Annotated in this window: 87 protein-coding genes and 2 tRNA genes (1 of these 89 running past the window's edge); 46 read left to right on the forward strand and 43 right to left on the reverse strand. The window is 62.2% G+C overall.

The annotated features are described in order from the left end of the window. The first annotated feature begins 74 nt into the window (after window positions 1-74). The 4 genes from MRX98_RS06930 to hisF all read left to right on the forward strand — a co-directional run bounded on the left by MRX98_RS06930 (window position 75) and on the right by hisF (window position 6,408). Window positions 75-1,235, forward strand: coding sequence for an efflux RND transporter periplasmic adaptor subunit (locus MRX98_RS06930; protein ID WP_246904320.1), 1,161 nt, complete (start codon window positions 75-77; stop codon window positions 1,233-1,235). After that, entirely contained in the window at window positions 1,232-4,549 is a 3,318-nt protein-coding gene (locus MRX98_RS06935) for an efflux RND transporter permease subunit (RefSeq protein WP_246904321.1), read from the forward strand. The genes MRX98_RS06930 and MRX98_RS06935 overlap by 4 nt, the downstream gene beginning before the upstream one ends. 97 nt (window positions 4,550-4,646) lie before the next feature. After that, the gene (locus MRX98_RS06940) at window positions 4,647-5,612 is read left to right on the forward strand and encodes a GMP synthase (glutamine-hydrolyzing) (RefSeq protein WP_246904324.1); all 966 of its coding nucleotides are present in this window, start codon (window positions 4,647-4,649) and stop codon (window positions 5,610-5,612) included. A 4-nt stretch (window positions 5,613-5,616) separates the two neighbouring features. Beyond that, window positions 5,617-6,408, forward strand: a complete 792-nt coding sequence (gene hisF / locus MRX98_RS06945; protein ID WP_246904327.1) for an imidazole glycerol phosphate synthase subunit HisF — start codon at window positions 5,617-5,619, stop codon at window positions 6,406-6,408. A gap of 16 nt (window positions 6,409-6,424) precedes the next feature. Here the strand turns inward: hisF and MRX98_RS06950 are convergent, their stop codons facing one another. Beyond that, window positions 6,425-8,377: an acetoacetate--CoA ligase gene (locus MRX98_RS06950; RefSeq protein WP_246904329.1), complete on the reverse strand. Its 1,953-nt coding sequence runs from the start codon at window positions 8,375-8,377 to the stop codon at window positions 6,425-6,427. 301 nt (window positions 8,378-8,678) lie between these two features. On the opposite strand from MRX98_RS06950, the gene MRX98_RS06955 reads away from it, so the two are divergent. From MRX98_RS06955 to mobA, 3 genes are all read left to right on the forward strand, one after another. Then, complete coding sequence (locus MRX98_RS06955; protein WP_246904331.1) at window positions 8,679-9,899, forward strand: molybdopterin molybdotransferase MoeA; 1,221 nt, start codon at window positions 8,679-8,681, stop codon at window positions 9,897-9,899. A gap of 82 nt (window positions 9,900-9,981) precedes the next feature. Continuing rightward, window positions 9,982-10,983: a GTP 3',8-cyclase MoaA gene (moaA, locus tag MRX98_RS06960; RefSeq protein WP_246904334.1), complete on the forward strand. Its 1,002-nt coding sequence runs from the start codon at window positions 9,982-9,984 to the stop codon at window positions 10,981-10,983. 5 nt (window positions 10,984-10,988) lie between these two features. Beyond that, window positions 10,989-11,606, forward strand: coding sequence for a molybdenum cofactor guanylyltransferase (mobA, locus tag MRX98_RS06965; protein WP_246904337.1), 618 nt, complete (start codon window positions 10,989-10,991; stop codon window positions 11,604-11,606). A gap of 3 nt (window positions 11,607-11,609) precedes the next feature. On the opposite strand, the gene mobB is transcribed toward mobA, so the two are convergent. Beyond that, window positions 11,610-12,122 (reverse strand): molybdopterin-guanine dinucleotide biosynthesis protein B, encoded by a 513-nt coding sequence (mobB, locus tag MRX98_RS06970; protein WP_246904340.1) that lies wholly within the window; start codon window positions 12,120-12,122, stop codon window positions 11,610-11,612. Then, complete coding sequence (locus MRX98_RS06975) at window positions 12,119-12,649, reverse strand: universal stress protein (protein WP_246904343.1); 531 nt, start codon at window positions 12,647-12,649, stop codon at window positions 12,119-12,121. Before MRX98_RS06975 ends, mobB begins: the two co-directional genes overlap by 4 nt. A 384-nt stretch (window positions 12,650-13,033) precedes the next feature. Here MRX98_RS06975 and lnt point away from each other — a divergent pair, with 384 nt between their 5' ends. From lnt to thiD, 4 genes are all read left to right on the forward strand, one after another. After that, complete coding sequence (lnt, locus tag MRX98_RS06980; RefSeq protein WP_246904345.1) at window positions 13,034-14,596, forward strand: apolipoprotein N-acyltransferase; 1,563 nt, start codon at window positions 13,034-13,036, stop codon at window positions 14,594-14,596. A gap of 83 nt (window positions 14,597-14,679) precedes the next feature. Next, window positions 14,680-15,778, forward strand: a protein-coding gene (gene prfB / locus MRX98_RS06985) for a peptide chain release factor 2 (protein ID WP_246904349.1) whose coding sequence is annotated in 2 segments (ribosomal slippage) — window positions 14,680-14,748 and window positions 14,750-15,778 — 1,098 coding nt in all. Because the reading frame shifts where the segments join, the coding sequence is not laid out codon by codon here. A gap of 8 nt (window positions 15,779-15,786) precedes the next feature. Next, complete coding sequence (locus MRX98_RS06990) at window positions 15,787-16,341, forward strand: HD domain-containing protein (RefSeq protein ID WP_246904352.1); 555 nt, start codon at window positions 15,787-15,789, stop codon at window positions 16,339-16,341. 24 nt (window positions 16,342-16,365) lie between these two features. Further along, window positions 16,366-17,187, forward strand: a complete 822-nt coding sequence (gene thiD, locus MRX98_RS06995; protein ID WP_246904371.1) for a bifunctional hydroxymethylpyrimidine kinase/phosphomethylpyrimidine kinase — start codon at window positions 16,366-16,368, stop codon at window positions 17,185-17,187. 8 nt (window positions 17,188-17,195) lie between these two features. Here thiD and MRX98_RS07000 read toward each other — a convergent pair whose 3' ends face one another. Then, window positions 17,196-17,636 carry a toxin-antitoxin system YwqK family antitoxin gene (locus MRX98_RS07000; RefSeq protein WP_246904374.1) on the reverse strand — a complete coding sequence of 147 codons (441 nt, stop codon included), beginning with the start codon at window positions 17,634-17,636 and terminating at the stop codon, window positions 17,196-17,198. Between the two features lie 278 nt (window positions 17,637-17,914). Between MRX98_RS07000 and MRX98_RS07005 the strand changes: the two genes are divergently transcribed. From MRX98_RS07005 to phoU, 7 genes are all read left to right on the forward strand, one after another. Beyond that, window positions 17,915-18,388 (forward strand): Fur family transcriptional regulator, encoded by a 474-nt coding sequence (locus MRX98_RS07005; RefSeq protein ID WP_246904376.1) that lies wholly within the window; start codon window positions 17,915-17,917, stop codon window positions 18,386-18,388. A 133-nt stretch (window positions 18,389-18,521) separates the two neighbouring features. Further along, complete coding sequence (locus tag MRX98_RS07010; protein WP_246904379.1) at window positions 18,522-18,731, forward strand: hypothetical protein; 210 nt, start codon at window positions 18,522-18,524, stop codon at window positions 18,729-18,731. A gap of 90 nt (window positions 18,732-18,821) precedes the next feature. Then, window positions 18,822-19,544 (forward strand): thioredoxin-dependent peroxiredoxin, encoded by a 723-nt coding sequence (gene prxU / locus MRX98_RS07015; RefSeq protein ID WP_246904381.1) that lies wholly within the window; start codon window positions 18,822-18,824, stop codon window positions 19,542-19,544. Window positions 19,545-19,916: 372 nt separating this feature from the next. Continuing rightward, the gene (locus MRX98_RS07020; protein ID WP_246904383.1) at window positions 19,917-20,774 is read left to right on the forward strand and encodes an NAD(+)/NADH kinase; all 858 of its coding nucleotides are present in this window, start codon (window positions 19,917-19,919) and stop codon (window positions 20,772-20,774) included. A gap of 164 nt (window positions 20,775-20,938) precedes the next feature. After that, entirely contained in the window at window positions 20,939-21,739 is an 801-nt protein-coding gene (locus MRX98_RS07025) for a hypothetical protein (RefSeq protein ID WP_246904384.1), read from the forward strand. Between the two features lie 22 nt (window positions 21,740-21,761). Next, window positions 21,762-22,151 carry a tetratricopeptide repeat protein gene (locus tag MRX98_RS07030; RefSeq protein ID WP_246904386.1) on the forward strand — a complete coding sequence of 130 codons (390 nt, stop codon included), beginning with the start codon at window positions 21,762-21,764 and terminating at the stop codon, window positions 22,149-22,151. Window positions 22,152-22,305: 154 nt separating this feature from the next. Continuing rightward, on the forward strand, window positions 22,306-22,968 hold the full coding sequence (gene phoU, locus MRX98_RS07035) for a phosphate signaling complex protein PhoU (RefSeq protein ID WP_246904389.1): 663 nt from the start codon (window positions 22,306-22,308) through the stop codon (window positions 22,966-22,968). A gap of 327 nt (window positions 22,969-23,295) precedes the next feature. Here phoU and MRX98_RS07040 read toward each other — a convergent pair whose 3' ends face one another. The 8 genes from MRX98_RS07040 to MRX98_RS07075 all read right to left on the reverse strand — a co-directional run bounded on the left by MRX98_RS07040 (window position 23,296) and on the right by MRX98_RS07075 (window position 34,062). Further along, on the reverse strand, window positions 23,296-23,799 hold the full coding sequence (locus MRX98_RS07040) for a hypothetical protein (protein ID WP_246904392.1): 504 nt from the start codon (window positions 23,797-23,799) through the stop codon (window positions 23,296-23,298). A 27-nt stretch (window positions 23,800-23,826) separates the two neighbouring features. Continuing rightward, window positions 23,827-24,711, reverse strand: a complete 885-nt coding sequence (gene pstB, locus MRX98_RS07045) for a phosphate ABC transporter ATP-binding protein PstB (RefSeq protein WP_246904398.1) — start codon at window positions 24,709-24,711, stop codon at window positions 23,827-23,829. 9 nt (window positions 24,712-24,720) lie between these two features. Further along, complete coding sequence (pstA, locus tag MRX98_RS07050) at window positions 24,721-26,496, reverse strand: phosphate ABC transporter permease PstA (RefSeq protein ID WP_246904399.1); 1,776 nt, start codon at window positions 26,494-26,496, stop codon at window positions 24,721-24,723. Beyond that, window positions 26,493-29,090 (reverse strand): ABC transporter permease subunit, encoded by a 2,598-nt coding sequence (locus MRX98_RS07055; protein ID WP_246904401.1) that lies wholly within the window; start codon window positions 29,088-29,090, stop codon window positions 26,493-26,495. Before MRX98_RS07055 ends, pstA begins: the two co-directional genes overlap by 4 nt. A gap of 270 nt (window positions 29,091-29,360) precedes the next feature. Continuing rightward, window positions 29,361-30,344 (reverse strand): PstS family phosphate ABC transporter substrate-binding protein, encoded by a 984-nt coding sequence (locus MRX98_RS07060; RefSeq protein ID WP_246904403.1) that lies wholly within the window; start codon window positions 30,342-30,344, stop codon window positions 29,361-29,363. Between the two features lie 145 nt (window positions 30,345-30,489). Next, window positions 30,490-31,287, reverse strand: a complete 798-nt coding sequence (locus MRX98_RS07065) for a glycerophosphodiester phosphodiesterase (protein WP_246904405.1) — start codon at window positions 31,285-31,287, stop codon at window positions 30,490-30,492. A 12-nt stretch (window positions 31,288-31,299) separates the two neighbouring features. Beyond that, the gene (locus MRX98_RS07070) at window positions 31,300-31,770 is read right to left on the reverse strand and encodes a universal stress protein (protein ID WP_246904408.1); all 471 of its coding nucleotides are present in this window, start codon (window positions 31,768-31,770) and stop codon (window positions 31,300-31,302) included. Between the two features lie 135 nt (window positions 31,771-31,905). Continuing rightward, on the reverse strand, window positions 31,906-34,062 hold the full coding sequence (locus MRX98_RS07075) for a cation:proton antiporter domain-containing protein (protein WP_246904423.1): 2,157 nt from the start codon (window positions 34,060-34,062) through the stop codon (window positions 31,906-31,908). Window positions 34,063-34,425: 363 nt separating this feature from the next. Between MRX98_RS07075 and MRX98_RS07080 the strand changes: the two genes are divergently transcribed. The 6 genes from MRX98_RS07080 to MRX98_RS07105 all read left to right on the forward strand — a co-directional run bounded on the left by MRX98_RS07080 (window position 34,426) and on the right by MRX98_RS07105 (window position 44,671). Further along, window positions 34,426-37,554, forward strand: coding sequence for a PAS domain S-box protein (locus MRX98_RS07080; protein ID WP_246904425.1), 3,129 nt, complete (start codon window positions 34,426-34,428; stop codon window positions 37,552-37,554). A gap of 150 nt (window positions 37,555-37,704) precedes the next feature. Continuing rightward, window positions 37,705-38,505, forward strand: a complete 801-nt coding sequence (locus tag MRX98_RS07085) for an SDR family NAD(P)-dependent oxidoreductase (protein WP_246904426.1) — start codon at window positions 37,705-37,707, stop codon at window positions 38,503-38,505. A 52-nt stretch (window positions 38,506-38,557) separates the two neighbouring features. After that, complete coding sequence (locus tag MRX98_RS07090; RefSeq protein WP_246904429.1) at window positions 38,558-39,286, forward strand: ABC transporter ATP-binding protein; 729 nt, start codon at window positions 38,558-38,560, stop codon at window positions 39,284-39,286. A gap of 4 nt (window positions 39,287-39,290) precedes the next feature. After that, window positions 39,291-41,654, forward strand: a complete 2,364-nt coding sequence (locus MRX98_RS07095; protein ID WP_246904430.1) for an ABC transporter permease — start codon at window positions 39,291-39,293, stop codon at window positions 41,652-41,654. Further along, window positions 41,655-42,857: an efflux RND transporter periplasmic adaptor subunit gene (locus MRX98_RS07100; RefSeq protein ID WP_246904434.1), complete on the forward strand. Its 1,203-nt coding sequence runs from the start codon at window positions 41,655-41,657 to the stop codon at window positions 42,855-42,857. 56 nt (window positions 42,858-42,913) lie between these two features. Continuing rightward, window positions 42,914-44,671 carry a carboxylesterase/lipase family protein gene (locus tag MRX98_RS07105; RefSeq protein ID WP_246904437.1) on the forward strand — a complete coding sequence of 586 codons (1,758 nt, stop codon included), beginning with the start codon at window positions 42,914-42,916 and terminating at the stop codon, window positions 44,669-44,671. Window positions 44,672-44,793: 122 nt separating this feature from the next. Here the strand turns inward: MRX98_RS07105 and MRX98_RS07110 are convergent, their stop codons facing one another. Then, window positions 44,794-45,738: a dienelactone hydrolase family protein gene (locus tag MRX98_RS07110; protein ID WP_246904439.1), complete on the reverse strand. Its 945-nt coding sequence runs from the start codon at window positions 45,736-45,738 to the stop codon at window positions 44,794-44,796. An 854-nt stretch (window positions 45,739-46,592) separates the two neighbouring features. Here MRX98_RS07110 and MRX98_RS07115 point away from each other — a divergent pair. Beyond that, window positions 46,593-47,024: a zinc ribbon domain-containing protein gene (locus MRX98_RS07115; protein WP_246904442.1), complete on the forward strand. Its 432-nt coding sequence runs from the start codon at window positions 46,593-46,595 to the stop codon at window positions 47,022-47,024. Window positions 47,025-47,069: 45 nt separating this feature from the next. Here the strand turns inward: MRX98_RS07115 and MRX98_RS07120 are convergent, their stop codons facing one another. The 9 genes from MRX98_RS07120 to MRX98_RS07160 all read right to left on the reverse strand — a co-directional run bounded on the left by MRX98_RS07120 (window position 47,070) and on the right by MRX98_RS07160 (window position 54,732). Continuing rightward, window positions 47,070-47,915: a sugar phosphate isomerase/epimerase family protein gene (locus MRX98_RS07120; protein WP_246904445.1), complete on the reverse strand. Its 846-nt coding sequence runs from the start codon at window positions 47,913-47,915 to the stop codon at window positions 47,070-47,072. Between the two features lie 83 nt (window positions 47,916-47,998). Beyond that, the gene (locus tag MRX98_RS07125) at window positions 47,999-49,159 is read right to left on the reverse strand and encodes an inositol-3-phosphate synthase (protein WP_246904448.1); all 1,161 of its coding nucleotides are present in this window, start codon (window positions 49,157-49,159) and stop codon (window positions 47,999-48,001) included. A 215-nt stretch (window positions 49,160-49,374) separates the two neighbouring features. Continuing rightward, window positions 49,375-49,908 carry a bacterioferritin gene (locus MRX98_RS07130; RefSeq protein WP_246904449.1) on the reverse strand — a complete coding sequence of 178 codons (534 nt, stop codon included), beginning with the start codon at window positions 49,906-49,908 and terminating at the stop codon, window positions 49,375-49,377. Between the two features lie 96 nt (window positions 49,909-50,004). Continuing rightward, window positions 50,005-50,499 (reverse strand): chorismate mutase, encoded by a 495-nt coding sequence (aroH, locus tag MRX98_RS07135; RefSeq protein ID WP_246904452.1) that lies wholly within the window; start codon window positions 50,497-50,499, stop codon window positions 50,005-50,007. Window positions 50,500-50,568: 69 nt separating this feature from the next. After that, window positions 50,569-51,279 (reverse strand): YybH family protein, encoded by a 711-nt coding sequence (locus MRX98_RS07140; protein ID WP_246904456.1) that lies wholly within the window; start codon window positions 51,277-51,279, stop codon window positions 50,569-50,571. Continuing rightward, window positions 51,269-52,714, reverse strand: a complete 1,446-nt coding sequence (locus tag MRX98_RS07145; protein WP_281432243.1) for a 4-hydroxyphenylacetate 3-hydroxylase family protein — start codon at window positions 52,712-52,714, stop codon at window positions 51,269-51,271. The genes MRX98_RS07140 and MRX98_RS07145 overlap by 11 nt, the downstream gene beginning before the upstream one ends. A 194-nt stretch (window positions 52,715-52,908) precedes the next feature. Further along, window positions 52,909-53,316, reverse strand: coding sequence for a type II toxin-antitoxin system VapC family toxin (gene vapC, locus MRX98_RS07150; protein ID WP_246904459.1), 408 nt, complete (start codon window positions 53,314-53,316; stop codon window positions 52,909-52,911). Continuing rightward, on the reverse strand, window positions 53,313-53,516 hold the full coding sequence (locus MRX98_RS07155; protein ID WP_246904461.1) for a type II toxin-antitoxin system VapB family antitoxin: 204 nt from the start codon (window positions 53,514-53,516) through the stop codon (window positions 53,313-53,315). Before MRX98_RS07155 ends, vapC begins: the two co-directional genes overlap by 4 nt. Before the next feature lie 343 nt (window positions 53,517-53,859). Continuing rightward, the gene (locus MRX98_RS07160) at window positions 53,860-54,732 is read right to left on the reverse strand and encodes a 3-hydroxyacyl-CoA dehydrogenase family protein (protein WP_246904464.1); all 873 of its coding nucleotides are present in this window, start codon (window positions 54,730-54,732) and stop codon (window positions 53,860-53,862) included. Window positions 54,733-55,198: 466 nt separating this feature from the next. On the opposite strand from MRX98_RS07160, the gene MRX98_RS07165 reads away from it, so the two are divergent. The 6 genes from MRX98_RS07165 (at window position 55,199) to MRX98_RS07190 (ending at window position 69,389) form a co-directional block, all read left to right on the forward strand. Next, the gene (locus MRX98_RS07165; protein ID WP_246904474.1) at window positions 55,199-57,337 is read left to right on the forward strand and encodes an HDOD domain-containing protein; all 2,139 of its coding nucleotides are present in this window, start codon (window positions 55,199-55,201) and stop codon (window positions 57,335-57,337) included. A 227-nt stretch (window positions 57,338-57,564) separates the two neighbouring features. Then, a complete protein-coding gene (locus MRX98_RS07170) occupies window positions 57,565-60,561 on the forward strand; it encodes a PAS domain S-box protein (RefSeq protein WP_246904476.1) in 2,997 nt (998 codons plus the stop codon). A gap of 100 nt (window positions 60,562-60,661) precedes the next feature. Continuing rightward, complete coding sequence (locus MRX98_RS07175; RefSeq protein ID WP_246904478.1) at window positions 60,662-62,380, forward strand: PAS domain S-box protein; 1,719 nt, start codon at window positions 60,662-60,664, stop codon at window positions 62,378-62,380. A gap of 191 nt (window positions 62,381-62,571) precedes the next feature. Beyond that, window positions 62,572-65,514 carry a chemotaxis protein CheB gene (locus tag MRX98_RS07180; RefSeq protein ID WP_246904480.1) on the forward strand — a complete coding sequence of 981 codons (2,943 nt, stop codon included), beginning with the start codon at window positions 62,572-62,574 and terminating at the stop codon, window positions 65,512-65,514. A 20-nt stretch (window positions 65,515-65,534) separates the two neighbouring features. Beyond that, window positions 65,535-66,890 (forward strand): two-component system sensor histidine kinase NtrB, encoded by a 1,356-nt coding sequence (locus MRX98_RS07185; protein WP_246904483.1) that lies wholly within the window; start codon window positions 65,535-65,537, stop codon window positions 66,888-66,890. 126 nt (window positions 66,891-67,016) lie between these two features. Next, a complete protein-coding gene (locus tag MRX98_RS07190; protein ID WP_246904485.1) occupies window positions 67,017-69,389 on the forward strand; it encodes a PAS domain S-box protein in 2,373 nt (790 codons plus the stop codon). A gap of 104 nt (window positions 69,390-69,493) precedes the next feature. Here the strand turns inward: MRX98_RS07190 and MRX98_RS07195 are convergent, their stop codons facing one another. From MRX98_RS07195 to MRX98_RS07255, 13 genes are all read right to left on the reverse strand, one after another. After that, entirely contained in the window at window positions 69,494-70,369 is an 876-nt protein-coding gene (locus MRX98_RS07195) for a CheR family methyltransferase (protein WP_246904488.1), read from the reverse strand. Window positions 70,370-70,386: 17 nt separating this feature from the next. Then, complete coding sequence (locus MRX98_RS07200) at window positions 70,387-70,752, reverse strand: response regulator (RefSeq protein WP_246904490.1); 366 nt, start codon at window positions 70,750-70,752, stop codon at window positions 70,387-70,389. Window positions 70,753-70,846: 94 nt separating this feature from the next. Further along, a complete protein-coding gene (locus MRX98_RS07205) occupies window positions 70,847-71,911 on the reverse strand; it encodes a protein-glutamate methylesterase/protein-glutamine glutaminase (RefSeq protein ID WP_246904492.1) in 1,065 nt (354 codons plus the stop codon). Window positions 71,912-71,916: 5 nt separating this feature from the next. Beyond that, window positions 71,917-72,354 (reverse strand): response regulator, encoded by a 438-nt coding sequence (locus MRX98_RS07210; protein WP_246904494.1) that lies wholly within the window; start codon window positions 72,352-72,354, stop codon window positions 71,917-71,919. Between the two features lie 11 nt (window positions 72,355-72,365). Further along, window positions 72,366-72,896, reverse strand: coding sequence for a chemotaxis protein CheD (locus MRX98_RS07215; RefSeq protein ID WP_246904497.1), 531 nt, complete (start codon window positions 72,894-72,896; stop codon window positions 72,366-72,368). A gap of 114 nt (window positions 72,897-73,010) precedes the next feature. Then, the gene (locus MRX98_RS07220; RefSeq protein WP_246904500.1) at window positions 73,011-75,089 is read right to left on the reverse strand and encodes a chemotaxis protein CheA; all 2,079 of its coding nucleotides are present in this window, start codon (window positions 75,087-75,089) and stop codon (window positions 73,011-73,013) included. Window positions 75,090-75,092: 3 nt separating this feature from the next. After that, window positions 75,093-75,395 (reverse strand): STAS domain-containing protein, encoded by a 303-nt coding sequence (locus tag MRX98_RS07225; RefSeq protein ID WP_246904503.1) that lies wholly within the window; start codon window positions 75,393-75,395, stop codon window positions 75,093-75,095. 22 nt (window positions 75,396-75,417) lie between these two features. Then, window positions 75,418-77,439 carry a coiled-coil domain-containing protein gene (locus MRX98_RS07230; RefSeq protein ID WP_246904507.1) on the reverse strand — a complete coding sequence of 674 codons (2,022 nt, stop codon included), beginning with the start codon at window positions 77,437-77,439 and terminating at the stop codon, window positions 75,418-75,420. Then, window positions 77,429-79,366, reverse strand: coding sequence for an ATP-binding protein (locus MRX98_RS07235; RefSeq protein WP_246904509.1), 1,938 nt, complete (start codon window positions 79,364-79,366; stop codon window positions 77,429-77,431). The genes MRX98_RS07230 and MRX98_RS07235 overlap by 11 nt, the downstream gene beginning before the upstream one ends. 73 nt (window positions 79,367-79,439) lie before the next feature. Continuing rightward, entirely contained in the window at window positions 79,440-79,961 is a 522-nt protein-coding gene (locus MRX98_RS07240) for a chemotaxis protein CheW (RefSeq protein ID WP_246904512.1), read from the reverse strand. 18 nt (window positions 79,962-79,979) lie between these two features. Next, window positions 79,980-82,088, reverse strand: a complete 2,109-nt coding sequence (locus MRX98_RS07245) for a methyl-accepting chemotaxis protein (RefSeq protein WP_246904515.1) — start codon at window positions 82,086-82,088, stop codon at window positions 79,980-79,982. Window positions 82,089-82,097: 9 nt separating this feature from the next. Beyond that, a complete protein-coding gene (locus MRX98_RS07250; RefSeq protein ID WP_246904518.1) occupies window positions 82,098-82,637 on the reverse strand; it encodes a hypothetical protein in 540 nt (179 codons plus the stop codon). A gap of 489 nt (window positions 82,638-83,126) precedes the next feature. Then, complete coding sequence (locus tag MRX98_RS07255) at window positions 83,127-86,258, reverse strand: hybrid sensor histidine kinase/response regulator (RefSeq protein ID WP_246904520.1); 3,132 nt, start codon at window positions 86,256-86,258, stop codon at window positions 83,127-83,129. A gap of 332 nt (window positions 86,259-86,590) precedes the next feature. On the opposite strand from MRX98_RS07255, the gene MRX98_RS07260 reads away from it, so the two are divergent. From MRX98_RS07260 to MRX98_RS07275, 4 genes are read left to right on the forward strand one after another with little or no spacing between them, the layout of a single operon-like run. After that, the gene (locus MRX98_RS07260; protein WP_246904553.1) at window positions 86,591-87,262 is read left to right on the forward strand and encodes a cobalamin B12-binding domain-containing protein; all 672 of its coding nucleotides are present in this window, start codon (window positions 86,591-86,593) and stop codon (window positions 87,260-87,262) included. Continuing rightward, on the forward strand, window positions 87,259-88,311 hold the full coding sequence (locus MRX98_RS07265) for a uroporphyrinogen decarboxylase family protein (RefSeq protein ID WP_246904556.1): 1,053 nt from the start codon (window positions 87,259-87,261) through the stop codon (window positions 88,309-88,311). The genes MRX98_RS07260 and MRX98_RS07265 overlap by 4 nt, the downstream gene beginning before the upstream one ends. A gap of 22 nt (window positions 88,312-88,333) precedes the next feature. Beyond that, window positions 88,334-91,858: a response regulator gene (locus MRX98_RS07270; protein ID WP_246904560.1), complete on the forward strand. Its 3,525-nt coding sequence runs from the start codon at window positions 88,334-88,336 to the stop codon at window positions 91,856-91,858. Window positions 91,859-91,871: 13 nt separating this feature from the next. Beyond that, the gene (locus tag MRX98_RS07275; protein ID WP_246904564.1) at window positions 91,872-92,480 is read left to right on the forward strand and encodes a response regulator transcription factor; all 609 of its coding nucleotides are present in this window, start codon (window positions 91,872-91,874) and stop codon (window positions 92,478-92,480) included. 558 nt (window positions 92,481-93,038) lie between these two features. Here MRX98_RS07275 and MRX98_RS07280 read toward each other — a convergent pair. The 3 genes from MRX98_RS07280 to mgtE all read right to left on the reverse strand — a co-directional run bounded on the left by MRX98_RS07280 (window position 93,039) and on the right by mgtE (window position 96,898). Then, window positions 93,039-94,439, reverse strand: a complete 1,401-nt coding sequence (locus tag MRX98_RS07280) for a sigma-54-dependent transcriptional regulator (protein WP_246904567.1) — start codon at window positions 94,437-94,439, stop codon at window positions 93,039-93,041. A 111-nt stretch (window positions 94,440-94,550) separates the two neighbouring features. After that, window positions 94,551-95,516, reverse strand: a complete 966-nt coding sequence (prmA, locus tag MRX98_RS07285) for a 50S ribosomal protein L11 methyltransferase (protein ID WP_246904569.1) — start codon at window positions 95,514-95,516, stop codon at window positions 94,551-94,553. A gap of 20 nt (window positions 95,517-95,536) precedes the next feature. Then, window positions 95,537-96,898 (reverse strand): magnesium transporter, encoded by a 1,362-nt coding sequence (gene mgtE / locus MRX98_RS07290; protein ID WP_246904573.1) that lies wholly within the window; start codon window positions 96,896-96,898, stop codon window positions 95,537-95,539. A gap of 473 nt (window positions 96,899-97,371) precedes the next feature. Between mgtE and MRX98_RS07295 the strand changes: the two genes are divergently transcribed. Beyond that, entirely contained in the window at window positions 97,372-98,118 is a 747-nt protein-coding gene (locus tag MRX98_RS07295) for an HAD family hydrolase (protein WP_246904576.1), read from the forward strand. Here MRX98_RS07295 and MRX98_RS07300 read toward each other — a convergent pair. The 3 genes from MRX98_RS07300 to MRX98_RS07310 all read right to left on the reverse strand — a co-directional run bounded on the left by MRX98_RS07300 (window position 98,108) and on the right by MRX98_RS07310 (window position 101,458). Next, window positions 98,108-98,506, reverse strand: coding sequence for a hypothetical protein (locus MRX98_RS07300; protein ID WP_246904578.1), 399 nt, complete (start codon window positions 98,504-98,506; stop codon window positions 98,108-98,110). The genes MRX98_RS07295 and MRX98_RS07300 overlap by 11 nt on opposite strands. A 219-nt stretch (window positions 98,507-98,725) precedes the next feature. Then, window positions 98,726-100,072, reverse strand: a complete 1,347-nt coding sequence (locus MRX98_RS07305; RefSeq protein ID WP_246904579.1) for a radical SAM protein — start codon at window positions 100,070-100,072, stop codon at window positions 98,726-98,728. A 93-nt stretch (window positions 100,073-100,165) separates the two neighbouring features. After that, complete coding sequence (locus tag MRX98_RS07310) at window positions 100,166-101,458, reverse strand: TIGR04283 family arsenosugar biosynthesis glycosyltransferase (protein WP_246904581.1); 1,293 nt, start codon at window positions 101,456-101,458, stop codon at window positions 100,166-100,168. A gap of 442 nt (window positions 101,459-101,900) precedes the next feature. Between MRX98_RS07310 and MRX98_RS07315 the strand changes: the two genes are divergently transcribed. From MRX98_RS07315 to MRX98_RS07350, 8 genes are all read left to right on the forward strand, one after another. Beyond that, window positions 101,901-102,575, forward strand: a complete 675-nt coding sequence (locus tag MRX98_RS07315; RefSeq protein ID WP_246904583.1) for an anthranilate synthase component II — start codon at window positions 101,901-101,903, stop codon at window positions 102,573-102,575. After that, window positions 102,493-104,775 (forward strand): aminodeoxychorismate synthase component I, encoded by a 2,283-nt coding sequence (gene pabB, locus MRX98_RS07320; protein WP_246904585.1) that lies wholly within the window; start codon window positions 102,493-102,495, stop codon window positions 104,773-104,775. Before MRX98_RS07315 ends, pabB begins: the two co-directional genes overlap by 83 nt. 166 nt (window positions 104,776-104,941) lie before the next feature. Then, window positions 104,942-106,300 carry an efflux RND transporter periplasmic adaptor subunit gene (locus tag MRX98_RS07325; RefSeq protein WP_246904587.1) on the forward strand — a complete coding sequence of 453 codons (1,359 nt, stop codon included), beginning with the start codon at window positions 104,942-104,944 and terminating at the stop codon, window positions 106,298-106,300. Then, entirely contained in the window at window positions 106,297-109,518 is a 3,222-nt protein-coding gene (locus tag MRX98_RS07330; protein WP_246904590.1) for an efflux RND transporter permease subunit, read from the forward strand. Before MRX98_RS07325 ends, MRX98_RS07330 begins: the two co-directional genes overlap by 4 nt. An 83-nt stretch (window positions 109,519-109,601) precedes the next feature. Then, window positions 109,602-110,417 carry a hypothetical protein gene (locus tag MRX98_RS07335; RefSeq protein ID WP_246904593.1) on the forward strand — a complete coding sequence of 272 codons (816 nt, stop codon included), beginning with the start codon at window positions 109,602-109,604 and terminating at the stop codon, window positions 110,415-110,417. Window positions 110,418-110,552: 135 nt separating this feature from the next. Next, the gene (locus tag MRX98_RS07340; RefSeq protein ID WP_246904595.1) at window positions 110,553-111,257 is read left to right on the forward strand and encodes a Crp/Fnr family transcriptional regulator; all 705 of its coding nucleotides are present in this window, start codon (window positions 110,553-110,555) and stop codon (window positions 111,255-111,257) included. Between the two features lie 130 nt (window positions 111,258-111,387). After that, window positions 111,388-112,041: a flavodoxin family protein gene (locus tag MRX98_RS07345; protein WP_246904598.1), complete on the forward strand. Its 654-nt coding sequence runs from the start codon at window positions 111,388-111,390 to the stop codon at window positions 112,039-112,041. 98 nt (window positions 112,042-112,139) lie between these two features. After that, window positions 112,140-112,658 (forward strand): flavodoxin family protein, encoded by a 519-nt coding sequence (locus MRX98_RS07350; protein WP_246904601.1) that lies wholly within the window; start codon window positions 112,140-112,142, stop codon window positions 112,656-112,658. 402 nt (window positions 112,659-113,060) lie between these two features. Here MRX98_RS07350 and MRX98_RS07355 read toward each other — a convergent pair whose 3' ends face one another. Together MRX98_RS07355 and MRX98_RS07360 are read right to left on the reverse strand one after the other, a co-directional pair. Continuing rightward, window positions 113,061-113,429, reverse strand: a complete 369-nt coding sequence (locus tag MRX98_RS07355; protein WP_246904604.1) for a translation initiation factor Sui1 — start codon at window positions 113,427-113,429, stop codon at window positions 113,061-113,063. Window positions 113,430-113,577: 148 nt separating this feature from the next. Beyond that, window positions 113,578-113,654, reverse strand: a tRNA-Pro gene (locus MRX98_RS07360). A 325-nt stretch (window positions 113,655-113,979) separates the two neighbouring features. On the opposite strand from MRX98_RS07360, the gene MRX98_RS07365 reads away from it, so the two are divergent. Both MRX98_RS07365 and tig read left to right on the forward strand, forming a co-directional pair. Then, window positions 113,980-114,066 (forward strand) — tRNA-Leu (locus MRX98_RS07365). A 350-nt stretch (window positions 114,067-114,416) separates the two neighbouring features. Then, window positions 114,417-115,343: the 5' portion of a trigger factor gene (gene tig / locus MRX98_RS07370; RefSeq protein ID WP_246904607.1), read on the forward strand. 405 nt of this gene lie beyond the right edge of the window; the window shows 927 of its 1,332 coding nt (coding positions 1-927); it begins with the start codon at window positions 114,417-114,419; its stop codon lies off the right edge, out of view.

Below are 115,343 nucleotides of genomic sequence, written 5' to 3' on the forward strand. Positions count from 1 at the left end.
AAAGTTTTAAGCAAGGAATTCTGTCGGTTGGAGATGGTTGGGTGGTTCCTTTCTTTGCTTGTCTGGGGGGTGTGATGGGTCAGCGATATTGGGGGGTTTTGGTCGGGGTTTTGGTGTTGTTGGTGGGGTGCGGCGAGAAGATCGGGCCGGGGACCAGCGCGCCGGCGGAGCGGGAGGTGGTGCGGGCGCCGGTGGCCGAGGCGCGGGTCAGCCAGGAGCCCTTTCAATATGAGGCGGTGGCCACCATCAATGCCCGCACGGGCAGCACCATCGCGGCCAAGTTGCTGGGAACCGTGCAGGCGGTGCATGTGCGCCAGGGGGATCGCATCAAGGCCGGCGATTTGCTGGTGACCATCGATCCGCGCACCGTTTCGGCGCAGTTGGAACAGGCGCAGGCGGCCCTCAACGAGGCGCGTCGGGCCGAGACCTCGGCGCTTTCGGCGCGGGATGCGGCCGCCGCGGCCGCCGAACTGGCCGAGGGCACCTTCCGCCGTTACGAGCAATTGCGTGCCGAAAACTCGGTTTCCGACCAGGAGTTTGACGAGGTTCAATCCCGCTTCCGGCAGGCCCGGGCGACGCTGTCCCAAACCGAGGCCATGGTGGCGGCGGCCCGATCCCGGGTGCAGCAGGCCGAGGCGGCGTTGCGCCAAGCCGATGTGGCCCGCGGGGATGCCCGGGTAATGGCGCCTTATGATGGCCGGGTGGTCAACAAAATGGTCGAAGAGGGCGACATGGCCTCGCCGGGGACACCGTTGCTGACGGTGGAGCAGGAGGGGCTCTACTGTGCCGACCTGGTGCTGCCCGAGCGGCATATCCAGGCAGTGCGGGAGGGGATGGCGGCCACGGTGGTGGTGCCGGCCCTGGACAACATCGAGGTGGAGGGCACCGTGGGCCGCATCGTGCCGGCCGCCGACGCGCGCAGCCGCAGCTTCGAGATCAAGGTGGCCATGCCCGAAGGGCTGGATTTGAAAACCGGCATGTTCGCGCGGGTGCGCATCCCTCTGGGCGGAACGGGGGTATTGCTCGTGCCCGAAAGCGCCGTGCGGCAGGAAGGGCAGCTCACCGGCATTTTTGTCGTGGATGAAGAGATGGTCGCCCGTTTTCGGCTGGTGCGCATCGGCACCCGCTATGGTGACCGGGTGGAGGTGATTTCCGGCCTGGGCGAAGGGCAACGGTATGTGACCGAGGCGCCCCCGACCCTGCGGGACGGCATGCGGGTGGAGGCGATCCAATGAAGCAGCCGGGCATGGGCATGGCAGGCCGATTCGCACGTTTTTTCATCGACTCCAACTTGACGCCTTTGGTGGTGATCGCCTCCATCCTGTTGGGCATCGCCGCCGTGGTGGCGCTGCCGCGGGAAGAAGAACCCCAGATCATCGTCCCCATGATCGACATCTTCGTGCAGATGCCCGGCGCTTCCGCCGAGGAGGTGGCCGAGCGCATCACCGGCCCCATGGAGCGATTGTTGTGGGAAATCCCCGGGGTGGAGTATGTCTACACCACCTCCAGCCCGGGCATGAGCATGGCCGTCGTGCGGTTTTACGTGGGTGAGGACGAAGAAGATTCCATTGTGCGGCTGCAGTCCAAACTGATGGCCAACTACGACCGCATCCCGTGGGCCGCTTCACCGCCGTTGATCAAGCCGCGCTACATCGACGACGTGCCCATCCTGGCCCTCACCTTCTGGGGCGAGACGGCGGACCACTACCTGCTGCGCCGGGTGGCGGCGGAGATCGAAACCGTGGTCAAGGCCGAGCCGGACGTTTCCATCACCACCCTGATCGGCGGCACCCCGCGCCAGGTGCGGGTGCTGTTCGACCCGGTGCGCCTGGCGGCGAGCGGTATCGACCTGAACCGGGCGGCCGTCATGGTGACGGCCGCCAACCAGGCCGCCGCGGCCGGCGCCTTTCCTTCCCTGCGGGGCGAAGTGCCCGTGGATGTGGGCGGGTTTCTGGAGACCCGCCAGGACGTGGAGCGGGTGGTGTTGGGCATTTTTGACGGGCGACCGGTTTATGTTCAGGACGTGGCCAAGGTGGTGGACGGACCGGCCGAGCCGGATCAATATGTGTTCTTCGGCACCGGTCCGGCCGCCGGCGACAAGGCTATCGAACAGAGTGGACGCTTTGCGGCGGTGACCCTTTCGGTGGCCAAGCGCAAGGGCACTAACGCCACCGATGTGGCCGACCGTGTGTTGGCGCGTATCGACACGGTGCGCGGCAGCAAGCTGCCGGACAATATCCAGATGACCATCACGCGCAACTACGGCGAGACGGCCCGGGAAAAGTCCAACGAGCTGCTCTGGCACATGCTCGCCGCCGTGGTATCCGTGACCTTGCTGATCTGGCTGGTGTTGGGCCGGCGCGAGGCCGGGGTGGTGGCCCTGGCCATCCCGGTCACCCTGGCCCTGACCATGGCCGTATTTTATCTCTATGGCTACACCCTCAATCGCATCACCCTGTTCGCCCTGATCTTCTCCATCGGGATTCTGGTGGACGACGCCATCGTGGTGGTGGAGAACGTGGTGCGCCACTTCCGGTTGCCGGAGAACAAAGGGCGCAATCGTTTCCAGGTGACCATCGAGGCGGTGGACGAAGTGGGCAACCCCACCATCCTGGCCACCCTCGCGGTGATCGCCGCCATTCTGCCCATGGCCTTCGTGGGTGGCTTGATGGGCCCCTACATGCGCCCCATTCCCGTCGGCGCATCGGCGGCCATGGTTTTTTCCCTGCTGATCGCCTTCATCGTCACCCCCTGGGCCTCGGTGCGCCTGCTCAAGGCGGAGGGGCACGGCGGCGCCGGACCCGGCGGCGCGGGGGGCGAGGCGGCCATCCCGGAGGATGGCTTCGGCCCCGGGCGCGATAACGAGGATTGGACCACCCGGCTTTATCGCAAGGTGATGGTGCCCCTGCTGCACGACGCCCGCTGGCGCTGGGGCTTCATCGTCTCCCTGGTGGTGCTGCTGGTAGTGGCCATGGCCCTGGTGCCCTTGGGATTCGTGGGCGTCAAAATGCTGCCTTTCGACAACAAGAGCGAGTTCCAGGTGATCATCGACATGCCCGAGGACGCCACCTTGGAAACCACCACCGCGGCGGCCAAGGAGATGGCCGATTACCTGGCCGGCGTCAACGAGGTGACCGATTACCAGATTCACGTGGGCACCAGCGGGCCCTTCAATTTCAACGGCATGGTGCGCCACTACTACCTGCGCCAGGCGCCTTACCAGGCTGACATCCAGGTGAACCTGGTGAATCGTCACCGGCGCAAGCAACAGAGCCACGATATCGCCGTGCGGGTGAGGCCGGCGTTGACGGAGATCGCCCGGCGCCACGGCGCCCGAATCAAGGTGGCCGAAGTGCCTCCCGGGCCGCCGGTCATCTCGACCCTGGTGGCCGAAGTCTACGGCCCCGATTATGAGCGCCAGCGGGAATTGGCCCGCCAGGTCGTGCAGATCTTCGAAGAGACCGCGGATGTGGTGGATGTGGATTGGCTCATGGAGGGCGATTACCCGCGCTACGTGCTGGATATCGATCGGGAACAGGCGGCCCTGCACGGCATCACGGTGATGCAGATCGCCGATACGCTCCAACTCGCTTTGGACGGCCGCCAGGTGGGACTGCTGCATCAGCCGAGGGAGCGGGAGGATGTGCCGGTGATCCTGCGTCTGCCCCTGGCCGACCGGGCGGACATCCAGCGGCTGCAAGCCATCAAGATGCAGTCGGCCGTCGGTGAGCTGGTGCCCTTGGATGCCCTGGTCCGGGTGCGGGAAGCCGCTCGCGAGAAAAGCATCCATCACAAAAACCTGATGCCGGTGGTCTATGTGATCGGCGAGGTGGCCGGTGAAAAGGAGAGCCCGGTTTACGCCATCCTGGAAATGCAACGCAAGATCGCCGCCATCGATTTGCCGGAAGGGTATGAAATCGCCCAGCACACCGCGGCCCAGCCCAAAACCGACCGCCGGTTGGCCATCAAGTGGGACGGCGAATGGCATATCACCTACGAGGTGTTTCGCGACCTGGGTATCGCCTTCGGCGTGGTGTTGATCCTGATCTTCGTGCTGGTGGTGGGTTGGTTTCAATCCTTTACCACCCCTCTGGTCATCATGGTGGCCATTCCCTTCTCCCTGATCGGCATTCTGCCGGCCCACTGGGCCATGGGCACCTTCTTTTCGGCCACCTCCATGATCGGCTTCATCGCCGGGGCCGGCATCGTGGTGCGCAACTCCATCATTCTGGTGGACTTCATCGAGTTGCGCCTGCGCCAGGGCATGCCCCTGGACGAGGCGGTGGTGGATGCCGGCGCCGTTCGTTTCAGACCCATGATGCTCACCGCCGCCGCCCTGGTGGTGGGCGCCGTCGTCATCCTCTTCGATCCCATTTTTCAGGGGCTGGCGCTCTCCCTGATGGCCGGCGAGGTGGCCTCCTTGCTCTTTTCGCGCATGGCGGTGCCGGTTTTCTACTACATGGACAAACGTTGGGAGTTTGCCCATGGGCACAGCGTGACGCGCCGGGACAGCTTCGCCGAAGCGGCCGAAAGCGACCGCCAAAGCTAGGATTGCACCCTTGGCCGATCCCTGCTAAAGGAGGTCCCGAACAGTAACCGGGGGGTGCCCGGCGCACCCCCGATCCCACCAGAGAGGATTGCAGCGAATGGATATTCAGGAAATCAAACAGGACGCCCTGGATCCGGAGGCGTTCATCAAGGCCCAGTGCGACGTCATTGGCAAGACGGTGGGTGACGGTACGGCGGTCAACGCCCTTTCGGGAGGCGTGGACTCATCAGTGGTCACCATGCTGGCCCACCGCGCTCTGGGGGACCGGTTGAAAACCTTCTTCATCGACAACGGCCTGATGCGCGAAGGTGAACCGCAGCGGGTGGTGGACATTCTGCAGCAATGCGGCGCGCCGGTGACACTGGTGGATGCCCGGGACGAATTCTTCGCCGCCCTCAAGGGCAAGACGGACCCGGAAGAGAAGCGCCAGGCGATCACGGATACCTTCTACAAGGCGGTGTTTTCCCGCCTGGTCAAGCAGAGTGGCGCCAAGCATCTGCTGCAGGGCACCATTTACACCGACGTGGAGGAGACGGTGGCCGGCATCAAACGGCAGCACAACATCCTGGCCCAGCTCGGGATCGACACGGCCAAAGAGTATGGCTACACCGTGATCGAGCCGCTGATCCAGCTTCGCAAACCGGCCGTGCGGACCGTGGGGCGGGCACTGGGGTTGCCGGACGAGATCACCAACCGTCCGCCCTTTCCGGGGCCGGCCCTGGTGGCCAGAGTGATCGGGGAGGCCACCCCGGAACGCATCGCCCTGGTGCGCAAGGCCACCGTGGTGCTGGAAGAGGAACTGGCCGACGTCGACGCCTTCCAGTACATGGCCATTTTGCACAACGACCGCATTCCGGGCATGCGCGACGGCAAGCGGGACTATGGGCTGCAGATCGAAGTGCGCTGCTGGGACAGCCGCGATGCCCGCACCGCCACGCCCACCCATCTGCCCTTCGATCTGCTGGAACGATTGGCCGGGCGCATGACCAGCGAAGTGCGCGGTGTGGTCAGCGTCACCTACAACATCGCATCCAAACCCCCATCCACCATGGAGGCCGTGTAACCTCATGACTGCAAGCACTGACCAAAAAACGATTCGCATCATGCCGTGCCTGGACATGCAAAACGGGCGGGTGGTCAAAGGGGTGCAATTTGTCGACATCAAGGATGCCGGCGACCCGGTGGCCTGTTGTCAAGCCTACTGCGCCGCCGGCGCCGATGAGCTGGCCCTGCTGGACATCACCGCCACGGTGGAGGGGCGGGCGACCCTGCTGGCAGTGGTCCGGCAGGTGGCCGAGGCGGCAACGGTGCCTTTTACGGTGGGTGGCGGCATCAAGGATGTGGCCGCCGCCGAGGCGGTTCTGGCCGCCGGGGCCGACAACATTTCGGTCAGCAGCGCCGCTTTTCGCAAGCCGGAGGTGATTGCCGAAATGGTCAAAGCCTTCGGCCCCGAGCGCGTGACGGTGGCCGTGGACGCGGCCGTCAACCAGGCGCTGCCGTCGGGCTACGAGGTGTTCATCGACGGGGGGCGCACGGCCACCGGCGCCGATGCCGTGGAGTGGATCAAGCGCATCGACGGTTACGGCGTGGGCGCCATTCTGCCCACCAGCAAAACCACCGACGGTGTCAAGACCGGTTACGACCTGCCGCTGATCCGCAAAACCCGGGCCGCCACCGCGGCCGACGTGGTCGCCTCGGGCGGGGCCGGCACCATGGAACACTTCTACGCGGCGGCGCAGGCCGGGGCCGACATTCTACTGGCCGCTTCGGTGTTTCATTTCAACATCATCGCCATCCCCGAACTGAAGCAATACCTGGCGTCGCGGGGCATTGCCGTCCAGGCCCGGCCCGGAGCTTGAAAATGGAGGCCTCGGATCAAGTGTGCAGCTCCGGCAGGCTGCCGTAGAAATCCAGCACCTCGGGATTCATGAGCGCGTCGCGGTTGGCGATGGGTTGGCCGTGGATGGTCTTGCGCACGGCGATCTCCACCTTCTTCATGTTCAGGGTGTAGGGGATGCCGGGCACGGCGACGATCTTGGCCGGCACGTGCCGCGGCGAGGCATTGTCGCGAATGGCCGTTTTGATGCGTTGCTTTAAATCCTCGGTCAGCGCGTAACCGGGATTGAGTTTGACAAACAGAATCACCCGCACGTCGTCCTGCCACTGCTGGCCGATGACGACGCTGTCCTCGACGGCCTCGATTGCCTCCACCTGGCGGTAGATTTCGGCCGTGCCGATGCGCACGCCGCCCGGATTGAGGGTGGCGTCGGAGCGGCCGTAAATCACCACCCCGCCCCGCTCGTTGATCGAAATGAAATCGCCGTGGCGCCAGATGCCGGGATATTTGTCGAAATAGGCGGCATGGTATTTGGCACCTTCGGGGTCGTCCCAGAAGTAGATGGGCATGGAAGGAAAGGGCGCCGTGCACACCAGTTCGCCCTTGCGATTGATGACCGGTTCACCCGCTTCGTCGAAGGCCAGCACCTTCATGCCCAATCCCCGGCCCTGAAGCTCGCCGGCGTAGACCGGGGTCATGGGATTGCCCAGGGCGAAGCACCCGTTGAGGTCCGATCCCCCCGATATGGAGGACAACTGCACATCCTGCTTGATGTGACTGTACACATAGGCGAAGTTCTCCTCCGTAAGAGGCGATCCGGTGGAGAGGATGGTGCGCAGGGCGTTCAAGGGGTATGCCGCGCCGATCTCGGCATTCAGGTTCTGCAGGGCGGCGATGTAACCCGCGCTGGTGCCGAAGACGGTGATGCCCTCCTCTTCGGCCATGCGCCACAGGGCTTCGTGGTCGGGGTGGAAGGGATTGCCGTCGTAGAGCACGATGGTGGCCCCGGTGGCCAGTGCGCTGACCAGCCAGTTCCACATCATCCAACCGCAGGAGGTGTAGTAGAAGATGGTGTCCTTGCGTCCCATGTCGGTGTGCAGCAGCATCTCCTTGAGCTGGTTGATCAACACACCGCCCACGCTCTGCACCATGCATTTGGGCAGGCCGGTGGTGCCCGAGGAGTACATGATGTAAAGGGGGTGGTTGAAGGGCACCTGGACGAAGGGAAGGGTCGCCTCGGGTCGGGCGGGGGCGAAGTTCGCGAGCAGCACGCCGTTGGGAACGCCGGCGATGTCCGGCGCGGCATCGATGAACGGCACCACCACCACCTTCTCCACCGAGGGCAGCGCGCCGGCGATGGTGCGGATGCGGGCCAGGGCGTCGAAGCGTTTGCCTTTGAAAGTGTAACCGTCGGCGGTGAACAGGACCCGGGGGGCGATCTGGCCGAAGCGATCCAGCACGCTCTGGATACCGAAGTCGGGCGAGCAGGAGGACCAGGTGGCCCCCAGGGCGGTGGCCGCCAGCATGGCGATCACCGTTTCGGGAATATTGGGCATGAAGCCCACCACCCGGTCGCCGGGCCCGATCCCCTGGTCTTGCAGGGCAAGGGCCAGATCGCGCACCCGGTCGTGCAACTCGCGGTAGGAGAGCCGCACCGGCGGTCGGCTTTCGCAGCGCGCGACAATGGCCGGATGATCGTCCCGGTGGGCGAGCAGATTTTCGGCAAAATTGAGGGTGCTGCCCGGAAACCACTGCGCACCGGGCATTTTGTTCAAATCGTCCACCACCTTTTCGTAGGGCCGGTGCAAACGGATATCGGCAAAGGTCAGAAAAGTTTCCCAGAAAGCGGGAAGGTTGTCCACGGACCACTTGTACAGCTCGCTGTAACGGGTCATGCTGCCATTGAAGCGTTGGTTGACGATTTGCATGAAAGCCGCCATGTTGGATGCGGCAACACGTTCCGACGATGGCGTCCAAAGCAGTCGGCCCATATTGGTCTCCCTTTGGTTGCGCGTTCGGTGGATGGGTGGGAACAATTAAAACGAGGGTGTATCAACCCACTATACTAAACGGAAAAGCACCATGTGTCGAGAAAAGAATAAAATACCAAATCTACCCCACACCCCACCCCCACCATCTCCAATCGACAGAATACCTTCACTTAAAACTTAAAACTTTAAACTTAAAACTGCCCGCCAGGGCCTCGACAGGATACCTTCACTGAAAACTCTTAACACTGTATTCAACCCGAACACCCATTGTATAGCTCTGCCTAACGTGGCATAAGGCGACATGGCGATTTCGGATGACATAGGATTCGGCGAGGCGCTGTCCCTGGTAACGGATCATATCGCGCCGCTGGCGGAAGAGGTCGTGCCGTTGGCCGAGGCCCGGGATCGGGTCACCGCACGGGCGATCATCGCGGCGGTGGATTCGCCTTCCGTTGACGCCGCCTTGAAGGATGGCTATGCTGTGCGATCAGCCGATGTGGCCGGCGCCGGTGCCGATCATCCCGTGCGGTTGGCCTTGGGGGGCTCGGCGGCGGCGGGCGATAAGCCCGGCACCCTTCGGATCGCGTCCGGAACCGCTGCTCGCGTGCTCACCGGCGCCCCCCTTCCCGACGGCGCCGATGCGGTGGTTTCCGAAGAGTTTGCGCTGCCGGACGATCAGGCCGTTGTGCTGTGTCGTGATGCCGAAGCGGGCCGCAATGTGTTGGCGCGAGGCAGCGACGTGACCCGCGGACAGGTGGCGGCACCCGAGGGTGTACGGCTCACGCCGGGGCGGATCGGCCTGCTGGCGGCCGCCGGCTGCCACCGGTTGCATGTGGTCCGGCGGCCGGTGGTGGCCGTTCTGGCGACGGGGGACGAGGTGGTCGCCCCCGGCGCGCCTTTGCCTGCCGGTAAGCTTTACGCCAGCAACATGGCTGCTCTGGACGCTTGGTGCCGGCGTTTCGGTTGGCCGACCCGGCTGCAAATCGTCGGCGATGATCCCGGCGCGCTGCGCGCGGCTGTGCTCGCCCTGATGAGCGAGGCCGACGTTTTGCTGACCAGCGGCGGGGCTTGGCGCGGTGATCGGGATTGGATGGTGCGCATCCTCGAGGGGCTCGGATGGCGGCAAGTGTTTCACCGTGTGCGCATGGGGCCGGGCAAGGCGACCGGATTCGGGCTGTTGGGCGACAAGCCGGTGTTCGTGCTGCCCGGTGGACCGCCTTCCAACTGGATGGGGTTCCTTCAGTTGGCCTTGCCGGGCTTGCGCCGCCTGGCCGGTTGGGCAAACCCCACCCTTGACCTTGCCGCGGCCCGTTCGGCGCGAACGGTAACGGGGCGGGATCCCACATGGACCCAGTTTGTCACCGGCGTGATCGACGGCCGGCGGGACGGGGCCCGGTTCGACACATTGCGCCACTTGAGCCGTTTGCATGATTTGGCCGCGGCCAACGCCGTGATATGCCTCCCCGAAGGCCGATCCCGCATCGCGGCCGGCGAATGGGTGACGGTGCAATTGTTGCCCTGAATCCGGGCGGAACACGGATGATGTTCCATTCGATGGACCGTTGCAAGGCTGTCCATGAAATCGATGCAGCAGGAAGTCAACGATGACGGATAGAAAAGAAAAAGTGCTCTTGGACGGCTGCAAACGTCCGGTTAGCTATATGCGGGTTTCGGTGACCGATCGCTGCAATCTGCGCTGTCGCTACTGCATGACCCACCAGACCCGCTGGTTGCCCAGGGACCAGGTGCTGACCCTGGAGGAGATTCTGCGGGTGGTGCGCATTGCAGTGGATGCCGGTATCACCAAGGTGCGCCTGACCGGCGGTGAGCCCTTGCACCGCAAAGGGGTACTGGGGTTGGTGGAGCGGGTGAGCCGCTTGGAGGGGCTGCAGGATCTCTCCCTGACCACCAACGGTACCTTGCTGGCCGAGAAGGCGCGCGCCCTGCGCCGGGCGGGGCTGCGGCGCGTCAATATCAGCCTGGACACCCTGGACGCCGAGATGTTCCACCGCCTGACTGGCGCCGACCTGTTCGAACGGGTCTGGCAGGGCATCATGGCCGCCGCCGATGAAGGTTTCGCGCCGGTGAAAATCAACACCGTGGTCATGCGCGACTTCAACGCCGCGCAGCTCGAACGGTTGGCCGATCTGTCCCGGCAATACCCATTCCACATCCGCTTCATCGAATACATGCCCATCGGCATCGATCCCCACGAATCCGATGATCGGTTCATGCCCATGACCGAGGTGCGGCAACGCCTGGAGCGCATGGGGCCGCTGGAGCCCATCGCCAACGGGCCATCGGACGGTCCCGCGGCCCGCTTCCGCTTTGTCGGGGCGCCCGGCGAAGTCGGTTTCATCGGGGCCATGAGCCACCATTTTTGCAGTCGCTGCAATCGTATCCGCTTGACCGCCGACGGCCATTTGCGCCCCTGTCTCTTGTCCGACGAGCAGGTGGACGTGATCTCCACCTTGCGCCGTGGCGGCACGGATGCCGATATCCGCGATCTGATCGTTGCGACCCTGGCCCACAAAGGCAGTGAGCACCACCTCCGTTTTTGCGGCAACAGGATGGTCCGAACTCGAATGGTCTCCATCGGAGGATAGGGGCGATGGCCCACCCATCGCTGCAAACCCGCTGTTGTGCCGTTATCCTGGCCGGCGGACGCAACACCCGCATGGCGGGGCGCAACAAAGCCTTTCTGAAGGTGGGGGGGCGAACCATCCTGGAACGGATGATCGCCATTTTGACGCCCTTGCTGGGACGGCCCCTGCTGGTGACCCGCCAGCCGGAGCTGTACGCACCATATCCCGTGCGGGTGGTCGAGGACATCCATCCGGCGCGCTCCTCCCTGACCGGCATCCACGCCGGCCTGGTGCATACCGCCACCGAGTATGCCTTCGTGGTGCCTTGCGATGCGCCTTTTTTGCGGCCGACCTTGGTGGAGGCCTTGTTGGCGGAGATCACACCGGCGGTGGATGTGGTGGTGCCGTGGGTCAACGGCTTCTACGAGCCGCTGTGCGCCATATATGCCAAGCGTTGTTTGCCGGCCATCGAGGCGCGGTTGCGCCGGGGCGCGTTCAAGATCACCGGATTCTACGACCAGGTGCGCGTCAAAACCGTGAGCGCCGAAAAGCTGCAAAGCGCCGACGGTCGGATGGCATCCTTTTTCAACGTCAATACCCCCGACGCGCTGGAAGCCTCACGGGATTTGCTCGAAGAGGATTAGTCGCTATCCTTTGATGAACCGCTGTTCGAGGAAATCGGCCACAGCCGCCGCGGCGTCGATGTCGAACCGCGGTACCCCGAGGTCCACCGCGACATCGGAAACCAAGGCCACCAGGCTGCCCGGTTGCGCCTTGGTGTGCAGGGGCGCCGGATGGATGGTGTGCCGGAAAATTTCGACTTTCGGCTTGTTTTCCTTTTTATAGCCCTCGGTCAGCACGACATCCATGTCGATCATGAAACGCTGGACGATCTCGTCCAGGGCCATCTCCTCCTCTCGATCCTGGATCATGGCGATCTTGCGTGGGGAGGAGATGACCACCGTCCCGGCGCCGGCCTGTTTGTGGCGCCAGGTGTCCTTGCCTTCGTGATCGATGTCGAAGCCGTGGGCGTCGTGCTTGACCGTGCCCACGCGGTACCCCCTGCGCCGCAACTCGGCAATCAACTTCTCCAGGAAGGTGGTTTTGCCGGCATTTTTTCTGCTGACGAAGGAAACGACAGGGGGCGCCGGGTGGATCAAGCTTCGTCCTCTTTGCGCGGCGGCACGAACAAGACCGGGATCTTGGCCTTGCGCATCACCCCTTTGACCACCGAACCCATGGAGTTGTTCTTCAGAAAACCCTTGCGGGCGCCGATCACGATCAGATCACATTCATAACGGTCGGCCTGGGACAGCACTTCGGTCTTCACATCCCCTTCGGCCACCACGATCTGGTGGGCGCGCAGGCCGCTGTTGAGTTCCTTCAGGCCGGCTTCCTCGCAGTACTGGCGCAAGGCGGTGTGCAGCAGACTTTCGGAGGACATCTTGCCGATCAACGCTTGGCGGGCGTCCTGTTGGTGCTCTTCGGCCAGGGCGGCATACTTTTCAGGCCCCAGCACAGCCCGCAAGTGCTCCTCGACGTGCATGGGCACGTCCCGGTCGATCACATGCAAAAGCACCAGCTCGGCTTGATACTTGGCGGACAGGGCGATGGCCGCTTCGAAGGCCGCCCGGCAGCTCGGGGACAGATTGGTGGCGAACAAAATGGTATTGATCTTTTCAAACATGGCTTTGAATTCCTTTCAGCAAACTGTCATCACAGGCAATATGAATATGGATGCGTTCCCGGGGCACGGAACGAGGTTGCGAAGTGCTCGGTCTGGTTCACCGGAAAATACCTTTTACGGCCCATCGCCGCCTTAAGAGGTGCGCAGGTTGCAGAATCGCTAGGATCATGATGCGAACCGTACCGAATGGTTACCCAATGACCACACCTTCATTTAAATCGCATGCCGTGCTGTATCTGTCAAATCCAAAAGCGGCAACGCAACTGAAATGACTATCGATTGATCTGTTTTAGAGGTTTGTGCGGTCCGCCAGGTATGATATAGCCACCCCTTACGCGCTCGGGCGCCATTCAAACGAACAGTCCCTCGGCAGGTGTGGACAGGATGCGGTCTCTCGACAAACAACGGATAATCCCCTATGCACTGGCCTTGATCAGTGGCTTGTTGCTGGTGGCGGTCTTCCCCAAAATCGATCAGGGGTGGGTGGCATGGTTCGCACTGGTGCCCTTGCTGCTGGTTTTGCGCAAGGCAGGTCCCGGGGTCGGCTTTCGTTTGGGTTTGACCTGCGGTTTGGTCCACTACCTGGGGGTCACCTATTGGACCGCCTACAGCATGCGGACATACGGCCACTTGCCCATGGTCCAGTCGATATTCGTGCTCGTGCTGTTGGCCGGGATCCTGGCCCTGTTTACGGCCCTGTTTGCCCTGGCCGTTTGTCGTCTGAATCGCCGGCCGTGGTTGTTTCTACTTGTGGCGCCGGCTGCCTGGACGGTCCTGGAGTGGCTGCGTTCCTGGGTTTTTACCGGTTTTCCCTGGGCACTGCTCGGTTACAGCCAATACAACCGCCTGTGGCTCGTTCAGGTGGCGGATCTGTTCGGGGTGTACGGCCTCTCCTTTCTGATCGTTGCCGCCAACGCCGTTTTGACCTTGGCGCTGCTGCGCTGGGTCGAAAAATCGTGGCACGGCCATGAGGCGAGCCGCGCGCTGGTGGTGCGGTCGTTGGTGGTGTTGCCGGTGTGCCTGACGGCGGCCGTGGGATACGGCATGCTGCGGGTCAAGACGATGGACCGGCTGGCGGCGGACGCTACTCCGGTGCGGGTGGCGTTGGTGCAAGGCAATGTGGATCAGTCCATCAAATGGGACACCACTTTCCAGATGCTCACAACGGTCAAGTATCGCACCCTCTCGCTGCAGGCCGCCGAAGAGGGGGTGGATCTGATCATCTGGCCCGAAACCGCCACCCCGTTCTACCTCTACCGCGATACCCTGCTCAGCGACATGGTGGTCCAGGGGGTGCGAACGGCCGGCACCCATTTCATCATCGGAAGCCCCAGGGTGGAAATCGATGGCGACATCCACCGCTACTACAACAGCGCCTATCTGATCGACCCGCAGGGGGAGGCGCTGGATCGTTACGACAAGGTGCACCTGGTGCCCTTCGGCGAATACGTCCCTTTGCAACGCTGGCTGTCCTTTGCGGGTAAAATGGTGCAGCATGTGAGCGACTTCCATCCCGGCGACCGGGGCAATGCCCTGATGTGGGAAGATCGGCCCATCGGCATGCTCATTTGCTATGAAATTATTTTTCCCGCCCTGTCCAGGGCCATGGTGCGCAACGGCGGGCAACTGCTGGTCAATATCACCAACGACGCCTGGTTCGGCCGCACCGCCGCCCCTTACCAGCACTTTGCCATGGCCGTGTTGCGCAGCGTGGAAAACCGGCGCTATCTGGCCCGCTCCGCCAACACCGGCATCAGCGGGTTCATCGATCCCTGCGGCCGCATCCTGGCGACCACCGAGCTGTACACCGATGCCATCCTGACCGGTGAAGTCAAGCTGCTCGATGGGTTGTCCCATTACAGCCGCTGGGGGGACTGGCCCTTGATGGGGCTCTGTGGCGGGCTGCTGGTGCTGGCTGTGGGGCGGCAGCGGCGTTCCGCGAGGTGAGTGCCCGGGTTGTCGGCTGACATTCGCCCGTTAATGCGCTATAATTCGAATCCAATGTTCCTGACCAATAAGGAGGTGCCGTCATGTCCACCGATATCAAACAGTCCTTGAAAAATCTGCGTACCAAAATGCTCCAGATCGGAGACTCTCTTTGACATAGAGGCCAAACGCAATCGCTTGAAGGAGCTGGACAGCATCATCGCCAAGGACGGTTTCTGGGACAATCCCGACGACGCCACGCCGCTGCTCAAGGAGCGCACGTTTCTTGCCGGTCGGCTGGAGACCTACGAGGCACTGCAAAATGATCTGGAAGACAATGCCTTGCTGGCCGAAATGGCGGCGGAAGAGGAGGACAGCCAAACCCTTGCCGACATCGAGAACCAGCTCGAATCGCTGGAGCTGCGGCTGCACGCCTTTTCCCTCGAGATGATGCTCGACGGCGAGCAGGATGCCAACAACGCCATCGTTTCCATCAATGCCGGGGCCGGCGGCACCGATGCCCAGGATTGGGCCGAGATGCTGCTGCGCATGTATTTGCGATGGGCCGAACAGCGCAATTATGCCACCGACATTCTCGATCTGCAGCCCGGGGATGAAGCCGGCATCAAAAGCACCACCTTCACGGTCAAGGGCGAGAACGCCTTCGGTTACTTGAAGGCTGAAAGCGGGGTCCATCGCCTGGTGCGCATTTCGCCTTACAACGCCAGCGGCAAGCGTCAGACCTCCTTCGCCTCCGTTTTTGTCTATCCCGAACTGGACAGCCGGATCGTGATCCAGGTCGATGAGAAAGACCTGCGCATCGACACCTACCGCGCCAGCGGGGCCGGGGGGCAGCATGTGAACAAGACCTCCAGCGCGGTGCGCATCACCCACCTGCCCACCGGCATCGTGGTGCAGTGCCAGCAGGAAAAGTCCCAGCACCGCAACAAGGAGATGGCCATGAAGGTGCTGCAGGCGCGGCTCTATCAGGCCGAGAAGCAGAAACAGGATGCCGAGCTGCAGCAGCTGCATGACAACAAGGACGACATCGCCTGGGGCAGCCAGATCCGCTCCTACGTGCTGCACCCCTACCAGATGGTCAAGGACCACCGCATCAACATGGAGATCGGTAACGTGAACAGCGTGCTGGACGGCAATCTCGATCCGTTGATCGAGGGAGTGTTGCTGGCGGGCGCGGGATGATCGGATCCATGCCGGACGTCGAGGCGATCATCAACGAAAACTGCCGCCGCGGGTCGCGGTTGGCCGATCTGCTGCGGCGCCACGGCGCCCAGGTGCGGGACAAGGCCTTGGCCGTGGCCGACCGGGTGGCCCACCTGCAGCCCGACCGGGACTTCCTCGCCCAGGCGGCCATGCTGCACGACATCGGCATCGTTTGGACGGCGGCGCCGCGGATTCACTGCCATGGCGCCCATCCCTACGTGTGCCACGGCGTGATTGGGCGCCACCTTCTGCTGCAGTACGGCCTGACGGCTCATGGTTGGGTGTGCGAACGGCATGTGGGGGTCGGATTGACGGCCGAGGAGATCATCGCCCGCCGTTTGCCGCTGCCCGTGCGGGACATGCGGCCGGTCACCCTGGAGGAGATCATCATCTGCTATGCGGACAAGTTCTTTTCCAAAAGCGGCGGCGGCAAGGCACACACATTGGACGAAGTGCTGGCCGACCTGGCGCGGTTCGGCCGGGTCCAGGCCGATCGTTTCCTGGGTTGGCATCGGCAGCTGAACCTGGATGCACCTCATTAACAACGAAGCACAAGGGTATCCCACTTGCGAGTTGCATTGACCATTGCCGGATCGGACAGTTGCGGCGGGGCGGGTATTCAGGCCGACCTCAAGACCTTTCAGGCCCTGGGGGTTTTCGGGATGAGCGCCGTCACGGCGGTGACCGTGCAAAACACCCGGAAAGTGTACGCGGTGCAGGAAATGACCCCGCAGGTGGTCCATGACCAGATTGTCCGCCTTTTCGAGGACATCGCCATCCAGGCCGTCAAAATCGGCATGGTGGCAAGCGTGGCGCTGATTGAAGCCATCGCCGCGGCCCTGGAGGGGGTGGACCGTCCGCCGGTGGTGCTCGATCCGGTGATGATATCCAAGAGCGGTTACCCCCTGCTCAACCAGGATGCCCGACAGGCCCTGGTCGCCCGGCTGTTCCCCCTGGCGGAGGTGGTGACCCCTAACCGCCACGAGGTGGAGGCGTTGTTGGGCGAACCCATTGCCGACGAAGCCGGGATGCGCGATGCCGCCCGCAGGCTCAGCGACCTGGGGGCCCCCAAGGTTGTGGTCAAAGGGGGGCACATGTCCGGTGAAGAGGCGACCGATATCGTGTTTGATGGCCGGGATTACCACCGATTGACCCACCCGCGGGTGGCCACCCGCAACACCCACGGCACCGGATGTACCTTTTCGGCGGCCATTGCCGCCGGCCTGGCCCGGGGCTGCACTTTCTTCGATGCGGTGCGCAAGGCCAAGGCCTACGTCTCCGGGGCCATCGCCCACGCCTTGCCCATCGGCAAGGGGCACGGACCGACCCATCACTTTTACGATTTATATGCCAGGGCCGGGGTGCGAACAGACCGTTGCGACGATTGAGGCGGGCACTATCCGTCGTTGCGTGAGCCGTCCGCGTTCCAGAACATCTCTCCCTTGGCGCCGCCGCGGAAGCCATCCACGAAGTGCAGCCGGGCCTTGATTTGCCCGTTGGGATGGTATTGGGTCACCACTCCGTGGAGCAGCCCGCCGGTGTACGGCTCAATGCTCTCCAACTGGCCGTCGGGATAATAAAAATAGCTGCGGCCGTCCAAGAGCCCTTTTTTGTAGCTCTTTTTGTATTCGAACGGAAAATTGCGGTAGCCTTCGTATCGGCCCCGGCCGGTGACCACCCCGCTGAACGGTTTTTGGGATCCCTTGCGGTACATGATCCCATTGCGCTCAATGGCTTCGGACGCCTCCATTTTCGCGCCGCACCCCGATAGATGCACAAACAAAAACAAGGCCGCCAGACATGCGGCCCATCCCGGTCCAATGCGTTTGGTGATCATTTTTTCTCCCAGTTTTTCCTTTGTGCATCGTATCGGTTGTTGTGCGGAAAACTTAAGTTAGAGGGCCCTGCGGGGCCCTGCGAGGCCCTGCGGGCAGTTTTAAGTTTTAAGTTAAGGTATTCTATCGATTGGATTATTTTGGTTTTGGTGGGGTTCGATGCGGGGATGGGTTGTTTTTTGAGCGGTGTTTTTTTGGGGTGGGATTTGGTGTTTGACAAAGATGATAATTGTTACTAATCGATAAGATATATACTTGATGGACAGAGGAGGATCGGTGCGTGGCCGATGGCAAGGGACGATATGCTCAAATTGTTCAGAAGCTCAAGACGCATGGGCATCATCTGACGCCCCAGCGTTTGGCGATCATTAAGGCGATTGTCGAAAGCGACCGGCATCCCAGTGTTGAAGAGATCCACGCCCGGCTGCGCAAGACCTTTCCCACCATGAGTTTGGCGACGGTCTATCGCAATGTGATGTTGCTCAAATCCCTGGGGGAGGTGCTGGCCCTGGGCTTTCCCGACGGCAGCAACCGCTACGACGGCCGGCATCCCTTCCCCCATCCCCATGTGGTTTGCGTGCGGTGCAAAAAAATCGTCGACCCCGAATTGCAAAGCGGCCGGGAACTGGCCCGTGCGGTGGGCGATGCCACGGGTTTTCGCATCCTGAGCCACCGGTTGGATTTTTTCGGCATCTGTAGGGATTGCGAGGCCGCCGGCAAGAAGGGTTGCGGTGCCGGCCAGGCGGCAAAGTAGTTTCCCGGTAGGTTTGCCGATGCGCGAATACAGCGCTCAACGGCTTGCCATACCACAGTAAACAACGGCGGGGGCGTCTTTGCAGAGGCGCCTGCGGCGATAACCCCGCGACGTGAAAAGGAGGTTTTTCATTATGGTTGAGAAGAAATTCAAACAGGTGTGCGAGTGCAAGAATTGCGGCAATGAAGCGGAAATGGAAGTGACGTGCACCCTTGCCGAAGATGTGGCGGAGGCGCAACCGAAAGTCGTTGCCGAGGCCGAAGGCCATATCAAGGGCCACGCGGTCTGCACCCATTGCGGTGGCGAGGCCGATATCTGGCTGGATGTGCCCCTGAAGCCCTGACACCAAACTTGTCCACCCCGCCCCTGCCTGCGGATTGCGGCCCGGACGGGGCGCTGACGGGTGGACGGCAACCAGCCAAAGGAGGTTCATATGGCGGAAGAGATGGCGGTGGGATGTGCCCGCCCGACCGGGGGGCCGGTCGGAGAGGCGGTGGCGCCGGAAACATCAACCCCGGAAAAAGCACCCGTAAAGGAGGTGGCACCCATGATCAAACTCGGAAAAAAAGCGCCTGATTTTGCCGCTCCGGCGTATTTGCAGGGAAAGTTCGTTTCGGTCAAACTCTCGGAGTACTTGGGTAAATGGGTGCTGTTGTGTTTTTATCCGGGTGATTTCACCTTTGTCTGAGCGACGGAGATTTCGGCAGTTGCCGAAAAACACGCAGAATTTCAGAAACTGGGTGTGGAAATTCTCTCCATGAGCATCGACAGCGTTTTCGTGCACAAGATGTGGAACGACAACGAGCTTTCCAAAATGGTCCAGGGCGGCGTTCCCTTCCCCATGCTGTCGGATGGCGGCGGTCGTGTGGGTAAGGTTTACGGTGTCTATGACGAGGACGCCGGAGTGGAGATGCGGGGCCGTTTCATCATCGATCCCGAAGGGGTGATCCAGGGTTATGAGATGCTGACCCCACCGGTGGGGCGCAATATTCAGGAGAGCATTCGCCAGGTGCAGGCCTTCCAGGTGGTGCGAGACAGCAAAGGCGCCGAAGCCACGCCATCGGGATGGCGGCCCGGCAAGACCACTCTCAAGCCGGGACCGGACCTGGTGGGCAAGGTGTGGGAAGTGTGGAAAACCGGCATGGCCTTCGATTAGTCGGATAAGGCGTTCGATCGGATTTGTTCAGCCGAAGGCGGGGGCGTCCCGTCGCTCCCGCCGGGTCGCTGAATGAAATGGAGAACGCTGGTCACCGCTGGTGTAGGGGCACGGCACGCCGTGCCCTGTTCGGGAGGATCGGATCTTATTGGGCACGGCGTGCCGTGCCCCTACGGGTTTGGGGCCGGTCCGACAATCCTGCCAAGCCAGTAAACCCGTTCCCCCGATATGGTTGAAAAGAGACACGAGATGTGGCTATTAAGGGCCGACGAAGCGACGGCGGTTCGGGTGGGTTCGTGCCATCCATGCCGCTGACCTGCCATCAAAAACAACTCCCGCCGGCCGCAGCATGGTCCGGGAAAGGATGTGCCCATGGCCAGGATCGTCGGATTGATCGTCAAACCGGACCCCGCTGCCAGACGGCATGCGGATCGGTTGGAAGCATGGTTGAGCGATAACGGTTGCCGGGTGTTGCGCCTGCAAAGCGACGCCGCACCGCCGTCCGTTGCGCCTTCCGCATCCGAGACCATCGATGATGACCTGTTTTGCGTGGTCGTGCTGGGTGGGGACGGGACATTCCTCAGCGCGGTGCGTTGGATGGGCGACCGCCAGGTGCCTATTTTTGGCATCAAGTTCGGTGAAGTCGGGTTTCTGGCCGAGGCCGCGGAAGAGCAGATGCAGGCGGCCATGGAAGCCATTTTGCACAACCGCTTCGTCACGCGGCCGCGCATGCGCCTGACGGTGGAGGTGTGGCGCGATGACCGTCAGGTGGCCCGGGAAACGGTGTTCAACGATGTGGTGATCAACAAGGGCGCCCTGGCCCGCTTGGCCCTGATCAAGACCCATGTGGACGATCGCTATCTGACCGATTATCGCGCCGATGGATTGATCGTCGCAACCCCCACCGGGTCCACGGCTTATTCCCTGGCCGCCGGTGGACCGATTATGCATCCGGCCGTTGCGGGCATCATCTTGAGCCCCATCTGCCCGTTCACTCTGACCAACCGCCCCCTGATCGTGCCCGAGAGTGCGACCATCCAAATGCAATTGGCCGAAAGAACAGCAGACATCATGTTGACCTTCGACGGCCAGGTGGGAATGCCCATCGACGATCACCACATCATCCGCGTTTGCAAGGCCGACATTCCCGTACAATTGATCACTTTGCCCGGCCGCGACTATTTCGACGTGTTGCGCAACAAATTGCGCTGGAGCGGCTATCGCCAGTGAGGGTTTGACATACCGCGGGGCTTCCCCTATAGTGGCCGCAATCGTCGCACCCGAAATCATAACCGATTACACTATCGAATAAGATGCGCTTACGGCCCCTTCACTGCTCCGTGCTCCTGTTTTGTATCTGGTCTGTGGTGAGCAACGCCGGAGCCGCCGGTCTCTTGGTGGAACCCCTTCCCACGGGGGTCATCCATTGGAGCCGGGGCGCCATCGTGGCCAGTGGTCAGGCGGTGATGCCTGACGAGACCGCTTTTGAAGGCGAGTGCAACGCGCAGCTGCGCGGGCAAGCCCATGCCGCGGCGGTGGCGAACCTGTCGCAAGCCTTGGCCATGGTGCCCGTGGATGCCGTCCGCTCGGCGGGGGACATGTTCGTGGGTGATGACAAGATGGCCGCCCGCTTGGCGGGGATGGCGCAGGCGGCACCGGTGATTGACGAGGTGTGCCAAGCCGATGGCCGGTTGGTGCTGACTATCCAAATGTCACTGCTGGGCAGCTTCGCGCAATTGATGCTGCCTGACGATATCAAGCAAGTGGAGCCGATTCGGGCGATGCCTAGGGAAAGCGGCCCTGAGGCGCTTCGACAGCCGGAATCCGGCGCAGAACCGAAGCAGACGGATCCCGGTGTGTTTTCCGGCCTGGTGGTGGATGCGCGCGGCATCGGCGCCCGACCGGCGATGGTACCGACATTGATGGACGAAAGCGGTCGTGTCGTTTACGGCCCGCCCTTCATCAGCCGTTCCCAGGCGGTGCATCACGGGGCGTGCCTCTATTTGCGCGTTCTTGAGGATCGTGAAACGCACCCCCGTGTGGCGCCGCGCCCCCTGTGGGTCAAGGGCCTGCATACGCCTCCGGAGCGGCCCAGCGATATCGTGATCAGTAACGCCGATGCCGCCCGCCTGCACGGTGCATCGGCCAATCTCACCTTTTTGAGAGCCTGTCGCGTGATTGTGCTTTTGGACTGACGGTTACACATGGAGTGACACCATGACGCGGTTACATATGGGTTGGTTGTTGTTGTTTTTGATTTTGGTGGGCTGCGGCCCGGAAACCATCTTCGTGCGCCCCTTTCTGGATACACCGGAGCAGCATGTGCGCAACGGTGAGATCTTGCTGCGCCAGTACAAATGGGAGGACGCCGTCCGGGAGTTCCAACGGGCTGTGGAGCTGGATCCTGATTATACGGTTGCTTACGTGGGGCTGGGGGTTGCTTATGCCCAGCACGATGAATGGGAAAGAGGTCTGCAAATGCTCTCCAAGGCAGACACCCTGGCGCAAAACCAGGAAGAACGCGCTGCGGTCGAGAATGGTTGGGCAAAGTTCCGCCAGCTGCGCCAGGATCGCAATCTTCCCCCCTTGGAGCGATCCACGCCTTGATCCACCTTCTGTGGTGGCCGGCCCTAACCAAATTCTAACCGAAATCAAATATTCCCCACACAATAGCGCGCTATCTTCCGCTTTCATACCCATTCATTGAAAATGCAGGCGCCGGCCCGGGTCTGATTCTTCTTTCACTATCGGAGGCATGCGGATGTCCAAGCATTTGCGCAGAGAATTGGAAAAGGTCAAGAAGCAAACCCTGTCATTGGGGGCTTTGGTGGAGGAGCGGGCCCGGATGGCGGTGCAGGCCGTGGAAAATCGGGATGACGCCCTCGCGCATAAAATCATCGATCTCGATTGGGAAGTGGATGAAATGGAGGTGGAGATCGAGGAGGATTGCCTTAAGATCCTGGCGCTGTACCAGCCGGTGGCCGTGGATCTGCGTTTTCTGATCGCCACCATCAAGATCAACAACGACCTGGAACGCATCGGTGACGAGGCCGTCAACATCGCCGAGCGGCTGGTGGTGATGGCCAAGCGCCCGCCCATGACCTTTGTGTTCGATTACACCCCCATGGCCGAAAAAGTGCAGGCCATGCTCAAGATGAGCCTGGATGCCTTGGTCAATCTGGATTTGAACCTGGCGTTCAACGTGATCACCATGGACGACGAAGTGGATGCCATCCAGGCCCAGGCCTATGATCGCATCAAGGAGGCCATCAAGGAACATCCCGATCGGGTCGGTTACTTGATCAATCTACTGCTGGTCTCCCGCCACCTGGAACGCCTGGCCGATCACAGCACCAACATCGCCGAAGAGGTGATCTATCTGATCGAGGGCGAGATCGTACGCCACGGGGTGCGGACGATATAGAAAAAAAGTTTTAAGTTTTAAGTGTTAAGTTTTAAGTTGAAGGAATTCTATCGATTTTAGATGGTTGGGTTGGTTGGTGTGTTGTGTTTGTTGGGTTGATGGGCAGCGATCAATCGCAATCGAAAAGCGATTAGAGATGCATTTCGGGGTTGATCCTCAAGGCAATCGTCAACCTTTCATTCTGATACATCCCCCGTAGGGGCACGGCATGCCGTGCCCGGGATATCGATGGGCAAATGTTTGTCCTGCCAGCCCTCCGGATAAGCAATAGGGTGTATGACGCCCGACCCATCGAAGATGGGCCGGGCTTCGTTTGGTATTGTTTTGTTATTGGGCGGCGTGGTAGGCGTCCAGGGTTTCGGCGTCGGGGGCCTTGAGGGTCATGCCCAGGGGGCCGGCGGCGGGGCGTACCACGAACTTGGCCAGTTCGCCCTTGGCCTCGAAATCGGCCAGCGCCGCATCTCCTTCACGGAACACCCACAGGCGGCCCTCTTCCAGGAAAGTGACAAAGCCCGGCGTGCGGGTCATATAGTGCACGATGGTGTCGCTGTCCGGCGCCTTGAGGGTTTTGCCCTCGGGACCGGCGCCGGGGCGCACCACGAATTTGGCCAGCTCCCCTTTCTCCCTGAAATCAGCCAATTCCTTGGCATCGGCCTGGAAGACCCAGATGCGGCCCTCTTCGTCGAAGGTGACGAATCCGTCCTTGGGGTGCGGCCCGGCGGTGGCCGGCGCCGGATCGGCGGCCCGGGTGGCGGCGGCGGATTGGCAGCCGGCCAGGCCGAAAACAAGCAAGCAGACGGTCAACAGATGGATGGTCCAACGTGGGTGCATGGTTTTTCTCCTTGATGGGGTGGGTGGTTAACCGAAACGTCCCGTGACGTAGTCCTGGGTTTCTTGCAGCAACGGTTTCTGGAACAGGGTTTCCGTAGGGCCGTACTCCACCACGTGGCCCAGGTACATGAAGGCCGTGTAGTCACTGGATCGGGCGGCCTGCTGCATGTTGTGGGTCACGATGAGGATGGTGTAGTCCCCTTTCAACTGGTCGATCAGCTCTTCGATTTTATTGGTGGCCAGCGGATCGAGGGCGGAGCAGGGCTCGTCCATCAGCAGCACGTCCGGCTCGGCCGAAATGGCCCGTGCGATGCAGAGTCGCTGCTGCTGACCGCCGGACAATCCCAGGGCGCTCTCGTGCAAGCGGTCCTTGACCTCTTCCCACAAGGCCGCCCCCCGCAGGCTGCGTTCGCACACCTCGTCCAGCACCCCGTGATTGCGCTCGCCGTCGATGCGCAGGGGGTAGATCACGTTTTCATAAATACTCATGGGAAAAGGGTTGGATTTCTGGAACACCATGCCCATGCGCTTGCGCAGCTCGATCACGTCCACCGAAGGTTCGTATATCGAGCGGCCGTTGAGGATCATGTCGCCGCTGATGCGCACCGAATCGATCAGGTCGTTGAGGCGGTTGACCGAGCGCAGCAGGGTGGATTTGCCGCAGCCCGACGGCCCGATCATGGCGGTTACCTTGCCCCGGGGGATGGAGAAGTTGATGTCGAACAGTGCCTGGGCCTCGCCGTACCAGAGGCGGAAGTCGCGGATGTCCAGCACGCTGTCTTCATCGTGGATCGCCGGATGAATTTCGGCCGGCACCGATCCGCCGTTGGCGATCACCTGCAGACGGTCGGAGACGCCGGAGGGCGGGTTGGGTGAGTTTATTGCTTTTTTGTTTGAGTTTGTTGGGTTCATGGGGCCTCCTTAGAAGACGCCGGAGATGAATTTTTTGCGCAGGCGGTTGCGCAAGAGCACCGCGCCCAGGTTGAGGGAGGCGATGATGACGATCAATAGCAGCGTAGTGGTGAATACCATGGGCTTGGCGGCTTCGCTGTTCTGGCTTTGGAAGCCCAGGTCGAAGATGTGAAAGCCCAGGTGCATGAAGCTGCGCTCGGGGTGCAAAAAGGGAAAAATCGTGTCCACGGGCAGCTCGGGCGCCAGCTTGACCGCGCCCACCAGCATCAGGGGCGCCACCTCGCCGGCGCCGCGGGCCATGGCCAGGATCATGCCGGTCATGATGCCGGGCATGGCCCGCGGCAGCACGATGCGTTTGATGGTCTGCCACTTGCTGGCGCCGCAGGCGTAGGAGCCTTCCCGCATGGATCCCGGTACCGCCGCCAGGGCCTCCTCGGTGGCCACGATCACCACCGGCAAGGTCAGCAGCGCCAGGGTGAGCGAAGCCCACAAAATGCCGCCGGTGCCGTAGGTGGGGCTGGGCAGCTTGGCCGAAAAGAAAAGCTGGTCGATGGTGCCGCCCACGAAGTAGCAGAAGAATCCCAGCCCGAAAACGCCGAAGACGATGCTCGGCACTCCGGCCAGGTTGTTGATGGCGATGCGCACCGCGCTGATCAAGGGGCCGGCCTTGGCGTATTCGCGCAGGTAGAGGGCCGCCAGCACGCCGAAGGGCACCACCGCCAGGGACATGACCAGGGTCATCACCACGGTGCCGAAAATGGCCGGAAAAACGCCGCCCTCGCTGTTTGCTTCCCGTGGATCGTCGCTGAAGAACTCCCACCAGCGGGAGAGATAGATGGAGGTCTTCTCCAGCAGCGACAGCCGGTTGGCCGGAAAGGCGCGCACGATCTCTTCCAGGGCGAGGTTCTTTTCCTGGCCGTCGGCGGTGACCAGACGCAACTGATAGCGGCTGTTTTCCGTGTTCAGGGCGTTGATTTGCTCACGAAGTCGGGCGGTCTCGATCTGGGACCGCCGCTGCACTGTTTCAAGACGTTCCAGGGCCGCCGCATACCGGGCGGCGTCGGGGCCGTGTTGGAGCAGCGCCGTGCGCATCTCCAGGCGGGCTTTTTCCTCCTGGCGGTTGAGTTTGCCGATGGCGTGGGTTTCCAGGTGGCGCCGCTGGCGCCAGCGCTTGCGGATTTCGTTGTGGTGGGCTTCATAGCGCTCCCACACCTCGGCCGGTGTGTCGGCCACCACGGCGCCATCCACCAGGAAAGCGGCTGGAAAGCCGTAGAAGCGGCCCCAGGAGAGCCGTTCCACCGTCACGGCCCAATCCGGCCGCCGCTCGTCGCGGATCATGAAGTCGCTGAACCAGTTGAAGTGGTCGCCGGTGAGCTCGAAGTTGCCGATGCGCACCAGCCGGCGGTGGGCCGTGCCGTCATTGGCCGCTACCGTGCGACGGGCCTGTTGTGCCACCTCCGGTGCCAGTTGCGTGAACACGGTAGCCGCCGGCGCGAACGTTTCTTCGCGGGTGACCTCCCCCATGAAGGTGCGATCTTCCAGGGTGGTGATTTGTACCAAGGGTGCCGGCCAGAACGTGGTGATGCCCTGGTGGAAGATCAGCGCCAGCAGCCCGATGATCATCACCAGGCAGATGGTCAGGGCGCCCCCGGTGAGCCAAAGCATCGGCTCCCCGTAGGCCAGCAGCGAACTGCTGGAGCGCTGTGCGCGGCGCCGGGGGGCCCTGGGGGCGCCGCCGCTTGGCACATCGTCCGTTTGCGGCGTCGCGGCTGGATTCGAATTCATAGCTCGAAAGCCTTTCGGCGGAAGCGCAAACGCACGGTTTCCGCCACGGTATTGATGACGAAGGTCATCAGAAACAAAGTCAGCGCCGCGAGAAACAAAGTGCGGTAGTGGGTGCTGAACTGTACCGCTTCAGGCAGCTCCACGGCGATGTTGGCCGACAGGGTGCGGAAACCGTTGAAGATGTTCCAGTCCAGCACCGGCGTGTTGCCTGCGGCCATCAGCACGATCATGGTTTCGCCCACCGCACGGCCCAGTCCGATCATCACCGCGCTGAACAGGCCGCTCATGGCCGTGGGGATGATGATGCGGATGGCGGTCTGCCAGGGGGTGGCGCCGCAGCCCAGGGAGGCGGCCCGCAAATGCTCGGGAACGGCGGAAAGGGCGTCCTCGGAGATGGTGTAGATGATGGGAATGACCGCAAAGCCCATCACGAAGCCCACCACCAGGGCGTTGCGCTGCACGTAAGTGTCCACGAAACCGCCGCGCGGATCGATGCCCAGCAGGGTGAGCAGGCCGGACAGGGTCAGTGAAAAACCCAGGGTCAGCAGGATGCCGCACGAAAACTTAATAAGGTCCACGGTGGCCAGCTTCCGGTGGCTCCAGCCCGCGGAGTAGCTCCGCAGATAGGGGTTGAGCATGCGGGCGAAGGCGATGCCGACACCGATGGCGCACAGCGGCAGAAAGAGGATCATCCAGCCGCCGGTGCCGGTGCCCAATCGACCGGTGAGCCAACCTTTGATATCGCCGGCATAGAACCAGGTTTCAACGAGGGGTCCCAGCCAGGCGGCCATCAGCAGACCCAGGGGCAGGGTGGCCAGGTAGATCAGCAGCCGGTAGCGGGCCAGGCGGGTGTGCAGCGTTTTGGGCAGCATCTGCCACACATAGGCCCCTAACAAAAAGGACACGGGCAGGGTGACGAAGGCGGTCAGAATGTGGGGCACCACGTTTTCCACGAAGGGTGCGAACACCAGGGCCGCCAGAAAGCCGAGCACCACGCTGGGCAGGCTGGCCATCATCTCGATGGTCGGCTTTACCGTGGATTTGATGCGCGGGTGCATGAATTCGCTGGTGTAGACCGCCGCCAGCAAAGCCAGTGGAACGCCGAAGAGCATGGAGTAGACCGTGGCCTTGAGGGTGCCGAAGATCAGCGGGTAGAGACCGTATTTGGGCTCGAAATCATCGGTGGCGCCCGAAGATTGCCACACATGCCGCGGTTGGGAATACCCCTCGTACCATACCGGTGTGAAGAGCGTGGCCAGGGTGGCCTCCGGGTGGCCGGGGCGCACCTGCCAGCGGGTGATGGCCGCGCCGCCGGCGCTGACCACCGCGTCGTCTTTGGGGGTCATGGCCAGGGCGGTCACAGCGGGTTTGTCGGCCGGCTCGGTCTGCACCAGCAACTGGTCGCTGGTCACATGAAAGACGCGCAGCGTGCCGTCTGCGTAACCGGCCGCCAGCATGCGCGAGCGCAAGGAGGGGGAGAGGGTGGTCACCGGGGCGCCTTGTCCGGGCAGATCATGGGACAACACGAGGGTGGTGCCGTCCACGGTGCGGGCCTGCTCGGGCCGGACCCGGAACCAGGTGCGCACCCGGCCCAGGGAGTCCCCCGCCACCAGGGTGGCCTTGCCGATCATGAATTCCAGGGCGGTCAGCGAGGCACCCTCGACGCCCAGCAGCTCGACACTTTCGGCCAGCACCGGCGTATCGATGGTGCGGGCGTCGAACCGCTGCAGGTGGCCGTCGGCCCACACCAGATAGACGGTGTCCGCGATGCCCGACAGGCGCAGGTAGGCCGGCGCGCCTTTGCCCGGCGGCATCGGCACTTCGATATTGCCGCCGCTGAGCGTGGTGGTGGTCTTGCCCGTGAGCAGGTTGCGCCGCTGGGTGACCCGCTGGATGCGCAGGTGGCCATCGGCGGTGTAGGCGGCGATGGTGGGTCCCGACGGTCGCACCGATTGATCCATCAGCAGGATGGCGGCCGGATCGTCGAAATAGAACGGCTCGCCGATCTCCATGGTCAATTGTTGGGCGCGAAACTGGCCCTCGGGGGTCACCTGGATGACGCCCCCGGCGTAATCGGCCATGGCCCCTTTTTCCAGTGCCCTGATCTCGGCGGGCAAGGCATCCGGATGCGGAAAGTCGGTCCCGAAACGGATGGTGCCCAGGCGGACGGCGCCATCGGCAAACCCGAAGGCCGCCTGACCGAGCCGGGGTTCGAACACATGGGCCGTGGGCGCGCCGTCCGGGAAGGGGGTCTGCCGATCGAGCACCCGGCCGTTGTCCAGCCGGATGATATCAATGGCACCGTCCGGATAATAGAGCCAGCTCATCACCTGGTATTCGTCCACCGCCATGTGCACCGGCGCGGTCCCGTTCGTCGGCCACGATGCCGGGATGGCCCCGCGCTGTTCGATGGCCGCGTCCTTGAACAGCGGTACCACCACAATGGCCAGGAAGATGAACACCAGCGAGACCGAAATGATGGTCCCGAAACCACCGAGGGAAATCAGCAGTTTGGCCACCTTGTCGGCCATCAGCACGGACCGTCGGGTGACCCGCTCGCGGTGGCGGCCGGTGTAGGATGGTTTTTGATTCATGGTATGCGTCCGCCCGGAAAGCCGCTGCGCTTTGCCTGGCCCTTTTCTGTCTATCTTGTGTCCATCCGGAAACGGCGTCTTGCGAGCCATCCCTGGGTTCTTGCGCTTTTGAAATCCGCGACGTCGCCGCAGGGGCACGGCATGCCGTGCCCCTGCGTTTGCGGTTTCAAAATGGCTGCGGCCTTCCGGCGCCCCCGGCAGCGATGCGAAGGGGGATTCGCAAGTGGCCGCTGCCAAAAGGGCGCCCGATGGTTAACCGGTTGCCGGGCGCTATTGAATACCGACCGTCGCCAGGTCCTCCTCGGCGATCAGGGCCGGCACCGGGTAGTAGCCGTCCTTGACCACATCTTCCTGGCCCTGGCGGCTGAAGATGTAGCGCACGAACTCCCGGCGCAGGGGATCGAGTTGGCTGCCCGGCCGATGGTTGATGTACACATAGAGAAATCGGGCCAGGGGATATTCGCCCGTGTAGGCGTTTTCCGGAGAGGCTTCCACCGGTGTGCCGTCGGCCGTCGGGCTCAGGGCCACCACGCGCACATCCGCCGTTCGGTAGCCGATGCCGCTGTAGCCGATACCGAATTTGTCCCGTGCCACGCCCTGCACCACCGATGAGCTGCCGGGCTGTTCCTTGACCTCATCCTTATAATCCCCGCCGAACAACGCATTCTCCTTGAAGAAGCCGTAGGTCCCCGAAGCCGCGTTGCGGCCGTAGAGGCTGATGGGGGCGTTGGCCCACTCGCCGGTCAGGCCCAGATCGCCCCAGGTACGGATGTCCTTGGTGGCCCCGCCCCGGCGGCCCTTGGAGAAAATGGCGTCCAGCTGCTGCAGGGAGAGGCCCTGGATCGGATTGTCCTTGTTCACGTAAACCGCCAGCATGTCGATGCTGGTGCGCAACGCCGTCGGCTTGTAACCGTAGCGCTTTTCGAAATCGTCGATCTCCTTGGCCTTCATGGCGCGGCTCATGGGGCCGAACTGGGCCGTGCCGGCAATCAGGGCCACGGGTGCCGTTGACGAGCCCTTGCCCTCGATTTCGATCTGCACATTGGGGTAGAAGGAGAGAAAGCCTTCGGCCCAAAGGGTCATTTCGTTGTTCATGGAGTCGGAGCCCACGCTTTTGATGCTGCCCGACACGCCGGACACCGGGGTGTAGCCCTTGAGATCCGGATCCACCATCTGCGCCACGGCCGGCACGGTTACCATCAGGATCACCGCCAGGCCCGCCAAAATTCCCTTGAAAAGTTGTTTGCTCTGCATGATGTCGACTGCTCCTTTTATTGGAAGATGTTTCGGTTCATTCAAACCTGGCGCCAATATGCAGACAGATTGTTAGGCGGGCATAAGGGAATTGTTAGATTACTGTTAGAATAAGGGGCGATGCCGATGGCGGGGGGATACGGGTTTATCGGGGTGGGTGCAGGAATCGCTGCAAGTGGTGGGCGTTGTTGGAGAAGATCCAGTCCACGCCACGTTGGATCTCGCGGTAAAGGCAGTTGCGGGAGGCGGCGAAGCCGGTGCCGATGCGTTGTCCCAGGGCGTGGTGGCGGCGTATCAGGGCGGTGCGCATCAGGGCGAAGTGGCTGCACACCCCGCCCCAGCGGTGGGCCGCTACCCAGCGGCTGAAGCCGTCGGGCCAGTGGTAGGCGATGGCGATGCGGGCGGAAGGCGGAAAACCGGCCATGGGCGCCAGGGTGCCCGGCGCCAGGGCCATCAGGTGAAAGGCGGTTGCGGGTTGCAGGGGCGCCAGCACTTCCTGCAGGGTTTGGTTACGGGTGGCGGGATCGGGTCGGGTGACCGGCTTGATCTCCAGCATCAGGTGCAACCGGCCGCCGAAGCGCGTCACCACCTCGGACAAGGCCGGCACGGCGGGGGCCTCGCGCCGCAATTGTCGCCAGGTCAGTGTGTCGACGCCGGCGGGTACGCCGTGGAGCCGCGCCAGATCGGGGTCGTGGAGTACCACCGGCACCGCGTCGCGGGTCCAGCGCACATCCAGCTCGATGCCCCAGACACCGGCGTCGGCGGCCTGCTCAAAGGCCGCCAGGGTGTTTTCCAACACCGTGATGTTGTCGTGGGCGCCCCGGTGGGCCACCAGCCGGCCGTCCGCCAGACGTTGGGCGGACGGCCGGCGCCGGGGCCAATACCGGAACAGAAAATCGGTGATGCGCACATACCCTTGTTCGATGGCTGCAATGTCGCGCATGGGCAAGGGCCGTCAGGTCACAATCAAAACGGAGACATCCTTGGCGCCGTTGAGCACTTTTTGCGAGACGCTGCCCATGAAAAACTCCTTGATGCCCGACATGCCACGGCGGCCGATGACGATCAGGTCGTAGCCCTTTTCGGCTTCCGTCAAAATATCCCGGGCCACCCCCGAATGCTTGTCCTGAATCTTGATGCTGATGTTGTCGGCACTGAAACCGGCGTTGACCAAATGCTCCTTGCTCTTTTTCATGGCCTCTTTGACCAGTTCCCGCTTCTTGTCTTCCAAGGCGCAAAAGCTGGCCTGCTGCACCTTGAACAAGGGAATCAGCTCCGGGCTGTCCATTTGGCACAGGGTGGCCGTGTCGAGCATCACATTCAGCAAGGTGATCTGGTTGTCGGCGGCAAAGGTGCTCGCCACAAAACCGACCGCCCGCAGCGCGTTTTCGGAATCGTCGATGGGAATCAAGATCTTCTTGGCCATGGTGTCTCTCCTTCGGTTTGTATGTGTTCGTAAAGGCGTGTGCCGATCAAGACATCGGCCGGCCGGACCTGCAGGTGTGTGTCGACACATACCCACTTTAGACGCGAACCTGCCGGATTGTCCATCCTTTCCCGCTCAGAGCATCTTCTTTTCGTTGAGGGCCGCCACCGCCCGGCCGTGGCCGATAACGATCAGGCCGTCGCCCGGGGCCAGCGCTTCGGTGGGGGCGGGGGTGGTGATTTTTTCCTTGCCGCGCCGGATGCCGACCACGGTGACCCCGTGCTTTTGCCGGAAACGGGCCTCGGCCAGGGTTTGTCCGGCCAGGGGCGAGTCCTCGGCAATGTGGATTTCGGTGGCCACGAACCGTTTGGTGCTATCTTTGTCGTCGGCTGTTTGGGATTGATTGAGCAGGGTCTCGGCGCGGCGCAAGGCTTCGGCGGGACCCATGATGACCAAGCGGTCGCCGGGAAAGATGCGAAAGTCGGGCTGCAGATCATAATGGACCTGCCCGGCGCGGCTGACCGCCAGGATCGAAACACCGGTTTCGGCACGCAGGGGGATGTCCCGCAGGGCTTGGCCGGCGACGGCGGTGCCGGTGCGCACCCGCACTTCACCAAAGGCGATGGGCCAGTCCACCTTTTCGGGCAGCACGTCCATGGCATGGGTCAGGGCGTCGGCGGCTTGCTCGGCGGCGTCCACGAAGGGGCGGAAGGTAACATGGGCGCCGGCCTTTTCAAAGCGTTCGGCCTCCTCTGCGTCGCCGGCGGTCAACGCTGTCTTGCCGGTGTACCCCAAGGCCTGAAGGCGCTCGAGCAGGGAGAGGTTGACCAGCGGGGAGCGAATGGTGCTCACCACCCAGCGGGCGCGTGTGAGAGGCAGGTGTTCGTGTACTTCAGGGTCCATTATGTCGGCATAGAGCACCGGCAGGCCCCGTTTGCGCCATTTATCCAGGGCGCCGGGATCGAAGTCGACGCCGAGCAGTGTTTTCCCGCGGCCCAGCAGGTAGGCGACCAGGCTGCTGCCGTAATTGCCCAGCCCCACCACAATCACATCCACCGTGGGAACGGTCTCGAGCGTGTCGATGGCGGTTTCGCGATGGGGATTGCGGCGCTCGAAAATTTTCAAGGGGCCGGCAAGGCGCTGATACAGGGGCCCGGAGTAGAGAATCAGGTAGGTGGAGGCGAAGATGGTGGCCACGCCCACTAGGGTGATCAGGCCCATGGTTTCCTCGTTGATGTGGCCGATGCTCAGGCCCAAAGCGGCCACGATCAGCGAAAATTCGCTTATTTGGGCCACAGTCAGGCCGGCCAGGAACCCGGTGCGCCGCCGGTAGCCCATGAACCCCATGATGGCCAGCACGATCAGGGGGTTGCCGATGAGCACGAAGATGGAGAGCAAGAGGGCCGGCAACACCTGGTCGCCGACGGTGGACCAGTCCAGGCGGGCACCCAGGTCGATGAAGAAAAAGAGCAGCAGAAAATCGCGCAGGGTGGTCAGCCGGGCGCCGATGGCGTCGCGGAAGCCGGTGGAGGCCAGGGAAATGCCGGCCAGAAACGCCCCCACCTCCTTGCTGAATCCAAGGAGTTCGCTGCCGGCGCCGAGGCAGACGGCCCAGGCGATGGCAAAGAGGGTCAAGATCTCCTGGGAGTGGGCCAGTCGCCGGGTGAGGCCGGGCAGCACGAATCGCATCAACAATCCCACCGTCGTCAGTAGGGCCAAACCCTTGAAAACGATGAACAGCGAGGACCACAGCACCGAACCGCCTTCCACCACCCGGGTGCCGAAGGTGGTGAGCAGCACCAGGGCCAGGATGGCGGCGATGTCCTGCACAATCAGAAAGCCCACGGCGATCTGGCCGTGCAGGGCGTCGATCTCCTTCTTGTCCGACAACAATTTGACGATGATGATGGTGCTGGAGAAGGTGAGCGCCACGGCCACATAGGCCGCGCAGATCAGGTCCATGCCCAGGGCCAGGGCGATGCCGAAGCCGATGGCCGAGGTGAAAATGATTTGGCCCAAACCCGTCGCCAGGGCCACCGGGCCGGTGGTGCGGATCAGGTTGAGGTCCAGTTTGAGGCCCACGATGAACAGCAGCAGGGCGATGCCGATATGGGCCAGCAGATCGATCTGCTCGTAACTGGCGATGATGCCCAGCACGGCCGGTCCCGCCAGGATGCCGGCCACCAGGAACATGATGATCAGCGGTTGGCGCAGTTTCTGTCCCACGACGCCCAGCACGGTGGCCAAACTCAGGATGGCCGCGATTTCCAGGAAGGTGTCGGCAAACGGCACGGATTACGCTCCTTTCGGGATCTGTAACGAGGCCGGCGGCGCGATTTTTACTCAGAACGGCATTGTGGATCCCTTTGGCGTGGCCTTGATGCGATCCAGAAACCGCCGTCTCGGAAGCAATACCAGTTATCACAGAGCGCAGAAAATGTCATCTCGCCCTCCTCCCACCCCCGCACACACACATCTAAGCGATAGAATTCATTAACTTAAAACTTAACACTTAAAACTTAAAACTGCTTTTGTGATCCCTGCTCAAGCAACGCGGGTGAATTGCCGATACAGACATGAGGAGGAAGAGCCGCGGTCTGCCGTCCCGCAGGGGTTCCCGTCGGGGCCTGGCGGGATCGGTGGCGGGAGGAGGTTATGAACGACTGCCCGGACAGGGAAGCGCTGTTGCGCAGGATAACGGAACTCGAGGAGGAGGTGCGCCGGCTGAAGCGTCTATCGGGTGCGGACAGCGAAAAGCACCATCAAGTTTTGCAGAACATTCAGGAGGGCTACTATGAGCTGGATTTGAAGGGCAACATTCTTGCCTTCAATGAGGCGGCGCTTGCCCTGATGGGCTATGCCCCCCATGAGCTGGTCGGCATGAATTTCCGCAACTACACCTCGCCCGCTACGGCCCACCGCATGTTCAAGGTGTTCCACCACATCTACCGGACAGGCGATCCGGGCCGCATGGTCGATTACGATGTGATTCACAAGGACGGCTCGGTCAAAATCCACGAACTCTCCGCCGGACTGATGCGCGACCCGGAAGGCATGGCGGTCGGTTTCCAGGTGATTTTCCATGACGTGACCGCGTGCAAACAGGCCGAGAACCGTTTGAAAAAAAGCGAGGAGCGCTTCAGCACCATTTTGGATGCCATGGGAGAAGCCTATTTCGAGTGCGACCTGGACGGCAACTTCACCTATGTCAACGAGGCGCAGTGTAGGATTGTCGGCTATGCCCGGGACCAACTGCTCACCATGAACCATCGGGAATGCGCCGCCGCCGAAACGGCCAAACGCGCCTTCGAAGTGTTCAATGCCATTTATCGAACAGGCGCGCAGCAAAGCATCCCGGATCACGAAGTGCTCAGGAAGGATGGCAAGAAAATCATCGTCGAACTTAGGGCCTCCCTCCTGCACGGCGAAAACGGCGAAGCGATCGGCTTCAGGGGGTTGGCGCGGGATGTCACCCGCAGAATCACCGCGGAACGGGCGCTGCAGGACAATGAGCGCAAGTACCGGTTACTGGCGGAAAACTTGCGGGATGTGATCTGTGTGTTGGATGCGGCGCTGAAACCCGTATATGTCAGTCCGTCGGTGAAGCAACTGCGGGGCTACACCCCCGAGGAGGCGGTGCGCCAGACGCTGGATCAGGTCCTTGCGCCGGCATCCTATCACAAGGCCATGGCGATGTTCGACAAGCAGTGGCGGGCGCTGCCTGCGAAAAGCATTCCGGGAAAGGACTGGCAGATCAATCTCGACCTGGAGATGGTGTGCAAGGACGGCACCACGGTCTGGACGGAAGTCACGCTGAACATCCTGTTCGATGATGAGGGCCGGCCGAAGGGGCTGTTGGGCATCGTCCACGACATCAGCGACAGGAAAGCCGCCGAGGCAGCGCTCCGGGATAGTGAAGAGCGCTATCGCACCATCTTCGAGCACACGGCCACGGCCAATATCATCGTGGCCGGGGACACCACCATTTTGCTGGCCAACTCCAATTTCGAGCGCATCACCGGCTATGCCCGCGCGGATGTGGAAAACAAAATGAGTTGGACCGACTTCGTGGTGGCGGAAGACCTGGCACGCATGCAACAGCGGCACATGCAGCGGCGCCGCGATCCCGGATCGGTTGCCGGCAGTTACGAATTCAGGGGGCGGATCCGCTCGGGGGAGGTGCGCGACTTTTTTATGAGCGTTGCCATGATCCCCGAAACCAGCGAAAGCGTGGCCTCCCTCATCGACATCACCGATCGCAACAAGGCGCAGCAAGACTTGCGGCAGAGCGAGGAGCGGTTTCGCGACCTGGCCAGACTGCTGCCGGAGACGGTGTTCGAGACCAACGCCGACGGACAACTCACCTTCGTCAACGAAATTTCCTTTGAGCGGTTCGGTTATACCCCAGCGGATATGGACACAGGGATCCACATTCTGGATGTCCTGGCACCGGAAAGCCATGAAAAGGCCGTGACCAACCACGGGCGCGTGATGGCGGGCGAGCGGCTGGGGCTGGTCGAATACACCGCCCTCAAAAAGGACGGCACCCGGTTTCCGGTGCTGATTCACTCCACGCCCATCTCTCGCGACGGCGTTCAATCCGGTCTCAGGGGGTTTCTCATCGACATCTCGGAAAAGAAGCAGCTTGAAGCGCAGCTCATGCGATCCGAGAAGTTGGAGGCCATCGGCACCCTGGCCGGAGGCATGGCCCACGACTTCAACAACCTGCTCATGGGCCTGCTGGGCAACATCACCCTCATGCTGACGGAGCTGGACGCATCCCATCCCTTTCACGACCGGCTCAAAAACATGGAGACCTATGTGCAGCACGGCGCCGACCTCACCCGGCAGCTGCTGGGGTTCGCCCGCGGCGGCAAGTATGAGGTGCAGCCCACGGATTTGGGGGCCTTCGTGGCCAAGAGCGCCGAGTTGTTCGGGCGCACCAAAAAAGAGATTCGCATGCACTGCAAGGTGGAAGAATCGCTGTGGCCCGCCGAGGTGGATCGGGGCCAGCTGGAACAGGTGATGCTCAACCTGTTCATCAACGCCTGGCAGGCCATGCCGGGTGGCGGCGATCTGTACCTCTCCGTTGAGAATGCGACATTGGATCGGCAAGAGGCCGGCCCTTGCGACACCCCCGGAGGCCGGTTCGTCAAAATCACCGTCACCGACACGGGGGTCGGCATGGCCGAGGAGACCAAGGCGCGCATTTTCGAGCCCTTCTTTTCCACCAAGCCGCGCGGCCGCGGCACGGGGCTCGGCCTGGCGTCGGCCTACGGCATCGTCAAGAACCACGGCGGCTTCGTCGTGGTGGAAAGCGAAACAGCAGTGGGCACCACCTTCATGGTGTACCTGCCGGCATCGACCCGGTCGGTCGAGCAGGTGTGCCAGGTGACGGATCCGGTTCAAAACGGCAAGGAAACGGTGCTGCTCATCGACGACGAGCAGATGATCCTGGATGTGGGCAGCGACATGCTCGCAGGCCTCGGGTACAAGGTGTTCACCGCCGCCGGCGGTCGACAGGGAATCGATGTTTTCGACCAGAACAAGGCGGCCATCGACCTTGTGATTTTGGATATGATCATGCCCGATGGAGGGGGGCGCGACACCTTCGTCGCCCTTCGCCGCAGTGCACCGGATGTCAAGGTCCTGCTCTCCAGCGGCTACAGCATCGACGGCCAGGCCGAGGAGATTCTGGCCCAAGGCTGCAAAGGGTTCATCCAGAAGCCTTTTTCCATGGCCGCGCTTTCGCAAAAGGTGCGTCAGGCCATCGGCGAATCTTGACCCCCCCGCGAACCGTGCCGTAAGATGGCCATGACAGCCAATGCCGGATATATGATCGGCAACAGATGATTCGGCACCGCTATCGGAAACAACGGGCGGACTACCCTGATAGCCCGCTGCAACGGTATGTTGCAGCGCCAAGGAGGCCTCATGGCGCAGGAAGGTGAAGGCACGGCTTACGTTATCACCGGCACGACCCGAGGTATCGGCAAGGCGCTGGCCGACGCGGTGGCGGAACGCGGACAGCCGCTTTTTTCCATCTCCCGGGCGCCCGAAGGGCCGCTGGCGGGCGGGTGGAATTTCGCCTGCGATTTGCGTTTCGCCGAACAGATCGACCAAGCCATGGCGCGCTTGACGACAACCCTGGAGGAGGCGCGCTGCCGCCAGGTGGTGTTGATCTGCAATGCCGGTGTGCTGGGTCCCGTGGGGTTTATCCACCGCTTGTCCCCCGAGAGGATGGCCGAGCATGTGCAGGTCAACCTGTTGGCACCGCTGCAGCTCATGGGGTGCTTCATTGCGGACAGTGCCGCCCGGGCATGCCCGCGGCGCATCGTACTGATCACCTCGGGCGCGGGGCGCCACCCCTATGCCGGCTGGTCCCTCTACTGCGCCGCCAAAGCCGGTTTGGACATGGCCATGCGGTGTATCGCCCTGGAACAGGGCACACGCCCCGATGGGGTGGGCGTATGCGCGGTGGCTCCCGGCGTGGTGGCTACGGACATGCAGAAGGAGATCCGCGACGCCGACGATGCCGATTTTCCCAACCGGTCCCGGTTCATTGAATTTCAGGAGAGTGGCGGTCTGGCGTCTCCCCGGAGCGTCGCCGAGACATTGCTGGATCTGGACGGCAGCGGGCAGTTGGTTTCCGGCGGGCTGTACGACCTGAGGGATGTGAATCGTGAAGGGGGAACCCCGACCATCGCGCCCCGCAACCGCTTGGATGCCGGGTAGTGTGTCGGAGACCGCACGTCTTTTTATATCTTTGCCAGTGGAAGATGCCGTCATGACCCACTCCCCCGGTACGATGCCCGAAGTCGTTTTTCAGACCCGCGGACTGACCAAGGTTTACGAGATGGGCGAGGTGCGGGTGCACGCCCTGCGGGGGATCGACCTGGCACTCTATTCCGGTGAGCTGGTGGTGCTGCTGGGCGCTTCGGGCAGCGGCAAATCCACGCTGGTGAACATTCTCGGCGGGCTCGACACCGCCACCGACGGAGAGGTGTTCTACCAAACGCAGAACCTGACCCTGGCCGATGATCGTGCGCTGACCGAATACCGCCGCCACCATGTGGGCTTCGTCTTCCAGTTCTACAACCTGATCCCCAGCCTCACGGCACGGGAGAATGTGGCCATCGTCACCGAGATCGCCCGCGATCCCATGACCCCCGAGGCGGCCCTGGATTTGGTGGGACTGGGTGATCGCCGGGACCATTTCCCCGCCCAATTGTCCGGCGGCCAGCAGCAGCGCGTGGCCATCGCCCGGGCCATCGCCAAACAACCAAGCGTGCTGCTGTGCGACGAGCCCACCGGCGCCCTGGACTCCCAAACCGGTATCATCGTGCTGGAGGCCCTGGAGCGGGTCAACCGCGAATTGGGCGCCACCACGGTGGTGATCACCCACAACGCGGTGCAGGCCGAGATGGCGCAGCGGGTGATCTGTTTGAGTGATGGGCGGGTGACCGACATCCGCCGCAACACCGCCATAAAGGCGGCCCGGGACTTGACATGGTAGACCAATGAAGGCGATCGACCGCAAAATGGTGCGCGATTTGTGGGGCATGCGGGGGCAGGCCCTGGCCATCGCCTTCGTGTTTCTCAGCGGCGTGGCGGCTTTCGTTTCCATGACCAGCGTGATGGACGCGCTGCAGCGGACCCTGCACGCCTACTATGTGGACCATCGCTTCGCCGACGGGTTCGCCACGGTGCGCCGTGCGCCGGAACGACTGCTGGCGCAGATCCGCGAGACGCCCGGAATCAACAGCGTGCAATCGCGGGTGGCGGCCGGCGTGAATCTGACCATTCCCGGTTTCGACGAGCCGGTTTCCGGTTTGATCGTATCGTTGCCCGAGGGGCGCCAGCCGGATCTGAACCGTTTGTTTGTGCGGGAGGGCCGGCTGGTGGCCCCGGGCCGTGAGAACGAGGTGGTGCTCAACGAGCCATTCGCCGAGGCCCACGACTTGCGCCCCGGGGACCGGATCACGGCGATTCTCAACGGCCGGTACACCCCATTGCAGGTGGTGGGCATCGCTCTGTCGCCCGAGTTTCTGATGCAGATCCAACCCGGGTCGCTCTTTCCCGATCCCCGGCGCTACGGTGTGATGTGGATGGGGCGTGACGCCCTGGGCGCCGCCTTCGACATGGAGGGTGCCTTCAACGATCTGGCTTTCACCCTGGCACCCGGCGCCGATCCGGATGCGGTCATCGCCCGGCTGGACGCGCTGTTGCAGCGGTACGGCGGGCAGGGGGCCTACGGCCGGGCGGACCATCCCTCCCACTTTTTCATCACCGAGGAGTTTCGCCAACTGGAGCAAACGGCTACCGTCCTTCCCTTGATTTTTCTGGCGGTGGCCGCCTTTCTGCTCAACATCGTGGTCGCCCGGCTCATCGCCCTGCAGCGGGAACAGATCGCGGTGCTCAAGGCTTTCGGCTACACCAACCGGGATGTGGGCGCGCATTACGCCAAGCTGGTGCTGCTGATCGCCCTGTTGGGCGCCGCGGGGGGCACGGTGCTGGGCCATTGGATGGGCGCGGGGCTCGGCAACCTCTACCTGGAATATTACCGCTTCCCCTTTCTGCACTACAGCTTGCCGCCCGCCGTGGTGGCCACGGCCGTCGGCCTGACCGTCGCCGCCGCCCTGGTCGGCGTGCTGCAGGCGGTGCGCCGCGCGGTGCGATTACCCCCGGCCGAGGCCATGCGGCCCGCGCCGCCGGCTGTCTATCGCACCACCCTCGTGGAGCGGCTGGGACTGCAACGTTTTTTCGATCCGCCGACCCGGATGATCCTGCGCAATTTCGAACGCCGTCCGCTCAAGGCGTTCCTGACCATCCTGGGCATCTCCAGCTCCTGCGCCATTCTGATCATGGGGCTGTTCTTCGGCGATTCCTTCGACTACGTGACCCGGGTGCAATTCGGCATCGCCCAGCGCGAAAACCTGACGGTCACCTTCACCGAGCCCACTTCCACCGCAGCGCTCTATGAACTGGCAAGCCTGCCCGGTGTGCTGCACGCCGAGCCGTTCCGCACGGTGCCGGTGCGCCTGCGGCACGCGCACCGCAGCTATCAAACGGCCATCGAAGGGATCACCGCCGCACCCTATTTGCGCCGCCCCGTGGACATCGATCTGCAACCGTTGACGGTGCCGCCCGAAGGCCTGGTGCTCACCGAGCGGTTGGCGCAAATTTTGGGTGTCCAGGCGGGTGACGAGGTGCTCGTGGAGGTGCAGGAAGGCCGCCGCCGGACCCGCGCCGTGCCCGTTGCCGGCCTGACCCGGCAGTTCATCGGCCTGGCGGCTTACATGGACATGGCGGCCCTCAATCGGCTGGCCGGCATGGGCCAGGCCCTATCCGGCGCCTATCTGATGATCGACAAGGACCGGGAAGCGGATTTGACGCGCACCCTCACGGATCGCCCGCGGGTGGCCGCTATCATGTCCCGGGAACGGGCCATTGCGGCCTTTCGCGAAACCACCGCCAAGACCATGCTGACCTATACCTTCATCTTGAGTCTGTTCGCCGGCGTCATCGCCTTCGGCGTGGTATACAACAGCGCCCGGATTTCGCTTTCCGAACGGGATCGCGAACTGGCCAGTTTGCGGGTGCTCGGGCTCACCAGGGGTGAAGTGGCCTACATCCTGCTGGGTGAACTGGCGGTGTTGACCCTGCTGGCCATCCCCCTGGGCTTTTTGCTGGGTGCCGGGGCCGGCGCGGCCATGGTTCAAGCGATGCAGACGGACATGTATCAGTTGCCCTTTGTGCTGGGTCGGCGTACACTCGCATTGGCCGCCGCCGTCGTGCTCGCGGCGGCACTGGTTTCCGCCCTGATCATCAACCGAAGGCTCAACAGGCTGGATCTGATCGGCGTGTTGAAAACGAGAGCGTAAATGAGCAGACCCATCCGCAAACGAGTGATGTTGATCCTTTTGAGCGTACTTGTCGCCGCGGCGCTGGTCTACAGTTTCCTGCCCACGGCCTTGCCGGTGCGCACCGCCGTGATTCAGGCCGCACCATTGCAAGTGATCATCGAGGAAGAAGGGGAGACAAGGGTCCTGGACAACTATGTCATCTCTTCGCCGGTGACCGCATTCATCCGCCGGATTCCGTGGGAGGCGGGCGACGCGGTCGAGCAGGGGCAGGCCCTGGTGCAGGTCGAGCCGCCACGCGCCTTGCTTCTGGATGCGCGCACGCAACAAGAGGCCCGGGCCCGGGTACAGGCCGCCGCAAGCACACTGCAACGGACCCGCGAAGAGTTGCCGGCGGCGGAGGCGGCCGCGCGTTTGGCCGCCCGGGAACTGGCGCGGACCGAAACTCTTTTTCGCGACGACATCGCCACCCGACAGATGCTGGATGCTGCGCGGACAACGGCCGAGCAGGCCAATGCCGCCCTGGCGGCCGCCCATGCCCTGACGGCAACGGCCCGTGCCGAGCTCGCGGCGGCCCGGGCCGCTTTGCAAGGCGGCTCGGAGGGCAGCGCCGGGCAGCCGGTGGCGGAAGTGCTGCGTGCACCGGTCACCGGCCGTGTGCTGGCCGTCCATCGTCGCAGCGAGGGACTCGTGAACCCGGGGGAACCGCTGCTGGAAATCGGCGACCCGGGCCGCCTCGAGGTGTGGACCGATGTGCTGTCCCAGGATGCCGTGCGCATCATGCCCGGCGTGCGGGTGCTGTTCGATCAGTGGGGCGGTGAAGAACCGCTGGAAGGCGTGGTCAAGCGGGTGGCGCCCTTTGGTTTCACCAAGGTGTCGGCCCTCGGGGTGGAAGAACAGCGCGTGACGGTGGTGGCGGACCTGCTGTCCCCCTTCGAACGGTGGGCCCACCTCGGCGCCGGTTACCGCGTGCTGTCGCGGTTTGTGGTGTGGGAGGACGATGCGGTGCGCCAGGCGCCCGCCGGCGCCCTCTTCCGCACCCAAGAGGGCTGGGCGGCCTTCACCGTGGAAGAGAACAGGGCGGTTCGTAAAACGGTTACCCCGGGCCGGCGGGCGGGTCTCGTCGTGCAGGTGCGCGACGGCCTCGAGGAGGGGGATGTGGTTATCGTGCATCCGGACGGATCCCTCAAGGCGGGGATGCGGGTCCGCGCGCAACCCGATTGAGAAGGAGGCCATTGAAAATACTTTTATCCATCCATATCAAAAGGAGACACTCCGTAATGCCGAAGAGAACAGGAAGTGGTGCAAGGGTTTGGGCTGCAACAGCTATTTTACTATTCATGAGCTTGTTGATCGGCTGCGCCGGTCAGCAAGGCCTTTCATCGACCGCAGCACAAGATGCGGCCATCGAAGCGTCCCTTTTGGCCCGGGATACCGCCGAAGGGGTGGTTCTCGGACAGGTGGACGAGGCCGGCGACACCCTCGTCTGGAAAGGGATCCCCTATGCCCGGCCGCCGGTCGAAGCGTTGCGCTGGCGGGCGCCCCAGTCGCCGGAGCGAAGGGCCGAGCCGCTGGTGGCGGATGAGTTTTGTCAATTGTGCCCGCAATATATCGATCACGACCGCAATCCCGCCACACCCCAGGTGATCGTCGGCGGGGAGGACTGCCTTTACCTGAACATCTGGTCCCCGGCCCAAAGCGATGGGCCATTGCCGGTATTTTTCTGGATCCACGGTGGCGGCAACAGCATTCAATGGCCCTTGTTGTCCCGACAGACCGGTGGTTTTCTCGCTGATCGGGGCAACATGGTGGTGGTAACGGCCAGCTATCGTCTGGGTCCCATGGGATTCTGGCACCATCCCGCCCTCAAAACCGGCGATCCGGCGGAAGATTCCGGCAATTTCGCCACTTTGGATCTGATCCAGGCGTTGAAATGGGTGCGCACCAATATCGCTCATTTCGGCGGCGATCCCGACAATGTCACCATCGCCGGGGAATCGGCCGGTGGCCAAAATGTGTTCTCCCTGCTCGTATCGCCTCTGGCGCAGGGTTTGTTTCACCGCGCGATATCCCAAAGCGGCGTGGTGCGCCATTTTTCTCCGACGCAAGGCACCGCCCATGTGGATACCGTGCTGGCCAAGCGGTTGGTGCACGAGGGCAAGGCGGCCGATGCGGCAGCGGCCAAAGAGATGTTGGCCGGCATGAGCCTGTCGGCGGTTGCCGATTGGATGCGCGCCATGGCGCCGCAGGCCTTTTTGGAAATGTATCCTGAAGGCAAGGCGGCCGGCATGCTTCGGTTGCCGACCTGCTTTATCGATGGTCATGTGTTGCCCACAGGGTTTTATGACGCCTGGGCCGCCGGCGCTTACAACAAAGTGCCCTTGATCGTAGGTACCAACAAAGAGGAAACCAAGCTGTTTCTGCGCCTGGTTCCCCCCTTCGGCCAATGGCGCCAGGATTATTCGCTGTTCACCGATCCGGTAAAAGAAGCCTTGTATCAGTCGGTTGCCGAATACCAGAGCGATGGTTGGCGGGTGATGGCCGTGGATGAGGTGGCCCGCTTGCTGTCCGACCCGTCCGGCCAGCCCGATCTGTTCGCCTATCATTTCCTGTGGGGCGCCGGCGCGGGCAACACTGTGATCGCATCGCCCTTGAACCTGTTGCTGGGCGCGTGTCACGCCATGGAGATCGATTTTGTCTTCGGCACCGAGAATGCATCCCTGGGCGCCCTGGTCTTCACGGCGCGCAATCGTGCGGGGCGCATCGCCCTTTCCAACGCCATGATGGACTACTGGTCCGCCTTTGCCCATGCCGGCAATCCCAACCCGGAGGAAACACGGTTGCCTGCGTGGCTGCCGTGGTCCAATGCCCAGGATGGACCCAAGGTGATGCTGCTGGATGCGGATCTGGAAACGGCCCATATCCGGATGAGTTCAGAAGAGATGTCCAACGCAACCATCGAGGCCGCTCTGCAGGCCGAACCGCGGCGGGACGACATTCAGCCGTTCTGGGATGCATCTCCTTTCAGGATGCGATGACCCGCTGACCCATGGCGGGAAACAATACCAGGGGGTGCCGGTGAATCACCGGCACCCCCTGGTGTTTCAAGCCTTACCGGCCTGCGAATCGTGGGCCGGTAACACATGGGATGGCCATTTGACTATCGAACGCGGATGTTGGTTTCCCAGTCGGAGGCGTTGCGCGGTTCCTGCACGATGAATTCGCCCCAGCGTGTATCGCCTTCGAGAAAGGTTTTCTGAAAGGCCAGCGCCAGTTCGGCCGCTGCATTGCCGGGCTGGGTGGGGGTCATCCAGGACATGTGGCCCACACCGCGGACTTCATAGAGGATTTTGGGGATGTTGTTGGCAATGGCGTCATAGACACCGGAGGACTGCCCCATGCCGCCCAGGATCGTCATGTCGGTGGCACCGTTCATGATCAGGGTCGGGCACTTGATGTTGCCGCCCCTGGCATCCCGATCCAAGGCCGTGGCGTTGTGTCCCGCAAGGGACATGGCGCTTTTGAGGCCCGCGACTTTGGAAGCGTTGATCCAGGTGGCGCCGCCGCCCATGGACCAGCCCATGACGCCGAAGCGGTTGGACAGCTTGCCCTGCAGCGGGCTGCCGGAGCGGGTGTGCTCGGCTTTGAGGGCGTCAAGGGCGTCGCGTTGCTGATCATCCCTGGAATCGACCGTGTCCATGGTGGTGGTGGTGCTCATGGTGACCAGCACGATGCCGTGGGAAGCGAAGAAGGGCCCCCAGGCGGCCAGCATGGACTCGGTGCCGGTGTAGGGCGGGCAGTAGACGATGCCGGCAAAGGGCGGCTCTGCATTGGTCGGGTAGTAGACCGTGGCGCCCGCGCGATAGCTGGTGCGGGGCAGGTTGTAGCTGGTATAGCGGTAGGGGCCGTTGCGATAGGAGGATTGGGTGGGCGCATCGCCCCGGCAGATGCAGTCTGCGCAGCAGGCGGTGTTGGTGTCGATTTCGACGCCGGGACTCGTGGTGCCCGGATCGCAGGCGAAGACCAGGCCCGACAACAGCAGGCACATCATGACCAAAAGGGAATTGCGCGTCAACGATTTGTGGTGCGAAGCATTTCTTTTCATCTTTTTCTTCTCTCTTTCTCTGTTTTTTGGTGGGCATTTGTTGGGTTAATATCCAATGATTGTGTTTAAAGGTTGCAACACTTCTTGGCATCACCTCCTTTCATCTGAAGCGGCCCTGGGACCGGCGTATCGATCCGGGGGGGGGGCGGCGCCGCGCGGCAAGCGCGTTGCGGCACGGCGGTGAATGGGACGCGTCGATTTAGGTGTCAAGGGCCGCGGTGGCAGGGGCGCGCAGATGGGGTCGGGCCGTAGCAAATGTCAGGGGGCAGAGGGGAAAGCGGACGCAATCGTCAATCAGAGCGCAACGGCGTAGTGTCGCTATCGGTTCGTGTCCTTGGCGCCGGGAGTTGCAGGAAACCGTCGTTGGATGCGAAGGCAAAGGGGGATCGCAGCATATGTGGCGAGGGTAATTAGCCGAAGCGCATTGCGGATCGGTAGGGCCGGCCCTCGGCAGGGGCCGGGGATTCGGCAAGGGCCAGAAGGTTCGCCGGTTTGGGCCGGCAGGACGGCTGAACGGTGTTGCATGGAATGCATTGCATTGCTTAAACCTCACAAAGATGGCGGTGGCCGTATAGCAATCGGCGAGGCAGGCGAGCCACCTGTCTCAAGCAGGACGCAACGCTAACAAAACCGCGGCTGCCTGACAATCAGGGCAACCCCTAAAAACCACTGTTGAAAAGCCTGATTTCCCATTGCCGGTCCGGATGGGAGAATCCCGGACATACGGTCTGTTTGCCTTGACACGAGGGATCCCCCTGAATAAAACCGGCAAGGACGATAGCCCTGGTGCAAGGATGACCCATGCCCATTTTTAACCGGGTGCCACCAACGGCACCCCTTCAGGAGTTTCAGAGATGATTTGTCCCAAGTGCGACCGGCAGCTGCAGGACGATGCACGATTTTGCCCGGAATGCGGCGCCTATGTGCCCCCCGCGGGGGAAACGCAAGCGGACCGTGCAACCGGTCCGTCCGGTGGGCCGGGCGGCCGTGTCGACATGATCCATCCGCGTGTCCCGCCCCGTTCGCCGCATATATGCTGGTGGAACTTGCTGGTGTCCGGTCTGGCGCAGATGATTCACGGCCAGATGGGCAAAGGCGTGCTCTGGCTGTCTCTGACCATCGCTTCCAACATGTTGTTCCCGCTGCTGCTGGCGGTGATCATCGGCATCGCTTCGGTGGTCGACGCCTTCATGGTCGGCAAAACCCTGCAAAAAGGGGTTCCGGTAGGCAAGTGGGAGTGGTTTCCCAAAGCGGATGGCCGAGTGCCACTGCGGCCTTCCCGATAGTACAATTGCTTTTGCGGCAGTGGCGATTCGGGCCTCCGGCGCTTTTTATGCGAGCAGTCCCGCCGCCGCCATCAGCGGCTGGAGGTGGGCCAGGCTCTCTTTGCCGGCCGCCTCGGGACGGTCGGTGTAGGGGTAGAGTTCCAGGCTGATGTCGCGTTGATACCCCAAGGCGGCCATGGTGCGGAAGACCGAGGGGAAGTCGATGGCCCCCTGGCCGGCGATCAGATGGTTGTGGCGGCGATCGGGGGCGATGTCTTCGATGTGCATGTGCCCCACCCATTCGAACAATTCTTCCAGGGCGGCGGCCGGGTCTTCGCCGGCGCAGAAGAAGTGGCCGATGTCGAAGTTGATGCCCACCGCGGCGCAGCGGATATCCTGCACGAACGGCTTGATTTCGGCGGTGCGTTCCATGAGCAGGTCGGGTTCCGGCTCGATGAGCAACTGCACGCCCAGCGCCTCGGCCCGGGGGATCACCTGGTCCAGGCCGCGGTGAAACAGCGCCAGGGATTCTTTGCGGGTGAAGCTTTTCTCCAGGGGGCCGCCCGGAGGCACGGAGATGTTGGCACATCCCAGAAAGGCGGCGATCTCCAGGCAGGCCAGGGTGTGGTCGATGCGCATCTGCCGCCGCTCGGCCTGCGGTTCGATCCAGGAAGGCAGGTAGGTGTCGCCCACGGCGAACAGGGTGAAGCTGTTGAGATTGGTCGGCTTGAGGTTGCCGGCCGCCAGGCGGGCTTTGACTTCTTCCAGACGAGGGGCAGGATAGTCCGGCGGGTAGAGATGGGGCTGGTCGCACATGATTTCCACCCCCTTGAACCCCAGGGTGGCGATTTTGTCGAAGCTGTCCAGCAGGTCGAAGCGGACGAAAGCGTTGGTGCTGTATCCGAAAACCATAACGCATCCTTTCACGTACGATTGCATTTTTTTCACGTCGGGGCCGACCTGTGTGTCCGCCTGAAACGGTGTGGGGCGGATCCCTATTCGGCGGTGATGACCGCGGCCAGCCGGTCCAGGGCCGCCAACTGCTCCTGGAAAGTCAGCGGCGGGGACTCGCCCACCGGCTTCTTGAAGAAGAACCCCAGATCGGCGACCGGGCCACCGATACCGGCCGTCTTCAAGGCCGCGGCCCAGCGGGCCAGGTCGATCACCATGGGCGCGGCCAAAATGCTGTCGCGGCCCTGCAAGTTGAGGCGCAGACTCATGGGCAGGCCGAAGATCCCGGTGAAGTCGATCACGTCCCAGGCCTCCTTGGCGTCGCCCCGGGGTGGGTAGTAATCGATGTGCACCTTGTGGGTAGGCGCGTCGTAGCGCTCGCCCACCGGATAGCCCAGAATTTCGTCCAGCAGGCGCGTTTTGTTGTTGAGCTTGCCGCAGGCCCGCTCCGGGTCCATCAGGTTCCGGCCGTCGCTGTTGCCCAGGATGTTGAGGCTGTACCAACCGTCCACATAAAGGGCCCGCGCCTTGAGGGCCGACGCCAGCACCACCTTGAAGTAGGTCTGCCCGGTCTTGCCGTCCCGCCCGGCCATGGGAATGCCGCGCCGCCGCGCCTCGACGCAGATGGTCGGCAGCTCGATGGTGTTGGGACTGAAATTGACCATGGGCACACCTGTTTCCAGGGCGGCCAGGGTGTAGGCCAGGTCGGGGGCAAGTCCCGCTGCGGGCAACTGCAGCAGGTCGTTCAGTGTTGGGGTGTCGGGGCCGAGGATTGGATCACAAGCCGCCGGCAGCAGGTTGACCCACACCGGTCGGGCCTCGGGATGACGGGCCATGAAATTGCGCATGTCATCGGCGATGGACGCCACCTGGTCGGCCAGGAGCAAAGCGCCGTCCGGCGGCCGCCGGATGTCCAGGGCGTCGAGAAAGGCGCCGTGGCCTTGCCATACCGCCGCCGGTACCACGCCGTGGTGTTGCACGGCGGCGCTCAGGGGACCGTCCATCGGATCCCAGCCGGCCAGGTGGAGCCGCAGGCGTTCCGCCGCCAACGGCGGCATTGTCGTGGTGGTCAAGCTGGAGAGCACGGAGCGGGCTTCTTGCTGCAACTCGGCCGCCGCCACGGCCACGGTGGAGGCGATGGCGCCTTTGGCGCCGGCGCACATCAGCAAAAGTTCACGGCATGGGTCTTCCAGGCGATGGGTCATGGCAAACGGTTCCGCAAGGCGTTGTGAGGGTTGAGGCGCCGGTCCGACGGGAGCATCCAACGGTTGCCGAAGGGGCGCGTCCGCATGCACTCGAATCAAACGGTCACATTAAAGAGTGGTCGCGTTTTTGTCAAGGAATGGGAGGATTAATACAACAGGGCGCCCCCGGTTGAGGGGCGCCCTGTTGTATTTAGAGGGTCAGGTGAATGCGGCCGTTATGCGCCGCCGGTGACGAATCCCTTGGAGGGGGCGCCGGTGGATGACGGCGTGCCGGCTTTTTGGGCCAGGTAGGTGGCGCCCAGGCTCTGGATGTGTTCGCCGACGTTGTCGAAGTGGTTGAAGTGGGCCTGTTCCTCGTCGATGATGGTTTCAAAAAGTTGCATGCTGACACTGTCGCCGTTTTCGCGGCAAACCAGCAGAAACTGATTGTAGTTGTCGATGGTGGAGTCCTCGAGGTCGGCGTCGAAGGGGAAGATGGCTTCGACCTTCTGGCCCTTCTTGACCTTGGCCGCCGGATCGGTGACGGGTTCGCCGCCCAGCTCCTTGATCCGTTCGGCGAACATCTCGGCATGGCGCATTTCATCGATGGCGATCAGTTTGATGTCGCGGGCCAGCTCGCCGTAATCCATGTCGTCCAGGTTGTAGTGCTGGTTCATGTATTGGCCGATGGCGTGCAGCTCCATGGCGCGGGCTTTGTTCAATACTTCGATGACTTTTGCTTTTCTCTCTTTCCTGGCGGCTTTTTCCATGTCGCGTCCTCCTTCTTGGTGTCGGCAGATGATTGGTGGATGAATAAACCTCGGTGTTGTGAACCCATGATGACCTCCACGGCGTTACGGTCGGCACTACGCGTTGCCGTCGGGGTCGAACTTGAGCGCTTCCATGTCGATCTGGTGCAAAAATTCTTCCAGTTGTTCCAGCGGCACGGCCGGCATGCTCTTGCGGTCGGGGCGCAGGCGCTTGGCCTCCCGCAGGTAGACATGCACGATCTCCTTGACGCCGCAGGTGGTGTTCCAGTGGATCAGCACACGGATGCAGCGCGGCAGACCGCCGGGCACCGCCATCTCGTGGCCGCACAGCAGCGCGGCATCATACCACCCCAACTGACGGGCAGCCAGGGCCGGGTAGGTGGCGTTCAGGTCGGGGGTGGTGGTGAAGTAGGCGCTGGCCACATCCTCCGGTTGCATGTGGTTGGCCCGCATGATGACGAACAGCATCTCCCGCGTGGCCGTCAGGATGGACTCGCGGCTGTTTTTGGGCACCGTGGTGGCGCCGCGCACGCCCCGGCACAGGATGGGGCGGTCGCTGGAAGCCGCCGACGGGGAGTTCGAGTCGGGCATTCTTTTCTCCGTTGTTGCCATGATGACGCTCTGATTTTTACCAAAACCCGGGAAATTGGCAAGCCCCTTTTACAGCCGCATGGCGTGGCGTTGCCCGTCGATCTCCACGGTGGTCTGTGAGAAGGTGAGCTTGTTGATGATCTTGCCGTCTTTCAGGTGCATCACGTCGACCCCCTTGCGCCGCTCCAGACGGCCTTCATGCCCCTTGGTCGGGCAAGGCCACTCCAGCACCCAGCGGAAGAGCACCTTCTGGGCCGTTTCGTCGACAAACAGTTCTTCTTGCAGGAAGCGGAAGCCGCCGCCGGCGAACCAAGCGCGCCAGGCTTCGGCCAGGGCCGCCTTGCCCAAGGCCCTGCCGCCGGTCCAGTTCTCGAACACCACGTCATCGTGCATCAGGGCCATCACTCCGTCCAGGTCGTAGCGCGCCCAGGCGTCGTTCCATGTGTCCAGGGCCTTCAGGATCGCTTCCCGCGAAAGCTGCATGTCGGACTCCTTTCGTGCTGTCAGTGTCAAGATCCGCGCGATGACCCGTTCCGCCTCCGCGATACCGGTCACCGACAAAACGGTGGGTGCGCGGCAGTCGCTCAAATCGGCGCAGGCGGTGGGGCATCCGTGGATGGCCACGACCAGATCGAGATCCGCGCCGCGGGGCGATTCAAAGACCGTCCCGGGCCCCAATCGGTCGGCGATGTGCCGGGCCAGGGCCACCCGGTCGTAGTTCGGTCGGCAGCCGCCGCAATATTTGAGGCCGATGCGCAGCGGCCGCAGGTCAGGTTTCATCGATGCCGCAAAGCGCCTTGGCCGCCCGCTGCTTTTCCGCCATGTTGGCCAGGCGGGCGATCATGATGCGTTGGGCCTGGGGCGATCCGGCGCCGTGCATCGATTCGGTCAGGTACCCCACGGCGGCGGTACCTAGGGTCAGGTTTTCGATCAACCGCAGGATCCGCATGCGGTTCAGGGTGGGCACACTGCAATCGCCGGCGTAGTACTTTTCCAGCCACTTGCCGGTCAGGGGCGAGGCGAAATCGGCTTCGGCCGGCATGGTCACCATCAAGCCGCCGGCGATGTCCTGGGCCAGGCGGGCGACTTCGTAGGGAAAACGGGTCACGTTCTGTTTGTGTACATTGGCCAGCAGGGGGTCGACGATATAGGTGCCGCTGGGTGCCGCATGGCCTTCACCGGCGCAGGCGATGCAGCCGCAGTAGAGGGTCTCGTTGAGATGGTTCATCTCGATGAGTTTGTCCTTGATGTGGGAGGCCCGCTCGGCGCCGTTGTACTCCGCCGCCGTCTGGGCGGCGCCGATGAGCACATCCCCCACGCCCACCTTGCAGGCGTAGCTCTGGCGGTGGTAGGTGGCGAACTTCTCCACCAAACTGCCGGCAAAGGCATGCTCCTTGTACATGAACACCCGCTCCCAGGGCACGAAGACATCATCGAACACCACCAGCGCCTCGTGGCCGCCGAACAAGGGGTTGCCCCGGTCCATGCGCCCCTCTTCCAGTTTGCGCGTGTCGCAGGACTGGCGGCCCATGATGTACTTGATGCCCTCGGCGTCGCTGGGCAGAGCGAAAGAGACCGCATAGTCCCGATCCGCTTCCCGCATGGCCATGGTGGGCATCACGATGATCTCGTGGGAGTTGACCGCACCGGTCTGGTGGGCCTTGGCGCCCCGTACCACTATTCCGTCAGGTCGTTCCTCGACCACACGCAAGTAAAGGTCGGGGTCGTCCTGCTGGTGGGGCGGCAGGCGGCGGTTGCCCTTGGGGTCGGTCATGGCCCCGTCGCACACCAGGTCGTTGTCCTGCACATAGGTCAGGTACTGCTGGAAACGCTGGTAATATTCGGTGCCGTTGGCCTGGTCCATGTCGTAGGTGACGATGGACAAGGCGTTGAGAGCGTCCATGCCCACGCAGCGCTGAAAACAGCAGCCGGTGGCGCGTCCCAGCAACCGGCCCATCTTGCTTTTTTTGACCAGATCGTCCCGGTTCTGGTGAATGTGGGTGAAACGATTGATCCGTTTGCCCGTCAGGTGGGAAACAGCGGTCATGATGTCCTCATGCTCCGGCCGCTGAGCCAGGGCGTAGGTTTGGGCCACGGCGTTCATGGAAGGGCGGATGATGGGATCGTCCACCACGTTCGTGATGCGCTTGCCAAACATGTACACTTCCAGATTCAAGCGCCGCAAGCTGGCTTCATATTGTTCGGCGGTCATCATGGTTATTTCAAGGCCCCCTTTGTTTCTGTTCGGGTGGATGGTTTCGTCGTCGGGCGGGTAACGATGTTCACTATATGGATATCGGTGCTTGGCTGTCAAGGAGAGGCGTTTGTCGGGTTGGAAATAAAGAGTTTTAAGTTTTACGTGTTAAGTTTTAAGTTAATGAATTCTATAGATTATAGATGCCGGATGGCTCAACCATCTTCTTGTTTCAAGCGTTTAAGACCGAAATGATGTTCAATAGGAATGAAATCCTTGTCATTGTGAAGAAGCGGTATTTCATGTTCTATTGCTACTGCGGCAATCATACAATCAACAGACTTTCTTATCGTGATGCCTTTTCGACGTAGTGCACGATAAATTTCCGCTGAATTCAAAAATACAGAATGGGACATGGGAAGAAAAACAAGGTTGGCCATTAAGTCTTTGGTTTTTCGGAATTCAGCGTCATCTCTGATTCCCTGAAGAATTTCAGTCAGGATCACACCACAAAGACAAATATCTTCTCTTTCAGCGATGAGTTTTTCCAGGGTTTCTACATGAGGCTTACGGTTTGCTGCAAAAAAATCGATCCAGACAGTGGTATCAACCAAAACCATCATGAGCTTCGCCCCTTACGCCACTCCTCCAAGTCGCCGCTCCAATTGATGCCGCCCTTCAACTCCAGCAGTTTCGTTTGTTTTTCGTGCCTGAGCAACTCACGTAAAGCGTGATCGATCAAGGCTCTCTGGGTCTTTATGCCGGTTGCTTTCAGGCAATTATCGACCAATTTTTCATCAAGAAGGATATTGGTACGTTTCATGTCGGCACTCCCTAAAATTTTATTTCACGCAATACACATAATATAACAAATTAGGTGTATGGCAAGTATTTATAAGATAACAGCATGATCGGCGGTTTTTCCACTCATCGTAGGGGCACGGCATGCCGTGCCCGAACAGGTCCGATACCATCGATCACAGTATGCGCACCCCTTCGGCCATTTTGCCATGTAATGACTGTCGGATTTCAAGTCATTCCGAAGAAAAGCACTTGTGGTGGTCGAAGGTGTTGAGTTTGTTGAGTTTGTTGAGTTGCAAAAAAGCCGCCCGATCCGGGGATCGGGCGGCCGTGTGGTGCTGTGTGGTGTTTCGGGTGTGGCTGGCTTACTTCTTGGAGTAATCGTACCAGCCCTTGCCGGTCTTTTCGCCGTACTCGCCCTTGACGTATTTTTCCACCACGCTGGGGGAGGGCAGGTTTTCGCGGTCGCCGGTGGCGCGGAAGTTTTCCATGCCCATGATGTAGCTCAGGTCGATGCCCGTCAGGTCGTTGAGGCGGAAGGGGCCCATGGGATGGCCGGCGCCGTAGACGCACGCCTTGTCAATGTCTTCCACGGAGGCCACGCCCATGTCGAGAATCCAGAGCGATTCGCGGGCGATGGCGCGGAAAATGCGGTTGAGCAGGAAGCCGTCCACTTCCTTCTTCAGGTGCACGGGCACCTTCTCCAGTTTCTGGCACAGGGCCATGGAGATTTCGACGGTCTCGTCGGAGGTGTGGGGGCCCTGGACCACTTCCACCAGCTTCATGACCAGCGCCGGGTTGAAAAAGTGCAGGTTGACCACTTTTTCAGGGCGCTTGGTGGCATCGGCGATCTTGGAGCTGACGATGAAGGAGCTGTTGGTGGCCAGAATGGCGTGGGGCGGGGCCATCTTGTCCAGGTCGGCGAAAATCTTGCGCTTCAGATCGAGGATCTCCAACACCGCCTCGATGACGTAATCGGCATCCTTGACCGCATCCTTCAGGTCGCCGGTGAAGCGGATGTTGGCGCGGGCCTGATCGGCCTGCTCCTGGGTCATTTTCCCCTTGGCCACGCGGCCCGGCAGGTATTTGTCCACGAAGGCCTCGGCTTTTTTCAGCACTTCGTCCTTCACATCGGTGACCGCCACTTTGAAACCCTTGATGGCGCTGGCGAGGGCAATCTGGTGACCCATGTTTCCGGCACCGATCACGGCGATGTTTTTAACATCATCAATCTTCATTGTTCGCTCCTCCTTCTTGAAATGTGGTGTGAAATGAAAGCATGAACATCGGGGTATCGATTCTTCGGCCGACGTCGATTACGGCGCCATGGCCCGTTGCTTCGACCGGCCGCAAGCACCTGTGTCCGATTACCTTGGGCTGCTTGTGTGAAAACCGTTTCGAGCGCCACGGGAAGCAACGCCCCGCAAAGGCCGTTTGCCTTAATGGACATACCGAGCAAATGTTCGATTTCAATACACCACATGGTGTCCAAGGTCAAGGTCGGATATGGACCGCAAGCGGGCAAATACGCCTGAACGGCATTCATTTCAAGGCGTGCGGCGGGTCGGAAAAACGGTATCCCGCCAGGCGCTTGCGCGGCCGCTGACGGGGCGGGATCGTCTTTCGTCTCAACTTCAGGGGGTTCGGTGACGATAGTACTGAAAAGCGAACCATGTCGGCAACGAATCTTCGAAAGAGGCGGCCATGATATTTCAGGGGGATCTGAGCAAGTACCATCCGGCGGATGCATTGATGTTCATGTCCCAACTCAGTTTGAACGGCGTGCTATCGGTGGCCGCCGGCCAACGGGTGTTGACCCTGGTCTTTGAAAACGGTTTTTTGGTCGACGCCCACTCGACGGCCGGGGACGACAAATTCGTGCGCCTGTTGCGCTGGGAGAAACGAATCGACGAGGCAGTGGTCGAACGCATCGGGCGGATCCGGTCCGAGACCGGCATGGCGGTGCGTCAGATTGTGGGCGAGCTTGATGTGGTGCCCCTCTCCGATCTGCAAAGCACCCTGGAAACGGTTATCGAGGAGGTGCTGCTGGAGCTGTTCCTGATGGAAACGGGCACTTTCCATTTCACCGACGCGCGGGTGGCGCCGGACGGCGCCGCGATCCGGCTCGATGCCGGCGCGCTGTCCATCAAGGCGCTTTCCCACGCCGATGAGTGGCGCAATTTCGAAAAAAGTGTCATCTCCCTGGACCGGGAGATTCAATGGCGTCCTGCCGATCCCATCTCCGCCCAATGGCCGGCGGCCTGGAAGATGGTGGCCCGCATGGCGGCCCGCCCCCTGCGATTGCAGCGGCTCCTGGCCCTGGCGCCCATGGGCAGTCACGCGGCCCTGCGCATGGTGGAGCAGCAGTTGGCCGCAGGTTGCTGCCATCTGCTGCCGGTGCCGGACAAGGCCGCCGACCCGGTGCCGCCCGCCGCCGACACCGGTCTCGACCCGCTATTCACGACCTACAAGCAGGCGCTCAAGAGTGTCATGCGTGCCCCGGAGGTGGTGAAGAAGGTGGAGGCGGTCATCGGCTTTTGCAAGAACTATTACCGGGACATTCTCATTTTCACCGCAAGGCAGGGGCAGGTGATTCACTGCAAACGGATCGTCATCGACGGTCACGGCGGGATGCGGCAACAGTCCCACAAGGGCGACCTGGGTGCCGTGGCCGCCGATCCGGTCTTCGATGCGGTTTGCCGATCAGGGGTCGGCTTCCTCGGCAAGGTGTTTCCGTCGCCGCTGATCGCGGCCCTGATGGATCCGCCGCCCGGCGGGGAGTGCGCGTTGCTGCCCGTTGTGGTGCAGCCGCCCTTGATCATGTTCTTCTACGCCTGTACCGAGCGCACCTATGAGGGGCTGTCCCCGCACCACTATCTGGAACTGCTCTCCTGGATGGTCGCGCCATCGGCCCAAGGCGCCCCCGGCGGTGCCGGCGGCGCGGCGGCCGGACCGCCAGGGGCATCGTCCGGCCGGCCCGATGTGTCGACCAAGGGCACCGCTCCCGCCCTGGTGCGCATGCTGGATCGGCTCGAGGAGCTGCCGCCGCTGCCGGCCATGGCCGGCCGCACCCTGGAGTTGCTGGCCGATCCCGATGCAGGCCTGGATCAGATCGAGCCTGTCATCGCCTGCGACCAGGCACTGGTGGCCAAATTGATCAAGGTCGGCAATTCCGCCCTTTACGGTGGCGTACAGAAGGTGGGAACCCTGCGTCAGGCCCTGGCGCGGCTGGGGGCCAAAACCACCAAGAGCCTGGTGTTGGCCGCTTCGGCCAGGGGCTATTTTCTGCAGGATCGCAAGGGCGTGCGCGCTTGGGGCCAATCCCAGTGGCGCCACTCCCTGGAGTGCGGACTGGCCGCCCGGCGCGTCGCCGCCGTGGCGGGGGAGGTGGACCCCGAGCAAGGCTTTGTCGCCGGGTTGATGCACGACATCGGCAAGTTGGCCATTCTGCTCTTGGACGAAGAGCAGTTCAAGGCGATCCAACAGTTGAGAATCGCTGAAAAAATCAGCGAACACGAAGCCGAGCAGCGGGTTCTGGGGGTGGATCACCCGCAACTCGGCCACCACCTGCTGGAAAGGTGGCGCATGCCCGAACCGCTTGTGGGGGCCGTGCGTCGTCACCACTGCTGGGCCGCAGCCGAAACGGCGCCGCGGCTCACCGCCGTCGTGGCCTTGGCCAACCACCTCAGCCACATCCTGGGCGGCCGCTCCCGGCCGGATGACTTCGATGACCCGGGAGATATCGATGCCCTGCGCCATGCCCTCGGCCTGTCCGAAGCGCACCAGGCCGATCTGCTGGAAAAAGTGGCCATGGATTTTCAGAACGTCGATCTGTTGGGGTAGGCGGACGCGGCGGCCGGGCCTGCTTCGTCCCACTGCGATTCGGCTTAATGGCCGAACTTTGCAATCGGCTTGTTGTCCGGCGGCCGGGCGTGTTATTACTTTCCGGGTGCGGTTCAGCAGGTAAGAACAGATTCAATGCCGGCGGAGATCGATGTTCGGTCGGCCAATTCGGCGCAACGGTATCGGGATGGAAGAGCCCTAGGGGGATCGGCAAAGGGAGTTGAACCATGGCGTTGTTTTCTACAGGATCCATCCGGCGGGTGTTGACCGTTCTGGTTTGCCTGGCGGTGCTGCCCGCTCTGCTCATCATTATTTTTTCCGGCTTCGAGTTGCGCCGTACAGCCATCGAGAATGCCAAGAGGGAAGTGCTCTTGCTGGTGCGTACCATGGGGGAGGTGCAAAAAGGCATCACCCGTTCCACCCGCCAAATTTTTTCCACGCTGGGCAAGATGCAGGAAGTCCATGATATGGACGAGCAGGCCTGCAATGAACTTTTCCGGGCCATCGTGGCGGACAATCCCATCTTCATCTCCATCGCCGCCGTGGATGCCACCGGTGAAATGTTCGCCGCCAGCTTGCCCTTCGAGCGTGTTAATTTGGCTGATCGGCGCCATGTCAGCGAGGCGTTGACCCACCGCGATTTCGCCGCAGGGGAGTATATTCGTACCCGGATTGGGACGGAACATCACTCCATGGCCTTTGCATACCCGGTGTTGGACGAAGCGGGTCAAGTGCGCCTGGTGCTGGTCGCCGCCCTGCGTTTGGAGAATTTCGCCCAATTGTTCGACCTGGCCGATCTGAATCCCGACTCTTTCGTGGCGGTCACTGACCGAAACGGCATCCGGCTCTTTTTTCATCCGGCCCGGGAGGCCACCAACCCCATAGGCGAACCCATCGCCGGCGTTGCCTGGGAGCAGGTGCAGGGTGCCCCGGCACCGGGGCTCTCCGTTCACACCGGTTCGGATGGGATGCGGCGCATATTCGGATACCAGCCCGTGCGCCTTTACGACGATCACCCGCCCTACGCCTATTTATGGGCCGGCGTGCCTGAATCGGACGTATTGCAGCCGGCCAACCAAATTTTGCTGCGCAACCTGGTGCTGATGGTCCTGGTGGCCGCCTTGGCCCTGGTCATCGCAAACCTGGCGGGCGGCCGAGCCCTGTTGAAACCCATCCGCCGGCTGGTGGGCGCCACACAGGCCATTGCCGGCGGCGATCTGGATGCCCGCGCCGGTGAGGGCCCGGCGCCCGACGAGTTGCGCACCTTGGGCAGGACCTTCGACGAGATGGCCGCGGCCCTGGTGGAAAACCAGGAGCAGTTGAACACCATCGCCGACTACACCTACGATTGGGAGTACTGGATCGGACCCGACGGCCGACCACTGTGGGTTTCCCCCTCCTGTGAGCGGATCACCGGTTACACAGCCGCCGAATTCATGGCCGATCCATCGCTGTTCGAGCGCATCGTGCATACCGAGGATCAAGCGGCTTTCACTGCGCACCACTCTCAGGAAGAGGACATCGGCTGTTCCGGCCGCATCGATTTCCGGATCGTTCATCGATCGGGCCGGGTTGTGTGGATCGATCACCACTGTCTGGGCTTGAAAACCGCGGTGGGCAAAGTTCTCGGTCGCCGGGTGAGCAACCGCGACATCACCGATCGCAAGCAGATCGAACAGGCCTTGCGGGTGAGTGAAACCCAGTTTCGCTCCCTGGTGGAAGGCGCGCCCGTCGCCATCTTCGTGCAGACCGATTTCAATTTCGTTTATGTCAACGCGGCCGGGTTGAAGTTGTTCGGCGCGGAAACGCAGGATCTTTTGATCGGCACGCCGGTGCCGGATCGGGTGCACCCCGATTTCCGCGCGCTTTCACGGGAAAGGATGGTGCATCTCAATGAACGCAAAAGCGCGGTGCCCCGGGTCGAGCAAATCTACCTGCGCCTGGACGGTACCCAAGTGCCGGTGGAGGTCTCCTCGGTGCCCATCACCTTCCAGGGTCGGGATGGCGGCCTGGCCTTCGTGCAGGACATCAGCCAACGCCGGCAGATGGAAACCCGGCTGCAGCAGGCCCAGAAAATGGAAGCCATCGGCGCACTGGCCGGCGGTATCGCCCACGACTTCAACAACATCCTGTTCCCCATCATCGGCCTGTCGGAACTGTTGCTCGAGGACCTGCCCCGCGGCAGCCTGGAGCGGGAGAACGTGGCCGAAATCCACACCGCCGCCCGCCGGGCCGGGGACCTGGTCAACCAAATCCTCTCCTTCAGCCGCCAGGCCGAGCACAAGCGCATTCCCTTGCGCATGCAGCAGGTGCTCAAGGAGGTGGGCAAGCTGGTGCGGGCCACCATTCCCAGCAACATCGTTATCGAACAGTCGATCCAGGCCGACTGCGGCCCGGTGTTGGCCGATCCCACCAACATCCATCAGATCGCCATGAACCTGGTCACCAACGCCTTTCATGCCGTGGAGGAGAAGGGGGGGACCATCGCCATCGGCCTGCGGCAAACGACACTGGCCCTCGAAGACGTGGCCGGCACCCATTTGACGGCGGGGCCTCATGCCCTTTTCAGCGTCTGGGACACCGGCTGCGGCATTCCCGCCGATGTCATACCGCGCATCTTCGACCCCTATTTCACCACCAAGGCCCAGGGAAAGGGCACCGGCCTGGGCCTGGCAGTGGTCTACGGCATCGTCCGGGAGCACGGGGGGGATGTGCGGGTCTACAGCGAAATGAACCGCGGCACCATCTTCAAGGTGTACCTGCCCATTCTGCCGCGAGAAGCGGAGGCCGATGCGGGGGCGGCGCCCGCGCCTTTGCCCACCGGCACCGAACGCATTCTGCTGGTGGACGACGAGGCGCCCATCGTGCGCCTGGAGACGCAGATGCTGGAACGGTTGGGCTACCGTGTTACGGCCCGCACCAGCAGCGTGGAGGCCCTGGCGGCCTTCCAGGCCGACCCGGCGGGCTTCGATCTGCTGATCAGCGACATGGCCATGCCCAACATGACCGGCGAACAACTGGCGCAACAGGTCGCGGCCATTCGTCCCGACATCCCGGTGATTCTGTGCACCGGCTTCAGCGAGCAGATGACCGTGCGGACGGCGCAACCGGAACCCCTGCGCGGCTTTCTGATGAAACCGCTGGTGCGCGGCGAGCTGGCCAAGGAGGTGCGGCGGCTGTTGGACGATGTGCAGGCGGGCGCAGGCCATCCGCGGGTGCCGTGATCAACCTGGCCGGCGCGCCGGCGGTCGTTCGGCGCACGGGTTGTGTGGCGGTCGGGATGGTGGACGTGTGGATCGAAATCGGTATGAAAAGGATTGCAAGATGGCCCCTGCCGTCGATTTCCATACCATTCTGTCGGCTTTGCCGATGGCGGTGCTGTTGATCGATGCCGCCGAGCGGATTGTGTATGCCAACACCGCTGCGCTGCGGCTGTTTCAAATGGCGCCGGATGGCATTGCGCCCATCCGCTGCGGCGATCTTTTTGCCTGCCGCAACCGCCATGCCCACCCCGAAGGCTGCGGCCATGGTCCCGAATGCGGAAGCTGCCCCATCATCCAGGCCCTTCGCACAACCGTTGCCGGCGGCCAGGAAGCGGAAGCGGCCGGAGAAGCCTGGTTGCGCAGCGATCAAGGCCCACCATCGCGCTGGTTGCATTACCGGTTGGGTGGCCTGGATGTTGATGGGTGCCGTTTCGCACTTCTCACCGTGCAGGATATCACCGCGCAAAAAGAGAACGAGGGGCGTTTCCAGGCCTTGGTCGATAGCGGCCCCACCATGGTGTGGACCTCGGGGCGCGACATGCTGTGCGACTTCTTCAATCGGCCCTGGATGGAATTCACCGGCCGCCGGCTGGACCAGGAATTGGGTTACGGCTGGTTGGAAAGTGTGCACCCCGATGACCGGCAGCGTTGCATACAGACCTACACAGAGGCTTTCAAGGTGCGTCAACCCTTCGAGATGACTTATCGAATGCGGCGCCACGACGGCGTTCACCGGTGGGTCGAGGACATGGGCCGGCCGCGCTTTGACAAGGGCGGCGCTTTTGTGGGCTATATCGGGCACTGTCTGGATGTCACCAAGCACATCCGGATCGAAGATAAGTTGGCGCGGCTCAATGCGGATCTGACGCTGCGCGCCAATGTCGCCGAGCGTTTTCTGGCCGATGCCGAAGGCCATCTCTTCGCGGACATTCTGGAACTGATCTTGACGGCCACCCGGAGCCGGCACGGCTATTTCGGGTATATTGACGCGCGTGGCGATTTGGTTTGCCCCTCCCTGACCGGGAATGTGTGGGCGCAATGCCGGATGTCGGACAAAAGCATTCGCTTTCCGAAGGAAACCTGGGGAGGGCTCTGGGGCGAGGCGATGCGGCAGAGGCGCTCGCTGGTTTGCAATACGGGACTGCAACCGCCTTCGGGGCACCTGCCCCTTGAAAACGCGCTGGTGGCGCCGCTGCTCGTGGGCGCGGAATTGGTGGGGCAGATTGCCGTCGCCAACAAAGCCGGCGGTTATACGGTGGAGGACCAGCAGCGGCTCGAGGCCCTGGCCGCCTTTACCGCGCCCATTCTGAAAATCCACTTGGACAAGCGGAAGGCTCAAACGCAACTGAACGCCTCTGTAGAAGACCTGCGGAAGAAAAACATCGCGCTGAATGTGCTCTTGGAGCACCGTTCGGAGCAGCGACAGAAGACCATGGATGAATTGTTGCAGAATTTCGATCGTCTCGTTACGCCCTATTTCGCCAAAATGGAAAAGACCATTCACCGGGAGGAGTTGGCCACTTACCTGGAGATCGTCCAGAAGCACATCCACGAAATTCTTTCTCCCTTCGATGCTTCCATCAATGCCGCCTATCGCGGTTTGTCGTCGACGGAAATCCAGGTCGCCGATCTGGTGCGGGCCGGCAAAACGAGCAAAGAGATCGCCCATGCCCTTCACATGAGTTCGCGGTCCGTATATTTTCATCGCAACAACATCCGCCGGAAATTGAACATTGCCCACACCAAGAAAAATCTGAAGTCCTTTCTGCAAGGCCTGTGAGTCGGCCGGCCGATATATTGACAGGTTTTAGCTGACAAAAAACGGGTAAAAAATTGTCAACTATCCTGGTTGATCCTCTGTTATATAGAAATCATGCACTTCGACCACACGGTGGTTGGTCGATGCCGTCGGCGCGAACGGTTGCCGGCATGGCACGCAGAATCTTCCATGCGAAGCTGACGGAGGTATGAATGCACCGGGACACCGGCAAAGGGGAACGCCCCCCCTCTTTTTTTGTGGGCATCGGCGCATCGGCCGGTGGGCTGGAAGCGCTGGAGGCCTTTTTCGCCCACATGCCGGCGAACAGCGGCATGGCGTTTGTCGTGATACAGCATCTGGCGCCGGATTACAAAAGCTTGATGGTCGAACTGCTTTCCAAGCGCACGGCCATGGCGGTCCGCCGCGCCGAGCAAGGCATGCGGGTTGAACCCGACACGGTTTATCTGATTCCGCCGCGCAAGCATCTGACCATCTTCCACGGAAAACTGATCCTGAAAGAGCATGATCACGGCAAGGGGCTCAACTTGCCCATCGACATATTTCTTCATTCGCTGGCCCAGGACCAGGCCGAAAAAGCCATTGCCATTATTCTATCGGGCACCGGGAGCGATGGCGTGCGCGGCATCCGGGCCATTAAGGAAGCCGGTGGCATGATCATGGTGCAAAGCGAGGCCTCGGCCAAGTTCGACGGCATGCCCCGGGCGGCCGTGGCCACCGGCTTGGCCGATATTGTGCTGCCGCCGGAGGAGATGCCCGCACGCTTGTTGGGTTTCATCAGACAGCCGATAGCCGACCCGGCGCATCGGACGCCGGTCCTGTTCTCGGACGCGGATGGGCTGGACCGAATTTTTCAGTTACTGCGCGAGCAAACCAAGGTCGATTTCACGCTTTACAAGCCCAGCACCGTCATGCGCCGTATCGAACGGCGCATGACGGTCACCCAGGCGGAGGATCTGAACGCTTATGTGCGGGTTTTGGAAACCCGTCCGATCGAAGTGGCCACGCTTTACCGGGAACTTTTGATCAGCGTCACCAGTTTTTTTCGCGACCATTCGGTGTTCGATGCCCTGCGGACCCACTATTTGCCGTCGCTCCTGAGGAGCGTCGGCAACCGGGAGCTGCGTTTCTGGGTACCCGGTTGCGCCACGGGCGAAGAGGCGTATACTTTGGCGATCCTGGTGCGGGAGAGCATGGCCGGGCTGGGTGATGCGCGGAACATCAAAATCTTTGCGACCGATCTGGACCGCGATGCCCTGCTCAATGCCGGCAACGGTGTCTACCCCGACAGCATCGGCGCGGATCTGCCCGCCGGCCTGTTGACGAAATATTTCGTGCACCGGGAACACACCTTTCAAGTGCAGCGCCAAATACGGGAGATGGTCGTTTTTGCCCAGCACAATCTGGCCAAAGATCCCCCCTTTACCAACATCGATCTGGTGAGCTGCCGCAACCTGCTGATCTACCTGCAGCCCGCCCTGCAGCAGAAAGTGATGGCGTTCATCAACTTTTCCCTCAATCCGGGAGGCCTTTTGCTGCTTGGAACGAGCGAGACGCCCGGCGAAGCGATTGAATTGTTCGAAACGCTGGATCACAAATTGAAGATTTACCGGTCCCGCGGCCGCAAACGGCCGCTGGCCGGCGTTCCGTTCCAGGTGTCGGCGCACACGCCGCTGGAAACGACGGCGGTGCGCTTCGACAGCGGAAGACGGGTCTTGAGCGCGCGCCAGGAAGAGCGGATGCAGGAGCATCTGCTGGAGGCCTTGGCCGCCGACTACGGGTTTGCCCTTGCGGTGGTCAATGAGCACCTGGACCTGCTGTTTCTGGCGGGTGAGACCGATGGGCTTTTACGCCTGCCTTCGGGCAGGGTGCACAATGACATCACCCGCATGGCGGTCAAGGAGTTGTCCATTCCTCTGGCCACCGGGTTGCAGAAGGTTTTCGGCAGTGGTGACGAGATCCGGTACACCAACATTCGGTTACCGTCCGGTGCGGGCGTTCGCACGATGCAGATGCGCATGCGGCTGTTGCCGGCCAAGAAAGGCCACGAACGCATCGCGGTGGTGGCCATTGAGTCCGCGGCATCCCCCCAAAACGAACTTCCGGCCAATGGGACCCAGGCGTACGATCTGAGCCAGGAGGCCGAACAGCGCATACACGATCTGGAGCAGGACCTGCAATTCACCAAAGAGAACCTGCAAGCCACCATCGAGGAGTTGGAGACCGCCAACGAAGAGCTCCAGGCCACCAATGAAGAGCTGCTGGCCAGCAACGAGGAGCTGCAAAGCACCAATGAAGAGCTGCAGTCGGTCAACGAGGAACTGCACACGGTCAACGCCGAGTATCAAAGCAAAATTCTCGAATTGACCGAAACCACCAACGATCTGGACAATCTCATCGCCGCCACGAACATCGCGACCCTCTTTCTGGACGAAAATTTGGAAATCCGTAAATTCACGCCGGCATTGGAAAAGATATACCGCATTACCGAAGCGGACCTGGGCCGGCCCTTGTTTCACCTCGCCCACTGCCTGGAGGGGATCGAGCCGCTGACCACTGTGCAAACGGTGGTCGGCGGCAACCGGATGATCGAACAGGAATGCCGGACAAGGGACGGGGATTGGTTTTTAATGCGGGTGCTGCCTTACGCCGTCGGCGGAGGAGAGACATCGGGAATTGTACTGACCTTTACGGATATCGGACCACTCAAGCAAATCCAGGCGGATCTGAGCATGGAGCGGTCCCAGCTGCTGTCCGTCTTCAACAGTATCGACCACATTATCTATGTGGCCGATATGGACGACTACACGGTTCTGTTCGCCAACGAAACGGCCCGCAAAGTTTACGGGGAGAGGATCGAGGGCGGCATTTGCCATGAGGTGCTGCAGCAAAGATCGGAACCTTGTGATTTCTGTACCAACGTCATTATCCGGGCGAATCCGGGTGTACCCCACCGATGGGAATACCGCAGCCCCGTCACCGGGGCGGACTACGACATCACGGACCGGGTGATTCATTGGCCCGACGGGCGGTCGGTGCGATTGGAGTTGGCGGTTGACATCACCGAACGCAAGCGGATGGAAATGGCACTGTGCGAGGTCGTTGAATCCGGTGAAGCCGATAGCGGGAACAGATGAAGAAAGGTAAGGAAGATTTTGTGAAAGGCTGTGCAAAAGCAATCCAACGCAGTGACCCGGATGAGTTGCGCAAACGCGGTGAAGCCCTTGTCGCCGAGGCGGGAAGCGGCAGCGAGGACATTTCCGCTGATCGATACACGGCCCTGGTGCATGAATTGCGGGTCTACCAGGCGGAACTGGAGATGCAAAACGAGGAGTTGCGCACGGCCCAGGCGCAGCTCATGGTTTCCCGGGATCGTTTCGCCGCCCTGTTTCACCAAGCGCCGGTAGGCTACGTGGTGCTTGACGATAACGGCATGATCGTCGATGCGAACGACACCTTTCGGTCCATGATCGGCTGCGATGGTGAACCGTTGCGCGGTCGGGCATTGGTCGGCTTTCTGCAGCCCACCGATCAACCCCGGTTCCAGGCGCGCTTCAAGGCTTTTTTTAAAAAGCCGGCTGCGAAAAGCCTGGAAGCGGCCCTGCGGGTCAAGGGGGGCCATGCCCGCGTCGTGCGCATGGCGGCGTCCAAGCCCACCGAGGGTTTTCGGGCCGCGGGCGATGGCGCATCGGGTTTGTTGCTGACCATCAGTGACGTGACCGAACTCAAGCAGATGGAAGCCGAAAAGCAGGCCGCGGAACGCCAGGCCGAACGTCTGCGAAAATTTGAAAGCCTGGGGCGCATGGCGGCGGCCGTCGCGCACAACTTCAACAACCTGCTTGCCGTGATCATGGGCAACGTGGAGCTGGCCATGGAGGATCAGGGCCGAACACCGGAAACGGCGGCCTATTTGCGCCATGCCATGCGGGCCTCCCAGCGGGCCGCGGCCCTCAGTGGATCCATGGTGACCTATCTGGGGCTGAACCGGGATCGATATCAGCCGGTGGACCTTGTCGCGATGGTGCGTGCATCACTTCCGGACCTCAGGGCCGAGATGCCCGACACCATTGCATGGCGAGCGGTATTACCCGATGCGGCAACAATGATTCGCGGCAATGGCGCCCAGATCCGGCAGGTGCTGAATGAACTGCTGGCCAATGCCCGGGAAGCCATGGCGCAGCGCCGCGGCACCGTCCGCTTGGGGGTCCATACCGCGGGTCGGGAGCAGATCCCCGCGTCTCATCGCTTTCCGGCGGATTGGACACCGGAGGCAAACACCTATGCCCGTATCGCGGTCGAGGATACCGGTGATGGTATCGCCGACGAGGATCTGGATCGGATTTTCGATCCCTTCTACAGCAGCAAGTTCACCGGGCGGGGCATGGGACTGTCGGTGGTCCTGGGCATCGTCAAGGCCCACGGCGGCGGTCTGACGGTCGCCAGCACGCCGGGCAAGGGAACGATCGTTCATGTTTATTTGCCGCTTTTTCAAGGGTCCCCCGGCAGTGGGTGACGCCTTGGCTCGTACAGGCGCATACGGCGATCTGTTTTTGTCGCTTCCGGCCATCCCACTGCGATGCACGAAGGGCCGCGCCGGGCGCGACACCTTTGCAGGCCGCTTCGAAGATTGGAGGAAACCATGAACCGGCAGCAGCGGCAAGAGGAGCGGTATCGCGCCCTTTTGGAAGGGGTGGATGTGGGCTATTTCGAAGTGGACCTGGACGGTCGATACACATTTCACAACGACGCTTTTTGCCGCATCGCCGGTTGCCCCGGCGAGCAATTGATCGGTCGCAGCTACCGTGGTTTCATGTCTCCGGAGACAAGGGCCCGTTTGCGATCGATCTACAACCGGATATACCGCACCGGAGAGCCGGTGAGCGGTTTCCACTATGATCGCACCGACGGCCTCGGACGAAGGAAGCACATTGAAAGCTCGGTGTCTCTCATCCATGACGACAATGGAGCGCCCATCGGATTCCGCGGCATCGTAAGGGACGTGACCGATCGAAAACGGTCGGAGGCGGTACTGCGGGCCTTGGCGGCAAGCAGCAGTGCTTCGGGAGAGGATATCTTCCGGTTCCTGGTCAAGCAGCTGGCGTCGCTGCAAAAGGTGCGCTGCGTCCTGCTCGGGCGCCTGGTCGCCGAGGGGGTGGAAACGGTGCACACCCTGGCGGTATGGCAAACCGATGGCTTCGACCCCAATTTCAACTACGATCTTGCGGGTACCCCCTGTGAACATGTGGTCGGCCAAGGCACGTGCTTCTATCCGCGCCGGGTTCAGGACCGTTTTCCCGATGACACCCTTCTGGCGGAAATGGGAGCCGAGAGCTATTGGGGGACCCCCTTGAAAGATAGTTCGGGCAAGGTTCTGGGGCTGCTGGCCTTGCTCGACGATCAACCAATGGACGAGGATTCCGAAACCCTTGCCCTGCTACAGGTCTTTGCCATGCGTGCCGGTGCGGAATTGGAACGCCAAAAGGCCGAGGCGGAAAGGGAGTTGCTGATGACGGCCGTCGACCAGTCCGGCGAAATGGTCGTCATCACCGAGCGCGACGGCACCATTCGTTTCGTCAATCCATCCTTCAGCGCCATCACCGGGTATGCGAGCGATGAGGCCCTGGGGCAAAATCCGCGCATCCTGAAAAGCGGTCACCATGATCCGCTTTTCTATGCAGAGCTTTGGGAGACCATTCTGGACGGGCGACGCTGGAGCGGCCGTTTGATCAACCGGCGCAAGGACGGTACGCTCTACACCGCCGATTGCGCCATATCGCCGGTGAGAGCGGCGGATGGAACCATTGCGTATTTTATCTGGATTGCGCGGGATGTCACCGATCACCTGGCGCTGGAAAAGCGGTTGACGATCGCCCAGAAGATGGAGGCCATCGGCGCTTTGTCGGCGGGCATCGCCCACGATTTCAACAATATTCTGTTCCCCATCCTCGGTCGCGCGGAAATGTTGCTGGATGAATTCGATTCCGGCAGCCGGCACCATGAAGATGTCGCCGAGATTTACAAGGCGGCCCGTCGGGCAGGGGAACTGGTCAGCCAGATCCTTTCGTTCAGTCGTCAGGCGGAGTTGAAACACGAGGTGGTGCGAATCCAGGCCGTTTTGAAAGAGGTGCTGAAAATGGTGCGCGCCACCATTCCCGCCAACATAAAAATCATCACCGATTTCGAGCCGGATTGCGGCAACGTCTTGGCCAACCCCACCCATTTGCACCAGATCGTTCTGAACCTGATCACCAATGCCTACCAAGCCATGCCCCCCGAAGAAGGCGGCGCCATCACCATCGCGACGAAGGTACTCTGCCCGACCGACCCTGAAAAGCCCGACACTCTGTCGGTGGATGAAGCATATGTGCGCCTCTCGGTGTCCGATACCGGGCATGGCATTGCCTCGGATACCTTGGGCAGGATCTTCGATCCTTTTTTTACCACGAAGGTGCCGGGTTCGGGGACCGGCCTCGGCTTGGCGGTCGTCTCCGGTATCGTTAAAGAGTACGGCGGAGACATCCAGGTGGTCAGCCAGGTCGGCCATGGCACCACATTTCATGTATACTTGCAACTGGTGGCCGGTAGCGAAGAGACAATGCCGGATATTTCCAGGGGCGGGCGGATACTCGGCAGCGGGCGTATTCTGCTGGTCGATGACGAGGTGAGTATCGTCCGGCTGCTGACGCAGATGCTCGAACGCTTGGGTTACGATGTGCGTGGGCTGGCCGATCCCTTGGAGGCGTGGGCGCGTTTTCGGTCCGATCCGAGGGCCTTCGACCTGGTGATCACCGATATGGCCATGCCCGGCATGACCGGCACGCAACTGGCCGGTATGTTGCACTCGGTGCGGCCTGATTTGCCGGTCATCCTGTGCACCGGCTTCAGCGAAGCTGTTGATGCGCAATCGTGCGAAGTGCACGGTATACAGGGATTCTTGATGAAACCGGTCGCGATGCGCGCCCTGTCCGGCATGGTGCGCCGGGTGCTGGATGAATGCAGCGCATCCAATTAACCGCCACCGCAGGCAGGCCACGTTCATCCGTTGCCGGGATTTGCCATATCGCCGGCAGGGCCCTCGCCGTTTTGGTCACGCCGCCTGAAACAATAACGGCGCGATCAAAGGCCGCCGTCGAGACGGTACACGGTGGTGGCGATCTGGCGCAAAGGCAGTTGGAAACCGTTGAGGGTTTCCGAGTGGCCCATGAAAAGAAACCCCCCCGGCTTGAGACAGCGGCACAGGCGGCTGAGCACCGCTTCCTGGGTGGGACGGTCGAAGTAGATGATTACATTGCGGCAGAAGATGATGTCCATCTCCCGGGGACGGTTGTAGTCGGGGTCCATCAGGTTGAGCCGCTGGAAGGCGACCCGCCGGCGCAGGGGCGGCATGATGCGCACCCGCGGATGTTGGCGGTCCTTGCTGCGCAGTAAATATTTCTTTTTCAGCGCCAGGGGAATGGGGGCGGCCTCGCGCTCTTCGTAGATCGCCTGGCGGCCTCTTTCCAGCACCCGGGTGCAGATGTCGGTGGCCAGGATCTGGAAGGAGAAGCCCGGCACCCGCTCGGCGTATTCGCTGAGCACCATCGTCAGGGTGTAGGCCTCGGCCCCCGTCGAGCAGCCGGCGCTCCAGAGCTTGAGCGGCCGGCGCACTCCGGCGCCGCTGCGGGCCAGCAGGTCGGGCAGGGCGGTGGCCGTCAACACTTCGAAGTGGCGCGGTTCGCGGAAGAAGTCGGTCTTGTTGGTGGTCACGACGTCCAGCAGGTGGTGCAGCTCCTGCTCCCGGCCTTCCTTGCTGAACACATAGGCGTGATAAGCCTCGAAACTGTCCAGGCGCAGTTGGCGCAAGCGTTTCTGCAAGCGGGACTGGAGCATGGTCCGCTTGGATGGCGGCATCTTGATGCCCAGCTCGGCGGTGATGAAACGGCTCAACGCTTCGAACAGCTTCGGGCTCAAGTGGGTGCCCCGGGCCACCGGGGCGGCGGTTTCGCCGGTCATGACGTTGTCTCCCGTTTTTATCCCAACACCTTCTTGACCACGGCCAGAAGCTGTTCCGGCTTGAACGGCTTGACGATCCAGCCGGTGGCGCCGGCGGCCTTGGCCTCGGTCTTCTTCTCCGCCTGCGACTCGGTGGTCAGAAAGACGATGGGCATGAATTTGCACTCCGGTTTGGCGCGCAAGGCCTTGATCAGTTCCAGGCCGTTCATGTTGGGCATGTTCAAGTCGGTGATCACCATCTGCACGCCGGCGCCGTTGAGCTTGTTCAGGGCGTCCCGGCCGTCGCCGGCCTCGAGGACCTGGTAGCCGGCGCCTTTGAGGGTGAAGGCGACCATCTGGCGCACACTGGCCGAATCGTCCACGGTCATGATCGTTTTGCTCATTTCCTTACGCCTCCCTGACGGTTTTTCAAATGATTCCCATTTTCCACGCGATGGCCCCGGGCTTCGGGAAAGTGAAAAACCATCTTTCGCAGTTTCAAATGCATTGCCGCAGGACTGTTGCGGCGATTTGTTCCAGGGGGACCACCTTTTCCACCGCCCCCTTTTTGATGGCCTCCTTGGGCATGCCGAAGACCACGCAGGTGGCCTCGTCCTGGGCGATGGTGAAGGCGCCGGCCTCTTTCATTTCCAGCAGCCCCTGGGCGCCGTCGTCCCCCATGCCGGTCATCAGCACCCCTACGGCATTGGCCCCGGCATAGCGCGCCGTGGAGCGGAACAGCACATCCACCGAGGGTCGGTGGCGGCTGACCAGGGGGCCCTCCTTGATCTCCACGAAGTAGCGCGCGCCGCTGCGCTTGAGCAGGGCGTGGCGGTTGCCCGGCGCGATCAACGCGCGGCCCCGCATCACCGTGTCGTCGTTCTCCGCCTCCTTGATGGTCATCGGGCAGGTGGCGTTGAGCCTTTCGGCAAAGGCGCGGGTGAAATTCTCCGGCATGTGCTGCACGATCACCAGGCCGGGGCTGTCGGCCGGCAGCATTTGCAAAAAGAGCCGCAGGGCCTCGGTGCCGCCGGTGGAGGCGCCCACGGCGATCACCTTTTCCGTGGTGCGCACCATGGCCCGGCTGCCCGGCTTGGCCAGCACGGCGTCGGCGGTCAGCTTGGGTTCGATGCGCCGCAGGGGGACAATGCGGTTGACCTTGGCGCGGGCCGCCGCGCACACCGCGTCGCAGATGCGCACCCTGGACTCTTCCAGAAAGGCGCGGGTGCCCACCCGCGGCTTGGCGATCACCTCCACGGCGCCCAGCTCCATGGCCTTGAGCGCCGACAGCGAGCCCTTCTCCGTCAGGCTGGAGCAGATCACCACCGGCACCGGATGCTGGCTCATGACCTTCTCCAGGAAGGTGAGCCCGTCCATGCGCGGCATCTCCAGGTCCAGGGTGATCACGTCCGGCACCTGGCGGCGCATGCGCTCGGCGGCGATGAAGGGGTCCTGGGCCGTGGCGATCACCGTCAGACGGGAATCGGCATTGAGGATGTCGGACAGGGTGTTGCGCACCACCGCCGAATCGTCCACGATCAATACCCGAATCGGGGTTCCCATGGCGTCTACTCCTTGGTGGTCGGTGCGCGGCGGGCCTCTTGCGCGTCGTTCAGCAGCCCCAGTTGGCGCAACTCCGATTCCAGTCTTTCCGGGGCCAGGGGCTTGACCAGGTAAGCGGTGGCGCCGCCCCGGTAGAAGGCCTCCACCACGGAGCGGGGATCGTCCAGGGCCGAGAGCATGATCACTTTCACCTCGCCGGTTCCGCGGATACCCATTTGTGCCTCCGTGGCCCTGATCCGGCGCAGGGCTTCCTGGCCATCCATGTCGGGCATCATGATGTCCAGGCAGACCAGGTCATAGGGCCTGCCTGCCTGTAGCGCCCGCTCGAAGGCTGTGACCGCCGCCAATCCGTCCTCCACGGCGTCGCAGGGCCCAAAGCGCTCCAGCTGCCGCCGGGCGATGGTGCGCGAGGTGAAATCATCTTCCGCGATCAATGTTTTCATACCGAACTCCTTTAAATTGCCGATTCGCCGATCGGGTCGACCGGGGTCAGTCGTTTCAACCAGACCTCTCCGCTGCCGGTGTCGAAGAGGATCTTGCGGCCTGCCGTGCCGCCCACGTCCGCCACTTTGAGGGACAGGTGCAGCGCTTCCATGGCTTCCAGGGCCGCCTCCACATTGAGCCGGCCGATGCTGTGGGATGCATTCTGCCCGGGCCGCCGCGCCATCATGGCGGCGCCGCCGAACAGCTTGACTTCGATTTGGCCCGGCCGCGCCCCGCGCGCGCTCATCCAGTGCCCCATGGCCGTGACGGCGCAGGGGGCATAACGGTAGGCGGCATCGCACCGGTCGTCGCACGCCTCCGGACGGGGGCAGCGGGGGTGCAGCACATGACAGATGGCGGCCGATCCGCTGTGGCGGTGGAACAGGGTGACCGAAACGCACGATCCCAGAACCGTGGTCACCACCGCCGGCTGTTCGGTCCGGATCAGCTCCCCCGGTTTCAGGTAGTGCTGTGGTAGATCGGCAAGGTGTGACAGCGGCATGGCGCGGTCCTGCTTTCGGTGGTTTCCCTGTTGCCTGAAAAGGCCTTTCAACGCTGTCGGCGACGGAAAGGCCGTGTTCGCTATCGGACACGGAACGGTCGAGACCATGGCGTGCTAGGCTGCCTGGTCCAACCCGTGAATCAACTGCTGCACGTCCAGAATCAGCGCCACGGTGCCATCGCCCAGGATGGTGGCGCCGGAGATTTCCTGCACATCTTTGTAAAGCGTGTTCATGGTCTTGATAACGATCTGGTGCTCGCCGATCACCCGGTCGACCACGATGCCCACTTGATGGTCGTCCACCTGGTTGATCACCACCTGTTCGATGGCCGGCGGCGCGCCGGCCACGGCGAAGCGTTCGCGCAAGGGGATGTAGGGCACCAGGCGGTCGCGGATGTTGAGAATGTTGCGCCCGTGGGCGTCGGCCACATCCTGGCGGGTCAGCTCCACGCAGGCTTCCACGGAGGCCAGGGGCAGCACGAACTTCTCCGCGCCGATCTGAACCAGCAACCCGTCGATGATGGCCAGGGTCAAGGGCAGCTTGAGGGTGATGGTGGTGCCGCGGTCTTTCTCGCTGTTGATCTCGATGCCGCCGCGCAGCGCTTCCAGGCTGCGCTTGACCACATCCATGCCCACCCCCCGGCCCGAGACGCTGGTCACCGTGCCGGCGGTGGAAAAGCCCGGCAGGAAGACCATTTGCAGCAGCTCCTTGTCACTCTTTTCCGCATCCGACGCCAGCAGCCCCTTGGCGACGGCCTTGGCCCGGATCCGCTCGGGATCGATGCCCGCGCCGTCGTCCGCGATGCGGATCAGCACATTGGCCCCGGAGTGCTCGGCCTGGATGCGGATGGTGCCCTGCGGTGGCTTGCCCGCCGCGCGGCGCTGTTCGGGGGTTTCGATGCCGTGATCGATGCTGTTGCGCAGTATGTGCACCAGGGGGTCGTTGAGCTGTTCGATGACCGTTTTGTCCAGCTCGGTTTCACCGCCCTCGGTGTGCAACTCGATGGACTTGCCCAGTTCGCCGGAAAGATCGCGCACCAGGCGGCGCAGTTTGGTGAAGGCGGTTTCGATGGGCAGCATGCGCACGCTCAGCACGTGATCGCGCAGCTCGGCCGTCAGCCGCTCGACCACCTCGGTGATGGCCAGCAGCTCGGGGTCGCGGTCGGTTACGGCCTTCTGGCTCAAGCGCGCCTGGACCGTGACCAGCTCGCCGACCAGGTTGACCAGGGCATCCAGCTTTTCGGCCGCCACGCGCACGCTGGCGGCCGCGGCAGGCGGGTCGCACTTGCGGCGCGTCTGTTCCAGGAACTGCTGCTCGGCCAGGGCCGCGCACACCTGCTCGGGGCGCACCGCCTGGGCATCCACCAGCAGCTGTCCCAGCCGCTTCTGCTCTTGCACAACTTTTTCCACCATCGCCGGGGTCACATCGCCCCGCGCTACCAGGATTTCGCCCAGCCTGGGCAGGGCATCATCGGCCGCCGGCCCTTGGGCCAACAGATCGATGGACAGATCGCAGCCATCCTCGGCGAAGATGAAGACATCCTTGACGGCGTCGAGCCCCTGGTCGGTGCTCAGCAGAACGTCCCAGCGCAGGTAGCACTGTTCCGGGTCGAAGGCGGCCGGTTCGGGCAGGCGGTCGGTGTGGGCGACCACCCGGCAGGATCCCAGCTCGGCCAGTTCGTCCAACAGGGCCAGGGGGTTGGTGCCGCTGGCGAACAGATCGGCGTGGGGCGCGAAGCAGATGCGGAAGATCTGTTCATCGCCCGCGGCCGCCGCTCTGTCTTCCGGATCCGCCGTGGCGGGTGCTGCGGCCGCCGGCGCCGTATCTGCCGCGGGCGCCGGCAGGGCCCGGAAGCCTTCGATGATGCCGGTCCCCCGGTCGGCGTCGGCCGTCCCGTCGAGCATGGCCTTGATCTGATCCCGGGCCGACAGGGCCAGATTGACCAGGTGGGTGGTCACCGGGATATGGCCGTCGCGCACGCGGTCGAACACCGTCTCCACGTCGTGGGTGAAGGCGGCGATCTCATCGAAACCGAACATGGCCCCCGACCCCTTGATGGTGTGCATGGCCCGGAACACCCGGTCCACCAGATCCTTGTTATCGGGGGTTTGCTCCAGCTCCAGCAGCGACGTCTCCAGCTCGCTCAACAGTTCGTAGGCTTCGACTTTGTAAGCCGCTTGTTGATGGTCCATATGCTACACCTTTTCCGTGAAGGAGGCCGTGATGCCGGCGCGTTCCAGGATCGCTCGCAAAGGGTCCGAAGGGGCGCTCAGGGCAATGCTGCGCTCCGGCGCGTCGGCCGCCTTGAGGAGTTGACACACGATCTGCAAGCCGGCGCCGTCGCACTGTTCCACCGCCCCCAGGTCCACGGTCAACGGGCCGGCGCTGTTGAGCAGGGGCAACAGAGCGCACCAGGTGTCGGCGGCTTCCCAGACGGTCAGCGCCCCGGTCAGGCAAACGGTTTGACAGCCATCGATGGTTTGGATTTCTAGGGGCATGGGGTCTCCTTTGCGTTGGCCATCAGAACAGTTCCACGTTGTCATCGAAGTCATCCGCCGCCGTCTCCGCCATGGCCTCGGTCGGTGCGCTATTCTGCGCCGCGGCAGGGGGGGCGGCCGCGCCCAGGTGGGCCTGACGTTCGCGGTCCATGGTGTAGCGCGCCATGATGCGTTGTTCTTCGGCCTGCCAGTCGTCGGGGGCGGCGTCGGCGAACGGTTGCAGTTGTGCTTTGACCGCTTCCAGGACGGCCATTTGATCGCGGCATCCCCCGCACAGGGCATCGAAGAAACCAAGGCGTTCACGACTCTCCTGGATGCGCGTTTCCAGTAGCAACCCCGTTTCCAGGGATCGGCCCGAGTGCTCCTTGAACAGGGTGCAGGCCGTGGAGAAGGCGGCGATGCCCTGATGCAGCCGGCTGCCGGCGCTCTCTTGCGCCCCTTGGTCGTCTTGTTTTTCGTCCATTCCGCCGGCGCAGCGCGCGATGCGCTCCATGATGCCGCTGACTGCGCCGATGGTGGTGTTGGACTGTTCGGCCAGGTCCTTCATTTCGTTGACGATGGCGGCGATGGCGCGTCCGGCGTCCCCCAGTCGCGAAGAGCGGATGACGGCGTTTAAGGCCTTGAGGCGGATTTCGAAATTGATGTCCCGTACCTGGTCGATGTGTTCGTTCATACGGGCCATGGTGCGCCCGGTTTGCTCCCTGGCCGCGGCCAGGCGTCGGAGGTGGTCCCGGCCCTCGTCGAACAGGGCGATCAGGCGTTCCAGTTGGCGGGTCAGCACGGTCACCGGGTGGTGGCCGCGGGTGCCGGCCGCAGGGCAGGCGCCGTCGATGACCAGGGTGTCCAGGGCTTCGGCGCGGGTCACCGACGCGACCGCCGACTGCAATCGTTCCAGGGCATCGGCACTTTGCCGGCGTACGCCGTTCAGATCTTCGGTGATGGTCTGCAACTGGGCCATCTGCAGGCGGTTGATGCCGTAGACCCGCCCCAGGATCGCCTGCTGGGCCGAATGCGGGAGAGGGACCTGCGCGGCCGTGGCGATGATTTCCAGTGCCTCGTCCAGGGCTTCCTGGATGTGGGCGGCCCGCTGGGAGATGTTGTCGTGGATCTGCACGGCCACCACCAGTTGGCCCACCTGCCGGTCGATCTGCCGGGACTGATCGCCGATGCGATCCAGCGCCGCCATGCTCAGCTCCATGAATCGCGCTACCTGCGCCAGGGCGGTCTGCACAGCCGTGCGGGCATCGTCCATCAGTTCTTCCAATTGGGTCATGCGGGCGCCGATGTCGGCATGCACCGCGTCCAGGGCGTGGCGCGCCGCCTGGGTGTCCGTCCCGATGGCCCCCACCGCCGTGTGGACCGTGCGGGCCAGTTGGGTAATCTCTTCGGCCAGGGCCTGGAAAGCGGCACTGGCCGCCTGGCTGCGGGCACTTTCGATGCTGATGGTCAGGCCCACCATTTTCAGGTTCTTGGCCACCTGCTTGAACTGCTGGTTCTGCTGCTCCAAAGCCCCCAGGTCGGCCTGGATGGCCGCCAGACCCTCAAGGTCGTCGGCCAACCGCCGCCGGCGGGCCTGGATCTCTTCGATGGCACCGGCGGCATGCTGTTCGATGTCCCGCAACGCACCCTGGATGGAGGGCTCCTGCTCTTCGGAAAGCACGGCCGTGATGGTTCCGGTCAACTGCTGCGCTTCGGCCTGGATGGTTTGCAAGCGCCCGCCCAGGTCGAGAAAGTCCCCTTCGGTCCGGGCGCAGAGGCCTGTCAGTTCGTTGCCGCAACCCTGCAGGGTGGCCGAGAGGGCGGCGTTGTCCAGCAAGGGCGCCGGTGCCGGTGCCGCCTTGGCGTCGATCGGCGGTTCGGGAAGCGGCGCTGGGGCGGCCGGTTCGGACGGTGGGTCGGTGGGGGCGGCGGCCGATGATCGGCGGCGGCTCCATCGGCGGATCGCATCCAGGCCGCGACCGATAGCGGTCGGCGGTTGCAGCCATTGGCGAATGGAGAGGGGGGCGATCAATCCCATGATACCCTTTCTGAAATCACGTTTCATCTTCAATCTTCACTGTTTTCATTGCCGTGTTGCTGGTTGCCAATGGTCGGTTGCCCTTGCCGTCGTCGGTCAGGGGCAGGCGCACGGCAAAGGTGGTGCCGGTGGCGCGGGTGTTCTCCACGGCGATGGTGCCGCCGTGGTTCTGCACGATATCGTAGACCACCTTCAATCCCAGTCCGGTGCCGGCGCCCACCGGCTTGGTGGTGAAGAAGGGGTCGAAGATCTTCGCCAAATGGTCGGCAGCGATGCCGCTGCCGCTATCCTCGATGCGGATCACCGCCTGATCGTCTTCGCGACAGGTGCGGATGGTGATGATCCCTTGCCCGGCGATGGCCTGGGCCGCGTTGACCAGCAGGTTCAGAAACACCTGGTGCAGCCTTTGGGGGTAGGCGTTCAGGGCCGGCAGCGCGCCGTAGTCCTGCTGGATGTCGATTCTGTCCCGGGTGTCGTGCCGGATCAGGTTGACGGCGGCATCCAGGATTGCATGCAGATCGGTCGGCGTCGGTATTTCGTCACCGGGGTGGATTGCGGTCTTCAGGTCGTCGACGATGCGGCGGATGCGGTCGGTGCCTTCCCGGCTTTCGGCGATGAGGGCGCCCATGTCTTCCATGATGTAAGCCAGGTCCAGGGTCTCGGCCAGATCGACCGTGGCCGCAAGCTTTTGCTGCACCTTTGGCGGCAATGCAGCTGCGACATCGGCTTGTAGCAGACACCCACGAAGGTCGCCACAGGCCGATGTGAAGGCTTGCAGGTCGCCATGGTATTCGGCCAGGGTGTGCAGATTGCTGCTGATGAAGCCGGCGGGATTGTTGATCTCATGGGCCACACCGGCGGCCAGTTGGCCCAGCGAGGCCATCTTCTCCGATTGCATGATCCGGGTCTGGGACTGTTTCAAAGCGGTCAGGGCGTGGGCCAGTTCCTGGTTGGTGCGGGTCAAGGTGGCTTCGGCCTGCAAGCGCTCGTCGTTTTCATCTTGCAACCTGCGATTGACGGCAGCCAACTCGGCCGTGCGCTCCTGGACCTGTCTGGACAACAGGCGGCGCTGTTTGTCGCGGCGCAGCTCCCGCGTCTTGGCCTGGGTGGTGCTGCGCAATTGGATGGCAACGCCTTCGGGTCGCGCAAAGAGGCGCAGTTCGAGCCAATCGTGCAGATGGTTGTGGTTGATTTCGATTTCGCAGCTTTGCGACGTCCCCGTGGCCGACACGTTTTTTATTGTTGTGTCCAACCCCGCGTCGGCCGCCCAGGGAAACGCATCGCCGAACTTTTTGTCGATCGCATCGTCGTGGGCCAATGCCAGCCATTCGCCGGCCGCCCGGTTGATGTAGGTGATGCGTCCGTGCATGTCCACGGCGACGAAGCCGTCGCTGACGCTCTCCAACAGCGTGAGCATGTCCTGGTTGCTTTGCAGCAGGGCCGTTTCCACCCGCCTGCGGTAGTCGATCTCCTGTTCCAGTCGCTGGTTGATCCGCCGCAGCTCGGCGGTGCGCTGGGCGACCTTATGCTCCAATGCTTGGTGGGCCTGTCGCAGTGCCTCCTCCTGGGCGGCCAGGCGCCGCTGGGTCTCGCGCTCCGCCAGGACCCGTTGCACCACATCGGGCAACATTTCCAGCAGGCCGCCCGATTTGGTCAGGTAGTCCTTGGCCCCCTCCTTGAGAATCTTGGCCGCCAACCGCTCGTCACCCCGACCGGTGACCATCACCGCCGAAACATCGGGGTCGATACTGCGCAGCTTGCGGTAGAGTTCCAGGCCGGTGGTGTCCGGCAGATCGTAGTCCAGCAGTACGACATCGAAGGTCTCGCTGCCGAACTTGGCCACCGCCGTCGCGCCATCCCCGGCGAAGGCCACGGTATGGCCCGACTCCCAGAGACAATAGGCCTGGGCCGTGGCGGTGGGTTGACTGTCTTCGACAATGAGTACATTGGCCATGGGAAGATCCGTGATATTGCTGTTCGGTATTCGGCGGCGGGGGGACGGCCAAACGCCGTCCCCCCGCCGTTACTCAGGCCGCTGCTTGATCGGCGGCGCTTGGGGTCGTTTGGTCCGGCGCCTGCACCATGGCCAGTTCATCCACGGAGAAGATGCGATCCACGTCCAGGATGATGATGAACTGGTCGTCGTGCTTGCCGATGCCCTTGATGAAGTCGGTGTTCCAGCGGGCGCCGATCTTGGGGGCCGCCTCGATCTGGCCGGTCGCCATCTCCATCACGTTGTGCACCGCGTCGGCCAGGGCGCCGATGACCGTCACCTCGCCGGCCAGGGCGATCTCCATCACCACGATGCGGGTGTCCAGGGTCTGTTCGATCTTGTCCATGTCGAATTTGAGCCGCAAATCCACCACCGGCACCACGCTGCCGCGCACGTTGATCACGCCGCGCATGAAGGCTGGCGAGCGGGGCACCTTGGTGATGGTGGTCACGTCCAGAATCTCGCGCACCTGGGAGACATCCAGGGCGAACATCTCCTCCCCCAACCGGAAGGTCAGGTATTGGTGCAATGCTTTGTTGTCCGTATGCTCTGCCATCGTTCGGTCCTTTCGCCGTTAGAAGCGTTCGAATTCCCCGTCGCGCTCGTCGCCCTTGCCCATGTCCAGGTCGATGCCGCCGGCGGGCACCGGGTGAAACGCGGAGCGGGCGTGGCCGTTGCCGTTGCCGGCCGACGGTTTGACGGCCGGCTGCGCAATGCGGGGGGCGATATCGGCTTTGGGGGCCTTGGCGCGTGCGGCGCTCGTCCTGGCCCGTTTGGTGGCGGCAACGCCGTGGGTGTCGATCTTGAAGAAGGCCACCGCTTCCTGCAGCCGTTCGGCCTGGCTGGACAGCTCTTCGGAGGTGGAGGCCATCTCCTCGGAGGCCGAGGCGTTCTGCTGGATCACTTGGTCGAGCTGCTGGATCGCCTTGTTGACCTGGTCGGCGCCGCTGTTCTGCTCGTTGCTGGCCGCGCTGATCTCCTGGACCAGTTCGGCGGTCTTCTGGATGTCGGGCACGATGCGGCCCAGCATCTCGCCGGCCTTTTCGGCCACTTCCACGCTGGAGCCCGACAAACTGCTGATCTCGCCGGCGGCCGTCTGGCTGCGCTCGGCCAGCTTGCGCACCTCCGAGGCCACCACGGCGAACCCCTTGCCGTGCTCGCCGGCGCGGGCCGCCTCGATGGCCGCGTTGAGGGCCAGCAGATCGGTCTGGCGGGCGATCTCCTCGATGATGGAGATCTTCTGGGCGATGTCCTTCATGGCGCCCACGGTGCGGGTCACGGCCTCGCCGCCGTTCTGGGCGTCATCGGCCGCCTTGAGGGCGATCTTCTCGGTCTGGGTGGCGTTGTCGGCGTTCTGCTTGATGTTGGCCGCCATCTGCTCCATGGACGAGGAGGCCTCTTCGGCCGATGCGGCCTGCTCGGTGGCCCCCTGGCTCATCTCCTCGCTGCTGGAGCTCAGCTCCTGGCTGCCCGAGGCCACGTTGTCGGCCGCCGACTGCACGTCGGCCACGATGGCCCGCAGCTTGTCCACCATGTTCTTCATGGCCGCCAGCAACTGGCCCGTCTCGTCCTTGCTGTCCACCTCGATGGCAACGGTCAGATCGCCCTTGCTCAAGTTGTCCGCCACGTCCACCGCCTTGATGATGGGGGTGGTGATGGCCTTGGCAATGAGCACCCCGAGCCCCATGGCCACGGCCACGCCCACCAGCAGGGCGATAACGGTGAAGCCCTTGATGAAGGTGGCTTGGGTGTGGGCCGCTGCCACTTCTTGAGCGGTGGCCTTTTGATTTATCTCGGCCAATTGGTCGAGCAGGTTCATTGCCTCGCGTTGACGCTCTAGCACGGGACCCAAGGCCTGAGCCACTACCTGCTCTTGTAATTGACGCGAGTCCTCGGAAATGTCGATCATGGCCCCAAAACCGCCAAAAACCGCTTGCATGGCCGGCAGCATGGTGTTGCGGTAGGTGGCCCGGGCCTCATCAACACGGCCTTCATTCATCAGTCGCTTGATACGGCCCACCGCCTCATGGAAATGGCGATGGGGAGTTCCGACCTCACGGATGGCGGTCATCAGGGCCGGGTTGTCGGAATGAAAGGTCGGCAGGTATCGGCCCGCATTGCAGGTGGTGTGGTCGTCACCGCCGTCGAAGTGGGCGTGACGGTCTTCCAGAAGATCCCTGACCCGGGTGACAACAATATAGTGGTCCTTGGCAAACTGCTCCAATTGGCGGGAAAGATCGTCGGGGTTTGCAATGCCGTTGGCATCGAACTGCCGGCTCAACTCCACCAGCTTGGTGTTTTCGCCGCGCCAGGTATTCCACGCCTGGGCGAACTGCTGCCACACACGGTCCTCTTCCTGGGTTTTGGGCAGGCCGTCGTATAAATCGTAGGCCGGTTGGTAGTATTCGCGCAGCCTTGTCAAGTTGCCGTATTGGCGTTGGCGGACTTCGGGCACCAGGCCTGCGATGGCGAGGGAACGGGCCGTGGCGCGGGCGCTTTCGGCGCTCTCTTTGATCACCATCAAGCTCTGCATACCCGGCATCCGTACTTCGCCGATGTCGGTGATTGCATGGTCGCTCTGGTTGGCGCCGTAGAACCCCACCAGGCCGACGGCCAGGGTGATAAGGGCCACGCCGCCGAAGGCCAGGAGCAGCTTGTTGCGCAGTTTCAGGTTTTTAAACATGGTTTCCTCCTATTTGACGAGTGATTGGGTGGGTTGGCATGGCGGCTTCGTTGCGGCACCGGTTTTGGCCGCCTTGGGCGCGATCCGCAGAAAGCGCCGGGGCAGGCCGTGCAGCCGATAGAGCAGCGAAGGGGTCTCCTGCGAATGCATTCGGTGTGCGTTTTGCAAATGGGTCATCAGGTTGGCCACGACGGCCTGCAGCTCCCGCAGATCAATGGAAGGGCCCATCAGATAGCGGGGGCGCAGGCGATGCGCCTTGGCGAAAGTCGCCTTGTCACAGTCGGGTTGCATGAGAATCAGGGCAAAATCTTCAAACCAGGACGCCATGGCGACCATTTGGTCCAGTTCCCGATGACATCCGGCCAGCAGGATCACAAGGCAGCGGTGGCGCGGCAACTGCTGAATGGCCTGGCGCACTTCGTCGACTTGCCTGCAAATGTGGAATGCGGCGGGCCTCACGAGGGCACCCTCCGCGATGGTGCGGGCGATCGCCTGGGCCGCGGCCTCCTGGCTGGGTGCGAAAATCAGAGCGACGGGCTTGTCATTCATGGCATTCCTGTGCGGTTTGTGATCGATAACGTCACTTTTCTCTGAAGGCAGGGACAGCAAGCTGTGTGCCAATCCATAATGAGCAATTTGTTGAAAGAGTAGAACGAATTAAAACGGTAAGATATGCGAAGATTGGGGAGGTGTGGTGGGATGCGGTGCTGTCCGGCGGTCCAGGAATCCGTCCGGTCCGAGAAGACAATAAGACCGCCGCAGGGTCCTGAAATGCAGGTCGTATGAGGACCAACGGGGGTGTTCAGGAGGGCGCTGCGGATTGAAGGTCATCCGGAAACGGCATATCGCGGCCCATCTCTGCGTCCTCGTTCTTTTGAAAACCTCGCCGTCATCGCCAGGGCACGGCATGCCGTGCCCCTACGCCTGTTGCGCAGGATAGCTTCGCTGTCGATTTCAAAATCGCTGTGGCTTTCGTCCGAAGGCTTGGCCGAGACCAGTGATCTGAACCGCAATCCAATATTTTTGGATGGTCACCGATTAGGCGGGCGCTTTTGCCGCTGCTGCGTCCAGGACGTCACGCACCTTGCGGGCCAGGTCGCCGCGGCTCACCGGTTTCATGAGGAAATCCTTGAACCCTGCCTGCTGCGCTTGGGCGGCCGACATGCTTTCGCTGAAACCGGTGCAGAGGATCAGGGGCATGCCCGGACGCACGGCGATGATATGTCGGGCCAGCTGTTCGCCGGTCATGTTGGGCATGGCCATGTCGGTGATCACCAGATCGTAGGCAAAGGGATCGGATTTGAAATGTTCCAGGGCATCGATGCTGCCGGTGCGGGTCTGCACGCGATATCCCAAGCGCTCCAGAATCTGCTTTTCCAGGCGCAGGATCGGCGCTTCATCATCCACCAGCAGGATCCGTTCGGTACCGGTGGGGTGGACCGTGGCTTCCGCCGGCTGTTGCACATCCGGATTGCAGGTCAAGATCGGCAGGAACACTTTGAACGTGGTGCCCTGATCGATTTCACTGTAAAACCGGATATCGCCGCCATGCTCCTGGACGATGCCGTAGCAGACCGCCAGCCCCATCCCGGTGCCCTTGCCCTGGGGTTTGGTCGTGAAATAGGGGTCGAAGATTTTGGACACCACATGCGCCGGAATGCCGTGGCCGGTGTCGGAGACCGTCAGACGCGCATAGGTGCCCGGATGCAGGGCCATCGCATCGGCATCCTCCTGGTCACAGACGATCTGCCGCAGTTCGATGGTGATGCTGCCGTTGTTCGCTTCCACCGCGTGATAGGCATTGGTGATCAGATTCATGGCGATCTGGTGCAGATTGGTCGGGTCGGCCAGAAGCGGCCCGCAATCGTTCTGCAGATTGTGGCGGATGGTGATGTTGGACGGGATGGTGGCATGCACCAGCTTGAGCACCTCCTTGAGCACCTGTTGAAACCGAACGGGGGTTTTCCGGGTTTCCATCTGGCGGCTGAAGGAGAGGATCTGATTGACCAGCTCCTTGGCCCGTTGGCCGGCTTGATGGATGGACGCCAGATTGCCCCTTTCCCTGCTTCCGGCCGGCATGTCGTCCAACAGCATCTCCGACAATCCGATAATGGGAAACAGAATGTTGTTGAAGTCGTGGGCGATCCCGCCGGCCAGGGAGCCGATGGCTTCCATCTTCTGGGCCTGCCGCAGCCGGGCTTCAATCTGTTTGCGCGCCGAGACGTCCTGCAGGAAGGTCAGGGCGCAGGCTTGTTCTTCGTAGACCAGGGGTACGGCCGACAGCTCCACCGCCACGGTGCTGCCGTCCCGCCGCACACAGACGGCTTCATGCCGCGGCACTTTGCACTTGTCCTTGTGGAGTCGTCGCAGGTTTTCGCGCACCGTAGCGTGGCTGTCGGGGTGGAAGCGTCGGTCAATGGATATGCCCAGCAACTGGTCCGGCGATGTGGCGCCGAACAGGCGCAGGGCGGCTTCGTTGGCGTACAGGATGCGGCCTGTATTGTCTTCCACATAGATGGCGTCGGGGGCATTGGTGACCAGGGAGCGAAATTGCATTTCGCTTTCACGCAACTTTTCTTCCATCTTTTTGCGTTCGGTGATGTCCCGGGATACACCTTGGATGCCGATGACATCACCATTGGGATCGCGCAGAAACGATACGTTGGCTGAGGTCCAGACGGTGCCGCCATCCGCTTTGAAGTGTTCGATTTCAATGACACGGGTTCTGCTTTTGTCAATTTCGGGACGTTGCTCGTTTTTCATTTCTTCCCTGAATACCGCGTAAGTCTTTTTCAAGGAGTCTGGCGTCAATTGGTCCGCGATCGTTTTGCCGAGGAACGCTTCGACCGTTTCACCCAACAGGCGTTCAACGGAAGGGCTGACATAGGTGGTGCGCAGGTCCAGATCCATGGTCCAGACCACATCGGCGCTGTTCTCTGCGATGCGGCGATACTTTTCCTCGCTTTCCCGCAAGGCGGCTTCGATGCGTTTGCGTTCGCTGATATCCCTGCCGAAACAGATGAGCTGCCCCCCTTTTGCTGCGAGGTGGGTGACGGAGACTTCCACATCGTACATGCGCCCGTCTTTGCTGCGGTGGGTTGCATTGAACCTTTCGGAGCCGTTGGCAACGATGCGTTGGATACGCCTGGTTGTGTCAGCGGGCGTTTCATCCGTATCCAGGTCCGAAACGTGCATTTGCACAAGTTCGTCGAGCGTATAACCGCTCATGCGGAGGAAGGCGGTATTGGCTTCCAGAAAGTTGCCCTGCGCGTCGAGAAGCCAGAAGCCGTCGGCCGTCGTTTGCAAAATGGTGCGCAGGTAGTGCTCGTCTTCTGCCAGTTGCTTCGCCAGGCGGCGCTGTTCGTTGATCACCTCTGTATAGACGATGATGCCGCCGATGGTGCCGTCCGCCGCATACCACGGCCTGCATTCCCAGCGGGTCCAATCCACCGAACCGTCTGTTCGTACAAAGGGATCCGCTTCCGCGCGGGAAGTTTCACCGGCCAATGCTTTTTGGTGGATATCGCGCCACTTCTGCGGCAAATCCGGAAACACTTCGTAGTGGTGTTTGCCGAGAATGTCCTTTTCTTCGACCCGGTAGGCCTCGAGGTATTGACGGCTGACATGAAGGTAGCGCAAATCCTTGTCGTGCACGGCGATGGCGCTGTTGGCATGCTCGATGATGTGGCGCATCAGGTTTTGGGCGTGCTGCTCATTGCGCTGCGCTATTTTCTGTTTGGTAATGTCCTCGATGGCCAAAATGGTCAGCTTGCGACCATCCAAAACGATATGCGTTGCTCTGTATTTCAGCCAGATGGCCGGCATGTCAAATGCACGTTCCAGCAAGACTTCGCCTTCCTTTTTGAAGGCGTTCGATTCCTCCTCAAGGGCGCACCGAAGGGCTTGCGCTAAAACACAGGCCGGGCATGTGTCGATGTCACAGCAATTCGAGGAGGGCGGATGGCAATGGGCGCAGGCGATGAATGTTCCCAGGGTGGTGTGGTCGGTGGCGTTCAGTGATCGACCGAAAAGCGCTTCGGCCAAAGCATTGGCTTCAATGACGCGGCCGTCGCCGGTGCAAAGCAGAATACCCACGGGCGATGCGTCCAAAATGAGCTGCCAGGTTGGGTTTGCGGTCGAAAAGTGCGGTTGGGCGGTGTTGTCCAGCATAATCAACTATGCTCCCAAAGAGTTGCTGTTGCGTCGGGAAATGTTGTTGTGCGCATCGTTTGCATTTTGCCATTTATGGTAAATGAAGGCAATGCATTTGAAGGCGTTTGGTCTTGCCGAACATTTGGCATCTGGCAATGGGGCATTCTTTGGTCGCCAAGCACAGCGAGATCGACACAGGTTGCCTTATGCTTAATGTTTCGTTGCGATGGGGCGTATAATATGTAAAATATCGAATCGAAAATTCGAAACTGCGTGCAGGCGCTTATCGGGGCCTGTGCGGTGGCCCGGAGAAAATCCCTGTTGCCGGGATGTGTCGGGCCGGGAGGTGTATGGTGTTGGAGAACGAAAACCAGCAGGACATCGAAGCGGATGCGGCGGCGCGGGCCTTCGAGGCGGCATTGCTGCGCCTGGACCGGCTGACCGCTACCCGCCTGCTCACCGCGCCGGCGGGCGACGGCAACGGCTTGCAGCGCATCGAGCGCTTGGTGCTGCCGGCCCTGGAGCGGATCGGGCAACACTGGGAACAAGGGGGCTTGGCCCTCTCCCAGGTTTACATGAGCGGCCGGATTTGCGAGGAGCTGGTTGAACAACTGCTGCCCGCGGCCACCAGTGAACGGGGGGAGGGGCCGCTGATCGCCCTGGCGGTGCTGGAGGACCACCACTTGTTGGGCAAGCGCATGGTGCACGCCGTGATGCGGGCCGCCGGATACGCGGTGCGGGATTATGGCCGCCTGGATGCGGCCGGGCTGGTGGCGCGGGTGGTGGCGGAGGCGGATGTCGATCTGTTGATGATTTCCACGCTGATGCTCGCATCGGCCTTGCGCGTGGCCAAGGTGCGGGAGCTGTTGGCGGCTGCCGGCCGGCGCCTGCCCATTGTGGTGGGGGGCGCGCCCTTCCGGCTGGACGAGACCTTGTGGCAAGAGGTGGGGGCCACTGCCATGGGCCGCAGCGCCTCGGCGGCGCCGGCCATCATCGCTCGTTTGACGGGGGGTGCGCCATGAGCGAACGTGAACCCATGACCGCCATGCAACGGGTGTTGACCGCCTTGTCCCACCAGGAGCCGGACCGGGTGCCTTTTTTCCTGCTCAATGCCCTGCACGGGGCGCGGGCCCTGGGGCTCTCCATCCGGGACTACTTCGCCGCCGCCGAAACGGTGGTCGAGGGCCAGGTGCGCATGCAGGCCCGGTACGGCCACGACTGCCTGTTCGGCTTTTTTTACGCGCCGGTGGAGGTTGAGGCCTGGGGCGGAGAGGTGGTTTTCGTGCCGGACGGTCCCCCCAACTCGGGCGAACCGCCGATTCGCAAGGCCGAGGAGATCCGCGCCCTGGCGCCGCCGCGCATCGACGAGCATCCCTGTTTGACCCGGGTGCTGGCGGCCATCGCCGGCATGAAGGCGCGGGTGGGGGATACGGTGCCCATCATCGGCGTGGTCGTCTCCCCCTTTTCCGTGCCGGTGATGCAGATGGGGTTCGAAGCTTACTTGCAATTGCTGGCCGCCGATCGAACGTTGTTCGACCGCCTGATGGCGGTCAACGAGGCCTTTTGCGTGGCCTGGGCCGATGCCCAGTTGCGGGCCGGGGCCACCACCATCTGCTATTTCGATCCGGTGTCGTCACCCACCATCGTGCCGCGGGATTTGTACCTGGAAACCGGCTATCCCGTGGCGTGCCGCACCCTGAAGCAGATCAAGGGCCCCACGGCCACCCATTTCGCTTCCGGCCGCTGTCTGTCCATCGTGGACGATGTGGCCCTGACCGGCACCGGGGCGGTGGGGGTCAGCGCCGACGAGGACCTGGCGGAGCTCAAAGACACCTGCCGTGGGCGGCTCACCGTGATTGGCAACCTCAACGGCATCGCCATGCGCCGCTGGGACGCGGCGCAGGCCGAGACGGCGGTCAAGGCGGCCATCTCCGCTGCCGGCGCGGGGGGTGGTTTCGTGTTGTCGGACAACCACGGCGAGATTCCCTGGCAGGTGCCGGAAACGGTGCTGGACGCCGTCGCCGAGGCGGTGCGGCAATGGGGGCGTTATCCCTTGGCGGTGTCCTCATGAAGGGCAATGCGGTGGGGATTCCATGAGCGGTGCATTCGGTATCCTGGTATGCGACCTGCTGGGCCGGGAGACGGCGGCGGCGCTGGCGGCCGAAGGGCTGGAGGGGGTGCAAACGGTCACCTTCCCCTGCGCCTGCCGGGGCGCCCATGACCCGGGGGATCGCCTGACGCCGGTGGTGGCCGCCCATGCCGAGGCGTTCGATCATCTGCTGCTGCTCAACGGCGACTGCCTGCGGGCGGCCTGTCGCGATCTGGCGCCGGCCTTGCAGGCCAAGGTCGCCGCGGGGCCCGACGCCTTCGCCCTGTTTCTGCCCCCTGACCTGGTGCACCACTATCAAGGGGCGGGGGCTTATCTCCTGACGCCCGGGTGGTTGGCCGACTGGCCCGACCGTTTGACCGCCTGGGGGTTCGATCAAGCCACGGCCCGCGATTTCTTCGCTGAGTGCTGCACCCGGCTGGTGCTGCTGGATACCGGCCTGCGGCCCGACAGCAGCACCAAGCTCAAGGAGTTGGCGGCCTTCGTGGCGCGCCCCTGCGAGCGGCTGCCGGTGGGGCTGGATTTGCTGCGCCTGCGGATAAAAACCTGGGTGATGGATTGCCGCCGCATGGATGGCCGGGACGGTCCGGACCGCATGACCGCCCCGGCGGCCGATTATGCCACCGTCTTCGACATGCTGCAGCGCTTTTCCACCCTGCAGAATGAAACCGAGATCGCCGCAGCCATTTTCGAACTGTTCGACATGCTGTGTGCACCGGCCGCCCAGGCCTATTTGCCGATGCATGCAGGGGCGCCCGGCACCCTGGTGGCCTGGCCGGCCGATGCAGCGCCCGATGCCGCGACGGTCGACCGGATGGCCGCCTTGGCAATTCCGCATGACTGGACCGCTTCGGATGCCGGCTTCATGGTGCAGGTGCGCCAAGCCGAAACACCGCTGGCCGTGCTGCTGGTGGACGGCGTGGCGCTACCCCGCTTCCGGGAACGTTACCTCAACCTGGCCCTGACCCTGTTGCCGGCCTTTGCCTTGGCCATCCTCAACGCCCGCAACCTGGAGCAACTGGCGCGCTCCCGGGAAACCCTGCTGGAGCGCGAGCAGCGCTTGGCCAATGCCCTGGAACGGTTGGCCCTGGCCACCAGCGGCACCGGCATCGGTATTTGGGATTACCGCCCGGCGGAGGACCATTTGACCTGGGACGAGCACATGCACGAGCTGTTCGGCGTGGCGCCCGCCGCCTTCGGCCAACGGTTCGAAGATTGGGCCCGCTGTGTGTTGCCCGAGGACCTGCCCGGGGCCATGGCCGAATTCGAAGCCGCCCTGGCGGGACGCAAGGAATTCAAAATTGAATTTCGCGTGCGTTTGCCGGACGGCGCGGTCCGGCACCTGGCCGGCGCCGCCACGGTGGTGCGCGATGACCGGCAGCAACCGAAGCGGGTGATCGGCGTCAATTTCGATATCACCGAGCGCAAGGCGGCCGAGGTGGCTTTGCAACAAGCCAAGGAGGAGGCCGAGGCGCTCAACCGTCATCTGGCCCGGCAAACCGCCTATGCCGAGGAGATGGCGGCCCGGGCCAACCTGGCCAATGAAGCCAAAAGCCAGTTTCTGGCCAACATGAGCCATGAGATCCGCACTCCCATGAACGGCGTCATCGGCATGACCGGTCTGCTGCTGGACACCGATCTGACCGGCGAGCAGCGGCACTATGCCGAGACGATCCAATCCAGCGCCGCGGCCTTGATGCGTTTGATCAACGATATTCTGGATTTTTCCAAGATCGAGGCCGGCCACATGGATCTGGAGATGCTCGATTTCGATCTGTGTGCCTTGCTGGAGGATTTCGCCGCCATGATGGCCCCCCGGGCCCAGGAAAAGGAGCTGGAGTTCATCTGTGACCTGGCCCCCGATGTGCCGGTCCTGCTGCGGGGCGATCCCGGACGCCTGCGCCAGGTGCTGGTGAACCTGGCGGGCAATGCGGTCAAGTTCACCCACCAGGGGGAGGTGAGCGTGCGGGGCGCGGTGGCCCATGAGGATGACGATTCGGTGATGGTCCGTTTCCAGGTGCGCGACACGGGCATCGGCATCAGCGCGGCGGACCCCCGGGGGCTGTTCGACAAGTTCACCCAGGAGGACGGCAGCACCACCCGCAAATATGGCGGCACGGGCCTGGGGCTGGCCATCGCCAAGGAGTTGGTGGGTTTGATGGAGGGCGACATCGGGGTGCAAAGCGACCCCGGCCGGGGGTCCACCTTCTGGTTCACCGTGCGGTTGGCCAAGCAGGCCGATGCGACGCCGAAGGCCTGGCCCACGGCCGATCTGCAGGGTGCCCATGTGCTGCTGGTGGATGACAACGCCACCAACCGCGAGGTGATGACCGCCCGGCTCGATGCCTGGCAGGTGCGCAGCGCCGCGGCCGCCGACGGCCCCACGGCGCTGCGCATGTTGCGGGCGGCGGCCGAAGCCGGCGATCCCTTCCAGGCCGCCATCGTGGACATGCAGATGCCCGGCATGGACGGGGCGGCCCTGGGTCGGGCCATCAAGGCCGATGCCGCCCTGGCCGATGTGCCCCTGGTGATGATGACCTCCCTGGGGCGGCGCGGGGATGCCCGGCGCATGGAGGCGGCCGGTTTCGCCGCCTACCTGATCAAACCGGCCCGTCCGTCGGATATCTTCGATTGTTTGACCTATGCCTTGGCGGACCGGGCGGAACCCGCCACCCGAACCCCCATCGTCACCCGCCACGCCATCCGGGAGATGCGCCGGGCGGCCACCCGCATCCTGGTGGCCGAGGACAATCCCACCAACCAAAAGGTCACCTTGGGCATTCTCAAAAAGATGGGCCTGAGCGCCGATCTGGCCGTCGACGGGCATGCGGTTCTGCAAGCCCTGGAACGGCAACCCTACGATCTGGTGCTGATGGATATGGAGATGCCCGACATGGACGGACCGGCGGCCACGCGGCGCATCCGGGCCCACGAGGGCCGGGGGTTTCCTGTCGATGTGCCCATCGTGGCCCTGACCGCCCATGCCGGTCCGGCGGATCGACAGCGCTGTCGGGATGCCGGCATGAACGGTTTTCTGTCCAAGCCGATCACCCCCGAAGCGCTGAAGCGGGTCATCGCCGGCTGGCTGCCCGGCCTCGTCGGCGCTCCGGGGGGCGCGGGCGGTACCGATGCGACCGGGCCGCCGGCCGAGGCGCCGGATGCGTCCACGGCGCTGTTCGATCAACAGGGGCTGATGGACCGCTTGATGGGCGATATGGAGCTGGCCCGGCGGGTCGTTGCGGGTTTCCTGGATGACATGCCCCGTCAAATCATGTTACTCGAAACCTTCGTCCACGAAGGCAACCGCGAGCGGGCCCGCCGCCAGGCCCACACCATCAAGGGCGCCGCCGCCAATGTGAGCGCCGAAGCGATGCGCGCGGCGGCCGACCGACTGGACCAAGCCATCGGCCATGGGGCCGAGGCGGAGTTGGCCGGCTTGGTGGACGATTTGCAGGCGCAGTTCCAACAATTACGACCGGCCCTGGCCGCCCTGGCTGCCCCCGAACTCTGAAAGGCCCATTGCCATGCGAATATTGATTGCCGAGGACGACCTCACGTCCCGCACCGTTTTGACCGCCCTGCTGGAAAAGCGGGGCCATACCCTGGTGGTGACCGAGGACGGTCCCGCCGCGTTGGCCGCCTTGCAAGCCCCCGACCGCCCCCATCTGGCCATCCTGGACTGGATGATGCCCGAGCTGGACGGCGTGACGGTCTGCCGCCGCATCCGCGCCTTGGACCTGGAACCGCCGCCCTACATCATCCTGCTCACCACCAAGGATGCCAAGGGGGATGTGGTCGCCGGCCTGGACGCCGGCGCCGACGACTACATCACCAAACCCTACGACCCCGACGAGCTGCGCGCCCGGGTGGCGGTGGGCCGCCGCATCCTGGGGCTGCAGGCCGCCTTGGCCGAAAAGATCAACGCCCTGCAGCACGCCCTGGACGAAGTGCGCACGCTGCAGGGCATCGTGCCCATGTGTGCCAACTGCAAAAAGGTCCGGGACGATCAAGGCTACTGGAACCAGGTGGAGGTGTATATGCGCACCCACACCGATGCGCAGATCAGTCACGGCATCTGCCCGGAATGCGCCCGCAAACTTTACCCCGAACTCGATTTGGACGATTCTGAATAGGCCGTCGGCGAGATTGTCTTTTGGCGGTTGGCGATTCAAAATCGTCGTAAGCGTACTCAGCCCCGAAGGGGCGGTTCTCGTACGCGTACTCGAAAAGGTGCTAAATGTTCGACCTGCCTGGGCATATCGTTTGTACAAAGGGCTCAAGGGTGTTTTGATGGCATGCCAAACAATTGATTCCAAAAACCGGAAATGATGGTAAACGTCTTCTTGTTCGTATCGTTTCGATACTGGTAAAGAGGCCTCGGCGCCGATGCAGGTTCGCGAGAGTATCGCGTACGCGTACGAGTACGAGTACGATTACGATAACGTGTACGCGTACGAAAAATTCGGAAGGACGTCGCCACCCAATAGCTGGAGGCGACGCTAAAAAACCGAGCGCCTCGGCTTGGTGTGATACACCAAGCCAAATCAATATCAGAAGCGAGCTGAAGCAGCATCGGAATCGAAATCGATTCAGTTCTGTTTTGCGCTTCGATACCGATTTCGAGTTCCAATGGGCAAGCCCCGACTTGGGGTCTGTGGATAGCCGCTTTCTTTGTGTAGCCGCCAGCCGGCTCAGCGTGCCGTGATGGCGTGTTTCTTCATCAGCTCGTAGAGCCGCGAGCGCGAGATGCCGGCCATGGTGCAGGCATTGGACATGCTGCCGCCGCTGTCTTTGAGCAGGGTGTTGAGGTATTGGGTCTCGGCCATTTCGATCATCTTGTCGCGGAAGGCCTGCAAGGGGGGCAGGGGGCGGGCCGCATCGAAGGGGGTCGCTTCGGCGGGGCGGGCGCATGGCTTGGTGATCTGGCGGCACGCCACCTTGGTGCGCAAGGTCGGCGGCAGATGGCAGGAGTAGAGCACCGTTTCGTCCCGCGCGGCGGAGAGGGCGCTGTCCATGGTGTTGACCAGTTCGCGCACGTTGCCCGGCCAGTCGTGACCTGCCAACACCTCCAGAAAGTCGGCGGACATCTCTTTGGGCGTGCCGCCGTACAGACGGCTGAGCCGCTGCAGGTGATATTCGGCCAGCAGGGGGATGTCCTGCCTTCGTTGGCGCAAGGCCGGCAAATGCAGGTGAAAGGTGCGCAGTCGATAGAGCAGGTCCTGGCGGAAGCGGCCCTTGCGCACCATTTCGTCCAGATCCCGATTGGTGGAGGCGACGATGCGAAAATTGCTGCGGCGCTCTTCCTTGCTGCCGATGGGCCTGAAACAACGGCTTTCCAAGACGCGTAAAAAGGCCTTTTGCAGGGAGAGCGGCATCTCGCCGATTTCGTCCAGAAAAAGGGTGCCGCCGTCGGCCTGGGCCACAAGTCCTTCCCGCGGGGCGTCCGCGCCGGTGAAGGCGCCTTTTACGTGGCCGAACAGCATGCTCTCCACCAAGTGGTGGGGCAGTGCGGCGCAATCCACCACTACGAAGCTGGCATCCTTGCGGGGGCTGTTGCGGTGCACCGCGCGGGCGAACAGCTCCTTGCCCGTACCCGTGTCGCCGGTGATCAGGACCCCGGCGTCGCTGTACATGGTGTGGGCCAATTGATCCAGGGCGTGGGTCAGCGGTTGGCTTTCGCCCACGATGCCCCGGCGGTCGATGGCGGGCGCCGCCGCCGGCTGCTTGCCCGCACGATATTCCAGGGCCCGCAGCAGGCGCAGGGTCATGGCCTTGGGCGATGCCGACTTCTCGATGTAGTCCCAGGCGCCGTTGTGAATGGCGAACTCGGCGCCGTCCGGATCGCCATGACCGGTCATGATGATCACTTCCGGCTTGGCGGGCGATTGGGAGATCCGGTGCAACTGTTCCAGGCCGCTGCCGTCGGGCAGTTTGACGTCCAGCAGCACCAGGTCCGCCGGCCGATTCTCTACCAGGGCCAGGCCGTCGGCGAGGCTCTGCGCACTGACGGCGGTGTGCCCGTGCTGTCGAATCAATTGTTCGAGAACGCCGCATACACTTCGATCATCGTCGATAATGACTACCAGCGACATGAATTTCACCTTTGCGTCACAGTGCGGGGCACGCGCCGCAGCCTGTTTCTTATCCCCGGCCGTGGCGTGGTACAAACCCAATATCGCACCTTTTGAGAAATTCTTTAGCCTTTATGGTATCCGTTGGGCGCGTTCCAATCTTTTTTTCGGGATCGAGGTAGTGTAACTGCCCGCCAGTGCAACCCATTCATCCTTTTCCGAAATATCATCGATAACGAATCCAACAGCCTCCATTTTATTGAGTACGGCGGGCTTTTGCTTTCTCAGGATGCCCGAACAGATGAAGCGGCCGCCGGGGGGCAGGACGGTGGCAACGGTGTCCAGCAGTTCGATGATCACATCGGCCAGGATGTTGGCCAGTACCAGGTCGTGGTGGCCGGCGATGGGGGCGAGGAGGTGGCCGCAGATAAGGGCGAAGCGCTCCGGCGACAATTTGTTTTGCAGCAGGTTGGCGCGGGCCACCCCGAGGGCCAGGGGGTCGTTGTCCACGCCGGCAAGACGGCCGGCGCCCAGCTTGGCGGCGGCGATGAGCAGGATGCCCGAGCCGGTGCCCACATCCAGCACCCTTTGGCCGGGCCGGCAGTAGCGTTCCAGCAACTGGACGCAGAGGCCGGTGGTGGGGTGGGTGCCGGTGCCGAAGGCCATGCCGGGGTCGATTTCGATCACCTGTTCGCCCGGACGGGGGGTGTAGTCGCACCAGGTGGGCTTGACCACCAAACGCGGGGTGATGGGTTGGGGATGGAAAAAGGCTTTCCACGATTCGGCCCACACCTGTTCGTCCAAATTGTCGTAAGCAGTGGTGTAGGTCATCGGGTGGCGGGCCGCCAGGGCCGCCAGGCCCGCTTCCAAATCGCGGCGCAGGCGCGGGGCGCGGTGGTCTCCCGGAAAATAGCCGGTGACCGCCGGTTGGGCGGGTCGGGGCACCGCGTCGGCGCCCCAGTCGTCGGTTGGTTCCAGGCCGGGGTCGTCCACCACCACGCCGCTGATGCCCAGGGTGTCGAACAGCTCGGCGATCAGCTCGGCGGTCAGGTCGGTCGATGGGCTGTTGAAGGTCACTTTGGCCGCGATCCAGTGCATCTTGTCGGCTCCTCGTGCGGTTACGCCTGGAAGGTGCGCATCAGTATGAAGGCGATTTGAAAGTAAATGGCAATTCCCACCGCATCGATGATGGTGGCGATGAAGGGGCCGGCGGTCAAGGCCGGATCCAGCTTGATCTTTTTGAGAATCAGCGGCAGTAGGGCGCCGACGAGGTTGGCGGCCAGCAGGGTCGCCAGCAATGCGCTGGCCACGATGATGCCCAGCAATGCATGCTGGTCCTGCAGAAACACCCTGAAATAGGCGATCAGCCCCAGGGAGACGCCCAGGGCCAGCCCCATGAGCAGCTCGCGGCGAAAGACCCGCCAGCCATCGCTTGTTTCGATTTCGCCCAGGGCCATGCTGCGAACGATCATGGTGGCCGATTGGGTGCCGGCGTTGCCGCAGGTGCCCATGACCATGGGGATGAAAAAGGAGAGGGCCAGCATCTGATGCAGCGCGTCCTGGTTGGCCTCCATGATGGTGGTGGAGATCAGGGATGTGAGCAGCAGGATTGCCAGCCAGATGAAGCGGCTCCAGAACAGCCGGTGGAAGGGGCGCCGGAAATACTCTTCGTCGAAGGGCAGCACCGCCGAGATGCGCTGAAAGTCCTCGGTGCTCTCGGCCTCGATGATGTCCAGTACGTCATCCACGGTGATAATGCCCAGCAGCCGGTTCTCCTTGTCCACCACCGGCACGGCCAGCAGGTCGTACTTCGAAAAGAGGGCCGCCACCTCTTCGATGTCCATGTCGTGGGGAGCGCTGATCAGGTTGGTTTCCATGATGCGTTCCAGCTGGGCGTAAGGCTTGGACATGATCAGGTCGCGCAGGGAGATGGTGCCGATCAGTCGCCGCTGCTGATCAGTGATGTAGATGTAGTAGATGGTCTCCTTGTTGGGCGCTTGCAGCCGCAAGTGGGACAGCGCCTCGCCCACCGTCAGGTCCTTGGTGAGCATGGCGTACTCGGTGGTCATCACGGCGCCGGCTGTGCCTTCCTCGTAGTGCCACAGTTTACGGATGGCGTTGCGCTCGGCCTGGGCGATCAGGGGCATGATCGCTTCACGCACTTCGTCATCCACGGCTTTGAGCAGATCCACCCGGTCGTCCGGCTCCATGTTTTCCACGAATCGGAGCATGGTTTGGGCGTTGCCCGCTTCGAGGCAGGCCTCCTGGGTCTCCATGGAGAGTTGGGCAAAGGCGTCGATGGCCTTGTGATTGCCCACCGCCGATAAAATCTCAACGACCTCGCCGGGCTCGAGCCGGCTTTCTTCCAGCACCTCGGCGATGTCCGAGGGATGCAAACCGCGCAGGGCGGCCAATTCCGCCTGACGCCCTTCGGTGTCGGCGGTTTCCAATATACGGCTGAGATCGAGCGCGTGGGTCATGGTGCGCCTCCTTAACGCCTTGTCCGGGCCGTCGGCCCGAAAAGACGTTCAGGACGGCGCCTTAAAGAGCGTGCGCAGGCAAGCGCGACGCGGAGGCGGTCCTACATCGAGGCCGAGCGGCGGATTTCCGATTTTGTGTGCTGCGACTGGGAGGTTTGGTGTCGCAACTACCACCAGGTTCCTTTTCGTCCATCAGGGTCCTCATTAATGTGTTCGACGGATCCGGCCGGCCGAGCCGATGCCGATCCTCCAAAAACGATTTGTTTTGACCGTTGGGGCCGGTAACTAATGCAATGGGATTGAAAATGCAAGAATAAATCCGATCCGTGGGGTTTTACCGGGCGTGGTTTAATGCTATGGGTTTGAAGCTATGACAAGATGTGCCCCGGTTTCCAGGATCCCTTGAAAATTGAATTCTTGCGGATGGAACGCCGACCTATTGCAGGTCGCGTCGATTGCGGAAAGAGACGCCCATGCCACAACCCCGCTATGTCGCCATGGTCTCCTCCGACTGGAGCGAGTGCCTTTCACCCAACGGCCCCTTCGATGTCATCGGACATCACTATCCCGAGTTGCGCCCTGCCGTGGCGGCGGTTTTTCGTCAGTACACCGGCAATGCGATCCCATTGGGGGATGCCTTGGATCGGGTGGCGGCGCTGCTGCCGTCACCGATCACGGCAGCGCAGATGGACGCCTACCTGGACGACGCCTTCGCCACCTATCCCGGGGTGCCTGAATTGATCGAACGATGCCTGTCCAACGGTATTTTGTTCATGATCAATACCACCGGCATGATCGGCTATTTTCAAAGGGTGTTGGCCAAGGGGCTGCTGCCGCCCCTGCCGGCCCTGTCGGCCAATGACCGCATCCGTTTCGATGCGCCGGGTGCCGCCGCTTTTGCTTTTTTCCCGATGACCGAGATTGGCGACAAGGCGACCAACAGTACCGCCGCCGCCGCCCGTTTTCAAATACCGTTGGAAAAAGTGACGGTCATGGGGGACAGCGGCGGCGATGGTCCCCATTTCCAATGGGGGGCGCAGGTCGGCGCGCGTCTGATCGGTTGCATGGTCAAACCGTCATTGGAACAGTACTGTCATGCGCACGGTATCGCCAACCACCATCGCTTCGGCCACTGCTATCAATTGGGTGAAGAGCGGGCGTCGGAGAAGGAGATGGTTTACGATTACAGGGATTTGTGGCCCTTGTTGCTCAAGGCTTGAAATTCGACGCCTCGATCAGTTGAAAGCCACGGAAACGAAAGGTGTCGATTTCCTGGTCGAACCGTTTTTTGGCAATCTCTTCCGATTTGAATGCCGCGCGTGCGCTGAAGGTGTATTGGGCGCTGCTGATGTTGTGCTTTTGTTCCAAGTATTTTTGGAAGGCCGATTCCAGATCCAGAATCACACTGGTTTTGACAAAGTACTCTTCGTCGCTGCTGCTGGCGCCGACGGCAAGTTGGCTGAGAATCGGGCTGTAGTACGCCACCTGCTCCCTGGCCGAGTAGGCGATGAGGTAGCCGTAACCGATGTTTTTGGCCCAAGCGGCCGGTGCGCCGATCACCATGACGGACATCAAGACCCAAAGCAGTAGCAAGGCCTTTTTTTGCATGTCAATACCTCCCGTGTGCTTCCATTCCGGTGAAGTCCGGCAGCGTATTGTCGCAGCGTGGGGCCGCCGGGCCTGATGTCGATCATGACCCGCGCTGTCGGTCGCTCTATGCCATCAACGTTCAAGACGAATGTTTGCCACTTTTAATAAATGTATTCATAAATGAAACGACGTTCGGAATCAATACTTTGTTTACACAGGCCTTTCCGTTAAAGGGACTCATGGGCTACCGGCGTCGTCCCGTCGCCGGAAACGCTCCTTGGGAGGGTTGAAATAGCCGTGCAGCAGACGGGGAAAGGCCCTGCGTACAAGGGTGATCAAGGGTGCAATGCCGATGGGCGACCCCTGGGGCGCTGCCGCGGTCATGATGTGTCGGTAACGCAGGGGGTCGAAATTGAGGTTGCGCCACTGGATCATGTGCACCGGGTGGACCCGTAAAAAGGCCTTCAGGGCATCCCGCTCCTCGGGCGTGTCGGTAAAGCCGGGGCAGTTGAGATAGTTGATCGCCACATGGGCGCCATGGGCCAGGGCGGCATCGATGGCGGCCGTCACATCCGCGAAGGTGTACCCGGTCGGTCGGAAATAGGCGTGATAGCAGTCCGGACGGACGCTGTTCATGCTGATTCGGACACTGTCCAGGCCGGCTTTCACCAATCGGGCCAGTGGCTCGGGTCGGCTGCCGTTGGTATTGAGATTGATGGTGCCCTGGTCGGTTTGTTGGCGGATCAGGCCGATGGCCGCCGCGATGGTGTCGGCCACCAGCAACGGATCGCCTTCGCAGCCTTGACCGAAGCTGACCACGGCGCGTTCGACGCGGTCGATGTGGGTCAAGGCGACGGCGGCGATCTCTTCGGGAGTGGGAATGAAGCCGATGCGTTCCTGGCTGCTGGTCAAGCCGGAGTCCTCCTGCAGGGAGATGCAACCCAGGCAGTGGGCGTTGCAGGACGGCGATGTGGGCAAGGGGGCTTCGTACCGTCCGAGAAAGAAGTTCTTGCCGGCTGGACAGCCATAGGTCAGGGCGCATTTTTCCAGATGGGCCCGCAGCCGGTTGTCGGGCAGGGTGCGACGCATGCGCCCCACGCCGACCTTGATTTTTTCCAGCGGCATGCGGCGCAGATCCTGGCGCGGTTCGTCGTCCACCAACCACACGGACGATCGAAATCGGCCCCGGTGCCAGCCCACGGCGCCGTAGCTGAACAGGGGCAACAGGCGGGCATCGGGGCATTCGTCATAGGCGGGGGTGTGGGTGATCACGTAGCCCGGTGAGTTGAAAGCCGCCACGGGATAGATGGGTTCGCCCGGCACATAGGGGTTGTCCGCCAGCGGCACGATCCGTTTCCGTCGCAAATCATAGAGCAGCGGGATGCGGTCGGGCAGGAACATCAATTCGCTGCCGTGGGGCAACGGTTGGGTGTGCATCACGTCGAGGGGCGCCATCAAAGCGCCGTCGGCACCTACGGCGGCATAGCCGGCCAGGTCGAAAATTTCTCCCCGCGCGTTGGCCACCACGGCGGCGATCCATTTGGGCGCAGGCCCTTTTTGTTTGCTTGGTTGCCGCTGGTTCATCCCGGGCTACTCCCTCCCATCCGGTCCGTTTCAGGCCGGTGCTATCGATTCAGCCGTGCCTCGCGCATCACACGGCCCGCCCCGTCCCGACGCCTATCGATGGTACAACCCCGCCAGCCGATCCGGCGATATACCCAGCAGCAAACCGCCGGCGATGACGGCATTGATCAGGGTGGTGCGTACAATGCCCCGCCGACGCCAGCGGCGGCTCGAGGTGACGGCCGCGCCGGGCGCCAGGGCGATCCGTCCCGAGGGGGCCAGGCGGCGGGCCAACAGCAAATCTTCGGCAATTGGCACCATTGGAAAGCCCCCCACCCGATCGAACACCCGCTTGCGCAGAAAGAACCCCTGGTCGCCATAGGGCAATTTCAGCCGGCGGCTGCGCGCGTTGGTCAGCCGGGCGATGGCGTGCATGGCCCAGTGGTCCCAGTCGGTTTGGAAATGAAAGGCCCCCAATACCACGGCGGGGTCCAGCAAACATTCAAACACGCGCGCGCCGAAATCCCCGGGCAGGCGGGTGTCGGCGTGCAGAAAGAGCAGTGCGGATCCCTTTGCCAGGTGGGCGCCGGCGTTTTGCTGCACGGCCCGGCCCGGTTCCGCCGTGATGACCGTCGCGCCGGCCGCTTTCGCTTTGAAAACGGTATCGTCCCGGCTGCCGCCGTCGGCCACGATCACCTCGATATCCGGGGCCATCACTTCAGCCACCGCCGGGCCGATGCGGACCGCTTCATTCAATGTCGGTATGACGACACTCAAAAAGGGTGCATATCCCTGTCGCCCGCCATGCAAGGCTGCCAGATCCGCCGGCGTGTCGATGTCGTCCATGGGCGGCAGCAGGGCCAGGGAAAGCCCATGCGCCTGCGCACGCGCCATGGTTTGGGCCAGCACTTCCGGGGTGCCCCATGGGATGCCCGTGAAAACATCCGCTGCTTTCCGACATCCCACCAACCAGTAACCGCCGTCACGGGCGGGACCCAGCACCAGGTCGTGTCCGGCCAGCGCTTCGAAGGCCATCTCCAAGTGCCGTGCAGTCATCCGGGGCACATCGGTGCCCAGCAGCACCACCTGCGAAGCGCCCCTGTGCAAACCATCCGCCAAGGCCGCCGCCATTCGCTGACCCAGATCGCCCTGGACTTGCGGAATCAGCTCAATCCCCTCGCGGCCCAGCCAACGGCGCACCTGCTGCGCCGTGCCGTCGGCATAGACAAACGCGACCGGCGCTAAACGGGACCCCTTCAAAACGGCCACCGCCCGTTCGGTCCACTGCCGCTGCAACTCGGCGGCCCCCAGCGGCCCCACCACGGGTATCAACCGGGTGTTGGTGCGTCCCGGCACCGGATACCGGCCGAACAGAATCAATCGGCGTTGGGCATCGACGCCCGGCATGGCCCTCATTCCCTTCCCGGAATCGGTTTGCGGCAACGGTCCTTCGGGTGCCTTTTTACCATACACCAAGCAAACCCACCAGCCGAGCCCTGCGGGCCAGTTTTAAGTTTTAAGTTTTAAGTTTTGATGGTCTCGTAAAAAGTCGGAATTTTCAATTTTCGACGCTGTAAGTACCTAAATTTATACGATGGCAATTTGCAAAAACACCGTTTTTGGGACTTTTTACGAGGCCATCAAACTTAAAACTTGAACCTCGCACCACACCCAGTGAAAATCCCCCATCCGCCATTCTTGTTTGACTTGGCGCCGTTTTTCTTTTATCAATTGTTCAAAATCAGCAACAACGCTCCTGCGGCCAACGGCAGGGCGTAAAATGAGTTATGCCATAGGCCCAGCCACCCAGACTCATGTCGGGGTGGCTTTTTTTAATGGAGGCGACGGCATGCCCATATTACTGGTGATCGACAACTACGACTCTTTTACCTACAACCTAGTGCAGATGTTCCGCCGCTACCCCCTCGATATCCGGGTGGCGCGCAGCGATGCCATCGATCCGGTCGAAGTCGCCGCCCTGGCCCCCGATTACATCCTGATCAGCCCGGGCCCCAAGGATCCGGCCCATGCCGGCGTTTCCATGCCCCTGATACGGCAATGGCATGCCAAAGTGCCCATCCTGGGGGTATGTTTGGGCATGCAGTGCATCAACGAGGTGTTCGGCGGCCGCACCGTGCGGGCCACCCAACCGCTGCACGGCAAAACCAGCACCGTGGTGCACGACGGACGAGGGCTGTTCGCCGGCATGCCGTCCCCGTTTCAGGCGGCGCGGTACCACAGCCTGATGGCGGCCCCTGCGCCGGACGCCCTGCGCCGCCACTTGACCATCACCGCCCGCACCGCCGACGGTACCATCATGGGCTTGGAACACCGGCGCCATCCGCTGTGCGGGGTGCAATTTCATCCGGAAAGTTTCCTCACCGAGCAAGGTTTCACCCTGGTGGAAAATTTTCTGCAACGCGGACCCTTGAAGGATCTCCATGAATCTCAAAGCAGTCCCCTCTCCCTTTGCGGATCTTCCGGGCATGGACACCGTGACCGGCGTCCATGCCCGGCCCTTTGACCTGCGGGAGCCCTTCGAGGCGTTGTGCGCCCGCTTCGCCGCCTTGCCGGGCACGGTGGCCTTGCTCAGCGGCGGCGATCTGGACTGCGCGCGGTACCACCTGCTCGGCCTGTGGCCATGGATGGTCCTGTCCGGCCGCGCCGGCCGGGTGATCCTGAGCGTGGACGGCACCCCGCACCGGATCGACGCGCCGCCCCTGGCCGTGCTGGAGACGTTGCTGGACCGCTTGCAGTTGCCCACCGGACAGTGGCCGGCACCCATGGCAGCGGGGTTGATGGGCTACCTGGCCTACGACCTCAAGGATGATCTGGAGCGCCTGCCGCGCACCAGCGTGGACGACCTTCTCCTGCCCCACATGCTGTTCTTTGCACCGTCGCTGCTGGTCGTGCACGACAAAACCACCGGCGCCACCCGTTTGATGGTCCCCCTGCGTGCCCGCGCCTCGGAGACCCCGGATCATATCATCGATGGGTTCCGCGCCGCATGCGATGGACCGCCGGCCGAAGCGGCCCCCTTTTGTCTGCCCGCCGCCGGCCGCCGGGCCAACGTCACACCCGAGGCCTACCAACAGGCCGTGGGACGGGTGATCGACTACATCGCCGCCGGCGATGTTTATCAAGTCAATCTTTCCCAGCGCTTCCAGGTGCCCTTCGACGGCGATGCCTACGCCCTGTTTCGCCACCTTTACGCCCGCAACCCGGCCCCCTTTTTCGCCTTCATCCAGGCCGGCGACCATCAGATCGTCTCCACCTCTCCCGAGCGGTTCGTGCAGCAATCCGGTCGCCGGGTGGAGGCCCGCCCCATCAAGGGCACCCGGCCGCGGGGGGCCACCGCCGAGGCCGATGCGGCCCTGCGAGCGGAACTGGCCGCCAGCACCAAGGACGATGCCGAGCTTTCCATGATCGTCGACCTGCTGCGCAACGACCTGGGCAAGGTGTGCCGGGCCGGCAGCGTACATGTGACCGAGCACAAGCGCATCGAGGCCTATCGGAATGTCTACCACCTGGTCACCCGGGTGGAGGGCGAGCTGGATAGGGATACAGGGAGTGTCGACCTGATCCGGGCCGCCTTTCCCGGCGGCTCCATCACCGGCTGTCCCAAGGTGCGGGCCATGGAGATCATCGACGAGCTGGAGCCCTGCCGCAGGCATCTCTATTGCGGCAGCATCGGCTACATCAGCCTGCACGACACCATGGATCTGTCCATCGCCATCCGCACCGCCATCATCACGGGCGGGATCCTCCACTATTCCGCCGGCGGCGGGGTGGTCTACGATTCCGATCCCCGCAGCGAATACGAGGAAACCTTGCACAAGGCCCACACCCTGCTGACCGCCTGCCAGGCCACGGCGACGGATGCCGTGGATCCCTCCAATGCGGTGGTGTGGTGCAACGGCCGCCTGCAACCCGCCGCCGAAGCCGCCGTGCCCGTTGCCGACCAGGGACTGCTCTACGGCTACGGCTTTTTCGAAACCCTGCGGGCGGACCATGGCCGTGCGCCCTTGCTGGCGGCCCACCTGGCGCGTTTCAACGCCACCTGGCGCGCGTTGATGCCCGATCCGCCACCGGATGTCACCTGGGATGCGGTGATCGCCGCGGTGATCGCCGCCAATGGCTTGCAAGTCGGATGTGCCGCCGTCAAACTGTTGGCCACCCGCGGCAGCCGCGCCGCGGCGCCCTGGGACCACACCCTGCTGGTGACCGCCCGGCCCTACACCCATCGGGCGGCCGTCCATGAGAGCGGTGGCCTTGCCCTGGGCACTTATCCCCATCCGCGCCAAAGCCCCTTGGCGGATCACAAGACCCTCAACTATCTCTACTATCTGCAAGCCGGCCAATGGGCCGCGGCCAAGGGCCATGACGAAGCCTTGATCCTCAACCCCGACGGAACGGTTTCGGAGACCAACACCGCCAACCTTTTGCTGATCGAAGGCCGGGAGGTGTCGCGTCCCGAATCGCCGGCGGTTTTGCCCGGCGTCATGGCGGCGGCCGTTTGCGACCAACTGGCCCGCTGGGGCTATCGCATCCGTTGGCGCCCGGTCCAGCCTTCGGAATTGCACGGTACCGGGCAGCTCCTGGCCGCCAACGCCCTCATGGGCGCAGTGCCGATCCACGCCATCGACGGCCGCCCAAGGCCCGCAGGCGGGCCGCTGTGGCGTCGCATCAACGACGCCATTCTTCCCGGTTGGGAGGGGGCGTAAAGCATGTCCATCGACAAACAGCATCTTGCCGTCGACCGCACGGCATGGTAATTAGCCCGCCGTGTGCAAAACGCTTGCGCGCGTGTTGCGCAGCAACCCATTCGTTCAAAGCCTTCCGCCCTGACATCCCGCCCGGCGGTCACCATGATGCAAAAGGGGATTGAAAATGCCATCGGACGGTTCCTCCCAAGGCAAAGGCATCTCCAGAGATGTTATCCGGCGTATCGTGATCTGCGCACTGGTTCTGCTGTTCGGCGTGGTGGTCATGCTGGTCATGGTGGCCTTGAAAAAGCCGCCGGTCGAGGTGGCGGCGGGCGAACAGCCCTTGCGCGTGGCCGTGATCGAGGCCCGGCCGCGGCAGGTGCCGGTGACCTTGACCGGTTACGGCAGCGTGCGGCCTCTGGAGGTGGTGGCCGTGGCGGCGGAGGTGAGCGGCAAGGTGGTGGCCATGCATCCCCAACTAAAAGTGGGGGGCATCATTCCCGCCGATGAAGTGCTGTTTGCCATCGATCCGCGGGACTACCAGACCGCCCTGCTGGAAGCCCGGGCCATGGTCGGGCAGCTGGAGAACAACTTGCTGGCCCTTGAAAAACAGTATGGGTTCGACCGGCAGCGGTTGGTCACCCTGGAGCGCAACCGGGAGCTGGCGCGCACCGAATACGAACGGGTGCGCGACTTGTTCGCCCGCAACCGGGTCGGGACCCAGGCCGCCGTGGATGGCGCCGAGCGGGCCTACAACACCATCCGCGATCAGACCGACCAGCTGGTACAGGCCGTGGCCCTCTACCCGGTGCGCATTGCCGAGACCCGCGCCGCCCTGGCGGCGGCCGAGGCCCGGCAGGCCGCCGCGTTGAACAACCTGGAACGGTGCGAGGTGCGCCTGCCCTTCGAGGGGCGGGTCTCGGACCATGCCATCCAGGTGGGGCAGTTCGTCAACCGGGGCGTCAATGCCGTCACCCTGGCCAATGACAGCCTGCTGGAGATCCACCTGCCCTTGGACAGCCGCGATGCCCGCCAGTGGCTGCGCTTCCAGGCCGACGACACGCCCGGCGACAGTGCCTGGTTCGGCTCCCTGGAACCGGTGACGGTCCAAATCCGCTGGACCGAGGATACCGGCGGCCGGGTGTGGGAAGGCAGTTTGCACCGGGTGGTGCGCTTCAGCGAGGACACCCGCACCCTTACCGTGGCGGCTCGCATCGAAGGATCCCGCGCCCTGCCGGTCCAAGGCAACGGTTTTCCCTTGGTGGCGGGCATGTTCTGCCAAGTGGACATCCCCGGCCGCACCATGGCCGATGTGGTGCCGCTGCCCCGCTGGGCGGTCAGTTTCGAGAACACCGTTTATCTGGATGTGGCGGGCCGCTTGAAAACCGTGCCGGTGAGCGTGGCCCGCATCGAAGGCGAGACCGCCTATGTGGCCGAAGGGCTCGCCCCCGGCGACCGGGTGATCCGCACCCGCCTGGTGGACCCCCTGGAGAACAGCCTGCTGGAGATCGTCGCCGACGACCGGGAGGAGGGCGCTTCGTGAAAGCCTTGATCACCGCCTTCGCCCGCAACCGGGTGTTCGCCAACATCGTACTGCTGATCCTGTTCGGCGCCGGCGCCTTGGCGGCCTATTCCATGATCCGGGAGAACTTTCCGGAGTTCTCCCTGGACATGATCACCATCACGGTGGTCTATCCCGGCGCCGACCCCGAGGAGGTGGAAGAGGGGATCAGCCGCAAGATCGAAACGGCCCTCGAGGGTCTGGAGGGGATCAAGCAGTACACCACCACTTCCATGGAGAACATGGCCACCGCGATGATCGAGGTCCGGGAAGGGCAGGATGCCGCCGAGCTGCTCAACCGGGTGCGCAGTCGGGTGGAGGCCATCGCCACCTTTCCCCCCGCCGCCGAGCGGCCCATTATCGAAGAAGTGCTGCTGCGGGACGTGGTGATGTTTCTCTACCTCACCGGCGAGATGTCCGAGCGGCGGCTCAAGGAGTGGACCGAAAACACCAAGGACGAGATCCAGCTGCTGCCGGAAATCTCCCAGGTGGAGATCTTCGGCGCCCGGGATTACGAAATCAGCATCGAACTGTCCGAGCCGCGCCTGCGGGAGTATGGCCTGAGCTTGGGCATGGTGGCCGATGCCGTGCGCCGCGGCAGCCTCAACCTGGCCGGCGGCACCATCCGCACCCTGGAAGAGGAGATCCGGGTGCGCACCATGGGCCGGCGCTACACCGGCGAGGAGCTGGCCGACCTGGTGGTGCTGGCCCGCCCCGGCGGGGAGCTGGTCACCCTGGACCGCATCGCCACCATCCGGGACGGCTTCACCGAGGACCCCATCCGGGCCGCCATCAACGGGGAGCCGGCCAACATGATCTTCATCTACAAAACCAGCGATGAAGACGCCCTGGCCATCTCCCGCAGCGTGCACGCCTTCGTCGAAGACCGGACGGCGCAACTGCCGCCCGGCAGCCGGATCGCGGTACTTTACGACGGCACCACCGAACTGAAGGCGCGCATCAGCCTGCTGACGCGCAACGGCATGATCGGCCTGGCCCTGGTCTTCATCCTGCTCTGGCTCTTCATGGACATTCGCCTGAGCTTCTGGAGCGGCATGGGCATCCCGGTTTCCATCGCCGGTGCCCTGATGATCATGTGGGCCATGGGGATCACCTTGAACATGATCTCGCTCTTCGCCCTGATCATGGTGTTGGGCATCGTGGTGGACAATGCCATCGTGGTGGGTGAAGCCATCTTCGTCAAACGTCAACAAGGATTGCCGCCGATACAGGCGGCCGTGGAAGGGGTCGGCGAAGTGGGCCTGCCGGTGTTCGCGTCCGCCGCCACCACCGTGGTGGCCTTCATCCCCCTGATGTACATCGGCGGCATTATGGGCAAATTCATCTTCCAGCTGCCCGTGGTGGTGATCGCCTGCCTGTTGATCTCCCTGGTGGAGTGCCTGATCCTGCTGCCGGCCCACCTGAACAACCTGCCCGATCCCAACCGCGCCGATCGCGCCATGGGCGCCCTCAAACGAGGCGCCAAAACGGTGCGCCTGGCCGTGGTGCGCGGCCTGGAGTGGTTCATGGCGCGCATCTACACGCCGGTGCTGCGCCTGGCATTGCAGTGGCGCTACATCGCCATGTGCATGGCGATCAGCCTGCTGTTCATCGTACTGGGCATGGTGCGCGGCGGACTGCTCAAGTTCGAAGTGTTCCCCGAGATCGACGGCTATGTCATGACCGCCATCGTCCACTTTCCCGACGGCACCCCGGCCGAGGTGACCCACCAGGCCATCGAGCGGATCGAGGCCGCCCTGGAGCGGCTTTCCGAGCAGATTCCCACCCGCACCGGCGAACCGCTGCTCAAGGACCGCATGGCCCTGGTGGGCCAGACCTTTGAACAGATACCGGCCACCGGTCCTCACGTGGGCAGCGTGCTGGCCGTGCTGCTGGCGTCGGAACAGCGCGGCGTGCACACCAAGGACCTGATGATCCGCTGGGAACGGGAAGTGGGCGCCATTCCGGGCATCCGTTCGCTCACCTTCGAAGGCATGGCCGCCGGACCGCCCGGCGCGCCCATCGAGGTGTGGCTGCAGGGCCACGACATGCCCACCATACTCAGCGCAACCGATGCCTTGATGGAGCGGTTGCGGCGCTTCGACGGCGTTTATCAGATCCGGTCGGACTTCTCGCCGGGCAAGAACGAAATCCGCCTGGCGCTCAAGCCCGAAGCCCGCGCCTTGGGCCTGACGGTGGACGACCTGGCGCGCCAGGTATATGCCGGTTATTTCGGCGAGGAGGCGCTGCGCGTGCAGCGCGGCCGGGACGATGTGCGCGTCAAGGTGCGCTACACCGAGGCGGAGCGCAGTCGCATATCGGATCTGCCCCAGATGCGCATCCGCACCCGCGAAGGGTACGAAATCCCCCTGCGCTCCGTGGCCGAGGTGCAGTATGCCGCCGGTTATTCCCGGATCATCCGCACCGACGGCATGCGCCGGGTGGCCGTCAGCGCCGCCGTGGACGGCCAGCGCGCCAACACCGCCGAGATCCTGGCCGACCTGCAGCAGCACTTCTTCCCCCAATTGCATCGCGACCATCCCGGCCTCTATGTCTCCGTGCAGGGCGAACAGGAGAAGATGCGCGAATCCTTCGAGAGCATTTATATCAGCTTTCCCCTGGCCATGATGGGCATCCTGGTGATCATGGCCACCGTGTTCCGCTCGTATGCTCAACCCCTGGTGATCATGTTCACGGTGCCCTTCGGCATCATCGGCGCCATCGCCGGCCACCTGCTGCTGGGTTACACCCTGACCCTGATGAGCGTCTTCGGCATGGTGGCCCTGGCCGGCGTGGTGGTCAACAACGCCATCGTGATGATCGAACGGATCAACGAGTACCTGGCCGAAGGCTTCCCCTTCCGCGAGGCGGTGCGCTTGGGCGCCATGCGCCGCTTTCGGGCCATCCTGCTGACCACCGTGAGCACGGTGTTCGGGTTGACGCCCCTGATTCTGGAAACCGACCTGCAAGCCAAGTTCCTGATCCCCATGGCCATCTCCATCGCCGCCGGGGTGCTCTTCGCCACCGTGCTGACCCTGGTGCTGATTCCCAGCCTGCTGATGATCCTCAACGACCTGCGCCGCACCGTCCACTGGTTCCGCCACCGCCGGCTGCCCACCCGCGAAGCGGTGGAACCGGCCGCCTTTCGGCGCCTGGAGACGCAAGCGCCGCTATCGGCACCCGATTCACAGGTCGTATAGCAGGCAATTCAGCGCATCAATTGACGGGACAACGCCATCTCGGTATACCTATGGCTCTGGTAAGGAAATTGGGGAGTCGGGATATGAGCAACCGGTCCGGGTGGCGCAACCACTTTCAAGAACACAAAATTGTATTCACCGCCGTCATCATCGGTCTTCTGCTTTTCGAACTGCAAATTTTCGCCTTCGCGGCCATGAAGTCCGGTGGGCAAGTCCGCATCCAGGTCATGGACCAGCAAAACCAAGTGGTATACGAGACCGTATACGCCGATTTTGATGATCACGAAAAAATCCGGTTCGAAAACAACTTCGGACCTCTGACCGACTTCACGGTCCGGCAGGTCAGGGTGCAGCGACCGTTTCCTTTCCGGGCCTGGTTCGCAGCGGCCATCGGATTGCCCATCGGGGCGATGCTTTTGTTCGCCTTTTTCGTCCGGGCCTACGAGGCTTTGTTCTTCAAAGACGATGGAAGCGGCCTAGAGGCGGCCGATGACCGGGAGGGCGCAACGGACAGGATCGGCTTGATGGTCAGTCGAATCAGCCGTTTGAATATCTTCGTCCTCGGGAGTTTCGTCCTTCTGCTGGTGATCGGCATGTATGCCGTGCCCTACTTCGTGGCCGATCTCGGCCGTCACGGTGCTTCGGTCGTTTCCGAATACAGGTGGGTCTTCATCGCCATCTTTGCCGTAATTCTCGGGTTGGTGATCTGGTTTATCTTTCTGCGCTATCGATTGGCCCAAAGGACCATCGATGCTCAGATGGAGGTCGAAAAATATCGCCTGCAGCTTGAGTGCCGGTTCCGGCAGGGATCGCGGATAGCCGGCCCGGATCAGCAGCTGCGGCTTCCGGATCGTTCCACTTCAGAGGAACCTCCGTTCGACGGAAGGCGCATACCGTAGGACGCCATTCATCCCACAAGGACACAAAGGGAACCACCATGATGATGGTGTGGCTTGCTGCAGACAAAAACCTTTCCAGACGATATAAAAGAACAAACGATTGAAATAGTGGTCATATAAGGTGATAGGTGCTTTATGGCTTGTTTGTGTGAGCAAATTGCCGGCAGTGGCATCGACCTTTCGCCAGTTTGCATCGGCCACCTGTGGATATTCCAAAACCTTGAGGCAGATGAGGTCGAAGCGCTGAGCCGGGAGGCATTACGAAAGAAATCGACCGCTGGGCAAGCGCTTTTCTTGCAGGGCGATCCGACCGATGAAATGTTTCTGATCAAAGGCGGTCGCGTCAAGCTTTCCAAGGTACTCGAAGACGGCACTGAACTGACACTGGATATCCGTAAAGCAGGCGACTTTGTTGGTGAAAACATGTTTTCGGAAGAGGGCCGATATCCGATCAGTGCCTATTGTATCGAAGATACCTTGACCTGCGGTTTCAGTCGCAGCCAATTTGAGCAACTCGTTCTTCAACACCCAAAGGTCGGCTTGCAAATCATCAAAAACCTCAGTGAACGAATCGCCTGGTTGACCCGGCGCGTGGGAAGCCTGGCCGTCACCAATATCGAGGACCGCCTATACAGGGTACTAACCAGTGTTGCAAAAGAGCATGGGATGACCAGCCCCCAAGGCACCATCATCCAGTTTCCCTTGACCCATGAAGATCTGAGCTTTTTAATCGGAGCTCATCGGGTCAGCATTACCCGCGCCATGAAAGCGCTGAAAGCCGCAGGTAAAATCCTTCATGAGGACAAACGGCTCATCCTTCCCGGCTTGAAAATCGCTTAGATTTTTGTTTTATCGGCAATCGGTCGCACCCACGTGAATTTTTCCTGCATGTAACAACTGCTACAGAAAGATTTGTTTTTGGCTCCTATGGTACAGTGTAATACAACCCCACCTATAAGGAGCACAGACCATGAAACCCCAAATAATAGGAATCTCGGGCAGTCCCATCGCAAACAGCAATACCGACCGCTTGATTCAAGCCGTGCTCGAAAGCAGTGGCCTGTCTTCGGAATTCATTAAACTCAGCAAGATCAACGTGCGTCCCTGTATCGCCTGTCTTGGATGCAAAAAAGACAACATCTGCAAGGTCAAAGACGATTTTCCCGAGCTGGCCGAAAAAGTTCGTCATGCCGGTGCAATTGTGGTTGGCGGGTATTCACCCTATGGAGCGGTTGACGGTTTTACCAAAGCGTTTGTTGAACGATTGTTTTCGCTACGGCATCAAAACGGTCTCAATAGAGGCAAGTTGGCGGTTGTTGTCGCCACGGGCATCGGCCGAGGAGCGCCCGGCTTGGAAGAGACCTGCAGCCAGATAAACCATGCCTTGACACTTGAGGGTATGAGCGTATTGGGGCAATTGAAGGTGATCGGCAATCCGGAATGCATGGTTTGCGGTTATGGCCAGACATGTCCGATGAGCGCGCTGCCATGGGTTTTCGGTGACGAAACGGAGGTGACCCCCGAAAAGTTCTGCAATGTGGAAGACCAATCGGAAACCTGGGAACAAGCCAGACTGTTGGGCCAGGAGATTGTCCGAAGGTTGGGTAAGCAAATGCGGATGTAGATTCACAGCCTTTCCAATCAGTCAAAGCAACCACGAGAGAAATCGTTGATTGTTCCAAAAACAAAAAAGGTGATGTCAAAAAAACGGGAGGTTACGCTATGAAAACATTAGTTGCTTTTTTTAGCCAGAGTGGGAATACGAAAAAGATCGCTGAAGCCATATGGGCAGAAGCATCGCAAGCAGATAAGGCGGATTTGAAGAAGATAGAGGACGTCGCGGCTGAAGATGTACTTGGATACGATTTTATTTTTATCGGCTCGCCCCTCCACTCAGGCAGCCTGGCAGCTCCTGCCAAAGCGTTCTTGAAGGGAATGCAAGCAGCTTCAGGCCAAAAAATGGCTGGTTTCATCACTCATTTCGCCCCGGTCTATCCGGAGCAGGACATGAATGCTTTTGCAGAGCCGATAAAAACAGCTTGTGAGGAAAAAGGTATTGAATACAAGGGCTTTTTTGACTGCCAGGGGGCGCTGACGGAATCTTTGCACACAGCAGTGCAAAAGAAGCTCAATTTATCGGACGAGCAATGGGCGAACATGGTCAAGCAGATGACCGGTCATCCCAACGAAGAAGACATCAATAAAGCTAAAAAGTTCGCCAAGGAGGTTTTGGCGGATTGAAAGAGCCTCTTACATTCCGTAATGAAGGCTGTCCTTGGAATTATCGCTGTTTTTGTCCAGATGCCTCGCCAGTTCGATGGTGCAGATCGCATTCGATTGGAAAATGTCCTTCCTGTTGAGTATGTCCACATCGAACTTGGCGGGATGCGCAACGATGACGGTGCCGGGATTGCCCACCAGGGCAGTCGGCTCTTGGTGCGGCCGGCTGCCTCGGAAAGGGGGGGTTGTCCTGCATCATTTTGTGGGTGATCTGGTGGATGGACCTCGCCTCTATCGATATGGGCATGCCCGGGTTAAACAGTTCGCATACCGGCTGTCCGCCTTGGGGCTTGAAAGGGATATGACAGGTCCTGTCATCGGGCCCGTTTCCGGTTGTTGATGTATCCAGAAAGCTGAGCCTCATCACCCGCCGGCAATCTTGACCTTGAACCCGCTCCTTTCCAATTCGGCCCGGACGGCCTCCCGATGGTCCCCCTGGATCATGATGACACCGTTTTTGGAGGAGCCGCCGCTGCCGCACAGGTTTTTGAGCCGGGTGGCCAGCTGCTTGATGTCCTCGTCACGTTCATCGAACCCGGAAATGGTCGTAACGGTTTTGCCGCCGCGCCCCTTGGTTTCGCGCCGGATGCGCAGAATGCCATCGGATTCGGGCGCGGCGCCTTTGGAGGCCCGCTTGTCCTTGCAGGCGCACTTTTTTTGAGGCCGCCCGCAAGTCGGGCAAATGCGGCCGGTTTCGGTCGAGTAAATGAGCCGGGAATCGTCATTGGCCATGAAGTGTGCACCGGGTTTCCGAGCATTTATGAGATGCTCTTTTTGCATGGTGTTGTCGGAAAATCTCATGTTGTCCAAAGGGGCAACACGCAATGTTTCCGGTGGGATATTTGGCGGACATACCTACAACTGCAGATCTTTGATGTGTTGGTCGGGGCGAGAGGATTTGAACCTCCGGCCCCCTGCTCCCAAAGCAGGTGCGCTACCAGACTGCGCCACGCCCCGATCGTGGCCGGTGCATACCACGACCTTGATCGCGATGCAAGATTCAAACAGAGGCCCTTGGCGTCGAAACGCGCAGCACCCGGCCACCCGGCCCACCCGCCGGCGGTTGTTCAATGCTCCGCAGGCACCTATTGAGACCGTGCTCACACCTATCGCGTAATTAAAATGTCTGCATGCCTACGACTACTCATGGTGCGTATCTCGCCCGGCCAATTTTGCTTGACACCCTTCCTTATAAATATTAACTATTTTCCTTTTAAACAGACACAGTTAGTGGAAAAGAGGTTTAAATAAAGCATCCGAATGGCGTCCGGGCGATATTTGTGCGAGAGTGGCGGAATTGGTAGACGCACTGGACTTAGGATCCAGCTCTGGCGACAGAGTGGGAGTTCAAGTCTCCCCTCTCGCACCATCCCGGCCATCCATCTCAAGCACCTTGGCGCGAGGACGGCAGTTGTTCGGTGAATCGACAAGCCGCCCGGGCCGGTTTTCAACGGTGCGCACGTCTTGTTTTTCATTCCGCCATAGGAACAATGGGTGGTGGGTTGCAAGGTTCGGCAAGGTTCGTTGCCGCCTGATCCGGATTTGGGCGGCCACTGTTTTTTCGGCTCGCGCTTTTGACACCGGGGGACTTGCGTCGGGGCAAGCGGTTGCTGCAAGTTCCGATGCCAAGGCCGGACGGTTTTTGGCGCGAAAAATGCATTAGTTGCGGGGCACGGGTCCCGCGACCGACGAGGATGGGCTTAGAAAGGTATCGACGTTATGAAAGTGACTGTTGAAGATCAGAGCAGCGTCAAAAAAGTGTTGCACATCGAGGTGCCGGCCGACACGGTTACCAGCGAGTTGGACAAGGCGTATAAAGAGGTTGCGAAAACCGCCAAAATCAAGGGGTTTCGCCCCGGCAAGGCGCCCCGTTCGGTGTTGGAGCGGATGTTCCGCAAGGATGTGCACGCCGATGTTTCCTCAAAGTTGATCCAGGAGGGTTTCCTGGCCGCGGTCCGGGAAAAGGATCTGAAGATCATCGGCCCGCCCACCGTCGAACCTCCCGAACTGACGCCGAACAGCGCTTATGCCTTCGATGCGGTGGTGGAGGTGCGTCCGGAGATACCGGAAATCGCGTACAAGTCCCTGGAACTGACCAAGAGTGCCTATCAGGTCAGCGACGAGGAGATCGATCTGCAGCTTAAAATGGTGCAGCGCAACATGGCCAAACAGGACAAGGTGGAAGAGGATCGGCCTCTGGCCGACGGTGATGTCGCGGTGATCGATTATGAGGGTTTCAAGGACGGCAACCCCCATGAGGCCACCCGCAAGACCGAAAACTTCGCCGTCAAGCTGGGTGACGGGCGTGTGGTCAAGGATCTGGAGGCGGGGCTGGTGGGCATGAAGGTGGGCGACGAGAAAGAGATCGACGTGGCCTTTCCGGAGGACTATTTCAGCAAGGAGCTGGCCGGGCAGAAGCTGCAGTTCAAGGTGCGGCTCAACGAAATCCGCCAGGAGACCCTGCCGCCGTTGGACGATGAGCTGGCCCGCAGTATCGGTGACCGGTTCGAATCGCTGGACGCCTTGAAGGAAAAGATCCGTGAAAACCTGCAAAGCGGCTACGACAAGCGCATCGAGCAGGAGCTCAACGAGCAGGTTTTCACCCAACTATTGGAAAAGGCGCCCTTCGAGGTGCCCGAATCCATG

It is taken from the genome of Desulfatitalea alkaliphila, assembly GCF_022968795.1.
GTDB lineage: Bacteria > Desulfobacterota > Desulfobacteria > Desulfobacterales > Desulfosarcinaceae > Desulfatitalea > Desulfatitalea alkaliphila.

Excerpts from the sequence above, each read along its gene's own strand:
- MRX98_RS06930 (WP_246904320.1), top strand. The coding sequence starts at position 75 with ATGGGTCAGCGATATTGGGGGGTTTTGGTCGGGGTTTTGGTGTTGTTG.
- MRX98_RS06935 (WP_246904321.1), top strand. The coding sequence starts at position 1,232 with ATGAAGCAGCCGGGCATGGGCATGGCAGGCCGATTCGCACGTTTTTTC.
- MRX98_RS06940 (WP_246904324.1), top strand. The coding sequence starts at position 4,647 with ATGGATATTCAGGAAATCAAACAGGACGCCCTGGATCCGGAGGCGTTC.
- hisF (WP_246904327.1), top strand. The coding sequence starts at position 5,617 with ATGACTGCAAGCACTGACCAAAAAACGATTCGCATCATGCCGTGCCTG.
- MRX98_RS06950 (WP_246904329.1), bottom strand. The coding sequence starts at position 8,377 with ATGGGCCGACTGCTTTGGACGCCATCGTCGGAACGTGTTGCCGCATCC.
- MRX98_RS06955 (WP_246904331.1), top strand. The coding sequence starts at position 8,679 with ATGGCGATTTCGGATGACATAGGATTCGGCGAGGCGCTGTCCCTGGTA.
- moaA (WP_246904334.1), top strand. The coding sequence starts at position 9,982 with ATGACGGATAGAAAAGAAAAAGTGCTCTTGGACGGCTGCAAACGTCCG.
- mobA (WP_246904337.1), top strand. The coding sequence starts at position 10,989 with ATGGCCCACCCATCGCTGCAAACCCGCTGTTGTGCCGTTATCCTGGCC.
- MRX98_RS06975 (WP_246904343.1), bottom strand. The coding sequence starts at position 12,649 with ATGTTTGAAAAGATCAATACCATTTTGTTCGCCACCAATCTGTCCCCG.
- lnt (WP_246904345.1), top strand. The coding sequence starts at position 13,034 with ATGCGGTCTCTCGACAAACAACGGATAATCCCCTATGCACTGGCCTTG.
- MRX98_RS06990 (WP_246904352.1), top strand. The coding sequence starts at position 15,787 with ATGCCGGACGTCGAGGCGATCATCAACGAAAACTGCCGCCGCGGGTCG.
- MRX98_RS07000 (WP_246904374.1), bottom strand. The coding sequence starts at position 17,636 with ATGATCACCAAACGCATTGGACCGGGATGGGCCGCATGTCTGGCGGCC.
- MRX98_RS07010 (WP_246904379.1), top strand. The coding sequence starts at position 18,522 with ATGGTTGAGAAGAAATTCAAACAGGTGTGCGAGTGCAAGAATTGCGGC.
- MRX98_RS07020 (WP_246904383.1), top strand. The coding sequence starts at position 19,917 with ATGGCCAGGATCGTCGGATTGATCGTCAAACCGGACCCCGCTGCCAGA.
- MRX98_RS07030 (WP_246904386.1), top strand. The coding sequence starts at position 21,762 with ATGACGCGGTTACATATGGGTTGGTTGTTGTTGTTTTTGATTTTGGTG.
- phoU (WP_246904389.1), top strand. The coding sequence starts at position 22,306 with ATGTCCAAGCATTTGCGCAGAGAATTGGAAAAGGTCAAGAAGCAAACC.
- MRX98_RS07040 (WP_246904392.1), bottom strand. The coding sequence starts at position 23,799 with ATGCACCCACGTTGGACCATCCATCTGTTGACCGTCTGCTTGCTTGTT.
- pstB (WP_246904398.1), bottom strand. The coding sequence starts at position 24,711 with ATGAACCCAACAAACTCAAACAAAAAAGCAATAAACTCACCCAACCCG.
- pstA (WP_246904399.1), bottom strand. The coding sequence starts at position 26,496 with ATGAATTCGAATCCAGCCGCGACGCCGCAAACGGACGATGTGCCAAGC.
- MRX98_RS07055 (WP_246904401.1), bottom strand. The coding sequence starts at position 29,090 with ATGAATCAAAAACCATCCTACACCGGCCGCCACCGCGAGCGGGTCACC.
- MRX98_RS07060 (WP_246904403.1), bottom strand. The coding sequence starts at position 30,344 with ATGCAGAGCAAACAACTTTTCAAGGGAATTTTGGCGGGCCTGGCGGTG.
- MRX98_RS07065 (WP_246904405.1), bottom strand. The coding sequence starts at position 31,287 with ATGCGCGACATTGCAGCCATCGAACAAGGGTATGTGCGCATCACCGAT.
- MRX98_RS07070 (WP_246904408.1), bottom strand. The coding sequence starts at position 31,770 with ATGGCCAAGAAGATCTTGATTCCCATCGACGATTCCGAAAACGCGCTG.
- MRX98_RS07080 (WP_246904425.1), top strand. The coding sequence starts at position 34,426 with ATGAACGACTGCCCGGACAGGGAAGCGCTGTTGCGCAGGATAACGGAA.
- MRX98_RS07085 (WP_246904426.1), top strand. The coding sequence starts at position 37,705 with ATGGCGCAGGAAGGTGAAGGCACGGCTTACGTTATCACCGGCACGACC.
- MRX98_RS07090 (WP_246904429.1), top strand. The coding sequence starts at position 38,558 with ATGACCCACTCCCCCGGTACGATGCCCGAAGTCGTTTTTCAGACCCGC.
- MRX98_RS07095 (WP_246904430.1), top strand. The coding sequence starts at position 39,291 with ATGAAGGCGATCGACCGCAAAATGGTGCGCGATTTGTGGGGCATGCGG.
- MRX98_RS07100 (WP_246904434.1), top strand. The coding sequence starts at position 41,655 with ATGAGCAGACCCATCCGCAAACGAGTGATGTTGATCCTTTTGAGCGTA.
- MRX98_RS07105 (WP_246904437.1), top strand. The coding sequence starts at position 42,914 with ATGCCGAAGAGAACAGGAAGTGGTGCAAGGGTTTGGGCTGCAACAGCT.
- MRX98_RS07110 (WP_246904439.1), bottom strand. The coding sequence starts at position 45,738 with ATGAAAAGAAATGCTTCGCACCACAAATCGTTGACGCGCAATTCCCTT.
- MRX98_RS07115 (WP_246904442.1), top strand. The coding sequence starts at position 46,593 with ATGATTTGTCCCAAGTGCGACCGGCAGCTGCAGGACGATGCACGATTT.
- MRX98_RS07120 (WP_246904445.1), bottom strand. The coding sequence starts at position 47,915 with ATGGTTTTCGGATACAGCACCAACGCTTTCGTCCGCTTCGACCTGCTG.
- MRX98_RS07125 (WP_246904448.1), bottom strand. The coding sequence starts at position 49,159 with ATGACCCATCGCCTGGAAGACCCATGCCGTGAACTTTTGCTGATGTGC.
- MRX98_RS07130 (WP_246904449.1), bottom strand. The coding sequence starts at position 49,908 with ATGGAAAAAGCCGCCAGGAAAGAGAGAAAAGCAAAAGTCATCGAAGTA.
- aroH (WP_246904452.1), bottom strand. The coding sequence starts at position 50,499 with ATGCCCGACTCGAACTCCCCGTCGGCGGCTTCCAGCGACCGCCCCATC.
- MRX98_RS07140 (WP_246904456.1), bottom strand. The coding sequence starts at position 51,279 with ATGAAACCTGACCTGCGGCCGCTGCGCATCGGCCTCAAATATTGCGGC.
- MRX98_RS07145 (WP_281432243.1), bottom strand. The coding sequence starts at position 52,714 with ATGATGACCGCCGAACAATATGAAGCCAGCTTGCGGCGCTTGAATCTG.
- vapC (WP_246904459.1), bottom strand. The coding sequence starts at position 53,316 with ATGATGGTTTTGGTTGATACCACTGTCTGGATCGATTTTTTTGCAGCA.
- MRX98_RS07155 (WP_246904461.1), bottom strand. The coding sequence starts at position 53,516 with ATGAAACGTACCAATATCCTTCTTGATGAAAAATTGGTCGATAATTGC.
- MRX98_RS07160 (WP_246904464.1), bottom strand. The coding sequence starts at position 54,732 with ATGAAGATTGATGATGTTAAAAACATCGCCGTGATCGGTGCCGGAAAC.
- MRX98_RS07165 (WP_246904474.1), top strand. The coding sequence starts at position 55,199 with ATGATATTTCAGGGGGATCTGAGCAAGTACCATCCGGCGGATGCATTG.
- MRX98_RS07170 (WP_246904476.1), top strand. The coding sequence starts at position 57,565 with ATGGCGTTGTTTTCTACAGGATCCATCCGGCGGGTGTTGACCGTTCTG.
- MRX98_RS07175 (WP_246904478.1), top strand. The coding sequence starts at position 60,662 with ATGGCCCCTGCCGTCGATTTCCATACCATTCTGTCGGCTTTGCCGATG.
- MRX98_RS07180 (WP_246904480.1), top strand. The coding sequence starts at position 62,572 with ATGCACCGGGACACCGGCAAAGGGGAACGCCCCCCCTCTTTTTTTGTG.
- MRX98_RS07190 (WP_246904485.1), top strand. The coding sequence starts at position 67,017 with ATGAACCGGCAGCAGCGGCAAGAGGAGCGGTATCGCGCCCTTTTGGAA.
- MRX98_RS07195 (WP_246904488.1), bottom strand. The coding sequence starts at position 70,369 with ATGACCGGCGAAACCGCCGCCCCGGTGGCCCGGGGCACCCACTTGAGC.
- MRX98_RS07200 (WP_246904490.1), bottom strand. The coding sequence starts at position 70,752 with ATGAGCAAAACGATCATGACCGTGGACGATTCGGCCAGTGTGCGCCAG.
- MRX98_RS07205 (WP_246904492.1), bottom strand. The coding sequence starts at position 71,911 with ATGGGAACCCCGATTCGGGTATTGATCGTGGACGATTCGGCGGTGGTG.
- MRX98_RS07210 (WP_246904494.1), bottom strand. The coding sequence starts at position 72,354 with ATGAAAACATTGATCGCGGAAGATGATTTCACCTCGCGCACCATCGCC.
- MRX98_RS07215 (WP_246904497.1), bottom strand. The coding sequence starts at position 72,896 with ATGCCGCTGTCACACCTTGCCGATCTACCACAGCACTACCTGAAACCG.
- MRX98_RS07220 (WP_246904500.1), bottom strand. The coding sequence starts at position 75,089 with ATGGACCATCAACAAGCGGCTTACAAAGTCGAAGCCTACGAACTGTTG.
- MRX98_RS07225 (WP_246904503.1), bottom strand. The coding sequence starts at position 75,395 with ATGCCCCTAGAAATCCAAACCATCGATGGCTGTCAAACCGTTTGCCTG.
- MRX98_RS07230 (WP_246904507.1), bottom strand. The coding sequence starts at position 77,439 with ATGAAACGTGATTTCAGAAAGGGTATCATGGGATTGATCGCCCCCCTC.
- MRX98_RS07235 (WP_246904509.1), bottom strand. The coding sequence starts at position 79,366 with ATGGCCAATGTACTCATTGTCGAAGACAGTCAACCCACCGCCACGGCC.
- MRX98_RS07240 (WP_246904512.1), bottom strand. The coding sequence starts at position 79,961 with ATGGCAGAGCATACGGACAACAAAGCATTGCACCAATACCTGACCTTC.
- MRX98_RS07245 (WP_246904515.1), bottom strand. The coding sequence starts at position 82,088 with ATGTTTAAAAACCTGAAACTGCGCAACAAGCTGCTCCTGGCCTTCGGC.
- MRX98_RS07250 (WP_246904518.1), bottom strand. The coding sequence starts at position 82,637 with ATGAATGACAAGCCCGTCGCTCTGATTTTCGCACCCAGCCAGGAGGCC.
- MRX98_RS07255 (WP_246904520.1), bottom strand. The coding sequence starts at position 86,258 with ATGCTGGACAACACCGCCCAACCGCACTTTTCGACCGCAAACCCAACC.
- MRX98_RS07260 (WP_246904553.1), top strand. The coding sequence starts at position 86,591 with ATGGTGTTGGAGAACGAAAACCAGCAGGACATCGAAGCGGATGCGGCG.
- MRX98_RS07265 (WP_246904556.1), top strand. The coding sequence starts at position 87,259 with ATGAGCGAACGTGAACCCATGACCGCCATGCAACGGGTGTTGACCGCC.
- MRX98_RS07270 (WP_246904560.1), top strand. The coding sequence starts at position 88,334 with ATGAGCGGTGCATTCGGTATCCTGGTATGCGACCTGCTGGGCCGGGAG.
- MRX98_RS07275 (WP_246904564.1), top strand. The coding sequence starts at position 91,872 with ATGCGAATATTGATTGCCGAGGACGACCTCACGTCCCGCACCGTTTTG.
- MRX98_RS07280 (WP_246904567.1), bottom strand. The coding sequence starts at position 94,439 with ATGTCGCTGGTAGTCATTATCGACGATGATCGAAGTGTATGCGGCGTT.
- prmA (WP_246904569.1), bottom strand. The coding sequence starts at position 95,516 with ATGCACTGGATCGCGGCCAAAGTGACCTTCAACAGCCCATCGACCGAC.
- mgtE (WP_246904573.1), bottom strand. The coding sequence starts at position 96,898 with ATGACCCACGCGCTCGATCTCAGCCGTATATTGGAAACCGCCGACACC.
- MRX98_RS07295 (WP_246904576.1), top strand. The coding sequence starts at position 97,372 with ATGCCACAACCCCGCTATGTCGCCATGGTCTCCTCCGACTGGAGCGAG.
- MRX98_RS07300 (WP_246904578.1), bottom strand. The coding sequence starts at position 98,506 with ATGCAAAAAAAGGCCTTGCTACTGCTTTGGGTCTTGATGTCCGTCATG.
- MRX98_RS07305 (WP_246904579.1), bottom strand. The coding sequence starts at position 100,072 with ATGAACCAGCGGCAACCAAGCAAACAAAAAGGGCCTGCGCCCAAATGG.
- MRX98_RS07310 (WP_246904581.1), bottom strand. The coding sequence starts at position 101,458 with ATGCCGGGCGTCGATGCCCAACGCCGATTGATTCTGTTCGGCCGGTAT.
- MRX98_RS07315 (WP_246904583.1), top strand. The coding sequence starts at position 101,901 with ATGCCCATATTACTGGTGATCGACAACTACGACTCTTTTACCTACAAC.
- pabB (WP_246904585.1), top strand. The coding sequence starts at position 102,493 with ATGAATCTCAAAGCAGTCCCCTCTCCCTTTGCGGATCTTCCGGGCATG.
- MRX98_RS07325 (WP_246904587.1), top strand. The coding sequence starts at position 104,942 with ATGCCATCGGACGGTTCCTCCCAAGGCAAAGGCATCTCCAGAGATGTT.
- MRX98_RS07335 (WP_246904593.1), top strand. The coding sequence starts at position 109,602 with ATGAGCAACCGGTCCGGGTGGCGCAACCACTTTCAAGAACACAAAATT.
- MRX98_RS07340 (WP_246904595.1), top strand. The coding sequence starts at position 110,553 with ATGGCTTGTTTGTGTGAGCAAATTGCCGGCAGTGGCATCGACCTTTCG.
- MRX98_RS07345 (WP_246904598.1), top strand. The coding sequence starts at position 111,388 with ATGAAACCCCAAATAATAGGAATCTCGGGCAGTCCCATCGCAAACAGC.
- MRX98_RS07350 (WP_246904601.1), top strand. The coding sequence starts at position 112,140 with ATGAAAACATTAGTTGCTTTTTTTAGCCAGAGTGGGAATACGAAAAAG.
- MRX98_RS07355 (WP_246904604.1), bottom strand. The coding sequence starts at position 113,429 with ATGGCCAATGACGATTCCCGGCTCATTTACTCGACCGAAACCGGCCGC.